Source organism: Caldicellulosiruptor hydrothermalis 108, assembly GCF_000166355.1.
Lineage (GTDB): Bacteria > Bacillota > Thermoanaerobacteria > Caldicellulosiruptorales > Caldicellulosiruptoraceae > Caldicellulosiruptor > Caldicellulosiruptor hydrothermalis.
The window spans coordinates 115344-230686 of record NC_014652.1; the positions used below are offsets into that span (position 1 = coordinate 115344).

The following is a 115343-nucleotide window of genomic DNA, read 5'->3' on the forward strand; positions in this document are numbered from 1 at the left end:
TTGGCTTGATTATTTTAAAAGACATTATTTCAATGACCCTTTCAGAGATATTAACAGCATTTTTGTTGCAGCAGACGGCAGCAGCATAGCAAGTACAGTAAGATTATTTTACAGAAAGATATACTTTCATGGTAAAGAAATAACTGTTGGTGGAATAGGAGAGGTCAGTACAAAACCTCAGTACAGAGGAATGGGGCTTGCATCAAAGTTACTTCGCATGGCAATAGATACAATGAGAGAGAAAAAGCTTTCTATTTCTATTCTTTTTGCGTCACTTCATAATTTTTATGGCAAACTTGGCTATAAAGTATTGACGAGGGAATTTTGTTTACTTGACAGAAATATCTTTCGTAAATATTATGAATCTAAAGTTGCTCAGGCAAGAGAAGTAAAAGAAATAAAATTATCAGACAATGATATTGAAATTATGGATGAGATCTACAAGGTTTATTCGGCTAATTTTAATGGTCCTGTTGTTAGAAACAGAGAATATTGGCTTAACTGGGTTAAATTTGAGCCTAAAACAAGCTTGGGATATTTTATTGATGGCAGATTGGCTGCATATTTGTTTTATAGAAAAAATGGCAAAGAAGTAATTATACTGGAATATGGCTGCTTTGACTCATCAAACAAAGAGATACCTTTGATAGAGTTTATAAAATTTATTATAAACAATGAAAATGCAGAAGCAATTAAATATCCAAAGGCAATTGGCCTTGAGCTTACTGGGTGTACTGAGTTTAAAGACAATAGTTTGATGTTAAATCTTATTACTCCTTTCAAGCTGGAAGGCTTACTTGTCGATTCAACTGAAAGACTGATAAGTATCCTGACAAGAGAGCCAGATAAATTTCTGTTTTGGGGCACTGATAATTTTTAACAAGGCATAAAAATTGCTTGCAGAAGGGAGATATCAAAAAATGTTTAAAATTGTTCCAAAGCCTAAAAAACTTGATTTCACAGGGAAATGGTTTGACTTTGATGGTTTTGAAAACTTTCCAGATTTCATTTCAAGGGAGTTTTCAATACCAAAAGGCTCATGGAAGATAGAGATTGTCGAAAGACCTGGAACAGGTATTTCAATAGAGGACAAAAAAGTAAAGGTCTGGGGAAATGTTAATGTTGCTTATGCCACCTTAGTTCAGCTCTTAATTCAAAGAAAAGATGCACTGCCGCAAGTCACAGTAGAAGAAGAATTTAGATTTTCTTTTAGAGGCTTTCATCTTGATATTGCAAGGGGCGGAGTGCCCAGTTTTTCAACTTTTAAAAACATATTGAGATGGCTATTTTTGCTCAAATATAACTACTTTGCAATATACTTTGAAGACCTTTTTCTATGGGAAAAACATCCTAAGATAGGTGCAGGTAGAGGAAGATTAACAAAAGAGGAGTTAAAAGAAATTATAGAGTACGGCAAAAATCTTGGAATAGAAGTATTTCCATCCTTAGAGTTAACAGGTCATATGGAGAATATTTTATCAATTCCAGAGTACTCCAAATACAGTGAATGGTATTTGCCAAGAGAAGGATGCCTTGACTTGTCGAATGAAGAAGCAAAAAAATTCGCTTATGAACTTTTAGAAGAAGTATTAGAGTTTTTCCCATCTAAGTACGTTCACATCGGCGGGGATGAGACATGGGCACTCGGCAGAGGAAAAAGCTTGGAAAAGAATTGGATATTTGAAGGGCCAAAGCTATACGAAGAACATCATAAGAACATGATAGATATTGTAGAAAAGTATGGTAAGATACCTATCATGTGGGGAGATATGCTAACAGGCATGTTTCTCAAGCCAAATGAAAAACAGGTATGGGGAAAACTTTTGCAAAGCGATATATGGCAAAGGGTAATTTTAGCCAACTGGGATTATGCAGCAATGCCTAAAGAACATTTTATAAACAGAATTGAAAGCTTTGGAGATAAATACCAATCAAATCAGATAGTGTGTCCGGGTTTTTCTAATTGGGACAGGTTTTATCCTGATTTTGAAGTAGCAATTGAGAACATAAAAAATTTTATTGATGCAGCAAAGACAAAAGGTTTTCAAGGCTTTTTGGTGACAGCCTGGGGCGATGATGGTGAGGAGTGTTTGTTTAGTTTTTTATATCCATTGCTCATTGCTACCATTGAGCTTGCTGAAGGTGATGGAAAGTGGGAAGAAAGTTTTATTATTCTTTCTGGTGAAAGTGAGAAACTACTTGATGTACGAAAAGTCTTTGGTACGTCGAAAATTGCAAATAATATAAAAGGTCTGTTGTATGGAAACAAAGAGGTTGTGCAAATGGGGACTTCTGAGGAACAAGGGTTAAAAAGATATTTTGAAGAAGCTTTGCAAAAGGTTATTGGGGTAAATCTTCCTGAAGATTTAGCATTTATCCGGCAGGCTATAAGAGTAGCGATAAAAAGGCTTGAGAATACTGTGACAGCAGCTGATTTAATTGAGCTTGGAAGTTATTACTGCAGGCTGTGGCGTAAAGAGAGGAAAAAGGAAGGGCTTGATAGGATTGTTGAAAGGTTTTGGGCAGCAGCTGGCAAAGTTAGCTTAGAATTGGAAGAAAGTTAAAAATATATTTTGAGGTGTTTTAAAAATGAGAAAAAAGTTTTTGGTCAAAAAGATTTTCAATGGGCATTCTTTTATCGAAGACAATGTTTTGGTTGTAGAAGATGGAATAATTCTGGGAACGCAAGAAGGAATTGATACTGGAAAAGATGAGATTATAGACAGAAGAGATTTTATTTTATCACCTGGATTTGTTGACAAACACACACATGGTATTGGTGGAGTTGATTTTTTTGATACTACAGAGAATGATTTAAAAACAATCCAAAACTACTATTTTAAACATGGTGTTACAACTATTGTACCTACAATTGTGTCAGCTCCGTTTGAAAACATATTTAAGCTTACAAAAGCTATTAAAGAAGCAAAGAAAGACCCAAATTTTAAGCTAAACATCCCTGGAATATTCTTAGAAGGGCCATTTATAAACCCTGCAAAGAAAGGTGCACATGATGAGAGATTTTTGCAAAGGCCGACAGCTGAAAAGTTAGAAGAGCTGAGTTCTAATTGTGAAGAAAAAATTATTGATATTGCGCTTGCTCCAGAACTACTTGAAAATCCCAATGAATTTATTTCAAAGGCAGCAGAAAGAGGTATTAACATTTCGCTTGGACACACAGAAAGCAGCTTTGAGCAGGCAGCACAAGCACATATGCTTGGTGCCAAAAGTATTGTTCACCTTTTTAACGCAATGCCACAGCTACATCACAGGCAGAATTCTATTACCACATATGCGCTTTTGAGCAGCATCAAAGTGGAGTTAATTTGCGATTTTATTCACCTGTCTCCTGAGATTATAAAGCTTACTTACAAGCTAAAAGGTCCTGAGAGTATTATAATAATTAGTGATTCTATTTCTGCAACAGACCTTTCTGATGGTGAGTATAGTTTAGGGGCCTTAGATGTAAAAGTTGAAAATGGAATTTGTAAATTAGCTGATGGTACCATCGCTGGCAGCACCTTGACAATTGATAAGGCAGTAAAGAACTTAATAAAAATTGGAATTAGATTAGAAGATGCACTGCAGGCAGCAACTTACAATCCATCAAGACTTCTTTCTCTTGAGTGCGGCAGGGTAAAAGAGGGCTTTAGGGCAGATTTTGTATTGATGGATGAGGATTTAAATATAAAAGAGGTATATATTGGGGGAGAGCTTGTGTATAAGGCACAATAAATTTTTCAAAGCAAGCTTTCCCTATATTGCGTTGGTGTAAGCCCAGTATACTTTTTGAAAACTTGAGAAAAATACTTCTCATCAGAAAAACCAACCATATTTGCAACCTGATATGTCTTTAAATTTTGATTTTTCAAAAGTTCTTGGGCTTTTTGAATTCTAATTTTGTGCAGGTAATCAATGAAATTAATCTTCAGTTCCCGTTTAAATAGAATGCTCAAATACGCAGGTGTTACATATACCTCTTTTGCAACACTTTCTAATGTGATGTTCTTGTTATAGTTTTTTTCAATGAAGTTAATGGCTGCTTTGACGATTAGATTTTTGTTTTCGCTCTGCTCAATTCTATCCACTACTGCATTTAAAAAACTGAGTAGCGATGCTTTGAGCAGCTCTTTTTTTTCAGTTTTCAAAATGTTTTCAAAAACCTTGCTATTTACTACGTCATTTAAATCAATGCATTTTTCATGGCAGACTTTAATTATACTGCCCAGTAGCGCCAAAACGGCCGACTTTATAAACCATTTGTTGAATGTATTAATGGCATACAATGAATTTATAAAGTTTTCAACTTTATCTTTAATAGTATCTTTCTGGCATAGCAAGAGGCTATTTATTATTGCTTTTTCCTCATCGATTGGGTAAAGCAGGGTATTTTTGTTAAGGCAAATATCATCATAGTATAATATGTCAATATCATCTGCAAAGAATTTGAGCTCTAAGGCATTTAATGCTTGTTCATAAGAGGAGTTAATTTTTTCAATTTTATCAATCCACCTGCTAACTCCAAAGTAAAGTTTCAGTCCAAGTTTTTCATCAACAATTTTTTTGACTTTTGTAAGAATATCATCCATCATTTCTCTATCAAATTCAAAATCAGAATTGATTAATATAACTATTTCATTTCTGCCTCTGAAAACTTCTGCTCTAAAGTCTTCTAATTCTTCTTGAATTAAATTCACGCACGCAAGAGTGTACGCTTCTTGTTTTACAGGAGAAGAAGGGTAAGTATCAGATGCATTTTCAATATCAAATTTGGCAAGAACTACGCAATATTTTCCAGATGAAAGCTTTATATTGTACCTTTCAAATAGTTTTTCTATTTCTTCTTTACTGCGGATGCCAAATATAACCTCATTTAAGATTCTCTCTTTTAAAATTGGCAAAGTTTCATTGTAATATTCTATGAATCTGTTTATCAGGGCTTCTTTTTCCCTTTCTTTTTCAAGAACGTTTTTGGCCTTCAGCACTGCATCTAAGACTTCTTTCGGTCTGCAGGGCTTTAGCAAATAATTCAGGCTCCTTAGCTCAAGTGCTTTTTGGGCAAAGTAAAAGTCATCATACCCGCTTAAGATTATACTTTCAAATATATACCCTTCTTTTTTGGCATTTTCAATTACTTGAAGTCCATCTAACTTAGGCATTTTGATATCTATCAAAACAATGTCAGGGCAAAGCATTCTAATTTTCTCAAGTGCCTCTTCACCGTTTGTTGCACATCCAACAATCTTAATTCCATTGTTTTCCCAATCAACAAGAGTTGAAATACCTTCAATTACCTCTGGCTCATCATCAGCAATAAGTAACTTTGTCACCCTTTTCATCTCCTTTTTTTACAAAATATTCTTACAATCAACTTTCTACTGAAATATAATCTATAGGAAGTATCAATTTTACTTCTGTACCTTGTCCTGGCTGGCTTTGTATATTCAATTTGAAGTGTGTTTCATAGTAAAGTTTTAATCTTTCGTTGACATTTTTGATAGCATATCCAAAAGTAGCTTCCTTTCCTGATTCTAAAAGGTCTTTGATTCTATCGAGCTGCATTTTCGACATTCCAATTCCATTGTCTTTGATGGTAAAGCATAAATTTTCGCCTTCTTTTTCACCTGTTATTTGAATAAAAGTTGGGGTTGTTGAATTTTCCATACCGTGAACGATGGCATTTTCAACAAACGGCTGTAGAATCAGTTTTGGTATATAATGGTCTAATATCTCAGGGTCAATTTCAATTGAATACTGAAGTTTATTTTTATATCTTTTGCTCTGCAAGAAAAGATAATGTTCAATTAGTTCTTTCTCACCCTTTACCTGAATGAACTCACTTCCCCTGTTTAAGGTAAGTCTAAAAAGCCTTGAAAGAGAATATATCATTTCGCTTATTTCGCTATCATGGGATTTTTCGGCCTTCCAGAATATAGTATCCAAAGTATTATAAAGAAAATGAGGATTTATCTGAGCTTCAAGTGCTTTCAGCTCTGCTTCTTTTTTGTGAATTTCCAATTTTAGCACTTTGTTTATCAGCTGATTTATTTTTTCCACCATGTTGTTGTATTCACAAACAAGTATTGCAATTTCATCACTTGCATGCGGGTCAATATTTACCTGCTCTCGAAAGTTGCCCTGTCGCACCTTTTTCATAGAACTTACCAGCTTTTGGAGAGGTGCTGTGAGCATGGAGGAGAAATACATGGAGATTATAAAAGCAAAGATCAAACAGAGTATAAGTACCCTAATATATAGAAGGACAAACGAATTTCTAATAGCATTTATGGCATTTTCTAACGAAACAATGCTCACAAGCCGCCAGTTTGAGGTCGGGATGTAACTTGATGTTATTAAAAGTTTTGATGAATTGGCAGTAATTATTTCATTTTCTCTACTTAGGATGTTTTCATTCAAAAGCTTCTGGGCAAATGTAGCTGTAAACTGTGGTGTTGTGCTCTCAAGAGAAATAATTCTGTTGTTGCTGTCAGCTATAAAAAAGCATGCTTCTTTTTCCTTTAAATCTTCCATATAGATTTTTTCAATGGTTGGTATGTTTATACATATTATAAGCACTCCTGCAGGCTCGTATGTATTGAAGTCTAAAAGAAGCCTTGCCATGGCAATCTTAGGGTAATTGTTTTTTGCAATTAGAGTGAAAGGCAAGCTGTTTAGACTCAGCCATATAGGTGCACCTTTGTTTTTTATAATCTGTTTAAAAAAATCTGTAGATTTTAGTTCATAAAAATCAGCAACTCCAGTGCTATTGTCATTTGAAAAGTAATATTTATCACCTTGAAAAGAGTAGAGCATAATAAAACTTATATAATCTTTGGAAGCAAGAAGGCTTGCCAGTGGTTCTAAGGAATATTTGGTAAAATCAGGGCGCGGGCTGATAAAGTTTTGCACTCTTTGATCTAAAAACAAAAATGATGAAAGTTCATTTACATCTCTTTGAAGAAAATCTATGCTGGCAGCAATTCTTTTTGTGTCTCTTAAAAGTAGATTTCCGACCTCTTCTTTTAGCTGGTTTGTTGAAATGGTATATGAAAATAAAGCCAGCACCAAGGAGGTTACCACTATTATACTGTAGAAGAGAATGAGTATCTTGTATTTTATGCTCAGACGTAAAAAATAATTTTTGAGCTTTAAAAGCATTTTACCAAAACACCTTCTTTTGAAGCTCACTTTTATTCTACAGGTCAAAGTATATTATACAACTTCATATATAAAATTCACAAGATATTCTTTTTTAGAAATACATCTTGCCATCAATCATCATAATTTTAATAACAATTAATAACTTGCATGCTCAAAATATCCATAAAAAATGCAAACCAAATTTAAAAATTGTCACCTTAAAATTGTGAAAGTATGCTGATATAATTTAACCAAGACAGAATCAATTCTACCTTTGATTTTGGGGCGCCCCAAGAAAGCTTTTGAAAAACTTAAAAAACAAAAAAGGGAGGAAAAAAAGGATGTCAAAGAAAGCTTTAAAAGTGGTTGTTTCAGTCATGCTTATCGCAGCACTGATTGTAAGCGTATTTGGACTTGTCCAAGGGAATCTGACAGCCTCAGCATCAACCCAGAAAACAGTAAAAATCAAGTTCCTATCAAATCTGCCAGATAGAACCTCTAACCAGGGCAAACTTGAACAGATGCTGATTGACAGCTACATGAAAGCAAATCCAAATGTCAAGATTGAAGTAGAAGCACTTCAGGATGAGCCTTACAAACAAAAATTCAAAGTATATGTTGCAACAAATCAAATGCCAGACATCTTCATGGTATGGGGTCAGCCATCGTTCTTCTTACCGGTCATGAAAGCAGGTTATGCAGCAGAGATAAAGCTTGACCAAATAAAAGGTTATGGGTTTAAGACATCCTCTCTTAAGGACTTTATGTACAATGGAAAACTCTATGGTCTTCCAAGAAACACAGACTTCATGGTACTTTACTACAACAAGGGCTTGTTTAACAAGTACAAAGTAAAAGTTCCAACAACATTTAATGAGCTTTTGAATGCAGCAAAAGTATTCAGGAAAAATGGCATTGCTCCAATTGCAATAAACGGGAAAGATAAGTGGATACTGGCAATTCTGTATCAGGAGCTTGTTGTGAAAGAAAGTGGAGATCAGAAGCTCATCTATGATGCAATCTCCAAAAAATCGGTTAGCAAGAACCAGATTCTTTTGAAAGCAGCAAAAGACCTTGTAAATCTTGTAAATGTAGGCGGATTCCAGGACGCATTTGTTGCGGCAGACTACGGTGCAGCAAACAATCTGTTTGCTCAGGAAAAAGCAGCAATGTATTATATGGGTTCATGGGAAGTAGGAATGGCAGCAAATCCAAACTTCTCTGAGTCGTTCAAGAAAAATGTGGACGCAACATACTTCCCAATAATTTCTGGTGGCAAGGGCAAAAAGACAGACATTTTAGCATGGCATGGCGGTGGCTATGCAGTTTCTGCAAGCTCAAAGGTTAAGAATGAAGCAATGAAACTTCTTCTTTACATGATGCATCCAACAAGATGGGCAAAGATTGGTTGGCAGCAGGGACTTGTTGTTCCAGGACAGAACTGGGAGAAGTTTATGACAGGAAAAGAAACAGTTCTTCAGAAAAAGCTAACACAAATATTTAGCAGTGCAACATCTGTCAGCGGTACAGTATGGCAGGATGCATTTACTCCAAACTTCAAGACAGAGGCAGAAACACTTTGCCAGATGCTTGTTGCAAAAGCCATTACACCCGAAAAGTTCTTAGCAAAGATAGAAGAGCTTGCAAAGTTAGAGGTTAAGTAGTTTAAAAATTAAATCACCTGCTCCCAGGATATCAAAAAGAATGTCTTGGGAGCAGGAATTTTATTCACAAGGAGTGACAGTATGCACAAAGTTTTGTCAGACAAAAGGACCATTTTGTTGCTGGTTTTGCCGGGACTATTGATATATACATTTGCAATTCTGTTTCCAATTATACTCAGTGTATATCTTGGAATGACAGACTGGTCAGGAATTGGTCGGCCAAATTTTATAGGACTTGAAAACTTCAAAAAGATAATTTTTACAGACACAACTTTTTGGAAGTCACTCAGAAATGCTATACTTCTTGCTCTGGCATATGTATTTGTTCAGCACCCGATAGCCCTTGCGTTTGCCATATTCATTGATAAAGTTGGAGGAAGAGCTGAAAAAGTTTTCAGAACAATATTTTTCATACCCTGTGTGATACCAGTTGTTGTAACATCACGTATGTGGGTAAGTTTGTATGACCCTCAATATGGGCTTATAAACAAGATACTTGACTTTTTACACTTGGGATTTTTGAAACAGCAGTGGTTGGGGGATACCAAAACAGCTTTAATATCAGTCATTATAATCTGTATGTGGCAGGGTTTTGGCTGGGCACTTTTGATTTACTACGCGGGTCTAAAAGGCATACCAGAAGAACTTTATGAGGCGGCAAGAATTGATGGTGCAACAGGTGTTAAGCTTTATACAAAGATTACTGTGCCACTGCTTCAGCCAGTTATCAAAGTTAATTTTACAATAGCCATTATATATGCTTTAAAACAAATGGAAACAGTTTATTTAACGACAAACGGTGGTCCCGGCGATGCAAGCCAGTTTTTGGCAAACTACCTGTATATCAGAGCATTTAACTCATACCAGTATGGATACGCAAATGCAATTTCAGTGCTATTTGTTATAGCATGTTTGGCTGTCAATGTTCTTTTCCAGAAGATATTTAAATCAGAAAATTATGAGTTTTAACAAGACATGGGAGGTTTTGACGTGGCAAGGGAAAGTAGTTTCAACAAAAAAAGCAGAGCTGTGCTTCTTGTTGTGCTGGGACTATTCTCAATTGGACAGCTGTTTCCACTTGTTTGGCTGATTGACTTTTCGCTTTGTAAAAGTGGAGATGTATATGGCGCAAATATACTCAAAATTCCCAATCCCCCACAGTTTATAAATTATTATCTTGCATGGAGAGATGGAAAAATTCCGCAATATTTTATCAATAGTGTAATTGTAAATGTGACGTCTGTTCTGCTTGTTGTTCTGTTTTCGCTGATGATGGGGTATGCATTTGTAAGGATGGAGTGGAAGTGGAGCAATAAAGTTTTAACATATGTTTTGCTGGGACTCATGATACCAATTCATGCAACACTTCTGCCAAACTTTGTTATTTTCAGACAGCTTAAGATGCTGGATTCATATTTTGCTCTGATAATTCCATACGTTGCATTTTCGCTGCCACAGGCAGTGTTCTTGATGACGGGGTTTATAGGAAGTATTCCACGAGCTTTAGAAGAGTCAGCAATTATAGATGGCTGCGGTATATTTAGAATACTGTTTCAGATTATTCTGCCTCTTTCAAAGCCTGCTATTGTAACCGTAACTGTCACTACATTTTTGAATACATGGAATGAATTTATTATGGCAGCAACATACCTGACATCCGACAAGTTCAGAACCCTACCATTTTCAGTCTACAACTTTGCAGGTCAGTATGCATCTAACTATGCAGTTCAGTTTGCTGTAATGACAATAGTAGCTCTTCCATCACTGATAGTATATATTGCCCTGAACGAACAGGTTACAAAAGGGGTTACCCTGGGTGCTGTGAAGGGGTAAAAGTTAAGCACTTGGGGCTATTTTTTTCAACAAAATTGAGACCTTTTCTAAAATTCAGTGTATTTACTCGAAAAAAGCTCTTGAAGTAGAATGAATATATATTCCAGCACTAACTCATTTAATTAGAAATCCAAAAGGAGGCAGATTAAAAATGTTCAAGAAAATTGCATGTTACATAACTGCCCAGGATCAGGGTAATCCCCTGCGGCAAGTAGACAATACAAAAGAGTGTGACAAAATAGAAAAGGAGTCTGTTATAACAATTGAGCCATCCAGTACATTTCAAGAGGTAATAGGTTTTGGTGGAGCACTTACAGAGGCTGCCGCGGTAAATATACTGTCACTTTTGCCACACCAGCAAGAAGAGATTTTAAGAAGGTACTTTGATCCAAAAGAGGGGCTTGGCTACAAACTTTGTAGAATTCACATGAACAGCTGTGATTTTTGTGTTGACAGTTATAGCTGTGATGATGTTGAAGGTGATAGCGAGTTAAAGTACTTTAACATCGAAAGAGACAAAAAGATGGTAATTCCTCTTTTAAAAAGGATAAAGGAATATTGTCCAGACCTCAAAATCCTCGTTTCGCCATGGAGTCCGCCTGCATGGATGAAAACAAATGGTGATATGTGCCATGGTGGAAAGCTAAAAGATGAGTATAAAAAAACATGGGCAAGGTTTTTCTGCAAATTCATAAAAGCATATAAAGAAGAAGGGATTGATATATGGGCTGTAACAGTTCAAAATGAGCCGATGGCAACTCAAGTGTGGGAGTCGTGCATATACACAGCTGAAGAAGAAAGAGATTTTGTGAAGGATTACTTAGGACCAACTCTTGAAGAAGAAGGGCTTTCCCATATAAAAATACTTATATGGGACCACAACAAAGACATCATATATGACAGGGTAAAAACAATTTTGAGTGACAAAGAAGCTGCTAAGTATGTGTGGGGAGTTGCATTCCACTGGTATGGAGGAGACCATTTTGACCAGCTCAAAAAAATAAAAGAAGAATTTCCTGATGTCAATTTGGTGTTTACCGAAGGTTGTCAGGAAGGTGGAGTAAAGCTTGGTTCCTGGGAGCTTGGAGAAAGGTATGCTCATGAGATAATTGGTGATTTTAACAGTTACACAATTGGATTTATGGATTGGAATATTGTTCTTGACACAATGGGTGGACCTAATCATGTAGGGAACTTTTGCGACGCTCCAATAATAGTTGATAAAGACCAGAAAAAGATTTACTATCAAAATGCATATTATTATATAGGGCATTTTTCTAAATTCATAAGGCCGGGAGCTAAAGTAGTCAAAAGTAGCTGCAGTGATGCAAGACTTGAAGTTTTGGCAGCGAAGGACCAGGACGATACTTTAGCAGTGGTTGTCTTTAATAAAAACCCAGAGGAAATAGAGTTTAGTATGGTTATTGGAGAGAAAATATTCTGTGGAAAGTCTCCAGCAAGGTCTATATTGACCATTGTTCTGGAAAAGTAAAATATAAATAAAAAGGGTGGGCGAAAAAGCCCACCTTTAATTTTGAGAGCTATAAAGAGTCCTGTACTTTGTTGGTGAAAGTCCCACCTTTTTCTTAAAGACATTTATAAAACTGTTAGGGTATATGTATCCTACTTTTAAAGCAATTTCATTTACAGAATAGTTGGTTTGCGTGAGCAATAGCTTAGCTTTTTCTATTCTCAGGTGAGTAATATAATCGCTCAGGTTTTGACCAGTTTTTTCTTTAAACAATGATGATAAATACTGAGGAGTTATATTAAACTTTTCAGCAATCAAAGATAAAGACAGGTTTGGGTCACTATACATCTCATCTATGTATGTCTTTACTTTTTCAACAAGAGTAAAACGGAAAGATAACTGATTATTCTTTACAAATTCTGCAAGTCTTATAAAATTGTCTTGAATCTTAAAAAACAAATCATCAAGCGTGAGTGTATTTGTTTTTGTTATGATTTCATTTTCAATGATTTTAAACAGCTCTGAAGAAGATTTATAGTTAATAAGCCTGCAAGCATTTTCATAGAGAATATAAAGATTGACACATAAAAGCTTTGCTTGAATTATTGGAATGTTGTCAGACACAAATATTTTAGAGTGGATATTTTTAAAGATTTCTTCCAAAGATGCTTTGTTACCGTTTAAGATACACTCAAGAATTCTATTTTCCATTTCAGGAGTGATAAATGATAAAGTTTCATCCTTCAGCTGAGATAAGGCATCACTAAATTTATAGATTTTGACGTTACCTGATATAAACTTTAAACTCAAGGCCTTTTCTGCTTCTTCAAAGCAGGTATTGATGGCAGAAATTCCTTTTTTAATTGTGCTCACACCAATGGTAAGAAGAATTGCGAAGTTGCTTTGGATAAAGTTTTTGCCATATTCCAATCTACCCACGATAGAATCTACCGTGTCGTTGTGGTCAACAATATTTAATATTATTCCCAACTTTTTTTCTCCTAAAATCACGTTGTAAACTTTGTTATTCTGGCTTGTTAGCACCTCGTTTAAGATATTGAAAATTATAAAACGGACAAAGCTATAATCTGTAATATCTTTTTGAAGCTCAAAGTTCTGACAATCATATATCTCAACAAGTATTACCATAAATAAGTCTGAATCAAATTTTATCTGATATTTTTCAAACACTTCTTTTTCGGATATAGCTGAGGGGATATTGCCTACCAACAAATGTTCTAAAAACCAGTTTTGCAAGGTAGGCAGAAATTCATTTATTTGTTTTCTCAAAAACTCTTCTTCTGCTACTAGTAAACTTGCAAGTTCTTTTAATTTTATCATTTCGCTTTTATCTTCAATGTTTTCTATACCCTCTGAATATGGATAGGAAAATTTTTGTTTTTTAAACTTGGAAACCAGAATATTTTTGATTTCATCTACAGGTCTGTAACTTTTTAAAGAAAGAAGCACAATTGTTGGTAGCCCTAAGATCAGTGAGAAGATAAAGTAAAGTAACAGATATATCTTCATATTATTTATAGGTTTAAAAAAAGACTGCGAAGATATTGCTATTATGTATTTCCACTGGTACATATCACTTTTGTAATACAAAATTATCTTATCTTTTTTAGTCTTCATCTCGGTTAGAGAATTTTCTGTGAAAGAGTTTTTAATAGTGTCTTTCAATAAAGAATCAATATTTTTGTCTGGAACATACTGGGTTAAAGTTGTATTGTCAGAGTTCAAAACATATATGTTACTGTTTTCATAAATAACATTGCTTTTGATAAAATCATTTAACTTTTCTTCATCTAACAGGATAAATAAAGTTGCCTTCTTGTCCTGAAAAGTCCAATAGGGCAGTGAATGCAAGAAAAGTATTGTGCTTCTTGGTTGACCTCTAATTAGAAAACTCATGGGCATAAAATACCTGTTATACGATTTGTTCAAAAGATTTAGCCAATCCAAATAATCTGTATCTATTGGTCGAACTATGTAATCGTAATATAACTTACTTGATTCGAAAAAATTGGGGGTTATAATGATATTTTCAAAAGGTATGTAAATTCCAATTTCTAAGATGAATGGAGAAGTATAATAAAGCATGAGCTGCTGGGTAAAGTTGCGGATATCAAGTATGATCTCATTTTTAGAGGCAAGGAGATTATGGTTTGAGATTAAAGTCAAATAAAATGGACTTGCATTTATGCTTTCCTCTATTAGCTCTAAAGGTCTTAAGGCTACATCATTTATTTTTGAGGGGAGATTTGTCATGATTGTTTTGCTATATGATTTTAAGTTGTTTAAAGAAATGGAATATCCATTGTAATAAGCATATAACCCTGCTACAAATGGAATGACAAACACCAAAAAATATGATAATAATAGCTTTACCAAAAAATCTCTATTTTTTAGAAATTTGAGCATATCTTTGTAAGCCTCCTGTCTTTATCGAGTGAAAAACTCACACAAATCCTATCAACTACTATTTTAACTTACTGTCAATTCAATTAGAAGGGGAGCTTAAAAAGTAATAAATCATATTAAATTCTCTTAACTGGTGAAAGAGCCTTTTTCTTAATAATGTTTAACCAAACTTAAAAATATGAAATTGACACGTTTTGAGGGACGGGTGTATGCTAAAAGCCGAAACACAAAATAAAAACAGGAGGGTTTGAAGCCATGTTTGCAAGAAGAATGAGTAAACTGATAATTTGGATGGTTGTAATAGCTTTTCTAAGTAGTATGTTTATCTTTTACAATGTAGCCTCAGCTCAGACAAGCAAACCGGTTCTTACTATTTTTACATGGATGGATCCTAAGGCAGCTCCAGTTTTAAAAAACTACAGAGAAATGGCTGTTTACCAAACAATTATGAAAAAATTCAAGGTAGATTTGCAGTTTATTCACCCGGCAATGGGAAGCGAAAATGAGCAATTCAATATTATGATAGCGTCACGGCAGCTACCTGACATTATTGATTGGCACTGGTTTGCATATCCAGGCGGTCCTCAAAAGGCTATCATGGACAATGTAATAATTAAACTCAATCCTTACATGCAATATGCTCCTAATCTCAAAAAGTATTTTGACACGCATCCAGATGTCAAAAAAATGGCAACCACTGATGATGGAACAATTTATATGTTTCCTTTCATAAGAGAAGACAAAATAAACTGCACATTTTATGGTCCAATAATTCGCAAGGATTGGTTAGACAAACTGAAATTAAGCGTTCCTCAAACAATTGACGAATGGTATCAAATGCTTGTCACATTCAAAAAGAATGCAGAAAAGTTAAACAACAAAATGCCTGTTTATCCATTTTCGGCAGATTACTGGTCGGCAAATCCGCGAGGAGTGTTTGACTACTGCAGCTTTTTGGTAGGTGCATGGGGGATAAAAACAGACTTTTACGTTGACAAAAATAGAGTAAAATTCGGTCCTCTGCAACCGGAATTCAAGCAGTTTATGGCTGTTTTGCAAAAGTGGTGGAAAGAAGGCTTGCTTGACCCTGACCTTCTGACAATGAACCGCCAGGCAATTCAAGCAAAGATAATGAACGATCAGATAGGAGCGTTTTTAGGACTTTTGGGTGGAAGCATGGGTAAATTCCTGCAAGCTAAAAAAGGAACAGACTTTGATTTAGTTGGTGCACCTTATCCAACACTCAAAAAAGGACAGGTTGCTGCACTTGGACAAAGAGATTTTCCTGTAAATGGTGATGGTATGGCTATCACCCCAAAATGTAAGAATATCCAGCTTGCAATAAAGATTTTGGACTGGGGTTACAGCAAAGAAGGTTATTTGGCATACAACTTTGGTGTTGAAGGCAGATCATATGTTATGAAGAATGGCCAACCTGTTTATACTGAAAGCATCCTTAACCATCCAAAACTTTCTGCTATGGAAGCAATTGCACAGTTTGGCAGAGTATCATGGAGCGGACCATTTGTACAGTCAAAATATTATGTAAATCAGATGGTAGCTATGCTTCCACAGCAAAAGGATGCCCTGAAAGAATGGACAAAACCTGACAATTCAAAGCTGCTACCGCCTATAACATTTACACCGGATGAGGCAGCAAAAATTAGCAACATCATGAACACTGTAAACACCTATTACAATGAGATGTTTGTAAAGCTCATGACAGGAAAATCAAACGATATGAACGGTTTTGTAAACACATTAAAGAGAATGAGGATTGATGAGGCACTCAAGATCTATCAGACAGCATATGAGAGGTTCATGAAAAAGAAATAAAAAGGGAAGTTGAAAAAACATTTATAACTGATGTTTCCCCTGGGGGTTTAAAGAAGAGCCTCCGGGGGACATAAATATGTCTTAATTTTTGCATTTTTGTTGATTTTTTGGACGAATTGAATAAGAGCAAAAGGAGGCAAACAATTTAATGGCCCGACAGACAAATTCAAAAAAACAGGGACAGTCAGAATTGTTACGTGACTTAAAGCGTAATAAAAATCTTTATCTAATGCTTTTGCCAATAGTTGCTTACTATTTTATATTCCACTACATACCCATGTATGGTGTACAGATAGCATTTAAAGATTTTACTCCGGCAAAGGGTATTTTAGGCAGTCCATGGGTTGGATTGGAAAAGTTCAGGGAGTTTTTTGTATACGATAGTTATTATGTTTGGCGAATCATAAGAAATACAATTCTATTAAATGTTTACGATATAATTTTTGGATTTCCTGCACCAATAATTTTTGCTTTGCTTTTAAACGAGGTAAAAAACAGTCTATACAAAAGAACACTGCAAACAATAAGTTATATGCCGCACTTTATTTCAACCGTTGTTATTGTTGGTATAATCCTTGACTTCTTCTCTCGCGATGGTCTTATAAATCAAATATTAAAATCATTAGGTATTTTAAGCGAACCCATTTCATTCATGACTGAACCTGGATGGTTCAGACCTATCTATGTTGGTTCTGGTATTTGGCAACAGCTTGGGTGGAATTCCATAATATATCTTGCGGCAATATCAAATATTGATCCTCAACTTTATGAAGCAGCCCTGATTGACGGTGCTGGACGCTTTAAGCAGGCAATATATGTAACATTGCCAGGGATATTGCCTACAATAGTGATACTCTTCATTTTAAGGATGGGAAGTATAATGAATGTTGGATTTGAAAAGGTATATTTAATGTACAACCCGCTAACATATGAAACGGCAGATGTAATTTCGACATATGTTTATCGAAAAGGACTTTTGGAGATGGACTATAGCTATGGTGCAGCTGTTGGACTTTTCAACTCACTGATAAATTTCATGTTTGTGGTAATGGCAAATCAGCTGAGCAAAAAATTTACTGAAACCTCTCTGTGGTAAAGGTAAGGTGAGATATGGTGAAGATGAAGAAAGGTGTTGGCGAGATAATATTTGACATCTTCAACTATATATTTTTGGGACTGCTTTGTTTCACATTTTTATATCCCATGCTCTATGTATTATTTGCCTCATTTAGCAATCCGATAAAACTCATGGCATATAGAGGTCCTCTTTTGCGACCGCTTGACTTTTCTGTAGAGGCATACAAGCTTTTACTTAGCTACCCCATGATTTGGATAGGCTACAGAAACACAATCATCTACGTTGTGTTTGGAACTGCCATAAATATTCTTCTTACCACAATGGGCGGGTATGTTCTCTCAAGAAGGAACTTAAAACTAAAAAATCCTATCATGTTTTTCATAGCATTCACCATGTACTTTAGCGGTGGTATGATTCCAACTTACCTTCTTGTTCAGTCTCTTGGGATGATAGACACAATCTGGGCGATGATAATCCCAGGTGCTATCTCAACAACAAACCTGATTATAATGAGAACCGGGTTTCATTCTGTGCCAGACAGTTTGGAAGAGTCTGCAAGGATAGATGGAGCTGGGGACTGGACAATACTTTTTAGAATCATGATACCACTTGCAATGCCAATGATTGCCGTTATGATACTCTTTTATGCGGTAGGTCACTGGAACGCGTTTTTCAATGCGATTATATACCTGCGCTCAAGGGATTTGTATCCACTTCAGCTTGTTTTAAGAGAAATACTTATTATGAACAGCACAGAGAACATGACAACAGGAATTTCTGATGCATCTGACCGGTTTGCTATAACAGAGCTTATAAAGTATGCGGCGATAATTGTTGCAACGGTACCAATACTTTGCATATATCCGTTTTTGCAAAAATACTTTGTCAAGGGTGTTATGATTGGAGCTATAAAAGAATAGTGATATAATAAACATAAAGCCAAACAATCAAAAATAAAGGGGGAAAAAATAAATGTTATATCCACGAGAAACAAGAACCAGAGAAGTGAAAGACTTAAATGGTATTTGGAAATTTAAATTGGATAAAGAAAATAAAGGATATGAAGAAAAATGGTATTTACAGCCATTGAAGGACACAATTCCAATGCCTGTTCCTGCAAGCTATAATGATATTACTCAAGACCCAGAGATTAGAGACCACATAGGTGATGTGTGGTATGAAACAAGTTTTTGGGTTCCATCTGGTTGGACTGATAAGAGGATAGTTCTGAGAGTTGGCAGTGCCGCTCACAGAGCAAAGGTATTTGTAAATGGGAAGGAAATGGTAGAACACAAAGGTGGCTTTTTGCCCTTTGAAGTTGAAATAACTGATGCTGTGAGCTTTGATGCGGAAAATAGACTCACCATTTTAGTAAACAATGTGTTAGACTGGACTTGTTTGCCGCCAGGATTTATAAGATATTACGATGATTCTTTTCATCCTCATGGTTATAAAACTCAAGAATATCTCTTTGACTTTTTAAACTATTCAGGAATACATAGACCAGTTGTTCTTTATGCAACTCCAAAGACATATATTTCAGATATTACTGTGATACCTGATATACAAGGTCAAAACGGTATTGTCGAATATAAAGTAGAGATAGAAGGTGTGAATTGTCAAAAAGCTGTGCCAAAGATTACTATAATCGACAGAGAAAATAAAGTGGTTGTAGAGGGTTCAGGTACAAGTGGAATTTTAGAAATCAAGAATGCTCAGTTTTGGGAACCGTCAAATCCATATCTTTACACGTTTAGGGTTGAGACTTTAGTAGATGGAAAGGTTGAAGACGTTTATGAACTGCCTATAGGAATTAGAACTGTAAAAGTTGAAGGAAATAGACTACTTCTTAATGGTAAACCTATTTATTTAAAAGGTTTCGGCAAACACGAGGATGCAGATATTAGGGGAAAAGGATACGATTCTGTCATAGCAGTAAAAGACTTTAATCTGCTAAAGTGGATTGGAGCAAATTCGTTCAGAACATCTCACTATCCTTATGCGGATGAGATTATGAACTTGGCAGATGAGCTTGGAATTTTGGTGATAGACGAAGCGCCTGCTGTAGGTATGAACTTCTTCAATAAAAATGAAAAAGTGTTCTGTAATGAAAGAGTTAATGAGGACACGTTGAATCATCATATACAAGTCATAAGAGAGCTAATCAAAAGAGACAAAAATCACCCGTGCGTGATTATGTGGAGTGTTGCAAATGAAGCAGCAACATATGAAGATGAAGCATATGAGTATTTCAAAAAGGTTATAGATGAAGTCAAAAAACTTGACAAGACTCGACCAGTTACAATTGTTGAATCCTCCTTCCCAGATGAAACTAAAGTGGGTACTCTTGTTGATGTGATATGCGTCAACAGATACTATTCATGGTATACTGATTGTGGAAAGTTAGAGCTCATTGAATATCAGCTTGAAAAAGAACTTTTGCGATGGTATGAGCTTTTCAAAAAACCCGTTATTGTATCAGAATATGGAGCAGACACAATAGCTGGATTTCACAGCGACCCGCCTGTTATGTTTTCTGAAGAGTATCAATGTAGAATGCTGGAAGAGTTTCACAAGGTTTTTGACAAGTTAGATTTTGTAATAGGCGAGCATGTCTGGAACTTTGCAGATTTTGCAACAAAGCAGGCTGTTCACAGAGTAATGGGCAACAGAAAAGGCGTGTTTACAAGACAAAGACAACCCAAGGCAGCAGCTTTCTTGCTAAAAAGAAGATGGGCGAATTTAAAGAGAAAATAAATTGGAGGTAGAAAGCTTTGCAAAACAAAAATGATGAGAGATAAATTAAAAAAGTGCGGTGTTTATAACGAGCCAAAAAATGAAGGGGTTGATGAGCACACAATTTGGGGGGATTATTTCTTCTTAGAAGCTTTAGTTAGAATGTCACAATATTGGAACGACGAATACTGGAAATTTTAAAAGGCTTCCTGCAAAGGAGGCCTTTTATAGTTTATAAAAGATTATTCACAATATCCATTAGAGTCTTAGCATTTTTTACTGCATAACCGTTAAAATCGTTGTTAAAATACACGTATATTTCCTCACATGCTTTGGAATATTCTTTTATATCATTTGCCAGGTTTTTAAGATCATCATCTGAGTAACATGATGCAAACATCTCTTTTGGTCCATGTAAGCGGATATATGTAAAGTTTGCAGTTATTATTTTTGCTTTTGGGTAGCGACTTGAGTCTGCAATTACCCATGCAATGTTTTTGTTTTTCAAGATATCATAAATCCCTTCACTGCACCAGCTTTTGTGCCTGAATTCAATTGCAAACTTAAAGTTTTCTTTTCCATCTAGAAATTTCAAAATTCTTCTGAGATTTTCATCTTCAGCTTTAAAACTTGGAGGAAGTTGCAGCAGTATAGGCCCAAGTTTTCCTTTTAATAATTTTATTCTATTTTTGAATTTGTTCCATTCCTCTTCAACTTCACAAAATCTTTTTATATGTGTTATAGTCCTTGGAGCCTTCAAAGAGAAAACAAAACTGTCTGGTGAAGAGCTGTACCAGTTTAAAATAATTTTTTCTTGGGGAAGTCTATAAAAGCTTGAGTTTATTTCAGTTGTTTGAAAGTACGTTGTATAAAACTCAAACCTTTTAGCGGATGGCAGATTTTCTGGGTAAAAAATACCTTTCCAGTGTGAATATGAAAAACCAGATGTGCCGATATAAATTTTTGCTCTGCACATGATACTCTTTTCACCCTCCATTTGCTGGTGATAAAATAAACTACTTTGTGATATAAACCTCATCCCATGTATGAAAATTATCTTTTATTACAGTATCATTAATGTTGCTTTTATCAACACCGATAGGGTCAATAAAAAAAGTTGGAACATTTTTGTAGCCATTGTTGAGCATAGAAGTAGGTTTTAAAGGTTTGTTTTTGATTAATTTGTCAACTATGTCAAGCGTGAGGTCGACAAGTTTGTCGATGGGCTTGTATACAGTCATGAGCTGAGTGCCTTTGACAATTCTTTGACAGGCAGAAATGTCTGCATCCTGTCCCGTAACAGGCACACTGCCTGCAAGCCTCTTTTCAGAAAGTGCCATGATTGCACCTTCAGCAAGAGAATCATTCGAAGCCAAAACCGCATCAATTCTTTTACCCTCTTCTAAAAGGTTATTAACATAGTTATAAGCATACTCTTTTCGCCAATTGTAACAGTATTTTTCTAAGATGTTGTTAATTTGCTTTTTCTGAATAAATGAATCTAACACTTTGTGATAGCCTTCCTTTATCATCTGAACATTGTAATCTCCGGGGTCGCCAAGCAAAAAAACGTAATTTCCGCGAGGAACGGTTTTTAAAAGCCATTTGGCCATCAGTTCCCCTACTTTGTAGTTGTTAAATGAAACATACACATCAATATCACTATTTTTTACAAGCCTGTCGTAGCTTATAACCTTGATTCCTCTTTTTTTGGCTAGATTAATAGCGCTGCTGCACTTTTCATAGTTGTTAGGAACAATAATCAAAATATTGATATTTTTGCTCAGAAGATATTTTACCTGATTAATCTGCTCAACATCATTTTCGTTTGCGTTCACCCATTCAACCTCATAACCTCTCTCATGTGCCTTGGCAATCAAGATGTCCCTGTCTTTGAACCATCTTTCCTCCTTTAATGTGCCCATTGCAAAACCAATTCTAACTTTTGATGGCTTTAATACTTGCTGTTCGTTTTTACTAATATTTGGCCAATAAACTATAAAGATTGTTACAGCTGTTGCAAATAAAATTAGGGTAAAGATGAAGAAAACTTTTTTCATTCTACTTTTTTTGACCACTTTTTTACTTCTATAAATGTGATTCATATAATCATCCCTCTTTTTAAATTAAATTGGATTTGCCTCACTTGGTAAGTTTCTATATGCCGAGGGCGTCACGCCTATGAACTTTTTAAAAGCCTTGATGAAATAGTTTGGGTCAGAAAAACCCACTGCAAAAGATATTTCCTTTATACTCTTTGACGAATTTTTTAAAAGCTGGCAAGCCTTTTGAATCCTGAGTTTTGTGAGGTATGTTTTAAAGCTTACACCTGTATATTTCTTGAAAAGTTTGCTAAAATAATATGGGTTAAAATTAAATGCTGCGCTTATTTGAGAAAGTGTAATTTCTTGATTGTAGTTTTGGTTTATAAACTCTATTGCCTTGTTAATAGAATCATTATTTATAATCTGCTCATGCTTTATCTTTGCTTTGCTAAAAAGTGTTAGCACAGCTTTTTTAAAAATCTCAACAATTTGTTCAGAAGAAGCATTTAGAATTTGTGCAATAAGTTTTTCTACATCTATAGACTCATCGCTGTTTGCAACACCAATCTCAAGCAAAAGCATTATGATAAGTTTTATCACCTTATATTTTAAGTTATTTTCTCCAAAAAGCTCAATATAAAGCCTGCAAAGTTGGTTTATATAGTTTTCTATCATAGGGATTTGTGTTGGGTTATTGATAGAATGAATTAGCTTTGCTTCTAAGTTTTCGGTCAAAAGAAGAAGATGTTCATTTTCTTCATTTTCTTCGGGTGAGTCCAAATCAAGTGTTGAATAATATGCTTCCCAGAACGCATTTTCATAACCTTCATCTAAGTAATAAAAATCGCTAAATCCTATTTTGATATCGTTCCAGTATGGTTTTTGCTTCAAGATTTCTTGGACTTTTTCTTTTAAAACCTCAGCCTCTTTCTGAGAAGAAGCAGGGAAGAAACATATTAAGTATTCTCCCATACCTATTGAGATTAAAGCCTTGTGCTCAAATGATATTCTTATGTCTTTTCGAATATTATCCAATTCTTTGAAACTTGAAACAAAGTCGCTTTTATCTTTGGGTGCTAAAACCATTAAAAATCCACTTTTTAGATTGATTCCAAAAATTTTTTCATATTGATTCACATCCACTATATCAAAAGCATTCTTGAAGATGAGCGTGGGTATAAAACTGTTTTCAAGTAAATTCCTCATAACAATTAGCTGGGCGTTTTTTTCTATATTTTCTTTTGTCTTTGCCAAGATGCTATTTACATGGGCTATTGCAGATTGCACTGTTGAGATTATATCTTCGATTGAATACGGTTTTAAAATGTATGCAAAAGCTTTTTCTTTTATTGCTTTTTTAGCAAATTCAAATTTGTCATAAGCAGAGACTATAATAAATAAAGGAAAGTCGGAATTTCTCATTTTTCTGAACTCTTCAATTAGTTCAAGTCCGTCTAAATCTGGCATTTTGATATCAATAAAAGCAATATGGTAAGAATAAAAAAGCAAATTCTCAAGTGCTTCTCTGCCAGATGTAAAAGTAGAAATTTCAATGTCTTCCTTTAAATTATTTTCGAGAATAAATTTTATGGAATCAACGACTATCTTTTCATCGTCAGCAATCAATATTTTATAAGTCATATACTGTTCACCTCTTGTTTTGGAAGCTTTGAAATATCTGTTATAAACGGTACTTTTATTGTTACTGTTGTTCCACCCTCAGCATTTGATTTTATATAAAGAGGGTTTTCTATGTTATAAAAATACGAAAGACGTTTTGCAATGTTGCTAAGCCCTATTCCTGTTGTTTTGTTGTCTTCAAATGAAAAGTTCTTCAAATCTTCGAGTACTTCTTTTTCAATACCTGTACCATTATCAGAAACCTCAATTATTGCTTGGTTTTCAACCTTCTTTGCTAAAATCTTTATAATTCCATTTTCTCTTTCTTTAAAACCATGAATAATAGCATTTTCTACAAGCGGCTGTAGTATCATGCAAGGCATCAAAAGTAGCTTTGTTTCACTTTCCACCTCTATTTCTAATTTTATTCTGTCACCAAATCTCATGCGATATATAAACATGTAATTGTTAACATTTTCTATCTCCTCTTCAAGCTTTACAACTCTGTTTATATTGTGAACAACATATCTTAAGTAATTTGAGGTTCTTAGCAAAATCGCATACGTCTGCTTTGCATTTTCAAACATGGCTATCTGAAGTATGGTATTGAGGGTATTAAAGAGAAAATGAGGGTTTATTTGAGCTTGCAGATTTTTAAGTTCTGCCTCCTGCAAAGCTTGCTTGTATTTTATAGCCTCAATCTTTTGCTGGGCATACATTCTTTCAAGGTCAGCTTTTTCTTCAAGTTTTTTCACCATGTCTTTGATGTTTGAAATCATGTTAGAAAAAGACTGGTACAAAACTGCAACCTCATCATTTGCAGAATATTGAGGAAGCTGGGCTTCTAAATTGCCATGTGCTATCTTGTTTGCAACTTTTGAAAGATTAATAATTGGCGTTGTAAAGGTATTGCTGAACACAATGCTCAGCACAGATGCAAATAAAGTCCATATAAGGATTACCAAGGTATTGATTCTTCGGATGGAATTTAACTGTCTTTGCGCCTTGTGATGTATCTCCATTGTGAATTTTATCTTTTGTTCACTAAATTTTTCAAGGTAGAGGTTGAGAAATTTAGAAAAGTCAATATACTCAGAATATGTCTTGGATAGTGGCAAATTACCTTTCTTGTAAATTACAAGCCGTTCAGTGAGCTTGCTCAAATACTCAAAGATTGTAATTAAGTTTGTATAGTATAAATACTCTTCTTTTGTAAGGATTTTACTTTCAAGGACTGTTAATTTTTCGTCTATTGAATTGAGCGAGCCATATACAGAGAGCATAGAGTCAGAATCGCCCGAAATTAGGTATCGCTGTAGGTTTGAATTTAAAGAAGATATATCTTGTTTTGTGACGTTGATGGTATTTATAGTCTCAAAAGTTTCATTGACTAAGCTTACAATGTAGCTGTTGTTATATTGGATTAAGATGTCTATCGCCAGCAAAGATAAAATAATAATAAAGAAAAATGCCAAGAGCTTGCTTTGAACAGAAAAAAACTTCATTTTTAATCACCTTTATTCAATAACTTTAAAGTTTGTAGAGATGTAAGAAGAAGCATGGCCAAACTTTTTCCAGCTAAGTATTGCTTCACACAACTTTTGAGCAATCAGCTCTCCATTGTCGTTTATAATTCCGTTTATTATCTTTTCCTTTACATATTTTTGAAGCTTCTGATTTGTTCCAGCACCAATTACAACAAACTGGTCAAGCTTGTTAAAGGTTATGATGTTTTGAGCAATGGTGAGTGTGTCTGTTTCACTTCCTATATAGATTACATTGAATTTTTGTTTATCCTCTAAAATAAGCTGTCTTGCAACTTCTTCAGATGGAAATGCAGGGTATTCAAAGTTAAAGTTCTTTATGCCTATCTCTTTTATTCCTTTAGATTTCAAAAAGTCTGTGAGTCCTTTTACCTCAAGAGCTCCACCAATTGTCGTGTAAAACGGATTTACGATGGCAATTTTTAGACTGCTGGGTATATTCTTTTTTTCATTAAAAACCTTATATATAATCTTTCCAGCTATTTTACCTTTATAGTAATAATCAATGCCCACAAAAACATCTTCATATCTGAAAAGCATATCGTTAAATAGAGATACAATGAAAACATTGCTGCTTTTTATAGTAGACAAAACCTGAGCAATATCCTTGGAATTATATATATTGCACATAACGATAGCATCAGGTTTTGTCACAGTTGCAAGTTTTAAAAGTTTGTACGCCTCTGATGAGGTATTATAAAAAACAATATCAGTAATAATTCCTTGTTTTTCTGATATATCTTTGTACTGATCCAAAAACCAGTCCCAGTAGGTTTGGTTTTGTGGCAATATCATCATGATACGAACCGAGTTTTTAAAATTTGCCTTTTTGTCAGAGGTATTTATAAATCTTATGTTGTAAATATCATACAGTGCAATTGCTATAAATATAATTACACTGAAAAATACCATGATTCTAAAACTCAAGTTTTGCAATCTTTTTTTCATCTTTGATTTTTGCCTCCCTCAAAAACCATTATAGCATTTTCATATAAAGCACCCTATAGTAATTTTTTGATTTCAAAAAAGTGCTATTCATTTTGCAAAGTAAATTTAATAATTCCACCAACACGTCAAAAAATAATAGTGTATTTGAAAATGTTTATTGTTAAAATGATATTGCAAATCAAACAAAAAAATTTAAGAGGGAGGTTGAATTGTAATGAAAAAGTCACTATTAAGAATTGTTGCCATTTTTGTTGCGATAGCTTTTGTGGTTGGTATTGGCTTTGCAGTTGTTCCAAAGTATGCAAACGCAAAATCCTCTAAAAAGCAGATTAAAATTGGTTTATCTCTTGCAACATTGCAGGAGGAAAGATGGCACAAAGACAGAGACGAGTTTGTAAAAGCAGCAACAAAGCTTGGTGCAAAAGTTTTGGTTCAAGCTGCTAACATGGACGACGTAAAACAAAAAGAACAATGTGAAAATCTTATAAGCCAAGGTGTAGATGTTCTTGTTATAGTTCCAAACAACGCAGAAGTTTTCACATCTATCATTGAAGAAGCTCACAAGGCAAAAATACCAGTAATTTCATACGACAGATTAATTAAAAACGCAAATGTTGACCTTTACATCTCGTTTGACAATGTAAAAGTTGGTGAACTTCAGGGTAAGTATTTGACATCAAAGGTTCCAAAGGGCAATTACTTTGTATTCAGAGGTGCTCCAACAGACAACAACGCAACACTCTTCTACCAAGGTGCTATGAAATATATCCAGCCTCTTGTAAAGAGCGGCAAAGTAAAAGTTCTCTTTGACCAGCCAGTAAAAGACTGGAAACCAGAAGAGGCTTTAAGACTTTGTGAAAATGCACTCACTGCAGCAAAGAACAACGTTCAAGGAATCTTGGCACCAAACGATGGAACAGCAGGTGGAATTATTCAGGCTCTCAAAGCTCAGGGACTTGCAGGAAAGGTTGTTGTAACTGGCCAGGATGCTGATCTTGCAGCTGTTAAGAGAATTGTTGAGGGAACACAGACAATGACAGTGTTCAAAGATGTAAGACTTCTTGCAAAGAAAGCTGCTGAGGTTGCAGTTGAGCTTGCAAAAGGCAAGAAGGTTTCTCAGCTCAAAGATGTAAATGGCAAGGTTTACAACGGAAAACTCAATGTTCCATCAATACTTTTGACACCTGTTGCTGTTGATAAGTCTAACATCGACAAGGTATTGATTCAGAGCGGTTGGTTTACAAAAGAACAGGTTTATGGAAAGAAGTAATCTGAAGTTTCAGCTATAAAGCTTGGCTGATTTTCTGGGAAGGGGTGGGCTTTTGCCCCTTCTCAGAATTTAATTTTGAAGGGGTGAAGGTGGTATTAAAAGATGAGCGAATATATTCTTGAGATGGTGCACATAACAAAAGAATTTCCAGGTGTCAGAGCGCTTGATGATGTAACTTTTAGGGTCAAAAAAGGTGAAATCCACGCTCTTGTTGGCGAAAATGGTGCAGGAAAATCCACTTTGATGAAGATTTTAAGCGGTGTGTATCCGTATGGAACATATTCAGGCGATATCTTTATCGAGGGCAAAAAACAGCATTTTAGAAATATTAAAGACAGCGAACATGCAGGTGTTGCAATTATCTACCAAGAACTTACTCTTGTAAAAGGCATGACTGTTGGCGAAAATATCTTTCTTGGCAGAGAGCCTGTTGTAAACGGGATCATAAACTGGAATAAGGTCTATGCTGATTCTAAAAAACTTTTTGAAAAGCTAAACATTGAGATAGATGTTTATGAAAAAGTTGAAAATTTAGGAATAGGTCAGCAGCAGATGGTTGAGATTGCAAAGGCTATTTCAAAAGATAGCAAGATTTTAATTCTTGATGAACCAACAGCAGCATTAACAGAGAGTGAAACAAGGCAGCTTTTCAGAATTTTAAAAGACCTCAAAAACCACGGGGTTACTTGCATATATATCTCTCACAGGCTTGAAGAAATCTTTGAGATAGCAGACACAGTAACAGTTTTAAGAGATGGTAAAACAATTTCAACAGACCCAATCTCACAGCTCACAGAAGATGAGATAATAAAAAGAATGGTTGGGCGAGAGCTTACACAGAGGTATCCAAAAGTACCGCACAAAGCAAAAAGAACAATTATGGAAGTTAGAAACTTTTCTGTCTATGACAAAGACAATCCAGAAAAGAAAATTATTGATAATGTAAGCTTTGAGATAAAAGAAGGAGAAGTTTTGGGTATTTCAGGTCTTATGGGGGCTGGCAGAACAGAGCTTTTTATGAGCATATTTGGTGCATATCCAGGAAGAAAAGAAGGAGAAATCTGGCTTGAAGGAAAGAAAATAAGTATAAATAGCCCCAGAGAGGCAATTGAACATGGGATATGCTATCTTTCAGAAGACAGAAAACGATATGGGCTTGTGCTCATGATGGATATAAAGGACAACATTTTGCTTCCGAACTACCAGAAGTTTGCAAACGGAGGGATAATAAATATTCCAAAGTCGCTCAGCACAGCTTTGGATTATGTTGGCAAGCTCAGAATTAAAATAGCTTCACCTTTCCAGCAGGTTATGAATTTAAGCGGTGGTAACCAGCAAAAGGTCATCATAGCTAAATGGCTTTTGGCAAATCCAAAGATTTTGATTTTGGATGAGCCGACAAGAGGTATTGACGTTGGTGCAAAGTATGAGATTTATAACCTTATGAACCAGTTTGTTGACCAGGGTGTTGGAATAGTTATGATTTCATCAGAACTTCCTGAGATTTTGGGTATGTCAGATAGAATCCTTGTTATGCAAAAGGGCAAAATTGCAGGGGAGCTCATGGCCGAGGAGGCAACTCAAGAAAAGATTATGACTTTGGCAACAGGAGGAAGATAGGGTATGAATTTGAAGAAAAACTTGCGAACTTACACCCTTATCATTGCCATACTTCTTATCTGGACCATATTTACAATACTTACTGATGGGAATTTTCTGACACCGAGAAATCTTTCAATGCTTGCAAGACAGATGGCAATTACAGCCCTTGTTGCAATAGGAATGGTATTTGTTATTGTTGCAGGGCACATTGACCTGTCAGTTGGTTCTGTTGTTGGATTTACAGGCGCAATTGCTGGTGTTTTGCAGGTGTGGAATGGGTGGTCAACTCCTGCTACAGTTATTGCAGTTTTGATAGTTGGTATTATAATTGGTATATGGCAAGGATATTGGGTTGCATACAGGGGTGTTCCAGCATTCATTGTTACTCTGGCAGGAATGCTTGTGTTCAGAGGAGGTGTGCTTTTAGCAAGCAAGGGTATCACAATATCGCCTTTTAAAGATAGTTTTAGATTTATCGGGCAAGGATATTTGAATAAAGCTTTGAGCATTGCATTTGGTGCTGTTTTAATTGTTGGATATTTGCTTTTAACAATTAGCCAAAGAAATAGAAGGAAAAAATACAACTTGGAAGTATTGCCAATGGGCTTGGAGATTGCAAAAGCTGCAGTTGTAATTGCTCTTATTGTTGCATTTACGGGCGTTATGATAAGCTATGAGGGAATTTCTATTCCTGTTCTGATACTTGTTGTGTTTACAATCCTGCTAACATTTGTTTCTCAGAACACAACATTTGGAAAGTATGTGTATGCAATAGGTGGTAACAAAGAAGCAGCAAGTCTTTCGGGTATCAATATTAAAAATGTTACAATGAAGATATTCATTTTGATGGGATTCTTGTCAGCACTGGCTGGAATTGTTTTAACATCAAGACTTGACGCTGCAACATCTGGTGCTGGAACAAATATGGAACTTGATGCAATTGCTGCTGCAATCCTTGGTGGAACAAGCACCCTTGGCGGTGAAGGGACAGTTCCGGGTGCTATCATAGGTGCGCTTATTATGGCAAGCATTGACAACGGTATGAGCCTTTTGAACTTGGAATATTCATACCAGCTGATTGTAAAAGGTCTTGTACTTGTATTTGCTGTATGGCTTGACATTATGTCAAGAAAGAAAGCTTAAAATATTAATTTTTCAGAGGGCCATAGCTTCAAACGGGTATTTTTATGTTACTTAAGAGAAATATTTTAAAGTGTTTGAAAGCTATGGCCTTTAAGCCTTTTAAAAGCGATTTAATAATCGATACTTAATATCTAAAGTATATTTAAGAAAGGTGGCTGTTTATGAAATCATGGGAAAGACTTAGGGCAAATTCTTTAAATAAGATATTCAAAAAAGGTAGCCTTGCTCAGAAACTAAGTGTTTTTGTATTAGTTTTATTGCTGATTCCAATAACAATTATTGATATTTTTTCTGTGTCGAAAGCAGTAAATTCGGTGATAAGCGAAAGCAAAAAGTCGTATTTGATTGCGACAAACTCAACAGCACAGTATTTTCAAATCTTATTTGAGACAGCCAAAAACGCTGCAATTCAGATTATGTCAAATGACAGCATACAATCTTTTTGCACAGGAGAAAGCCAAAATCTAAAGGACGAAAATGAAAAGGCAAAAATAGCCCAAGATGCAAAAAATATTATTGCAAATCTTGTAGTTACATCTGAAATGTTCTCTGGTGCGTACATATTAACAAATAGACAAACTTCATTGATGTTTCCACCTTTAGTTTTAGATTATTTTGATTTTCAGAAAATAGAAAATTCAAAATGGTACAAAACGATTACGGATTCGGCAGGATATGTTTTGATTGATTCTCATAGAGAAAACTTTGATGAGGTTGCTGAAAATAACAACAGTCAGATTCCTGCTTATGCATGTTCAATTGGATTTCAATTTAGAGATTTGAAAACTAACCAGATAAAAGGCGTAATGCTTTTGGATATAAAGGAAGAGTGGCTAAGAGAAAAGCTTCAATCTACAGAACTCTCAAAGCAAGGCGTGACAACAATTGGCATTTTAGCTGGCGGCAAGATAGTACTTCCATTAGATTGGGAAAACAAAATGAATCAAAAGCTAAAACCAAACGAAAGATTTGTACAAAAAGTTTTATCTCAGGTTGAGGCTGGCAAAAAAGAAGGGGCTTTTGAAACAGTTTATCAGCAAAAACCATATCTTATAACTTTTTCAAAAACTCAGTATTTTGACTGGACTGTAGTGGGTATGATACCGGTTAGTGCAATAGTAAAAAGTGCACGCAGTATGGAAAGCGTAATTATATTACTTACAGTTGTATTTACATTAATTGCTATTGTGTTTGGCATCATCTTTGCTCTAAAAATAGTAAAGGATATTGAAAAAATAACCGATGTTATGGCGATAGCAGAAAAAGGCGACTTAACAAATACCATTAATATAAGGCGCAGTGATGAGATAGGGAGTCTTTCACGAAGCTTTAACAATATGACCAAGAACATTAAAAAACTTATAGAAAAGGGTGTAAATTTGACACAGCAGGTAACATCCTCAATGGCATCTCTTACAACAATAGCAAGTGAAACGTCGGCTGCTTCAAACGAAATAGCACGAGCAATTCAAGAGATCGCTGAGGGTGCAGGCAATCAGGCAAAAGAAGCTACAAATGTTTCTGAAATAGTATCACAGTTTGGTCAGAAAATAGAATCTATTGTTTATTCAATAGAACAAATAAATAAACTTTCAAAAGATGTATTTGAGCTTTCAGAAGATGGCTCCGATGCTGTAAAAAGCTTAGATAAAGCAACCGTTGACACTGTAAATATTACAGATTCAATGATAAGAACAATAAATCAATTGACCGATTATTCAAAATCAATTGGGAAAATAATTAGTCTTTTGGGTAGCATATCTGAGCAGACAAAACTGCTTGCACTTAATGCATCAATAGAGGCAGCAAAGGCGGGTGAGGCAGGAAGAGGCTTTGCAGTTGTTGCGAGCGAAATTCGCAAACTTGCTGATATGTCAAAAGAATCAACGCGCGAAGTTGATGAGATAATAAAGAAAATAATAAATCAAACAAAAGAAGCACAGGAGATAGCAGACAAAGTGGAACTTGTTATAAATAATCAAAACACAGCTGTTGAGACTGTCACAGGTGCGTTTGGTAAAATAAAGTCTGCAATTGAAGAATTATTCGAAAAAGTAGAAAGTATAAATAAATTAATCTTATCAATAGACAAAGAGAAAACATCTATAATTGAAAGTATAGAAAATATTTCAGCTATTTCTCAAGAAACTGCAGCCTCAACCCAAGAAGTTTCAGCATCAACTGAAGAACAATTAGCTGCAATTGAAGAACTAAAAGCCATGATTGAAAGACTAAATATTTTAGCCCAAGACCTGTATCAGGCAATGCAGGTGTTTAAGGTTTGAAAAATGGAGCAGGCATGTACTCTTAAAAACAGTGCCTGCTCTTATTTATGAAAAGATTATATGATTTGTTTTTATTTTCCGAATATCTCTTCATATGAATGATAATTATCTTTGATAATAAGATTTATGTTATTTTTTGTAACAGCAACAGGCTCAACCAAATATGCCGGAACCATTTTATACCCGTTATTAACAAAATTCTTAGTATAAGGTAATTTATCTTTTTTAATAATCTTTTCAGCAATTTCTATTGTAAGATCAGATAGCTTTTTAATTGGTTTGTATACTGTCATGAGCTGATATCCGTTCACAATTCTTTTGCAAGCACTAAGTTCAGCATCCTGTCCTACAACCGGAATTTTTCCTGCAAGCTTTTTTTCGGCCAAAGCGGAAATGGCTCCTTCTGCTAACGAGTCGTTTTGTGCCAAAATTGCATCAATACGCTTTCCTGCCTGAAGAAGCTTTGCTACATATTCATAGGCATACTCTTTTTTCCATTTGTAACAATAGTCTTCAAGAAGAATATTGATTTTGCCTGAGTTTATATATGGACTCAAGATTTTTCTATATCCCTCTTTTATTTGATAGGCATTATAATCCTTGGGATTTCCTAGAATAAAAACATAGTTACCGGAAGGTGATTGTTGCAGTAAGTATTTTGCCATAATTTCGCCAATCTTTTGATTGTTAAATCCTAGATAGGCATCTATGTTTGCATCTAAGGCTATTCGGTCGTAACATATAACGGGGATGTTTTTCTGGTTTGCAAGTTCAATTGCATTTTTTGCAGAGTCATAACTGCTGGGAACTATAATAAGCAAGTTTATACCTTTTGAAATAAGATATTTAACTTGTTGATATTGGGTCATATCATTTTCGTTTGCGTTAGTCCACTCTACTTCAAAACCTTTCTCTTTTGCAGCATCAATGAGATATTTTCTGTCAAAAAACCATCTTTCTTCTTTTAGTGTACTCATTGCAAATCCAATTTTAAGCGGACGATTAATATTGTTCTTTTTTAAAAAGTGAATATAAGCAAACAAAAAGATGATAATAAATGTCAATGTAATAGCTAATCCAATTATGATTACTTTAAAATTTAATATCTTTTTCATTATTGTTTCCTCACCTTTATTTATTTCTATTATTTCTAACTGAAGCAGGTGTCAAACCCGTGTATTTTTTAAATGCTTTGATAAAATAATTGGGGTCATCAAATCCAATTTCGTATGCTATTTCTTTTATGGGCATATTTGTTTCTGTCAAAAGTTTTTGTGCGTGCTCTATTTTCAGTTTTATTAAGTATTCTTTAAAATTTATACCAACTGATTTTTTGAAGATTTTACTAAAGTAATAAGGACTAATATTTAATACTTGGCTCATTTCTTCTAAAGAGATATTTCTTTTAAAATTGTTTTTAATGTATTCAAGAGCTTGTGAAACTATATTGCTCGAGCTGTATGTTTTTTTTTGTATTGCTGCTTCGCTGATGATTATTTGGATTATTTCAAATGATTTTTGGATTATCTCCATTTCATTGTCAATTGAAATAATATCTTTTAAAAATTTTTCCATTGCATATATGACTTTTGCATTTTCTTTTATGTTAATTTCAATTAATAACTGGATAACAAACAAAATTATCTTGTATCGCGCTTGGTTAATTCCATATGCCAAAGTATATTTTTTTATAAGCTCTGAAATCTGCTGCTGTTTTTGAATAATATTGGTAGTTTTTAAAAGTGAATTTAATAGTCTTTTTTCCATTATTTCAAGCTCCACATATAAATCTGTTGTTTCTTCATTATCTTCAGAGATTATATTACTGTAACTTTCGTAAAATGCTTCTTCAAAGTCATCGTAAAGATTACATAAGTTGCTCAAACCTATTTGTATTTCAGTATCTGTTTTAGATTTGATTATCTTTTTTAGTTTATCTTTTAAAACTTCTTTGTAAGTCTCACTTTCGGCTGAAAATATACACAAAAGTGAGCTTGGAGATAAAAAAGATACGATGCATTTGTTTGAGAAAGCTGATTTAATTTCAGTTTTAAGTTCACTTAAAATGTCTATATTATTTAAAGAATTTTCCTGCTCTACCTTCAAAATTGCAACAATACCGTACTGAAGGTTTTGAATTTCAAGGAACTGTTCTAATTGTCTTAAGTTAAAATCTGAAAATAGTTTGTTGTTCAGGATAAAAAATAAAAACCCATTTTCTATTAAAGATTGCATGGCTTTAATTTTTCTTTTCCTCTCCAATTCTTCTTTTTGCTTAGACAAAATGTTGTCAATTTCTTCAAAAGCTTTTTTTGTAATGTTTACAATGTCTGATACCAAGTAGGGCTTTAGTATATAAGAAAAAGCGCCAAGCTCGACCGATTTTCTTGCATATTCAAATTTGTCATGTGCTGAGATAATAATGAAAAGAGGAAAAGGGTCTTTTTTTACTTTTCGGATTTCTTCCATTACTTCTATTCCGCTCATATCTGGCATTTGTATGTCTATAAAAACTACATGATAATTTTCAAACATCAACTTTTGCAGTGCTTCTTCTCCGTCATAAGCTTCGTCAATAGTCATCTGTTCTGAAAAATTCTTTTTTAATATATGCGAAATTGATTCAATTACGATAGACTCGTCATCACATATGAGAATCTTTTTCATTTTTTTCAGCTCCTCTTTATGATAATTAGTTTATATAAGGAATAGTAATTGTCACTGTTGTTCCTATGCCTTTCTTTGACTCAATAAAAATAGGCTCTTTTATTCCAAAGAAAAACTCAAGCCTTTTTGTGATGTTTTCAATTCCTATGCCTGTGGATGTTTTAGAAACGTAGGATTTTTTAGCAAGTTCTGATAGCACTTCGGGTTCTATACCACTACCATTGTCTATAATTTGAATTTTCACATAGCTGGTGTAATATTTTTTGGCAACTATTTTTATTGTTCCTTCTCTCTTTTTTGCAAACCCATGAACAATAGAATTTTCAACTATAGGCTGAAGTATCATACTTGGTATTTTTGCATCTTCAATCTCTTTTTCAATATCAATTTCAAGATTAATTTTGTTTCTAAATCTTATATTATGAATAAATATATAATTCTTCACATTTTCAACCTCTTCACTCAGTGTTACAAGCTTATTTATATTTTGAACACAGTATCTAAGATAATTAGAAGTTTTTATAAGCATATCATAAGTTTTATCCGCATTTTCCAACATTGCCATTTGAGCAAGTGTATTTAATGTATTGAACAAAAAATGTGGATTTATCTGAGCTTGGAGCGATTTTAGTTCTGCCTCTTGCAATGCTTGTTGATACTTTACCATTTCTATTTCTTTCTTTGCAAGTTCTTTTTCAAGCTCAGCCTTATCTTCAAGTTTTTTCAGCATATCTTTGATGTTTTCAAGCATGTCACTAAAAGAATTATTTAAAATCCCTAATTCATCTGTAGAATCAACTTTTGGAATTGAAAAATTTAATTCTCCTTTTGCTACTTTGTTTGAATATTTTGCAAGTTTTGATATTGGATCTGTTAGCTCTTTTGTGAAAAGAAGGCTAACTATTATTGAAAGTATAAACCATAATGCTATTACTACATAATTTGTATTTGTAATCTTTCGAATAGAGCTTTTTAAACTGTTATAATATTCAACACTATGATTAATTTTACTTTGAGTAAATTTCTGTAAAAAGTAATTTGCATAATCTAAACTTTCTATTGTGTCTGAAAGCTTCTTTGTGTAATCTTTTCCTTGTTTTTTATAAAGTATAACCATGTCAATGTTATCATTTATTGTTTTATATATGTTAGTAATACTTCTTTTATAAACAATTTCGTCTTCACTCTGGCAAGTAAGCTGGTTTAGTTCATATGATATAGAATTTAAACTGTCGTAAACGTTTAAGATTGAGTCTGAATCTCCAGAAATAACATAAGATTGAATACTTCTGCTAATTGTTCCAAAGTTATTTGTTATAGTATTGATACTTTCAATGTTATGATAAGTCTTATCAAAGTAGTTGTGAAGAAAATTAACATTAAGCTGAATTAGTAGGTTTATTGCGATTGTTGTAAGGATGAAGGTTAGAATAAAAAATATAAGTTTTGCCTTGTATGTCTTAAATGATAATATCATTTTCATCACCCAACCTATTTAACGATTATGGATATAGGAATAAATTGGCCCTTAGAAGCTAATTTTTCAAAGTCCTTCATAATCAAAATAGACCTGATAGCAAGTTCATCGTAATTTGGCATAACAAGCCTGTCAATAAGTCCTTCATCTCTGTATCTTAAAAGTCGTGAATCATCTCCTGCTCCGATAAAGATAAAATTTGAATCTTTTGGAGATTTGACAAAACTATCGATAAAAGCAAAAGTCTCAAGCTCTTCGGTTGTATAATAACAGTTGTATTGCTGAGCAGCTATTATGTTATTTAAAAGTTTTTCTGACTCAGCATTTCCATATTCAATTGAAAATAAATCTACAGAAAATTCTATTCCTTTTTCTTTTAAATAGCTTTTTATACCTTCAACTTCGCTATTGCCTGATAAACTCTTGTTGATTGTATTTGTTATGACTGCAATTTTGAGTCTATCTAAATTTTTTTGTTTTGCTACAATTTCAATGTTACTTGCAACAAGCCTACCTTTTTGAAAATAGTCAAAACCTAGCGTTGTGTCAAAAAAATCTTTAAGGTTACTGTTGAGAATAGATATCACTTTAATTTTTTGCAGTTTGAGCTGGTCGATTAAAGATTTAATTTCACTGCTGTGAAATAAATCGCAAAGTATGACAAAATCAAACTTTGAAAAAAGAGCCAGTTTTAAGCCAAAAACCTCCTCTTGTTCGGATTCATAGAAGATGGTTTCTGATAAAACCTTTTGTGCCTGAGCGAACTGTTCAAACTCACCTAAAAATTCTTTCCAATACATTTCATTTTTAGGCAATATAACAGCGCAGTTTATATAATTATTTTGTGAAAAGTTATTTAAATTGCCCATTTTACGAATGACTAAAAAGTCACTTGCTGATAGCCACACCAAGATAAGCAGAAGCAAGAGAGAAACTGTAATTATTAAGTACTTTAATATGAAATTTTTTGTTGAGGACATTTTTTTACACACTCCTTTAAAAACTATTTTAGCATCTGAAGTTATCAAGTTAAACTCCAATATACAGCAAAAAATTGACCACAAAAAATTGCAGTAAATTTTTTATTTCATTTGTTCAAAAGCTTAAAAAGTTGACAAAAAAGTTTAGTGATTTGCTATTAATTTTGATTTAAATTTGATAGTGTAATCAAAATTTATATAAAAACTAAATAACATGAGGAGGTTTTGGTAAATGTTCAACAAAAAGAAATTTTGGGTGGTTTTAGTATCAATGGTTTTAATTATTTCACTTGTTCTTGTCGGTTGTGGTAAAAAGAGCACAAATGACAGTTCAAATGGAACATCAGAAGAAAACAAGCCCTATATTGGTGTTGCAATCTACAAGTTTGACGACACGTTCATGACAGGTGTTAGAAATGCAATTGCAAAAGAAGGTGAAGGTAAAGCAAAGCTTGACTTTGTTGATTGCCAGAACTCTCAGTCAACTCAAAATGATAAGATTGACCTGTTCATCACAAAGAAAGTTGACGCTCTTGCAATCAACCCTGTTGACAGAACAGCAGCAGGTGTTTTGATCGACAAGGCAAAACAGGCAAACATTCCAGTTGTGTTCTTCAACAGAGAGCCGCTTCCAGAAGATATGAAGAAATGGGACAAGGTTTACTATGTTGGCGCTAAAGCTGAGCAGTCTGGAACTTTGCAAGGAGAAATCATGGCAGAGTACTGGAAATCACATCCAGAAGCTGACAAAAACCACAACGGTATTATGGAATATGTTATGATTACTGGTGAGCCTGGTCATCAGGATGCAATCTTGAGAACAGAGTATTCAATCAAAGCTGTTGAGGCAGCAGGTATCAAGACAAAAGCTTTAGCTCAAGACACAGCTATGTGGGACAGGGTAAAAGGCCAAGAAAAGATGCAGGCATTCTTGGCATCATTTGGCGATAGGATTGAAGCTGTATTCTGCAACAACGATGATATGGCACTTGGTGCGATTGAGGCATTAAAAGCTGCAGGGTATTTCAAGAATGGTAAATACATTCCTGTTGTCGGTGTTGACGCAACAACTCCAGGTCTTCAGGCTCTTGAAGAAGGAACACTTTTAGGTACTGTTTTGAACGACGCAAAGGCTCAAGGAAAAGCTACGTTCAATTTGGCATATGTTCTTGCAAAGGGAGAAAAACCAACAAAAGAGAATGTTGGGTTTGACATCACAGATGGAAAGTACATTTGGGTTCCATATCAAAAGGTTACAAAGGACAATTTAGAAGAGATGAAGAAATACGTAAATGAGCAATAAAGATTTCTAAAGAACATTTTTCGCCACCTTGTCAAAAAACTTCAAATATGTCCGATGACAAGGTGGCACTAATTTTGATTTTTCATAGCTGGAAAATTGATTCAAGAGGTGCAATTGCAATGGCAAAGACAGAGTATATTTTGGAGATGAATGGTATTACAAAGGAGTTTCCGGGAGTTAAAGCTCTTGATAATGTCACTGTAAAAATAAAAAGAGGAACAGTTCATGCTCTTTTGGGTGAAAACGGTGCGGGGAAGTCCACGTTAATGAAGTGTCTGTTCGGAATTTATAAGCTTGACAGTGGTGAGATAATTTTAGATGGTCAACATGTTCACATAAACAATCCAATTGACGCTATAAAGCTTGGGATTTCAATGATTCACCAAGAACTTCAGCCAGTCAATCAACGCAATGTGATGGAAAACATCTGGCTGGGGAGATTTCCACGTGTGAGCGTAGGTCCGTTTAAATTTGTCAACCATAAAAAAATGTATGAAGATACTAAAGCACTTTTACAAAAACTTGAGATTGATGTTGATCCAAAAGCGATTGTTGGACATCTTTCAGTATCAAAGGTTCAGCTTATTGAAATTGCAAAAGCTGTCTCTTACAACTCAAAAGTAATTGTAATGGATGAACCTACTTCTTCTTTGACAGAAAATGAGGTTGAACATCTGTTCAGAATAATAAGAGATCTGAAATCAAAGGGAGTTTCAATAATTTATATATCTCACAAACTTGAAGAAATTTTTGAAATAGCTGACGAAGTTACAATAATGAGAGATGGAAAGGTTGTTGGTTCATGGAGTATTTCAGAGCTTACACCTGATATGATGATTGCAAATATGGTTGGAAGACAGATGTCAGATAGATTCCCACAAAAAACAAATAAACCATCTGAGGTTATCTTGAAAGTTGAAAATTTGACCTCTGTTGATCCCAAATCATTCAAAAATGTTTCTTTTGAGCTAAGAAAAGGTGAGATTTTAGGAATTGGAGGTCTTGTGGGGGCTCAAAGAACAGAACTAATAGAGGCTATTTTTGGTTTAAGAAGCATTAAAGAAGGCAAGATTTTTATCAAAGGTAAAGAAGTGATTATCAAAAATCCTCAGGATGCTATAAGAAATAAAATTGCACTGCTCACAGAAGATAGAAAGCTAACTGGAATTATTCCAGAATTAAATATATTAGAAAATACCACCTTAGCAAGCCTAAGAAAATATTTGAACGGGTTTGGGCTTTTGAATGACAAAAAAAGACTTCTCGATACGCAAAACTTTATAGATATATTGAGGATAAAAACGCCATCATACAAAGCTCAAATAAAGAATCTATCAGGTGGTAACCAGCAGAAAGTATTAATTGCTCGCTGGCTTTTGACAGAGCCCGAAATCCTGCTTTTAGATGAGCCAACAAGGGGAATTGATGTTGGTGCAAAATTTGAGATTTATAACTTAATAAATCAGCTTGCAACAGAGGGCAAGAGTATTATTATGATTTCATCAGAAATGCCAGAACTTTTAGGAATGTCTGATAGAATTCTTGTCATGTGTGAGGGAAGAGTTTCAGGTATTTTAGAGAGAAATGAAGCTACAGAAGAAGAAATTATGAAACTTGCAACCAGATTTTCAGCGTAAATATTATTTTTGAGGAGGTCAACTTCAAAATGACATCAGCAAAGAGAATAAAGCAAATAGTTTCACAGAATGCAATTTATTTCATTTTACTTGCGCTTATAATTGTGATTGCATTTATCAGTCCAGATTTTCTGTCATGGAGATGTTTCAGAGACATACTTTTGCAGTCATCAACAAGAGCAATTATTGCACTTGGCATGAGCCTTGTTTTGATTACTGGCGGGGTTGATTTGTCAGCTGGAAGAGCTGTTGGACTTGCGGCAGTTGTTTCTGCTTCAATGCTTCAAACTGCTGACTATGCAAGAAGGTTTTTCCCTGAACTTCCTCAACTTCCGCTTATTGTTCCAATTTTGATAGCTATGGCTATAACATTATTATTCGGCATTGTTAACGGTGTTGCAATTTCTCGGTTAAATTTGCCGCCTTTTATAGCAACCTTAGGTTCAATGGTTATTATCTATGGTGCAAACTCACTGTATTTTAACCTTCCACCAAACAATTCACAGCCAATTGGTGGTTTGAGATCAGATTTTACTAACTTAGGAACGGGATATATTGGGATTTCGGGAGAGTATTCAATTCCATACATTTTGATAATTGCTCTAATTGTTGCTTTGGTAGTTTGGGTCTTGCTGAATAAAACAGCGCTTGGGAAGAGTATTTATGCAGTTGGTGGGAATGTCAATGCTGCGAGAGTTTCTGGTATAAATGTTTCTAAGGTTTTGATTTTTGTCTATGCTTTTGCAGGACTTTTATATGGGCTTGCGGGTGTTTTAGAGGCTGCAAGAACAGGTGGCGCTACAAATAATTACGGTAATATGTATGAGCTTGACGCTATTGCAGCTTGCGTTGTTGGTGGTGTTTCAACAACAGGCGGAATTGGAACTGTTCCAGGCGTGCTTGCCGGTGTTTTGATTTTTGGAGTTATAAATTATGGTCTTACATTCATTGGAGTTGACCCTTATTGGCAACTTATTATAAAAGGTCTTATTATCGGTGTTGCAGTTGCTCTTGATATAAGGAAGTATTTAGCAAAAAGATAGTAATATTGTTTACCTTTTTTGACCTTTTAATCTTACACTTGCCAAAATACTAAAAGAGGAGGTTTTGAGGGCTTGCACAAAAAGGATGTGTGCAAGCCCTTTATTGTACTAATTCCTAAACAGCACCTTCTCATTTTCAAACATTCTTGCAGCAAACTTTATTGAGATCACGATGTACACTAAAGAAGAAATCACAAAAAGCCCAAGGTGCTGAAGGTTAACAATGTCATAGATAAGCTCTTTCAAAATAGATATAGCATTTACAAGCGGCAGAACAAAGTAAGTATCTGTCAGTTCGTTTGGCATTTTGTACATTGTAAGGTAAGGTGGGATGACCACAATTATGCTCACAGGGGAAAGATAAGTCTGCCCTTCCTTGAACGACCTTGCATAGGCAGCTATGGCAACTTCAATTGCAGCAAAAATGATTGCTGTCAGAACAACAACCAAAAGCATAATCAAAACTGTCACAGGTGATACTGAATAACCTGCAAAAGGACTATTTTTGAAGTTCTCACCAAGCACAGAAGGAAGAGCTGCAAAGGATACAACAATTCCAATCAAAGATGAAAGCCCTGCTAAAAGCGCCATGACACTCACCGCTAAGTACTTTCCAGTTACAAGTGATGTCCTTGTTGCAGCTGTTGTCAAAAGAGGCTCGAGCGTCCCTCTTTCCTTTTCGCCTGCTGTTATGTCAATTGCAGCATTCATTCCACCAAGTGCCGCCCACAGCGTCAAAAACATTGGAATCAAAAATGCCAAGAATGTTGCTGACTGTTTCTTTGGTGGTGCAACATTTTCCTTCTTTATGACAATTGGTTCTATTATTGAAGGGTCCAAGTTCTTCTGCACAAGTCTTTGTTTTACAACCTCTCTGGAAAAATTATTTATCATTTCACTGAGCATGCTTCCCACATTTGAAGATTTCATGTCTGCATCATTTGTCAAAATCTGAATGCTTGTCTGTTTTTCCTGAAGAATTAACTTTTCAAAATCCTTTGGAATTATCAAAATAGCTTTTATTTTCCCATCCAGCAGCTCTTTTTTGGGGTCTGATGAAGCCACAATTTGAAATTCGGATTTTTCAATCATATTCACAACTGTTTTTGAATACTCTTTTCCAACCACACAGATTGGAGTCTTTTCTGGTTTTACCTCATATGCAGACTTTGCAGCAACCGATGCTATTATAAAAATCACAGGAATAAAGAGCATTGGCATGATTATACCAACGAAAAGCGATTTTCTGTCTCTGAACGCATCTTTGAGTTCTTTTTTGAGAACTATCCACACATGCTTTAAATTCACATTCATCTTTCCTCACCTACCAGTCTTAAGAATACATCTTCAAAGCTGTGGCCAGAAAACCTTTGCTTTATCTCATCAATTGTTCCAAGTGCCACAAGCTTTCCTTTGTGAATAATTGCAACCCTGTCACACAGCTTTTCAACTTCGCTCATTGAATGGCTTGAAAATATGATTGTTCTTCCTTCCTGCTTGCAAAGCCTTATAAAGTCATGTACTTCTTTTGCGCTTGACACATCCAAAGAGTTTGTCGGCTCATCAAAGAGCATCACTTCTGGATTGTGAATTATTGACCTTAAAAAGCACACCTTCTGCTTCATACCTTTTGAAAATGTTCCGGCAGGTCTGTCGATATAGTCCTGCATTCCAAAGCTTTCAGATAGCTCATCAATCCTCTTTTTAATCTCATCCTTTTTCATGTCGTGCAAGAGCCCAAAATATTCAATGTTCTCCCGGGCAGTTAACCTTGCATAAAGTCCGCTCTCACTTCCAAAAAGAATTCCAATTTTCCGTCTCACCTTTTCTGGTTCTTTTGTGATGTCAAGCCCTGAGATGATGGCTGTTCCAGAAGTCGGTTTTAGCATTGTGGCAAGCATTCTGAGGGTTGTTGTCTTGCCAGCACCGTTTTCACCCAGAATTCCAAAAATCTCACCTTTTTCAATTCTAAATGACAGCCTGTCAACAGCCAAAACCTTTCCAAAGTCTTTGGTAAGCTCAATCAGCTCTACCATTTTTACATCCTCCTGTGGTTTTGTTTTTTCTCAAAAAGATTTACACATCAAAATTCGCGCCTGTAAATTACCTTCAAGTTTACAAGAAGCGAAATCAAAAACATTAATATTGAAATAAACAAAAATGGAATTGATATCATAGAATCATTATACAGATTTGTAAGGAAGCTTGCAACTTTTTTATCCTCTGCGGTTAAAAATAAAGGGACATAAAAAGGTATAAACAACAAGACATTTGTGATGGTTGCCAATATCAAAGTGAATGTTCTGTTATGTATAAGAGAGATTACAGCCATCATTAGACAGTAGAAAGAAAATAGAAAAAGTGTTGTTGCAAGTGGAGAGATAAAAAGAGGGTAGATGTTATACTGTTGAGAGATACCAAAGAGCCATTTTAAAATCTCAAAAACAATGTTAAAGCCGGCGATATACATTATAATCACAGCTGCACCGTGCAGAAAATCCCAGATTACAATTGATGATTTTTTAGTAGGAAGTAGAACCAAAAAAGGAAAATATGAATTTGCACTTGCTCGGTTTGCTATGGCGCTGCCTTCATCGCTGTAATAGAAAATGAGTTTATTTAGACTCACAATGGTGGTTACAAGCGAAAAAGCATATCCAAGAGAAGCAAGTTTTATTTGCTGATATAAAAAGGTATAGAAGGCTGTAAACACCAAAACAAAGAAAATCCATGCTACTATTTTACCTTTTATACCTTTTATGTGTACAAAATATTCTTTCATTTTTTTCATCTCCTTGAGAAATTTTAAAGTTCCTTGTTAAAAATAAGCTTATATGAGATAAATATTGAAACACCGGCTAACAAAAGTGTGTAAAATAAAGCTAAAGATAAAACCAAAGTGTTTGGCATATTTATAGGCAAATACCATATACTTTTGGAAGATAACGAAAACAAAAGCATAAGTGGCAAATCAGCAATGAAGGGAACAGCTAAATAGAATGCTACTGCCGATATTCTTGCTGTATTGCTAATGTGTTTTTGATTGCTTGACCATGTGAAGACAGGTTGATAGCTAATTAGCATATTTATTTCCAAAAATAGATAGTATAAAATAATAATATCTAACTTTTTTATTATGAGCAGTGTTATTAGTATCAGAAAAATCTGAAAAAGCAAAAATATTAAGATGTCTCTTATCAACCGACTAAGAACTATATTTACTCTTTTTAGTGGCAATAGCATCATCAAGTCTATTTCAGAAGAAAAATTAATTTTGTTGTAAGGGAAATTAGTCATTGCAAAAGTTAAATAGATTCCAGTAAAAGCCATACTAAATAATCTGCTCATAAAAGATTCAATATTTATAGGCGAATTAAAAACCACCTCAGAAACGCATAGCACCAGCATATATACAAGAAAATACAAAAGTGTTAGAGTCACGTATCTTTTATACAACTTCCAGTACTTCATCCTCCTCATCCCTTCTCACAAGCATAACATAGAACTTTTCAATGGATGGCTTTTCAACCACAAATTCATCTTGGAAAAGTTTAACATCTTTTTTGCGGCACAGTGCCTCAAAAGAAAGAGAGCTTTTCTTCAAAGACAAAACTGCACTTTTCGGGATTTTGTCATACTCATTTGCAGCTCCCTTCACTATGCAGTAATCATCTTGAATACTTTCACGCGATGAGCTGAACACAATCTTGCCACCATCAATAATTGTTACAAAATCAGCAACATTTTCAATGTCAGACACTATGTGTGTTGAGTAAAAGACAGCTTTTTCTTCTGATTGAACAAACTCCTGCAAAATCTCAACAAACTGGTTTCTTGCAACAGGATCAAGTCCTGATGTTGGCTCATCCAAAATCAAAAGGTCTGGTCTTATAGCTAAAGCTAGAGCAATAGACAGTTTCATCACAGTTCCTTTTGAGAGCTGAAATATCTTTTTGTTCTGGTCAATTTCAAAAAGGTCACAAAGTTTTTTGTAAAGCTTATCATCCCATGTTTTGTAAAATGCCTTCATTATCTCTTTTACCTCTTTCGGTTTCAGATACCCTGGCACAATTGGATTTTCCAGAACCACCCCAAGCCTTTGTTTGATTTGTACCTCGTCACAGTTAAAAGGCTTTTCAAAGATTAAAACTTCCCCACTTTCTTTTTTGACAAGGTCAAGAATACACTTTATTAAAGTTGTCTTGCCAGCACCGTTTCTTCCCAAGAGTGCCATTATATAGCCACTTTCTAAAACAAGCTCTTGAACTTCAAGCTTAAAATTTTTATATGTCTTTGTAAGATTTTTAACATACAAGGCAATCATTTTTAGGTTTCATCTCCTTTATAAAGTCTTTCAATCATCTCAATCAGCTTATCCAGGTCAAACCCAAGAAGTTTTGCTTTTTTGATAACCTTTCGCAAATCTTCTTCAATCTCTTTTGTGCCTATGTTAGAAATTTTTTCTCTATCAATCTCAGCAACAAACGTCCCTCTTGCCGGCACTGTAACAATAAATCCTTCCTTTTCAAGCTCTTCATATGCTCTTTTGGTTGTAATAACACTGACATTTAGCTCTTTTGCTAAAACTCTGATTGATGGAAGACTATCTCCTGCCTTAAGACTTCCTTCTATTATCTGTTTCTTTATTTGATCTTTTATCTGTTCATATATAGGTTTGTTTGATGTTTGCGAAATCACAAGCTTTAGCACATTTTTCTTACCCCTTTTATATACTGTATATATACAGTATATACAGCTTTAATTAGATTGTCAATACTATTTCAAGCCATCATTAGATATTCCCCATTTGCTATCTTCTATTTTTATCCAAACCTAATTGTCCTTTCACAGTAGTTTGTTTTTATTGAGGGGAATTAATTGATGGGTTAAAATATAGAATGTGTCTAAGTTTTATCTAAAATATGATAGAGATGCAATGATTATTCAAAAGACAGTTTTTGATGACAAAAAAATTCAAAAAAATTTGTTAAAAATTGATAAAGAAAAAGGTGATAAGTTGATGTATATATATAATGTGATGAAAACTCTGATAGAGTATGCAAGTCGTTCAAATGACATCCCAGTTGCCGCAGCTGTTGTAAAGAATGGTAAAATTATCAGCATCAAAAGAAATGACAGTAAAAAGGCTATTTACCACGCAGAGATTCTTGCCATAATTGACGCCACATCAAAGCTTTCTACAAAGGACTTAAGAAGCTGCGAGATGTTTGTGACAAAAGAGCCGTGCCCGATGTGTATGAGTGCAATAGTTTTGAGTAAAGTAAAAAGGCTTTACTTTGGTGCAAGGGATTTTAAGATGGGTGCTGCTGAGTCTTGCTTTAATCTTTCACAAAATCCTTTTTTAAATCATAAGGTAGAAGTGATAGGAGGAATATGTGAAGATGAATGCAGGCTTCTTTTAAAAAGGTTCTTTGAAGAAAAGCGAAGATAAGCTTTCAAAATAGGTGAGTTTTAATGTTTGTGTGTGTAAAGTAGAGTATTTGAGGGTATATATCAAGTAGAAGAGATTTTTCAGGCACAAAAGAGGGATTGATTGTGGTATTTTTGTAGGATGGATATTATAAAAATTTGGAAAGAAGGTTGCGTGGAGGAGATGGAGAACAAATTTTTACAGCTTGTGTTTACAAGTAATCTCCAGCTTGTCAAAGTAGCAGAAAAAGAGATACTATCATTTTTAACAAGGGAAACTAATATATCAGCAGATGAGCTTTTAGAATTCAAACTCATAGTAAATGAACTTTTAATAAATGCTGTTGTCCATGGCAATAAGGAAGACAGTTCAAAGTCTGTAAAAGTAAAGGTTGGAATAGTAGATAGAAAGCTTAGTTACATTGTTGTTGAGGATGAAGGAGAAGGGTTTGACATTGACAGAGTATTTAGAGAGTACACCCCATACGATGAAAAAGATGAGATAGAAGATTTATATGAGTTTGGTCGAGGACTTATGATAGTTGCATCACTTTGTGAGAAGGTCAAGCAGAACCAAAAAGGGAACAAGATTGTAGCTGTAAGAAGGCTCAAAAAAGAAGAAGATTGTTATGTTTGAAAATAATATTAAGCTTGGATGCAAGACTGTCAAAAATGTGCGACAGTCTTTTTTATTTTGTTCACTTTATTAGAAATTTTAAAGAAGCTAAATAAAAGTCTCTTTTCCTTAATTTTTTGACCTTGAAAAACCTAAAAGAAAAATCATAGAATCTAAGCAAATAAAAAATACTGAGGTGAAAAAGGCAGTGTTTTCTTTAAAGAGCTACCTTCCCGATGCTACTTTGTCCAAATATGTGAAGGTTTCGGTCAAGGCAGATGAAAATATTTTTGTGAAGATGTCGCTCAACAAAGAACTGCTAATAGAAAGATTTCTCAGAGAAGATGAGATTTTAGACGCGGTTGTTAAGCTGAATGAAGGAAAAAACCACTTGCAGATTGAAGGTGAAAATCTTGAAGGCAACAAGTATGTTTTGAATAAAAGTATAAGATATCTGGAAAAACCGTTTGCAATAGTTGACCAAAACTATGCGGGGTGTGACAAAGATGTTGCAGGTGGCATAGTTTTTTGCAAAAGTTTAAAAAGCTTGACCGAAATCCTTAAAAAAGAAAACTCTTCATATAAAGCTGTGTTTATAAGAAATGGAATTTATAGAGAAAAAGTAAATATTGATTCGTCAAGGGTAATGCTGATTGGTGAGGACAGAAACAAAACCATTGTGACTTATTCTTTGGCAGCAGGACTTCCCGCAGAAAATGGAGGGATTTTATCTACCTCAAACACTGCTACATTTACAATATCTGGAGAGGATTTTGTTGTTGAAAATATTACATTTGAAAATGGTTTTGATAGAAATGTTCCGATTGAGCACAGACAGGCTGTTGCAGTAAAGGCGTTGGCTGACAGGTTAATGTTTTTCAACTGCGCCTTTAAAAGTACTCAGGACACTCTTTATGCTGATTTTGGGAGACAGTATTATTATAGATGCTACATAGAGGGAGATGTAGATTTCATTTTTGGAGCAGCAACAGCTGTCTTCGAAGAATGTGTGATATGTTCTCTTGACAGGGAAGACAGAAAAATAAAAGGGTATGTTACAGCAGCAAGTACAAAACCAGATAGCCAGTATGGGTTCTTATTCATAAGATGCAAGCTTATATCCAATATAAGAGAAAAAGAGTGTGTCTACCTTGGAAGACCATGGCATCCATCTTCTGATCCTAACAGGTGGGCAAATGTTGTGTTCAGAGAATGTTATTTGGACGAACATATTCACACTGATGGCTGGTGTGAGATGCATGGCTTTTGCCCAGAAAATGAAAGATTTTTTGAGTATAAAAATTTTGGTCCAGGTAGCGGCAAACAAAATCCCAAAAGACCTCAACTTGATGAAATGGAAGCTGAGATGTATACAAGGGAAAAGGTTTTAGGAGAGTGGAAAGTAGAGATATAGCGAACACAGTATTAAAAAGTAGGAAGCGGGCAGATGCCTGCTTTTTTATTTTCACCTTTAAAAATGTTTGACCAATCTTGTGTAATCATTTTGAATTTCATATTGCAATTCCTCAAAAAATTGAGTAGAATATTAATAAGCTGACACACAAATCCACATGTAAGAAATAGGTGATGAAGAGAGATGCTTTCGGCAACGCGCAGGCAAAAAATTAAAGAGATATTGATGGAGAAAAAGAGTGTGACTGTCACAGAGCTTTGCAACATTTTCAACGTATCTGACGAGACAATAAGAAGAGATTTGAAAAAACTTGAGCAGGAAGGGATAATCGAAAAAAATTATGGTGGAGCTATTTTAAAAGAAGGGGTATCAATAGTTCCACCTATTTCCCAGCGCTCAAAAGAGTTTATCCAAGAAAAAGAAAGGATTGCGCTTGAGGCAATAAATAGAATAAAAGAGGGCATGGTTGTAATTCTGGATACAGGAACAACCACACAGCAGATAGCAAGAAAGCTCAAAAGCTTTCAGCACATAACTGTGATAACCAATGGCATAAATATAGTTAATGAGCTCATAACAAATAACAGTATCAATTTATTTTTAGTTGGAGGCAAGGTGAAAAATTCTAACTTTTCGACAGTTGGACCAGAAGCCCAGAAAGCATTTTTGCAGTTTAGTGCTGATATAGCTTTTATAGGAACAAGTGGCATTTCTCTTGAAAAAGGTCTTACAACCTCTGATGTTTTTGAAGCAGAGGTAAAAAGGGCTATGATAGATAGCAGCAAAGAGGTCATAGTTGTTGCAGACAGCAGCAAGTTCAAGAAAAATGCCATGGTTTCGTTTGCAACCCTCAGCAAAGTGTCTGAAATTATCACAGCAGGCGAAATAAGTAGTGAGCTTGTGGAAAATTTCAGACAAAAGGGTGTGAAAATAACTGTAGTATAACCTTCTCAAAAAAAGCAAAGAGGAGATTTTTATGTTGAAAGGGGCAAACCTTAAATGGAAAAGATTCTTACCATAGACATTGGAACAACTGCCTGCAAGGTAATAGTGTTTGACCTGCAGGGGAACATCTTGGCAAAAGCAAACAGGGAGTATCCCACATATACACCTCAGATTGAGTGGGCAGAACAAGACCCTCTTGACTGGTGGAATGAAGTAGTAGAAGGTATCAAGGAAGTAGCACAGGCAGCAGGGGCAGATGGTATTGTAGCAATTGGACTTTCATCTCAAAGAGAGACAGTTGTTCCAATTGACAAGGAAGGAAATGTTCTATCAAGAGCTATTTCGTGGATGGACAGGCGTTCACGGCTTGAAGCCGAAGAAATTTCACATCAGTTTGGGAAAGATACGATACATAAAATCACAGGTTTGATTCCAGACTCTACATTTACTGCAACAAAGCTTTTGTGGCTAAAAAAACATCAGCCAGAGATTTTGCAAAAAGCTTATATTTTTCTGCAGCCCAAAGAGTTTATTGGGTACATGCTCACAGGCGAGGCTGCAACAGACCATTCATTGGCAAGCAGAACAATGATGTTTGACGTAAACAAAAGACAGTGGTGGGAAGATATATTTGAGTTTGTGGGGGTCAAAACCTCTCAGTTTCCAAGACTTTGTTATGCAGATGAAGTCATAGGGTATTTGAAAGAAGATGTTGCAAAAATTCTGGGTCTTAAAAGCGGAATACCAGTTGTAAGCGGTGGTGGAGACAGGCCTTTGGAGGCATTAGGAGCGGGGATTGTAGGAAGCCGTGTTATGGAGTCAACAGGGACTGCCACAAATGTTTCGATGTCATCTAATAAAGTGCCAGAAAGTCTTGACCCGAGAGTTGTGTGTTCCTGCCATGTGATAAGAGACCACTACTTGATTGAGCAGGGGATAAACACAAGCGGTACAATTTTAAGATGGATAAGAGACAACTTTTACAGGGGCGAGAAGGAAAAAGGCGAGAACGTTTATGAGCTGATTGATAGTGAAGCTGAAAGTTCAAGCCCTGGTGCAAATGGTGTTGTGCTTTTACCGTTTTTCATGGGCAGCCGAGCGACAAGATGGAACCCTGATGCAAAAGGAGTTCTGTTTGGGCTGACGCTGACACATTCAAGAGCTGACATTGCAAGAGCTGTGCTTGAAGGAATTTCGTATGAAATAAGAGCGTGCATTGAGATTTTAGAGTCTATGGGGCTTAAAGCTGAGAGTATAGTTTCTATGGGGGGTGGCGCAAAGAGCAGAGTATGGAGCAAAATTAAAGCTGATATTTTGGGGAAGAATGTTGTTGTTGAAAAGGTACAGGAGGCGGCATCAAAAGGAGCAATGCTTCTTGCTTCATACGCAATTGGTGCAAGGGAAAGCTTAATTGAGGAAAAAAGAGAAGTGCTTTTTGAGTACCAGCCAGACAGCAAAAACCATGAGATTTACAACAGAGTGTATGAAATATACAACCAGCTTTACAACTCAGTTTCTCCCCTTTATCCAAAGCTTTCTCAATATTGATGGTTAGGAGGTCTTTATTTTGCTTGTAAATTTGAATGAGGTATTAAGCTATACAAAAGTAAAAAAGTTTGGTGTGGGGATGTTCAACGGGCTTTCTGCCGACTTTTATGAGGGACTGATTGATGCTGCAGAGCAGCTCAGATGCCCAATTATCATCGGTGTTGCTGACAGGTTTGTTGACAGGCTTGATTTTGAGATGATTGCAGAGGTCATGATTTTCCTTGCGAAAAGGGCATCTGTTCCAGTGTGTGTTCATCTTGACCATGCAAAGAGTCTGAAAAATATCATGAGAGCAATAAAGGCTGGGTTTACATCTGTCATGTTCGATGGGTCAAGCTTGCCATTTGAAGAGAATATAAAGAGAACCAAGGAAATTGTTGAGATAGCGCATTCTGTTGGTGTGAGCGTTGAAGGTGAGCTTGGAGTTGTGGGAAGAGGAGATTTTGACTTTAAAAATCCAGAATTTTATACAAAGCCTGATGAAGCTGAGGAATTTGCACAAAAGACACAGGTTGATGCTTTAGCTGTTTCGATCGGTACAGTTCATGGTGTTTACAAAGGCGAACCAAAACTTGATTTTGAAAGGCTTTCTGAAATCAGAAAAAGGGTTGATTGTTATTTAGTTTTGCATGGTGGGTCTGGTCTTTCTGATGAGGATTTTAAAAAGTGTATAGAATATGGCATAAACAAGGTAAACATATTTACAGACCTGACACTTGCTATAAATGCTCAGCTTCCAGAGTTTATAAAGCAAACAGAAGATTTGACCCCAGCAATATTTGAAAAAATAAGAGAGATTGTAAAACAAGAGGCTATAAAAAAGCTTAAAATCTTTGGCAGTTACAACATTATATAGATAAAAATTTTTGGAGGTGTGAAAAAATGAACGAGCCAATTAAAAAATATTTTAAGATAGGAACAATTCATTTCATGTCATTTCCAGAGGTAATTGGCGGCGAAGGTCCAATTGAAGAAACCTTAAAAATAATCTTGGAAGACGACTACTTTGATGCAGTAGAAATTACATGGGTAAAAGATCCAGAGGTAAGAAAAAGAGTAGCAAAGATGTTAAAGGATGCACATATAGCGGTTGCGTATGGTGCACAGCCAACTCTTCTTAGAACAGGGCAGAACCCCAACGATTTGGACCCAGAGAAAAGGAAACAGGTTATAAACTTTTTAAAAGAGAGGATTGACGAGGCGATTGAGCTTGGTGCCCAGGGGCTTGGATTTTTGTCAAGGCAATATGATGAAGCAAAGAAAGAAGAAGCATTTGAAGCTTTGGTTGATACAACTTTGCAGCTTTGCGACTATGCAAAGTCAAAAGGCAATTTCATGATTGAACTTGAGGTGTTTGACTTTGACATAGACAAAAAGAGCTTGATTGGACCTGCAGAGCTTGCGGCAAAATTTGCAGAGAGAATCAAAAAAGAATATGATAATTTTGGTTTGATTGTTGACCTTAGCCATCTGCCACTTACAAGAGAAACAGCAGAGCAAGCGCTCCTGCCAGTAAAAGATTATCTTACACATGTTCATATTGGGAATGCGGTTGTGAAAGACCCAAGCCACCCTGCATATGGTGACAAGCATCCGATGTTTGGAATAGAAGGCGGCGAAAATGACGTTGAAGAGGTTATTGAGTTTTTGAGAGTATTAAAAGAAATAGGATTTATGGACCCGGTAAAAAGACCAATTTTGAGTTTTGAAGTAACACCTATGGCAGGGCAAGACCCAAAGATTGTTCTTGCAAGCTCAAAGCGAGTATTAAATGAGGCATGGGCAAGATTATAATTATCTTGTTTATGAGTTCTATAACATAAACTTTATCACTTTTGGGAGGGAATTTTGGAATGAAGATACTTGTGACAAGAAGAATAATGGAGCCTGCGATTGAGCTTTTGAAAAAGTACGGTGAGGTTGAAGTAAATCCACACGACAGACCAATGACAAGAGAAGAGCTTTTAAAAGCAATAGCTGACAAGGATGCAGTTTTAACCCAGCTTGTTGATAAAGTGGACAGTGAGTTTTTTGATCATGCACCAAATGTCAAGATTGTTGCAAACTATGCAGTGGGTTACGATAACATAGATATTGAAGAGGCAACAAGAAGAGGTGTTTATGTAACAAACACGCCAGACGTTTTGACAAACGCAACAGCTGAGCTTGCATGGGCGCTTTTGTTTGCTGCGGCAAGAAGAATAGTTGAAGCTGATAAGTTCATGAGAGGCGGACATTACAAAGGCTGGGGTCCGATGCTCTTTTTAGGCAAAGGCGTGACAGGCAAGACACTTGGTGTAATTGGTGCAGGTAGGATTGGTCAGGCTTTTGCAAGAATGTCAAAAGGATTTAACATGAAGATTTTGTACTATGACTTTGAAAGAAAAGAAAACTTTGAAAAAGAGCTTGGTGCACAGTATGTAACGCTTGATGAGCTTTTAAAAGAAGCAGACTTTATTTCAATCCATGTGCCGCTCACACCACAGACAAGGCATTTAATTGGCGAAAGAGAATTTTCTCTCATGAAACCATCGGCAATTTTAATTAACACAGCACGCGGACCAATTGTAGATGAAAAGGCGCTTGTAAAGGCACTGAAAGAAAAGAAGATTTATGCTGCAGGGCTTGACGTGTATGAGAGAGAACCCGAGTTTGAGCCTGAGCTTGCTGAGCTTGACAATGTTGTAATGCTTCCTCATATTGGTTCTGCAACAGAAGAGTCAAGGCTTGACATGGCAATGCTTGCAGCAAACAATATAGTAGATTTCATTGAAGGAAGAGTTCCAAGAACACTTGTCAATAAAGAGGTTTTAAACAAGAAGTAATAAAGTAGCTCATTTTAGAAAATGTTTCCCTGCGGGAAAAGACTTGTCCCGCAGGGAGCATTTAAATTAGAAAAATTGATTATTTTAAAAACCAGAAAAGAATGTTATAATATTTTTGTGAATAATACGCAACACCGTTTCACAATACGAAACAGGAGAGTATAAGATGGCGCAAAACAGTGTACAGTCTATTGAAAGAGCATTTGAGATAATCGAGGCATTGGCTGTTGAGCCAAGGGGACTTACTGTAAGTGAGCTTTCCGAAAAGCTTTCACTTCACAAGACGACAGTCCACAGGATACTGCAGACACTTCTTCAAAGAGGGTATGTACAAAAAGACAGGCATACTCTAAGATACAAGCTTGGCGTGAAGTTTGTTGAAATATCAAGCATGTATCTTAACAACATCGAGCTTAAGACAGAAGCACATCCGTATTTAAGAGAACTTGTAAAGATGTTCAATGTAACTGTTCATCTTGCCATACTTGATGAGTTCGATGTTGTGTATATCGACAAAGTAGAGCAGGTAAACTCAATAAGGCTTTATTCTTCGATTGGTAAAAGAGTCCCCGCATATTGTACAGCTCTTGGGAAGGTTTTGCTCAGCAAGTATCAGGACCATGAAATCAAAAAGATACTAAAATCAATTGAACTCAAGCCTTATACACAAAACACTATAACCGATCCAGAGATTCTTTTAAATGAGATAATACTTGCAAGACAACGTGGCTGGGCAGTTGATAATCAAGAGCTGCAACCTTCAATCAGATGCATTGCTGCGCCTGTATATGACTACAGAAATGAAATCATTGCTGCCATAAGCATTTCTGCCCCTGTGAACATTTTGCCGCCTGAAATGGATGAAGAAAATGCAAAAAAGGTTGTAGACACAGCAATGGCAATCTCAAGTAGACTTGGGTATGTAAAAGACAGGTTCTAAGAATACTATAAAAAGTTAAATGAAAGGGGTTTAGCTCTTCGATGGAAAAAGAACAGGTGCTTGAAAGAATTCACGAAAATGGGCTTGTGGTTGTTGTAAGGGCTGAGTCAAAAGAAAAAGCTCTAAAGATAACCGAGGCTTGTATAAGAGGCGGAGCGAGCGCAATTGAGATCACCTTTACAGTTCCAGGTGCGGATGAAATAATCAGACATCTTACAAAAACATACAGTGAGGACAAGATAATAATCGGTGCAGGGACAGTCCTTGACAGTGAGACAGCACGAATTGCAATCTTGGCGGGTGCAAAGTTTGTTGTGAGCCCATACCTCAATCCTGAAATGGTAAAACTTTGTAACAGGTACAGGATAGCTTCGATGCCCGGTGCTATGACAATAAAAGAGGTGGTAGAAGCCCTTGAGTGCGGTGCAGATGTTATAAAGATTTTCCCTGGAGAGCTTTTTGGACCAAAGATTATAAAAGCATACAAAGGACCAATCCCACAGGCAAGACTTATGCCAACAGGCGGCGTTGACCTTGACAACGTTGATGAATGGATAAAAGCGGGTGCTTTTGCTGTAGGTGTTGGCGGAAATATAACAAAATATGCAAATGACGAAGATTTTAGCAAAGTGGAAGAGGTGTGCAGACAGTTTGTTGAAAAGATAAAGATAGCAAAGGGGAAGGTATAGGTAAGATGTTTGAGGTGACAAGCTTTGGAGAGATAATGCTAAGACTCTCACCGCCTGGGTATCAGAGGATTGTGCAGGCGACAAGTTTTGACATCAATTTTGGCGGTGCTGAAGCAAATGTTGTTGTTGCTCTGTCAAACATCGGGGTGAAGACAAGCTATGTAACACTTCTTCCGCAAAATCCTCTTGGAGATGCTACTATAAACTTTCTGAGAAGATATGGGGTTGACACAAGCTATATAAAAAGAAAAGGCAGAAGGCTTGGAATTTATTTTCTTGAAAAGGGTGTTGGTCAGAGAGCATCTTCTGTTGTGTACGACAGAGCAGACTCTGCCATAAATGAGATACAGCCTGGGGATATCGACTGGGAGGACATTTTGAGAAAGACCAGGATATTTTTTTCAACAGGAATCACTGCAGCTTTATCACAAAATGTGCTAAATGAGCTAAAAATGGCTTTTAAGACAGCAAAAAATGCAGGTGCAAAGGTGGCGTTTGACATCAATTATAGGTCAAAACTGTGGAGCTATGACAGGGCAAACGAGGTAATCTCAGAGCTTATGCCGTATGTGGACATTTTAATTACAAACGAAGAGCATGTAAGAAGAGTTTTAAAGATTGATATGGAAGACAAATATTCTGAAGGCATTGACCTTACTCCAGATGGTCAAAAGGTTTTGTTTGAAAGGTTGCAAACAAAGTACCAAAACTTGGAGAGAATAGTTCTTGCCGCAAGAAGAAGTCTTTCTGCTTCTAAAAACATATTTTTTGCATATACAAGTGATGAAAATGGCAACATTGTGTTTTCAAAAAAGCGCGAAATAGAAGTTATTGACAGGGTGGGGGCAGGTGACGCTTTTACTGCAGGTGCACTATATAGCATTTTAAGAGGGCTTGAAAGCACTCAGATGCTTGAGGTTGCAACATACATGTGCGCTCTAAAACATACAGTTGAAGGTGATAGTTTGATTGTGACTGAGGATGAAATAAAACAGGCGCTTTTACAAGACAGCTCAGGTATGATGAAAAGATAAAACAAGGGAGGGTTATTTGAAAATGGAAGTTCGGTTTGCAATGCATCCAAGCCAGTTTAAAACTCTTACCACAGAACAGATAAGAAAAGAGTTTTTGATTGAAACCTTATTTGAATACGGGAAAATCAACATGGTCTACACTCATGTTGACAGGGTGATTGTCGGTGGTGCTGTGCCAACAGTGGAAGCTTTGGTCTTGGAAGATGGAAAAGAGATTGGTGCTCAATATTTTCTTGAAAGAAGAGAGATAGGGATAATCAACATAGGCAGCAAAGGTTATGTTGTGGCAGATGGACAAAAGTTCGAACTTGACAAGAAAGATGGGCTTTATGTTGGAATGTCGACCAAAAAGCTTGAATTTGGGAGCGATGACCCTTCAAATCCTGCCAAGTTCTACTTTGTTTCAACACCCGCTCATAAACAGTATCCAACAGAAAAGATTGATATCAAGCAAACTGAGGCAACTCATCTTGGTTCGCTTTCTGAGTCAAATGAAAGGACAATCTACAAATACATCCATCCAGACGGGGTTAAAAGCTGCCAGCTTGTAATGGGAATGACAATTTTAGAGCCGAACAATGTATGGAACACCATGCCCTGCCATTTGCATGACAGGAGGATGGAAGTTTACTTCTATTTTGACATGCCAGAAGATGCGTTTGTTTTGCACCTGATGGGAGAGCCGCAGGAGACAAGACATATTATTGTGAGAAATGAACAGGCGGTAATCAGCCCAAGCTGGTCGATACACTCTGGTGTTGGAACTAAAAATTATACTTTCATCTGGGCAATGGCAGGCGAAAATCAATCATATTCTGATGTTAATCCTGTGCCTATGAAAGATTTAAAATAAGGGGCGATTTTGGAGGTGACATTGAAATGATATTGGATAAATTCAAACTGGATGGTAAGGTTGCAATTGTGACAGGAGCATCAAAAGGTCTTGGGCAGGGTATGGCAATTGCTTTGGCTGAAGCTGGTGCAGACATAGTTGGGGTAGCATCTGGGCCTTGTACAGAAACAAAACAGAAGATAGAAGCTCTTGGCAGAAGATTTTTAGAAATCCAAGCAGACTTGAGGACCATTGAGCCCATAAACTCTATCATTGAAAAGACTGTCCAAGAGTTTGGAAAACTTGATATTCTTGTAAATAATGCAGGAATTATAAGGAGATGTGATGCGATAGATTTTACAGAAAAGGACTGGGATGATGTCTTGAATCTCAATTTAAAGACAGTATTTTTCTTCTGCCAGGCAGCAGCAAGACAGTTCATAAAACAAGGAACAGGCGGCAAAATAATAAACATCGCATCCATGCTTTCTTTCCAAGGTGGAATAAGAGTTCCATCATACACGGCAAGCAAGAGTGGAGTTGCAGGAATTACAAAAGCACTTGCAAATGAGTGGGCAAAGTACAATATCAATGTCAATGCAATAGCGCCAGGTTATATGGCAACAGATAATACAAAGCCACTTCGCGAAGACCCTGTCAGAAGTGCGGAGATTCTTTCCAGAATTCCAGCAGGCAGATGGGGTACCCCAGAAGATTTGCAAGGTGCTGTTGTGTTCTTGGCATCATCAGCTTCTGACTATGTAAATGGCTGTATCTTGAACGTTGATGGCGGCTGGCTTGCAAGATAACCCTTCCATACTTATCCCCGAGGGTTCAAGTATTGCCCTCGGGGGTTCTGTTACCTTATGCGCCAGTCTCTTCTGGCTGATGTTCTTGTAACAGGGTCAAATGCAATCAGCAAAAAGAAAGAAGTTGTCAGTGTTGACTGTTCTGCTTCATACGCCATAAGAGTAGGGAGTGATTACTTTTTTTAGTATAAAAGCTTGAAGGGAAGGAAGATGGTATATGAAAAGATTAAAGGAGCTTGCTAAAAAGAATTATTCTGTTAAAATGGCAGACAGTGTCATTGCAAAGTTTCCAGAACTTACTGACAAGTGGCAGTATGACTATGGTGTTGTGTTCAAAGGCATGGAGTACATTTATGAGAATACCTCTGATGAAAAATACTTTGAGTATATAAAGAAAAACATCGACTCTTTTGTTGATGAGAATGGTAATATCAAGAAATATTCAAAAGATGAGTACAACATAGACCATATAAACAATGGGAAGGCAATTCTATTTTTATATAGAAAAACAGGCGAAGAAAAGTACAAAAAGGCAGCACAGCTTCTTCGAGACCAGCTCAAGACCCATCCAAGAACAGTAGAGGGCGGTTTTTGGCACAAAAAAATCTATCCACATCAGATGTGGCTTGACGGCATCTACATGGGTTCACCATTTTACGCCGAGTATGCAACCTTGATAGGGAAGGATGAAGCTGAAGAGATATTTGACGATGTTGCAAAACAGGTTATCCTTTGTGCAAAGCACACCAAAGACCCAGTCACAGGTCTTCACTTTCATGGTTGGGATGAAAGCAGGCAGCAAAAATGGGCAAATAAAATCACAGGCTGCTCTCCAAATTTCTGGGGAAGGGCACTTGGCTGGTTTGCAATGGCAATAGTCGATGTGCTTGACTTTCTGCCACAAGACCATCAATCAAGAGAAACCATTTTGGCTATCTTCAGGCAGCTCATTGACGCTGTTTTGAAGTATCAAGACCCTGAGACAGGTGTTTGGTACCAGGTTGTTAACTTTATAGGCAGAAATGGAAACTATCCTGAGGCTTCAGCTTCATGCATGTTTGCATATGCACTTGCAAAGGGTATAGAAAAGGGGTATTTGGACTCAAGTTATATTAAAGCACTTGAAAGAGCGTATGAAGGAATAATCTACAGGTTTGTTGAAGAGGATGAAAATGGGCTTTTGAATCTCAACGGAGTTTGTATGGTGGCAGGACTCGGTGGAAATCCGTACAGAGATGGGTCGTATGAGTATTATATCAGTGAACCAATAAAGACAAATGACCTCAAGGGTGTTGGAGCATTCTTGAAAGCAAGTGCTTGGATAGAAAGGCTTTTCAAGTAATTAATAATAGGAGGTATAAAACGAAGATGTTTGTAAACGTTCGAGAGTTTGGAGCAAAGGGCAATGGTATTGACAAGGACACAGAAGCTTTTAAAAAGGCTATTGAGGAGTGTGAAAAGCAGGGTGGAGGCACAATTTTTGTTCCAGCAGGTATATATCATATAGGTGCAATCCATCTTAAAAGCAACATGACACTTTACATTGAAAGCGGGGCTGTGTTGAAATTTTCACAGGATGAAGAGGACTATCCACTTGTATATACCCGCTGGGAAGGCGAAGAGATGCAGGTTTATTCTCCTTTGATATATGCTGAAAATGCTGAAAACGTTGCAGTAGTGGGATTTGGCACAATTGATGGACAGGGCGAAAAGTGGTGGCGTCTTCACAGAAATAAAGAGTTAAAATATCCAAGACCTCGTTCTATCTGTTTTTACAGGTGCAACAACGTCACTATCGAAGGAATAAAGATTGTAAACTCTCCAAGCTGGACGGTAAATCCCATAGAGTGCCAGAATGTCACAGTTCACAACGTAAAGATTCAAAACCCTTATGACTCGCCAAACACAGATGGGATAAATCCGGAGTCGTGCAAGGGCGTCAGGATATCAAACTGCTACATAGACGTGGGTGATGATTGTGTGACATTAAAATCTGGTACTGAAGATTGTAAACAGAAAATTCCCTGTGAGAACATCACCATCACAAACTGTATAATGGCTCACGGACATGGCGGAGTTGTTATCGGAAGTGAGATGAGTGGCGGGGTTCGAAATGTTGTCATTTCAAACTGCATTTTTGAGGGCACAGACAGAGGAATAAGAATAAAGACAAGACGAGGTCGTGGAGGAGTTGTTGAGGATATAAGAGTTTCGAACATTGTGATGAAAAATGTGATGTGTCCGTTTGCGTTTTATATGTATTATCACTGCGGCAAGGGCGGAAAAGAAAAGAGAGTTTGGGACAAATCTCCTTATCCTGTTGATGAATCGACCCCAATTGTAAGGAGGATTTATATAAGCGATGTGGTTGTAAGAGAGGCAAGAGCAGCAGCAGGGTTTTTATACGGTCTTACAGAGATGCCAATTGAAGATGTTGTATTTTCAAATGTCACAGTTGAGATGGCGCAAAACCCTGAGCCTGAGCTTCCTGCTATGATGAGCTATTTAGACCCCATGGCAAAAAGAGGGTTTGTTATAAATACTGTTAAAAACATTAGATTCATGAATGTTTCTGTGATGAACCAGGAAGGTGCTGCTTTTGAACTTAACAATTGTGAGAATGTAGAGTTTTACAGATGCAGGGCAAAAGATACAGCAGATTATTCTAAGATTTTGAGTCTGAACAATACAATGAATCTGATTGCCGAGTAGAAGTACAGTACCTTAAAATTGTCCAGGTCACTTTAAAATTTTCCGCATGTAAATTACTGGAATGTCTAAAAAATCTGAGTTTTTCTGAGCTTTTATATGGGTTTAATATTTTCAGTATGGTTTTAATAAATTCAGCTACTCTCGAGTGAAAGGAGGTTGATATAATTAAAATGAAAACAAAAAAAATAAGGAGGAATCAAAATGATTTGTTCAAGAACGTTTATAAGATCAAAAGAATTTTTTAAAGTTGTGGTATTGCTGGTATGTATTGTTTTTATCATTTCAAGTATAGGCATGCTTTCGCCACAATCAAAAGCCTTAGCCACCACAAAAAAAGTTACTCTGACTTATTTTGTTCCTATGAGTAATGAAGCTTCTCTATTTTACAAAAGTTTTGCTGAAATACCATGTTATCAGTTGATGGAAAAAGCTACGGGAGTAAAATTTGTTTTTAAACATCCACCTCTTGCTGCATCTGCTGCACAAGACCAGTTCAATTTAATGATAGCTTCTCGACAGTTAACTGACATAATAGAATGGGGATGGGATGGCTATCCTGGAGGTCCTGAAAAAGCCATCATTGACAAGGTAATTGTGCCGTTGAATGATTACATACCCAAGTATGCACCAAATTTAAAAAGACTTCTTGATAAAAACCCTCAAATCAAAAGGATGGTAAGCTCAATTAGTGGAAAAATCTATGGTTTCCCTGCTTTAAAAGAAACGCCAATAGATGCATATTACGGTCCTCAGGTTAGAAGGGATTGGCTTGAAAAACTTAAAATTGCTCCGCCAGAGACAGTAGATGAATGGTATAAAATGTTGAAGGCGTTTAAAACCAGAGACCCGAACGGAAATGGAAAAGCAGACGAAAGACCTTTTTCAATGTTAAGAGGTGCTGCAAATCCGAGAGCTGTTTTTGACTATTGCAGCTTTTTAGTTGGGGCGTGGGGAATAAAAACAGACTTCTTCCAAGTAAATGGAAGAGTTAAATATGGAGCAATTGAACCTCAGTTTAAAGAGTTTATGAATACTTTGGCAAAATGGTGGAAAGATGGGTTGATTGATCCAGATATACTGACGATGAATCAACAAACAATTCAAGCAAATGTTTTGAGCGACAAAATTGGAGCATATCTGGGGATAATTTCGGGGCATATGGGTGCCTTTTTAGCAGCAAAGAAAGGGACAGACTTTGATTTAATAGGTGTGAAATATCCAGTACTGAAAAAAGGTGAAATAGCACGAATCGGTCAAAATGAGTATCCTTTTACGGGAAGAGCAGCAGCAATTACAACCAGCTGTAAGAACATAGAGGCAGCATGCCGTGCGCTCGACTGGGCTTATAGCAAGGATGGGTATATGGCTTTTAATTTTGGTGTAAAAGGAAAATCTTATATGATTAAAAACGGCCGACCAATTTATACCGATGAAATTCTTTACAACCCGCAAGGATTAGGGCCAAAACAGGCATTAGCTAAATATGCGCTGATTTATGGTCCGTTTGTCCAATCCAGGGAGTATACATTACAAATCAACTTGCAGTTGCCTCAACAAAAAGAAGCTTCAAAGAATTGGGGTATGGTTAAAAATGATATTGCATTAGGCCCAGTTTCGCTTTTCTTTACCCCAGAAGAGACTAAAGAAATTGCAAATATTATGAATACCATAAATACTTATTATGATGAGATGTTTTTGAAGATGATGACAGGCAAGTATAATAATTATGATGCTTTTGTAAAAACTCTAAAGAAAATGAAGATAGAAGAAGCTATAAAGATTTATCAGAATGCTTATAACAGATATATGCAAAGAAAATGATAGAAAACAAGTTACTTTACTACAACAAATAACTTAAAATCACAGAAAACTACGGTAAATACTGATTGAGTCATTTCTCGCCTTGATGTAAAATTTTGGTTTATTTTTGAGACTTTATTCTTTTAATCCACGGGTGAGAAATGGCTCAATTTATGTTTACACAACTGTGGGATCTTAACTTGTTCAAGGTGTTCAAAAAACACTACTCTTATTATGATTTATTCACAAAACAAAGAAGTAATTTTATGATACCTATTGTAAAGTAAAGTACCTTTTTAAATATATTTGACCATGTTATTATAAAATTGCACAATCAAATCTATTAAAACAAAACAAACAGTAGGCGTTTGCAAAATAGGTGGTGATTGAAGGTAAAAGGCACCAATACTAACATGAAATACAATCAAGATACAAAAAGAAAAGAGAAGTGAAAACCAAATATTATCAATACCAACAAAAATAATCAGCAACAAACATATGACAAAAATTAACAACTTCAAAAAAGACAATAATATCCTAAGCCTTCTTAACTCCTTGTTTTAGAAGGTTAAGTAAAAACAAAACCAGAAATTTTTTGTAAGAAATAGATTTAAAAAATAGTAGTATTAAGCGATAAGTTTTTTGAGCTTGTTAAGTTTTTTGATAGTCAATTTAGAGCAATAGAGTTTGATATTGTGAGCGAGAATAAACAAGAGCGAGAAAGTAATGGCAGATAGCAAGAAATCAGAGAAAATAGAAATATGGTCATAAGTAGAGATAGTATCAGAGCCCATGTAGGATTTCAGGTGGTAAATAGTCTGCTCTACAGCGACACGTTTTTTGTAGAGGTCAAAAAACTCTTGTGAATTTCTGTTGATACCTGGGAAAGAGCGAAAGTTATCTGGGTATGTATAGAACATTCTACCCGATTTAGAGGTAGTACAAGGCTGAGGGCAAGAGCAGATGCGTTTGCCATCTTTGTATTGTGACATAGGGCAAGTCCATTTAAGGCGCAAAGAGCGATTTTTACCCTGACATTTGCCTTCGGGTTTAAAAGGTTTGTTGAACTTTTTGCAGATAGGGATACCATCTTCAGAAATAACGATATTGGGGTCTGATGTAGGTGTAGTATTTTTAGAAGCTCTTGTATTTAGTGGAATAACGATTTTGGAGAAGTTAAAGGTATTTTTTAAAGTGGAGTATATGTTGTGGGAATCCAAAGCACTGTCGGCGATGAAAGTGGAGAAATTTTTGGGGATATAAGAGAATAAAGTTTCGAGCGAAGGAATTAAACCTTTAGAGTCGGAGATAGCTTTTGCTTCTTGTGGGTCAGAGGAAGGGGAATCATAGTTAAACAGAGGTACTAAAGCTAAAGGGATACCGAGAGCGTTGGTAATGACTGCAAATTTTAAAGCCCAGCAGAAATGGCCATTTACAAACATAAGACGGATGTTAGAATTAGCGTTAGCAGTTTTAGGCAAAGAAGAATAAACGAGAGAGTAGACTTTTTCAGAGGGAAGTTCAGGGTTAGCTTTTGAGGTATTTTTCAGCAGTAGATGAATGAATTTAGGATTGTTTTCACGAACCTTTGGGACAATACCTGTTGTGTCGAAGATTAAGATTGAAGAATCTTGAGGGCATTGTTGGATGGAAATATTATGTGCATGGATAGAGATATTTTGAAAAAGTTTATGGATTTCACTTGCAAATATTTTTCTAAAGCGAGAGAGAGTAGAGATAGAAGGGACATTGCCATGAAGATTACAAAATGAGCGAAGTTCGAATGAGTTGAGTAAGACAGCACGAAGCTGAGTTAAAGTATTGAGTTTGAGCAATTTTTGGACGAGGAAGCAACAAAGCATAGATTCTAAAGAGAAGTATCTATGCTTACCGAAATATTTGTAGTAGGCATTGTAGAAAGAAGAAGGTATATAATGTGACAAGTCAATGAATTTATTGAACAAGCCCAAGAGGCTTTCAGGCTTGTAGAGAGCCGAAGCCTTTAGGTGGGAGAATAGGTCTATGAAAGAAAGTTGTTTAGGTTTGGTGTTGAACATTTTGGAACCCTCCTCATAGTAGAAAATTTGTTTTATATAATCATATTTTACTACAATTATGAGGAGGGTGACCAGTCTTTTTTGATTCTATGTAAAGCTTGATAACGCTCATCTTGAGCGTTTTTGCAAAAGGCTATTAAAACAAAACAAACAGTGGAGGGAGGAAGTCAAATTGATAAAAAGCAAAAGGTTAATTGCTCTTCTTGTATTAGTAGTTTTTACTATGTCACTCTTCTTTGCCTTTTCAATCAAAGGGTCTGAGAAAGCTAAGGCAGCATCGAAAAAGGTTACACTCAGGTTCATGTGGTGGGGCGGCGAGGCAAGACACAAAGCAACTTTGGCAGCAATTCAGGCGTACATGAAGAAATATCCCAATGTAAGAATTAATGCAGAGTATGGTGGTATTGAAGGGTACATGCAAAAGCTCATCACCCAGCTTGTTGGTAGAACAGCCCCAGACATAATCCAGATTGACGTTACATGGATAGGTGAGTTATCAGCACAGGGGGATTTCTTTGCAGACCTTAAGACTTTTAAAGAAGTCAACTTAAAGCCATTTGAAGAGAAGTTTTTAAAAGACTGGTGTTATTCAAACGGAAAACTTATAGGGCTTCCAACAGGTGTGAATGCTTCAGCTATTCATTACAACAAGGACTTCTTCAAAAAATTTGGAATTCCGGAGAACAAGACGTGGACATGGGAAGATATTTTGACAATAGCCGAAAAAGTTCATAAAAAAGATAAAAATTATTATCTTTTGAACTTTGATGCAACGGTTTGTTATTATCTTTTAAAAACGTATGTGCTTCAGAAAAAAGGTGGAAAATGGATAAATGATGATTACACAATGGGATTTGATAGAAAGACACTAATTGAAGCATTCACTTATATTGATAAACTGTTTAAAGTAGGTGCTATTCAACCATTTTCAGAGAGTGCACCATTCCAAGGAAAACCTGAGCAAAATCCAAAATGGTTAAAAGGCGAGCTTGGGATGCTTTGGAATTGGACTTCAACCTTTGCAGCCAACAAAGCAAATATACCAAGCCTGTCTATGACAATGATACCTATAATGAAAAATGCCAAGAGCACAGCTGTAACTGTAAGACCGTCCCAGCTTTTAGCGGTGAATAAATTGTCCAAGAATCCAAAGGAAGCAGCCAAGTTTATCAACTGGTTTTTAAATGATAAACAGGCTGCACTAATATTGAAAGATGTCAGAGGTGTTCCAGCAAGCTCAACAGCCAGAGAGGCACTTGAAAAAGAAAAGGCATTAGACCCAGTCATAACACAAATAACATCGGAGGCTCTAAAAAGAGCTGCACCACCTGAAAATGCACTTTCACAAAATCAAGAGCTTGAGAAAATAGCAACAGATGTTATTCAGCAGCTTGCTTACAAGCAGCTGACACCAACTCAAGCAGCTGACAAGCTCATGGCACTTTATAAACAAAAATTAGCTGAGATAAAGAGATTGCAATCCCGATAAAGCAATTGGATGTGTATGGGGCTGTCAAAGAGGCAAAAGCCCTCCCGCTTTTGAGGTTGGCAGCCCCTTTTTGTTCAGGCTTTTAGCGTTATAGCATTTTTCTTTAAAAAAGGAGTGACAAATAAATGACAGCACGTTTGAGAAGAAAAGATTTGGTTGGCCTTTTATATGTTTTGCCATGGCTTGTGGGATTTCTTGTTTTCAAATTGTATCCTTTTATAATGTCATTTGTGTATTCCTTTTGTGACTATAGCATGCTAAAACCACCTAAGTTTGTAGGGCTGTACAATTTTATTTATATGCTCACAAAGGATGAACTGTTTCCAAAAGCACTTGTTAATACTCTGAAGTATGTTATAATAACCGTTCCACTCAAGATTTCGTTTGCACTTTTTGTAGCAATAATATTGAACATGAAATTGAAGGGAATTAATCTTTTCAGAACAGTATATTATCTTCCTTCTATCTTTGGTGGGTCTGTTGCAATCTCAATTTTGTGGAGATTTTTGTTTATGAAAGAAGGTATAGTGAACAAATTCTTAGGTCTTTTTGGGATAGAAGGTATAAACTGGCTTGGAGACCCAAGGATAGCGATGTTTTCGGTTAGCCTTCTTGCAGTGTGGCAGTTTGGGTCATCGATGGTGCTATTTTTAGCAAGGCTAAAGGAGATTCCATCAGAACTTTATGAAGCGGCATTGGTTGATGGAGCATCAAGATTAAAAATGTTTACAAAAATAACTCTTCCCATGATTTCTCCTATAATGTTTTTCAACCTTGTGATGCAGACCATAAATGCTTTCCAGGAATTTACAGGACCGTACATCATCACAGGCGGTGGACCTGTCAATTCCACCTACCTTTTGAGCATGCTCATATACGACAATGCCTTTAAATATTTCAGAATGGGCTATGCAGCAGCACTTTCCTGGGTCCAGTTTGTAATAATTTTGATATTTACAGCGTTTATCTTTAGGTCTTCTACCTATTGGACATACTACGAGTATGATGAGGGGAGGTTCTAAGAAAGATGTACTCCCAGAGCAAAAAAGCAAAAAATACAATTTCGCTTTTTATAACTTATGCATTTTTGATTCTATTTGGACTGTTTATGATTTATCCACTTTTGTGGGTTGTATCTGCGGCATTTAAATCAAATGATGAGATATTCAAATCGCTGTCTTTAATTCCACAGAAAATTGTTACAGACTCATTTATAAAAGGATGGCAGGGGACAGGGCAATATACCTTTGGCAGATTTTTTGCAAATAACTTCATACTTGTTGTCCCGGTTGTATTTTTTACAATAATATCCTCTACTCTTGTCGCATATGGTTTTGCAAGGTTTAATTTTCCACTGAAAAGATTATTTTTTGTGATACTAATTTCAACATTAATGCTGCCAGACTCTGTAAACCTGATTCCAAGATATATTCTTTTCAATGCATTTGGATGGGTAGATAGTTACAAACCCTTTATAATTCCATCCATGTTTGCATCAACTCCATTTTTTGTGTTTATGATGATACAGTTTATGAGAGGGCTCCCACGCGAGATAGAAGAAGCAGCTATAATTGATGGCTGCAACTCTTTTCAGATTCTTTTGCGCGTAACAGGACCTCTTTGTAAAACAGCAATGATTTCAATGGGAATTTTCCAATTTATCTGGACTTGGAACGACTTTTTAGGACCGCTCATCTATATCAACAGCGTTGAAAAATACACAATTGCTCTTGGACTTAGAATGTGTGTTGACAGTGCCGCTGCAATTGCTTGGAACCAAATCATGGCTATGACTGTAATAGCAATGCTGCCGTGTATTATCATCTTCTTTGCTGCTCAAAAATACTTTGTTGAAGGAATTGCAACAAGCGGAATAAAAGGTTAAAGTAAGATATTGGTTTTGTGAAGGATATTTGAATAGTGTTATAATTTTAATTGCAAGGTGTTTTAAAATAAAAGGGGGCAGACCCTATATGTCTTACAAAATGATTATTGTTGAAGATGAAAGCGAAATAAGGGAGGGACTTTTTACCTGCTTTCCATGGGATAAGCTTGACTTTGAAATTGTTGGCCTGTTTGAAAATGGAAAGCAGGCTTTAGATTATATTTTGCAAAATAAGGTTGATGTTGTTTTTTGTGATGTAAAAATGCCTGTGATGAGTGGAATTGACCTTGCAAGGGTTTTGTTTTTAAATAACATCCCTGTAAAAATAGTTTTTATCAGTGGTTATCAGGACTTTGAATTTGCTCAAAAAGCCATGAAATATGGTGTGAGGTACTACATAACAAAACCAGCAACATATGATGAGGTAATAGAGATATTTGGACTAATAAAAAAAGAGCTTGACCTGCAGTCGAAAAATCCGCAAACTCACAGTGAAGAGGTAAAAAAACAAGATTTAATTTCTATTGACAATCCTGAAAATGTGATTGAAACTGTGAAAGAGTATATAAAAAGAAACTATAAAGAGGCTACACTTGAAGATGCTGCAAAGCTTGTCTATATGAACCCTTACTATCTCAGTCGCCTTTTTAAATGCAAAACTGGTAAGAACTTTTCTGATTATCTGATAGAAGTCAGGATGAGAAAAGCTCTTCAGCTTATGAAAATTCCTATGTACAAGCTTCATGAGATAGGTGAAATGGTTGGTTACAAGAATCCAAAGAACTTTACCAGAGCTTTTAAGAAATATTTTGGCAAGTCTCCTTCAGAGTTTGTTCAGGAGAGATAAAGTGCGATGATAAGAAAAAATGGAGTTTATAAAAGCAAGATTTTTAAAAAGAATTTTGTACAGATAGTTATTGTTCCTATTGTGATAATAGCTATTCTTGGGCTTTTTTCGTGCATCATTATAGAACAATACGTCAAAAATGAGATAAACAAAAATTTGGAGACAGTGCTAATACAAAGTAAAAACAATGTCGAGCTTATGCTGGGGGAGATAGACTATCTTTATATGGTATTTGGAATAAACAAAGATGTCACCCTTCAGATAAAAAGAATTTTGAATTCATTGTATTTTTCTTTAGAAGATATCTGGCAACTTAACATGTTCAAAAATGTTTTAAATTCGATATCTTATACAAAGCCGTTTATACATTCAATCTATGTTTATTTCGAAAATCCTGAAGGGAATTTTATAGTTACCCCAGACGGAATAACCAATTTTCAGTATTTTTACGACAAGCGCTGGTTTGACCAGTATAAAAAATGCAAAGAGTTAATGTGGGTAGAAAGAAGAAAAATTCAGCCTTACAACTTTACTGAAGAGTCAATTGATGTTTTGACAATATACAAGAAGATAAAATCCGCATATTCTGATGTGGATGAGGGTGTCATTGTTCTTAATTTGTATTACGACCAGGTAAAAAAGTCATTGAGTCTTCAAAGTTCAATCCCTGAGCATGCAATGTACATATTGGACCAAAATGGAAATGTTCTGGTATCAAATGAATCGGAGAGCTCTAATGTCTCAAGTTTAGTCCTACTGAAAAAAGGAACAGACAACTATCTCACAAAAAGATTAGAGTCAAAAAAATACAACTTGACCTTTGTTTCAGTGGTTTCCAAAGATTATCTTTACAGCATTCCTATCAGGCTTTTCAAGGTGACACTGGAGCTACTTCTAATTTTTATAGTTATCGCTTTTGCTGCCTCATATTACATTGCTAAAATAAATTATAGAAACATTAAAAAGATTATAGATACAATAAATTCAGCAACAGAAGGAAAACCACCAAAAGAGACTAAAATTACTTCAAATGATGAGTATGGATATATCATGTATAATGTAATAAAGAACTTCATTGAAAAGCATTATTTAGTAGCACGACTTCAAGCTTTAGAGCTTTTAGCTCTGCAGGCCCAGATTAATCCTCATTTTTTGTTTAATACCCTTGAGCACATATATCTTAAAACTTTGGCTCTAACAGGCACTCCAAATGAAATTACAAGAATGATAGAAAACCTTTCGGCAATACTCAAGTATTCTCTGAGCAATCCAAAAAGCACTATATTTTTAAGAGATGAAATTAAAGCTACAAAAGCTTATATTGAGCTTGTCAAAGCAAGATATAAAGAAAAGTTTGATGTATTTTGGGACTATAGTGAAGATGTACTTGATGTAAAAGTGATGAAACTTTTATTCCAGCCATTAATTGAAAATTCAATCTATCACGGGATAAAACCTTGCGAAAAGAGATGTGGAATAAAGATTAGAATTAAGAAACTTAAAAATGATTTTGAACACATTGCCATTTGGGTGGTTGACAATGGAATTGGGATGAGCAAGGAAAAGTTAGAAGAGGTGCAAGGCAGGCTTTCACAGGATTTTGACTTTTCAGAGCATATTGGACTTTTAAACACCAATGAAAGGTTAAAACTCATCTATGGCAATAACTTTAAACTCAAGGTTTGGAGCAAGCTGGGTTTGGGGACAGTTGTTAAAATAATTCTTCCTATTGATTTTGAATACCGAAAGGAGAATGGGTAGATGCTAAAAAGACAGGATATTTATATCCGCGACCCTTTCATTATGCCTGTGAAAGAAAAAAGAGTATACTACATGTTTGGTACAACTGATAAAAACTGCTGGGGCGATGAAAAAGCAACAGGTTTTGATTATTATGTGACATCTGACCTTGAAAATTTTAAAGGACCGTATCCAGCATTTAGACCCCCTCAGAATTTTTGGGCAGACAGAAATTTCTGGGCACCAGAGGTGCATTTTTATAACGGCAAGTATTATATGTTTGCAACTTTTTGTTCACCAGAAGGAAAAAGGGGAACTGCGATTCTTGTTTCAGATACTGTAGAAGGACCATATGTTGAACATAGTATTGGACCTGTTACACCAAAGGATTGGATGTGCCTTGATGGAACACTTTACATAGATGAAGATTCAAATCCCTGGCTTGTATTTTGCCGTGAATGGGTTGAGGTTTATGATGGTCAGATTTTAGCAGCAAGACTTTCAGATGATTTGAGAAGGATAATTGATGAGCCCATTTTACTCTTTACAGCCTCCAGCGCACCATGGACAGCAAGTATAAGAGTTAAAGATGGCAGAGAATGTTTTGTGACAGATGGTCCGTTTTTATTCAGAACCCCAAACGGCGCTCTTTTGATGCTATGGTCAAGCTTTGACAGAGAAAGAAGGTACTGTGTTGGAGTTGCAAAATCACTGTCAGGCAATATTATAGGTCCATGGCAGCACAAACCCGAGCCAATTTTTTCTGATGACGGTGGTCATGGCATGCTTTTTAGAACCTTTGAAGGTGATCTTATGCTTTCAATCCACACTCCAAATTCAAGGGGCAATGAAAGGCCTTTGTTTATAAGGTTGAATGAAGATGATTGGGAGAATTTATAAGACATAGTAAAAAAAGGCTTATCCAAAGGGGGTTGGATAAGCCCTTTTGACTTTTAAAATAGCTTTTCAACATCCAAACTATTGCTATCAACAGGTATCATATAAAAGCAAAATTCAAATTTCTCATCTTTGATTAAGTACTTCTCAAGCGGGCCGGGGCCACAGCTCTGGCTTCCGATACCACCAATCTTAAAGTCAACATTCACAACAATTCCATCTGCTTTTGTCAGCTCATATGTGTGTTTTGCTTTTGTGAGCACATCATCAGTATATTCTCTTGCACTGAAGTTAAATGTTGGCACACCCTTAATACAAAGTCCTATTCCATAGATGTTGTATACAAACGCCCATCTAACGTTGCACCTGTTTCCATATTCCTGGGGCATTATATATGGAACATACATATCTTTTATAGCCATGTCATATACTCCCACAATAGCGCTTTGTTTTATATCAGGATAGTTTTCGTGAGGTCCCCTTCCGTAATATTTGACATATTCAAACTCTTTTGGCATCATAAACTGCAGTCCTATCTTTGGAAGTGGCGGAAGTTCTCTTAGAGCCCGCGCATATACATTTGTTTCTATAATTCCTGATTTAAAAACCTTGTAGCTTATAGTCACTTCAAATACAGGCTTTACTGAATATGCGCCATATACCGAAGTTGTCTCTGCCTTGAAGTATTCACTGTGCTCTTCAAAACTAACATTTACAATTCTTCTTTGAAGCTTGTCAAATCCAGCTTTTATCCATTCATTTTTGATGTGCACATCGTTGTCTGTTGGAGCCCTCCAGAGATTGAACCTTGGTGAGGATTTTATAAAATCAAGACCGTTGTACTTCAGGCTTATCAAATCACCTGTCCGTCTGCAAAACTCTAATAAAGTGCTGCCAGCAAAAACCTCAACTTTGTCAGGAGAATTTACCACTTCAAACCTGTTTTGCTTTGAGAAAATAATATTTACCTTTTCAATTTTTTGCACGGCATCTTGAGGAGTGCCTTCTTTAAGTGCAATCTGCGTTTTTGTGATAACAAACCCCCTCTTTGCCCAAGGCATCGAATTTTTAAGCTTTGCTGTGAAGGTAATAAAAAGCTCTTCCTTGCAACTTTCTAAAACTTCTTTGACTTCATCAATTTTGACCTCTTTTGAAGAGTGAGGCAGTACATCGCTCACATCAACAAAGCCCTCTTTTACAACCCTGCCACCTAACAGAAGTTCCCATTCAACTTCAATGTGATTCAAAGATATAAAATCATACCTGTTTGTGATCTTGAAAATTCCGCTTTCTTTATCTAAAAGCTCAATAACAACTGGTTCGTAAACTTTCTTGAGCTCAATCATCCCGGGAGATGGAGTTCTGTCAGGGAAAAGAAGTCCGTCTATACAGAAGTTACCGTCGTTTGGCTCATCTCCAAAATCCCCGCCGTAGGCATAGTACTCTTTCCCATCAAGTGTCTTTGTGAAAATTCCGTGGTCTGCCCACTCCCACACACATCCACCTAAAAGCCTTGGGTGTTTGTATATCACGTCCCAGTACTCTTTGAGGTTTCCAGGACCATTTCCCATTGCATGTGCATACTCACACATGAAAAATGGCCTTTTTTCTTGCTTCTTGCCCTCTTCTTCAAGTTTTTCTACTGGTGGATACATTACACTTACAATATCCACAACCTCAGCATCACGGGCACATTCATAATGAATAGGACGGCTATTATCATATGACCTTATCCACTGTGCCATTTTATCATGATTTGGACCATAGCCAGACTCGTTTCCAAGCGACCACATGATGATTGATGGATGATTTTTGTCCCTCTTTACCATCATCTTTGCCCTTTCAACAAACGCATCTTCCCAAGCAGGGTCTTTTGCCAGAAGTCCCCAGTCACCAGCTGCTCCAAACCCATGTGTTTCTAAATCAGCTTCATCAATCACATAAATTCCAAGTCTGTCGCATAGTTCTAAAAAATAAGGATGGTTGGGATAGTGTGAGGTTCTTACGCAGTTTATATTGTGCTGTTTCATCAAGGTTATGTCTTCTTGCATCATCTTCCTTGTCACTGCAAATCCAACTCTCGGGTGCATGTCATGCCTGTTGACACCTTTGAGTTTAATTGGAACATTATTTAGGTAAAACACGCCATCTTTTATCTCGATTTTCCTAAATCCAAAGTTTTGAGGAATAATTTCCAAAATACCGCCGGAGCTATCTTTTAATTCTACAATTAATGTGTAAAGGTTGGGTTGCTCTGCACTCCATAGTCTTGGACTTTCAATTTGAAATTCAAAAGCTACAGAAGCTTGGCCATTTGCAGAAAGTCTTGATACTTTGTTTGAGCTTTTGATTAAAGTTTTATCAAAGAAAACTTGTACCTCTATACTGAATTCTTTTTGGTCATTGCTTCTGTTTTCAATTTCAATCTCAGCAGTCAAGTATCCTTCTTTGAGGTCATCACTCAAAATTGGTTTTAAATACACATCTCTTACAAATACCTTTGGTCGCAGAAGAAGATACACATCTCTGAATATTCCGCTCATTCGCCACTTGTCCTGGTCTTCCAAGTAAGTTCCATCTGAATATTTTAAAACAACAACTGTGATAGTATTTCTTCCTTCTTGGACAAATCTTGTTATGTCAAACTCATGCATCATGTGAGAGACCTTTGAAAAACCAGCAAACTTACCGTTAATATATATAGCTTGTTGAATAAAAGGGATTAACAGAAAAGACAATAAATAGATATATAAAAAGCCATCCTCCTTGAGGTAAAATTACGATAAGAGAAGACTAAAAACACCTAACAAAGGAGGATGGCAATGTCTAATTTTATTAAAACACAAAAACAAAAATTTTTAAAGATACTTATGACAATTGAGAAAGTAATAAAAGCCCTGGGATTAAAGATAAAGAGCAGCAGGAGAGGAAGACCGAAGAAATTTAAGCTAAGCCATATAATAGCTTGTTTTGTTTACAAAGTCAAAAACAAGATAAACAGCTTCAGGGAATTAGAATACAAGATAAATGAAAATGAAGAATTTAAAAAGGCTATAGGGATAGAGAAGAGCCCTGATCATTCATATTTTTCGAAATGGGCAAAGGTAATTGAAGAAGGGTATATAGAAGGGATAGCAAGAATTTTAGTGAGAGAAATAGTTCCGCAGACAAAAGTTTGTGCTATAGATTCCACACCTTTGAGAAGCTCGAGGGGTGACAAAGAGGCAGAAGTAGGAGTATGTGTTAGTTTAGGTTTTTACAATGGGTATAAATTACATGTGTTGGCAACAGTTGAAGATGAGGTTATACCTATAGTATGGTGGTTGACACGTGCAAATATCCATGACAGTAAAGTAGTAGAACTTTTGTATGAAGCTAAGATATTTGGACCTGAAGTAATATTAGCGGATGCAGGTTATAATTGTGCGAAGTGGTTTGAGGTGGCAGATAGACTTGAGATAAAGTTTGTAGCGGCGGTAAATAAGAGAAATAGTAAGGATTTTAGTAATGTAAAAAATATTTTGAGGGTAAAAAATATGGAATTTTTAAGAAGTGAGGAAGGACAAAGGTTATATAAGCAAAGGACAAAAATTGAAAGATTATTTGGGAAGTTAAAAGGAGAATACAATTTAGAACAAATAAGGTTAAGAGGTTTTAGAACATATAAGAGGCATGTGGACTGGATAATGATTACTTATTTGATAGAGGTCTATATTCAAAAAATTGAAAACTGTAAATTTTCTTTTAAATACACGTGGAATAATTTATAGTTCTATATAATAACATTAATGGTATAATTATTTATTCAACAACTTGGTTAATATATACATAAAATGCTGAGTCTACCCCTTCAAATACAACAAATATTTCTTTGTCTAAGTCTTGTTGAGAAATATAAAACTCCCTTTTATAGACACCTGTTGGGTTTATATCTGGTACAAACGGTGGGTCGACAGGGATGGGATATCTGGTATTTGTATAAATTGGTATGTCATAGCCAAACATCTGAAAGTTACTTGGGACAATAATTTGGTCAAAATTACAATTATTTGTATCTGTCAAGATTATATCCTCTGTCACCATACATGGATTTTCAAAAAGTTTAAAATACCACTTTCCATTCAGTAGCCTGAAATGATTTGAAAGCTCCCATTCGTTTTCTAAAGCTTTTTGAGGATTGTCAAAAGGTATAAAAGAACTTCTTGGCTCTTCCATATTTATGTGCTGGATTTTGGGATTTTGATAGTAATTTTTGTCAAGCATTAATTTCACCTCACATTTTTAAAATAACTATCGTTTTTATATACATTATTCATTTTAATTTATCAACAGGTGCACATACAATATCAAAAAACTAAAAATGATATAAAGATATTAAGCTAAACCACATGACAAAAATATAAGGAGCTGCCGCAACATTTTGGCAGCCCCTGTTTTAACCTCTTAGTTCTCTGGAGGTTTATATTTGCCTGCAACCAAGTCTTCTAAGTCTTTCAACATCTTTTGAACCTGTTCTTTTGCAATCACAAAATCAGACTTTCCATTTCGAACAACCATGTAAAAATCGTCGTTGTAAGGGATGTACTCCATCACATCAACCTTTCTGTTGACAAGATAGAACTTCATGGTAACCTCGGGTGTGCCTGTTGGCTTTTTGTCGTTTTCACCGTCAATTAGAAGGCCAATGATTTCCTGATAGAATTTTTTGAATGTGTCTTCATCAATTTTTCTTCCGTCAGCCTGGAAGTTGTATTTGTACTCATCAGATTCTTCTTCGCTTGTAGCTTTTTTGATGAGCTTTTTGTCAAGTATAAGTGTATGTTTCTTCTCTTTAGTAAAGATTTCAATCTTGTCAACATAATCGATGTTTACAATATAAGCAAACTTTTCTATGAGGTCAAAAGGCTTTATGGTATTCATGAAATCTGTTTTGTAAGTTGACATTGTAAATACAACTTTCGAGTCAGCCATTCTGCAGTAAACAGTTGAGTCATCTGCATTGTTGCCCACAAAAAGATGCAAAGTGTTTTTGTTGTCCTTTACAATAAGCTCTATCCTTGGTGACTGCAATCCATACTTAGGATTGTATACATCTTCACCAACTATATCTTCAGGACTGAAATTTGGAACATTTTCAATAAACTCTGAGAACTTGTCGCTTGCAACTCCAACTGGTTGGCTGTATGGCTGAACCAAGTTCCAAAGCCTTACATAGTATTTCCATTCATTATCTTCTTTGTTCTTTTCGTCTACTTTCTTTATTTCAATTGTAGGCTGACCTTTTCTGACAAGTTTGACATAGGTAATATTTTGCGTATCTATTTCTGGTATTTTGACACTCAAAAGCTTCTGAGGTTTTATGGTAAAGTTTTCTGCGTGGTTTGTCCACACAACATAAACTTTTGGGTCGCCTTTTTTCATCAGGTAATAAGTGGAAGTTATTGGCGTTTCAGACCCAAGATAAAATGTAACTTTTTTTCCGTCGCTGAAAGTTGCCTCAACAATTGATTTTGGATTGTCAAGTCCGTATTTTTTGAGGTCTTTTGGGTTGTTATCAGCTATTTTTTCGGCTGTCATTTGAGCGCACGAAAATGCTATATCGTCGATCTTGTCCTGGTCAAAATAAAGAGGGTTGTTGATCCCATTTACAATCCACTTGTCTTTTACCTTTTCAAGGACAAGATGAATGTCGTCATGCTTGATATCTATCTTTGTAATCTTATTTCTATCAAAATTTGTTACAGTAACAGAGGCTGAAGAGGACTTTTTTTCTTCAGCCTCTTGTTTTTTCTTGTTCACATAGCTTACATAAAAGTACGCGCCAATTATAAGCACCAAAACTAAAAGTACCGATACAATTGTGAAAAGCCTATTTTTCTTCTTTCTCATAGATGTCTCCTCCTCAGCCAGATAGTAAGACCTAATATCAAGATAACAACAGGTATTCCAACAACAGTGATTGCTGCCCAGACCATAGCCTGTGTTGTACTAAGATTGAGCCTAAAGGTTGTGAGGTCTTTTGGCTGGATCTGCAGATTGTCTTTTTTGTCCTGCAGCCAGTTAAGGCTATTTATCACAAAGTTCAGGTTTCCAGGAACGCTTTTTGAAAACTGAGCATTTAAAAATGTTGCATTGCCAACTATTACAACCTTTGCGTCTCTTGGTCTTAATTTTGTATTGAGAGCATCTGCCTTGTCGGTGATTGCAACAGCTAAAGTAAACGGTCCGCTCTCATCGCCTTTTTCTTTGCTAAGTGATGTTGAGTTTAAGTCCTTTCTGAGCCATGAATTTGATGTTGTTGTAAGAAGTTTTTCAATAGTAATTGTTCTTTTCTTAAATTTTGTCTCAACAATTGGCTGAGCACTTGGTAAGAGCATATACATATTGTTTAAATCTATTGGGTTTACGATATCATGTGATTCAAGCTTTGGTAAAATCCATACAGGATTGCCTGCATTGTAGTTGTTATCTCCTTCCATAACAACACCATGTTCAAGCCTTACTCCTAAGCTTTCAAAAAGGCTGTTAAAGTTTTTGAGTTCATCTTTGAGAAGGTCCATCAAAAATAGAACTCTTCCACCACTGTTTATATAATCTTTTAGTTTCTTTAACTCTATGTCAGATATATCAGTCTTAGGTGAGATAACTACAACAGCCGATACATCCTGCGGAACACTTTTTTCAGTAAGAAGATTTAAATCCTTTATTTCAAAGTTTGCAGCTTCAATCTCGCTTGAAACGCCAAGCCCAACAAGCGTGTCCTCTCCGTGACCTTTTAGTTCGTACAAAACAGGGCTTTTGTCAGATGTAACATACAAAATGGCAGGTGTTAGTTTTTGTTCAATTGTAAGACCTGTTACGTTTGATTCGCCTGTCTGCTCATCATATGAATAATCAACCATGTCATATCTGTTTATTACTCTGAACTTGCTACCGCTTTCGACAATGAGTGACCCCTCATCAATTCCTGAACCGCTTGTGTCATATTTTTTAACAAACCCTGGGTTTTTATAAGGGTCTATGTATTTAATTTTTACATGAGAGGATTTTTCAGCATATTTCTGGATAAACTCAGATATTACAGGGTTTTCATTTCCGGTCGGGAAAAGAGCATAAATTGTAACGTCTTTTTTTAGATTTTTCAAAAGGTCAACCGTGGGTTTTGAAAGTGAGTATAGTCTGTTGTGTGTAAGGTCAAGCTTTGCTGGAATTTGACCAACCAAAAGGTTTAGAACTATCAGAATAGCGATTACAGAGGCTGTCAGCATAGTAGCGTATCCGCCATATTTGAACTTTCTTGTCTTAAATGAGCTTTTTATACTCTTTAAATCGAGCTTCACCATTTCTTCCCCCTTTTTTAGCTCCATCTTCTTTTCTCAAGTACTCTTATTGTGAGGAATATGAAAACAAATATAAAAGATAGATAGTAGACTATTGATGACAAATCCAGAAGTCCGTTTGTGAATTTTTGATATCTACTTAAAAGCGAAAACCATTTGAAAAATCTAACTATAGCATTGTCGTAAAACTCTGGTTTTAAGATGTATACTGCAACAAATGACCCTGCTCCTATAATTGCTGCTGATACACTAATGATTATATTTCTTATAGTGAGGTAAATCCACGCGCAAACCAGACCTACAAGGATTAGAACAAATACAAATCCTGCAACTCTATCTGTTGGAAGAGCACTTTCCAGCCAATCTATAACCCATGTCAAAAGCAAAGCAGAAAATGTCACAACAGCTGCAATGAACTGGTTGTCTGTCAGTGATGATATAAAAAGACCTATTGAGATAAATGAACAGCCAAGAAGGAAAAATCCTATATATGCACCCAAGGTTTCTGCAACAGGAATGTCACCGTAAAAAGAAAGTATTATGGGGTACAATATGGTAACAGCAATGGTGATAACAAAAACAGTAACAGCAGCCAAATACTTGCCAAGTACAATTTCAGTAAGTTTCAACGGTGATGTTAAAAGGAGCTGGTCTGTCTTTGTTCTTGCTTCTTCACTCAAAAGTCTCATTGTCAACACTGGCACAACAACTAAGAATATAAACGTTATGTTACCAAGCACTGATGTATAGTTCGGGCTTGCTGGAAACAGGTTTGACACTGCAAAGAAAAATCCTGAAATCAAAAGGAAAAATCCCATGAATATATAACCTGTTGGTGTTGAAAAATATATTTTTAGCTCTTTTTTCAAAACTGCGCTCATACAGCTTCAGCCTCCTTCTCCTCGGTTGTAAGCTGCAGGAATATCTCCTCAAGCGTCAGGTCAACCGCTCTCATCATCAGAATAGGTAGTTTTGCCTCACTCAGCGCATAAAATATATCTGCCCTTATATCTATATCGTTTTCTGCTTCAACAATAATCTCAACAGTGTTTGGTTCTTTTGGTCCAATGAATTCTATGTATTTTACACCCGGTACCTTTTCAAGTATTCCATAAACCTTTTGTCTTTGACCCAATACTCTTAGCTGAAGTTTGCTTCCGTGGGTAAGTCTTTTAGATAGATTTTCAGGCGTGTCACTTGCAACTATCTTGCCTTTGTTGATTATCAGAACTCTTTCACAAACAGCACTGACCTCTGGCAGAATGTGAGAGCTTAAGATTATTGTGTGCTCACTTCTTAGAGACTTTATCACAGACCTAATCTCAATTATCTGCTTTGGGTCAAGTCCGATTGTTGGCTCGTCCAAAATCAAAACAGGAGGGTTGCCAATTAAAGCCTGGGCAAGTCCAACTCTTTGCTTATAACCTTTTGAAAGATTTTTTATGAGCCTGTTTCTCACGTGGGCAATGCCAACAGTTTCCATTATCTTATCCATGCTTCTTTTTTTCTCTTTTTTATCCACCTTTTTGATATCGCTCACAAAGTCAAGATATTCTTGCACAGTCATGTCCATATAAAGCGGTGGGTTTTCAGGAAGATATCCTATTCTTTTTTTCACTTCTTCGGGCTCTTCTAAGATGTCGAATCCGTCAACGTAGGCTGTTCCTTCTGTGGGTGATAAATACCCTGTTATGATATTCATGGTGGTAGACTTTCCAGCACCGTTTGGACCTAGAAAACCAACAATTTCCCCCTTTTGCACTTCAAATGAAATGTCGTGAATTGCATAGTGCTGGCCATACTTTTTGGTTAAGTGTTCAACCTTTATCAAAAATTATCCCTCCTCTAAAATCAATAAAGTATATGGGCGCTCAACTTTAATTATAGTATAAACTATATCACAATGTGTTAACAATTTGTTAAATAAAAAAATAGACAGAGCTGAAAATATTACAAAGATGCAAATAGAAAAAGCTGCCACGTAGATTGGCAGCTTTTTGTATGTAAATGCTCTTTAGTTCTTTAGACCCTTCAAAAAAGCTATATCTTGCATATTCTTTCCACAAACAGATTCAATTACAACCATGTCTTTTTCAAGCCTTGTTATCTTCTCAGAGTTTTCTTCGGTCTTAACAAAAAGCAGCTGATGTTCTTCTTTGTTTTTTGATATCTCAGAAGAAAGCAGACCTTCAATTCGTGCAAGCTGATGAGTAAAATTGTCATGTTCTGCCTTGTTTACCTGTGCTAAGTGCTCTAAGGCTTTTAGAATCTGAGTGTTTTCTGCAACCTGCAATTCTAACCTTTCAACTCTTGCCTCAAGTGCATCCATTCTTTTTTCAAGGCTTTCAACCCTTCTTTCGAGACTTTCAACTCTCCTTTCGAGACTCTCAACTCTCTTTTCGAGGCTTTCAACTCTCTTTTCGAGACTTTCAACTCTCTTTTCGAGGCTTTCGAGCCTCTTTTCAAGCCTGTCAACCTTTTGGTCAAGCACAGTGACCTTTTCCAGTATTAATTCCAGTATTTCCCTATCACTCATTGCTTTTCTCCTTAAAGTTTTGCTTGTTTTTCTTAATTATAACACAAACATAGAATAAAAATCTATACAATTATATCCAGAAAACATAAGCTATAAATATAAGATACAGCACTCCACCAAACAAAAGCGCAAATGGATTGACATTCTTTCTAATTTTAACCCACAAAAGATTTAAAACAGCAGACGAAAAAGCCAAAATCGCAGATACCATTGTAATTCCTTTCAAGTTCCAGGGTGTAAAGATTATACCAAAAACAACAGGGACAGATGACTGGAACACCATAGCACCTGTTATGTTTCCAATTGCAAGGGTGTCTTTTTTCTTGCCAATCCATATTACAGAATTCAGCTTTTCAGGAAGCTCTGTTGCAATTGGTGTTATGATGATTGAAAGAACAAGTGTTGAGATTCCAATCAAAGTGGCAACTTTCTGGACATATTCAACAAAAAGGTGTGCACCAAAGATTATTATAGCAAGTGACAAAATAAGCTGGACGCTTATCCAAAGAAGGTTGTTTGGAAGTTTTAAAAACCTTGTGAAATACAGCTCTTCAAGCTCTTGAGTTTCTTCATTTTCAGACTCATCCGCAAGCGTCTTTTTTACATAGATAAGATAAGCAACAAAAAGAATAAAGGCAATTATTGTTCTTATAACCTTATGGTTGTGTATAAAAGTTGTGGCAACAGCAATGCCATAGACAATCATAAAGTAGGTAAGGTCTCTTTCAAACACACTCAGGTCAACATTCATTTTTAGGGTTCTTTTTTTGAGCAATGTGTAAACTATAACTGCCAGCCCTGTGATAAAGAATGCAAGTGTTCCCAGCATAAAAGGTGCACCTGCAATCGCACCAATTCCAACTTGGTGAGAACTTTCACCCTTTGAAAAAAGAATGGCAATAATGGGTATAATGGTTTCTGGCAAAGCTGTGCCAACTGCCGCTAAAATACTTCCAACAGCTCCATCTGCAAGATTGAGTTTTTTCCCAAACCATTCTACTGCATTTGTAAAAAAGGTACACCCCAAAAGTATAACAAATAGAGAAATAATCAGTTTCAAGACATATCCTGCTACCATTTTGACATCCCTTTCTTTTGTTATGTTTCTTAATAAGAATACTACTATCAAATAAAAAATGTCAAGCAAAGACCAGCATTTTGGTCTTTGCCTGACAATGTTTTTGAAATTATTCTTTATGGAAGTGCCGTGTGAAATACTTTACAACTTCCACAATAGGGATAATAGAAAGTGACGCAACAATTACCATTGCCCACTGTGAAAAATTGAGGTAAGAGAGCCTAAATAGCTCTCTCAGCGGAGGAACTAATAGCACTACAACCTGAAGCAAAAATGAGGCTATAAAAGCAAGATTTAAATATTTGTTTGAAAACACACCCATTTTGAATAGCGAATTGATGTTTGAACGCACATTGTATGCATGTGTAAGTTGTATGAGGCTAAGTGTCATGAAAGTCATGGTGATTGCAGTTTTGTGACCATATAGTTTGTTTCCAATAAAGAATACCAGTAATGTTATCAAACCTTTTAGCAAGCCCTGATAGAGAATTGAAAAGCCAAGTCCACCTGCAAATATATTTTCTGAAGTTTTCTTTGGTTTTCTCTTCATTACATCACTTTCTGCTTTTTCCATACCAAGTGCTAAAGCAGGGAACGTATCAGTCACAAGATTTACCCACAGGATATGAATTGGATACAATACTACCCAGTTTAAAAGTGTTGCAAAGAACAATGTTACAACCTCTCCAATATTTGAAGAAAGCAAAAACTGTATGGTTTTTCGTATATTGTCATAAATCTTTCTTCCTTCTTCAACAGCTGCAACAATAGTGGCAAAGTTATCATCTGCTAAAATAACATCAGACACGTTTTTGGTAACATCAGTTCCGGTTATTCCCATACCAATTCCAATGTCAGCTGCCTTCAAAGCAGGTGCGTCGTTTACCCCATCACCTGTCATAGCAACTATTTTGCCATGACTTTTCCAACTGCTTACAATTCTTAATTTGTGCTCAGGAGAGACTCTTGCATATACTCTCACTTCTTTTACTCTTTCTTTTAGCTGCTGGTCATCTAATTTCTCAATTTCAGTACCTGTCAAAACTTGCGAAAGTTCATCTTTGCTTGTATCAATTATTTTTAATTCTTTTGCAATGGCTAAAGCTGTATCTTTGTGGTCTCCTGTTATCATCACAGGTGTTATTCCTGCTTGGTAGCAGACCTCAACTGCTCCATAAGCTTCTTTCCTTGGCGGGTCAATCATTCCAACAAGTCCTATAAAGATGAGGGTATCTTCAATAGCATTTTTATCTTCTAACTCATTTTTATCAATTTCTTTGTAAGCAAAAGCTAATACTCTGAGCGCATTGGAGGACATTTCTTTGTTTGCCTGCAAGATTTTTTGGTGTGTATTTTCGTCAAGGGGGAGTATTTCATCATTTACCATTATAAACTTACACTTATTAATTATCACATCGACAGCACCTTTGGAAAATACCAAAAGTTTTTCATCATTTTTGACCTGGTGTACAGTTGTCATCATCTTTCTTACAGAGTCAAAAGGTATTTCGTACACTCTTTTAAAAACCTTTTCGATGGCGTTCTTGTTCAATCCCTTTTCATAAGCAAATTTTACCAAGGCAATTTCGGTAGGGTCACCTATAAACTGAGGTTGTTTGTCAACCAGATCCAGTTTGACGTCATTACAAAGTGCCATTATTCTAAGAAGGGTTTTAGTTGCATTATCTTCATGTTCAAGATTTTCGCTCAAGTTATCATTACAATAGACTTTCACAACATTCATCTTGTTTTGAGTAAGTGTCCCAGTTTTGTCAGAACAAATAACTTCTACTCTTCCTAATGTTTCAATTGAAGACAGTCTTCTTATTATAGCATTTCGCTTTGCCATTCTTTGAACACCAATTGCCAAAACAATTGTGACAACAGCGGGAAGTCCTTCAGGGATTGCAGCAACAGCCAATGACACAGCTGTCAAAAACATTTCAAATACATCTCGCCTGTAAAGCAATCCTGTCACAAACACAATAAATGCTATAGCCAAAATTCCAACTGTGAGATATTTCCCGATTTCTTCTAACTTCTCATGAAGAGGAGTTTTAGTATCAATTGCAGATTGGAGGTTGACAAAGTTTGCAATTTTGCCTATCTCTGTTTTCATGCCTGTTGAAACAACCACGCCTTTTGCTCGACCATATGTTACAATTGTTCCCATAAAAGCCATATTGGTTCTTTCTGCAAGAGGTGTTGACTGGTCAAGAACGTCATTTGCATCTTTTTCAACAGGGACAGATTCTCCAGTTAAAGCTGACTCATCAATTTTAAGATTGAAGCTTTCAATGAGCCTCAAGTCTGCTGGAACAATATCCCCCGCTTCAATCTCAATTATATCACCAACTACTATTTCATCGGTTTTAATCTGCATCAGGTGTCCATCTCTGTAAACCTTTGCATATGGCATATTAAGTTTTTTGAGGGCATCAATCGCTTTTTCAGCTTTTAACTCTTGGGCAACTCCAAAGACTGCGTTGATGACCAGTACTGCCAAGATGATTGCGGCATCTGCTGCTTCGCCAAGAAGAATTGAGATTATAGCTGCAGCAAACAATACAAGTACCATTACATTCTTGAATTGTTCCAGGAAAAGAGCAAATATGGATTTCTTTTTTCCTTCTTCAATTACGTTTTTTCCATATACTTTAAGTCTTTCTTCTGCCTCTTGATAGGAAAGTCCGTTTAAACTGGTTTTAAGATTCTCCAAAATGGTCTTAATAGTTTTAGAGTGAAAATCAGAAAAATTTTGATTCAAACTCAAATCCCTCCTTCTTCAAAAGTGTTTTTGCAATGTTTTTAAAATTGCTAACAAAACTATTATGGGTTTTGCAAAATCTTTTTAAAGACAAATAAAAAAGACTTTTAACATGTGACGGTGAATCACATGTTAAAAGTCTCGCACACCCTATTTTGGGCCCTCATCCCCAGAGAAAGGTCTTTTAAAATACCTTTCTCGCGAATGTTGAGGACAAGGCTTTTGGTGCTACTCCCTTTTAACAAAGAGCAGAACCTATTTTTTGTTTTTCGCTAAGGAAGCTATTTATTATTTTACAGTAAAACCAAACTCTTTTCAATACCTTATTTATAGCTCATACTGATGTCCTTTTCGCTTTTTGCCCATCAAAGGGCCTTCTAACCAAAACATTGTTGTGTCCTCTAAAACTTCTACAATTTCATGAAAATCGCCCATCCTTGTCCAGAGCATATCACCTTTTTCAAGTATGTATTCCTTGTCTTCTGAAATCACTTTTAATTTACCTTCAAGTACAAAATAGTACTCATCACAGTCGTGAGCATGTTTTTCTACAATGTTTTTCTGCCCTTTTTTGTAATAGGCTATACCCCATGAAGAAAATCCCGGGTCACCAAACATGACAGGTTCTTCTCTAATATTTCGCTTTGGCATTTTTACACCTCACGAAATTCATTTTTTCCTTCTGGTATGTTATACTTATATTCTAACCCATGTTCATTGCAATTTGAAGATACATTCAAATTTTTTATCTTTTATTTTCCTGCAAGAGTTTACAAGCTTCACATCAAAATTGCAAGTTTTTTGTTTGCAACTTGCAGCTTACAAAAAATTATCCTCAATTTATTATTGATTGTTTAACAATTTGCTGCTATAATTAAACTTAACCCATTGTATACATGTATAAATGTTGTTTTTTGTATGCAAAAGATGTAATTTTTTTAGAACTAAAAAACTCAATAGTAAATAATTTTCAATTTATATACACAGGAGGTATAGAAATTGTTAAGGGAAGGGCAAGTTAGAATTCCGTCTGGTTGTGCTATTTCGGGGTTTATTAACAAAAAAGGTGTGAGAATTTCTGGCACAGACATCATCAATTCCATTGCCATCATGAAAGAAAGAGGAAATGGACTTGGTGGTGGATTTGCAGCGTATGGAATCTATCCAGACAGAAAAGATTGGTATGCTTTTCACCTATTTTTTGATGATATAAAAGCAAAAGAGGATACAGAGCACTTTTTAAACCAGAACTTTGAGATATTGGAAAGCGAAGTAATTCCAACAAGAAAGGTTTCAAGCATTCAAAACAGCCCAATTGTCTGGAGATATTTTGTAAAGCCGCTTGAGAAAAGATTGAGAGATACAGAAAAAACAGAAGAGGACTTTGTTGTTGACAGTGTAATGTTCATAAACAGCAAGATTGACGGTGCATATGTATTTTCAAGTGGCAAGAACATGGGTGCATTCAAAGGCGTTGGATATCCAGAGGACATAGGCGAGTTTTTCAGGATTGATGAATATAAAGCATATATCTGGACAGCGCATTCAAGATTCCCAACAAACACGCCAGGCTGGTGGGGCGGAGCTCACCCCTTTACCCTGCTTGACTGGTCAATTGTCCACAATGGCGAGATTTCATCATATGGAACAAATTATAGATACTTAGAGATGTTCGGTTACAAGTGTACACTCAGAACTGACACTGAGGTCATGGCATACCTTTTTGACCTTCTTTTGAGAAGGCACAAGCTTTCTGTTGAGATTGCAGCCAAAGCCCTGGCAGCTCCGTTTTGGAGTGTGATTGACAGGCAGGATGAAAAAGAAAGAGAAAAGCTCAGAGCAATAAGAGCAGTGTATGCATCTTGTTTAGTAAATGGTCCGTTTTCGATAATCTTGGGATTTTCAAATGGGATACTAGCGCTTAACGATAGAATAAAGCTGCGACCGCTTGTTGCTGCACAAAAAGGTGATTTTGTATATGTTGCATCAGAAGAGGCAGCAATAAGAGAAATCTGCAAAGACCCTGAAAAGGTTTGGATGCCCAAAGGCGGAGAGCCTGTATATGTTACTTTGGACGAAGGGGTGATAGTATGATTTCACTATATGAAAATGAGTTTGAGGTTGTAAGGGACGAAACAAAGTGCATTCGCTGTAAAGTGTGTGTAAGACAGTGTGCAAACGAAGTTCATGAATATGATGAAGAGGAAGACAGAGTAGTTGCAGACTCATCAAAGTGTGTTGCATGCCACAGATGTGTTGTTATGTGCCCAACAAAGGCGCTTACCATCAAAAAGACAGAAAATGCATTCAAAGAAAATGCTAACTGGACTCCAGCTTATATAAATGAAATATACAAACAGGCAGAGACAGGCGGAATACTTTTAACTGGCATGGGAAATGATAAACCAATACCAATTTACTGGGATAGGTTACTCATAAACGCAAGCCAAGTTACAAATCCGTCAATTGACCCGCTGAGAGAGCCAATGGAGCTGAAAACCTTTATTGGCAGAAAACCTGACAAGCTTGAGTTTGACGAGAACGGAAATCTAAAAACAAAGCTTCCGCCACAGCTTGAATTAGAGGTACCTATTATGTTCTCTGCAATGTCGTTTGGTTCTATTTCACTAAACGCTTGCGAATCTTTGGCAGCAGCAGCTGTTGAAGTAGGAACATATTGGAACACAGGCGAAGGAGGACTTCATCAGAAACTCTATAAATACAAAGAAAGAGCAATTGTTCAGTGTGCATCAGGAAGATTTGGTGTTGACGTTGACTATTTGAACGCAGGTGCGGCAATTGAGATAAAGATTGGTCAGGGTGCAAAGCCGGGAATTGGCGGGCACCTTCCTGGTGAAAAGGTTGGTGAAGAGGTATCAAGAACAAGAATGATTCCAATTGGCTCTGATGCTATTTCACCGGCTCCGCACCATGATATTTATTCAATTGAGGATTTGCGCCAGCTAATCTTTGCTTTAAAAGAAGCAACAAACTATACAAAACCTGTTGGTGTTAAAATTGCAGCTGTTCACAACGTTGCAGCAATTGCCTCTGGTATTGCAAGGGCTGGTGCTGACTTTATCACAATCGATGGTGTCAGAGGCGGGACAGGTGCTGCTCCACTTAGAATAAGGGACAATGTTGGTATACCTATTGAGTTAGCGCTTGCAGCAGTTGACTCAAGACTTAGAGAGGAAGGAATTAGAAACCAGGTATCAATCATTGTTGCAGGTTCAATTAGAAACAGCGCAGATGTTGTGAAGGCTATAGCACTTGGTGCTGATGCGGTCTACATTGGAACAGCAGCGCTAATTTCACTGGGATGCCATGTTTGCCAGAAGTGTCATACAGGAAAGTGTAACTGGGGTATTGCAACACAGGACCCTGTTTTGGTAAAAAGACTCAATCCTGAGATTGGAGCAAGAAGAGCAGCAAACCTTTTGAAGGCTTGGAGCCATGAGATAAAAGAGATGCTTGGTCTTATGGGAATAAATGCGTTGGAGAGCCTAAGAGGTAACAGACTTATGCTCAGAGCAGTTGGACTTACAGAGAAAGAAATGGAAATTCTGGGTGTCAAGCATGCAGGAGAGGGGGTATAGGCTTTGGCAAGGAAGATTTTCCCGAAAGAAGATGTATGTGTTGGGTGCCACCTGTGCGAGGTTTACTGTGTGTATGCTCACTCTAAATACAAAAAACCAAATGCGAAGGCTCATGAGCTTGTAAAGCTTTATATAAAACATAAAGATTCAAAACCAACACCGAGAATTTTGGTTGAAGAAAAAAGCGGAACATGGACCACATTTGCCCTGCAGTGCAGGCACTGCGATGATGCTCCATGTACAAAGGCGTGTATTACAGGTGCAATGAAGAGGCTTGAAGATGGAAGAATAGTGTGTGATGAGGAAAAGTGTGTTGGGTGCTGGTCGTGTATAATGGCATGCCCGCATGGAGCAGTAAGGCGTGGGGAGAACAAAAAAGCAGCGTCTAAATGTGATTTGTGTTTAGAGCTGGGCGAGCCTGCGTGCGTTAAAAACTGTCCAAACGAGGCCCTTGAAATCAAAGAGGTCTAAAAAAGGGGGAAGAGCTTATCAATGAAGTATGTTATAATAGGCAATTCTGTTGCTGCATGTGGATGCATTGAGGCGATAAGAAAAGTTGACACGCAAAACCCTATTGTTGTTATATCAGATGAAAAGTACAGGGTATATTCAAGACCACTCATTTCTTACTACCTTGGCGGGAAAGTTGACGAGAGCAAGATGTATATCAGAGATGAGGACTACTATGAGAAAAACAAGGTAGAAACAAAGCTTGGCAAAAAAGCGGTAGCAGTTGATTTCAAGAACAAAGAAGTTATACTTGACGATGGTGAAAAGGTAAAATACGATAAACTCTTGATTGCAACAGGCGGGAAGCCTTTCATCCCGCCAACAAAAGGGTCTGAAGCTAAAAATGTGTTTACATTCATAAAGTTTGATGATGTAAAGGCGATAGATGAGGCTATCAAAAATGGTGCAAAAAAGGCAGTAGTCATTGGTGCGGGACTCAGCGGGCTCAAAGCGGCAGAAGCCCTCATCAAAAGGAATTTAGATGTAACTGTTGTTGAGCTTGCAAACAGGATTTTGGGTTCTATACTGGATTTGGAAGCGTCAAGGATAGTCCAGGACGAGCTTGAAAAGCATGGTATAGTTTTTAAGCTTGAAACATCTGTTGATGAGATAATAGGCGATGGCAAGGTTGAAAGAGTAAAACTCAAAAATGGTGAGGTTTTAGATGCCGACATAGTTGTGTTTGCGATAGGTGTTGTACCAAACATCGATTTTTTGAAAGGGACAGATCTTAAAATCAACCGCGGAATTGTTGTTGATAACAGAATGCAGACAAACATAGAGGATGTGTTTGCAGCAGGGGATTGTGCAGAAGGATACGACTTTGTGTTTGAGCAGCAAAGGGTAATTCCAATCTGGCCAAATGCTTATAATCAAGGTGAGACAGCAGGGTATAACATGGCAGGGGCCCAAAAGACATTTGACAGAGGATTTCCAATGAACTCAATAGGATTTTTTGATGTTCACATGATAACAGCAGGGATTGTTGTGCCAAACTCTGATGATATAGAAGTTTTGGCAAAACATGATAAGGAAAAAAATACTTACAGAAAGATATATCTTAAAAATGGCAGAGTTGTTGGTTTTATGTTTATAAACTCAATTGACAGAGCTGGTATGATAACTAATATGATAAAAGAAGGCTTTAACGTTGAGAGTATAAAACACAGGCTTCTTGACGAGGACTTTGGATATTTAGATTTGCCAAAGGAAATAAGGCAAGAGAAGATTTTAGGGGGTGCAAAAGCTTAAAATGAATCTTCATAAGCTTACCATAGATGCAAAAGGCATACATTACAAAGAATTGAATGAGATGATAGAAAACGCTCTGAATGAAGGATATAAAGAGATAGATTTGATAAACGTAAACGGCCAGCGCTACATTGGCGATGGTTTAACATTTCCGGACAGGAAACTTAACATCTATGGCACCCCTGGAAACGATATGGCTGCGTTCATGAACGGACTTACAATTGAGGTATTTGCAAATGGTCAGGATGGTATTGGAAACACCATGAATGCGGGCAAAATAATAGTTCATGGTTCTGCAGGGGATATTATAGGCTATGGAATGCGCGGCGGCGAGATTTTCATAAAAGGCGACGTTGGTTACAGAGTAGGAATTCACATGAAAGAATATCAAGACAAGATTCCTGTATTGGTGGTTGGCGGGAAAGCAGGAGATTTTCTTGGCGAGTACATGGCAGGTGGAAGGATAATTGTGCTGGGTCTTACATTAAAAGATGGTGAGCCTATAACAGGGCTTTACTGTGGCACAGGTATGCATGGTGGTGTTATGTATCTTCGCGGTCAGCTGCAGCCATACCAGCTTGGGAAAGAGGTTAAAGTTGTTGATATGGAAGAAGAGGATTACAAGTTCATTGACAAATATGTTACAGAGTTTGTAAAGCTTTTTGGATATAGCAAAGAGTATATAATGTCAAAGCCATTTTACAAGCTAATTCCTTACAACAAACGCCCATACGGAAAGCTGTACGCTTATTAATAGTCCGGAATATGACATTTGGCCAGTGGCAGAAAATTTTGCCATTGGCCGTTTTGTAATTTGGCAGAAGTTTTACAAACAGGGGGGTTTTAAGTTGGACTCTATTGATTTAATTGCCTTGGAGATGATAAAATATTTCAAAAATGATGTGAGAAGAATAAACCATGCACTCAAAGTATTTTCATTTGCAAGACTGATTGGAAAGGCGGAAGGTTTGGACGGCAAAAAACAGTATATTTTAGAAGCTGCAGCGCTTTTGCATGATATTGGGATTAAGGTGTGTGAACAGAAATATAACCAGGCAGCAGGTCATCTGCAGGAGATTGAAGGACCAGAGGTTGCAAAAGAAATTTTGCTACCTATGAATATTGAAAAAGATATACTTGAGAGGATACTTTTTCTTATCGGCAACCATCATTCATATTCAAAGATAGATGACATTGATTTTCAAATCCTTGTTGAAGCAGATTTTCTTGTAAATATATATGAAGACTCTATGAAACTCGAAACAATAAAGAGTATAAAGCACAAATACTTCAAAACAAAGATGGGACTTTTCATGCTTGAAAAGATGTTTGAAGTATGAGGTAGAACTGGTAGGATGGCCAGCTGCAAATAAGATTTGCGCTGGTCTTCAAAAAAATAAAATCTGTAGGATGGTAGAAGGGGGATTGATGGTAGTATGGATTTATTTTTAAGTGTCTTGCCAATTTTACTTGTCTTATTTCTTCTCATCTTTGCAAAAAAGACTGCAGACATTGCAGGGCTTGTCGGATGGGTTGTAACAGCTTTGATTGCCATTGTGTATTTTAAAACCTCATTTGATGTTGTGTTAAAATCATCCATAATGGGATTTTTAGCTGCCCTTCCTGTATCTTTAGTTGTTGTCACATCAATCCTGCAGCTCAATGTCATGGAGTCAGCAGGTGCAATGAAAAGAATTATTGTATTTGTAAAAGGTTTGTCAAAGGATGACAAGGTGTTCCAGACACTGATTTTGAACGTAGGGTTTGGAACGTTTTTGGCAGCAACCGGAGCGGTCCCTGTGACTGTGCTTCCACCAATTTTGATTGGGCTTGGTTATTCGACCTTTGCTGCAATTGCCCTGTCTGCAGTCGGGTTTGATGCGCTGTGTACATATGCTCTTCTTGGCACACCTTTGGTTGTATTTTCACAGATTGCAAATGTGGATTTGATAACAGCTGCAAGGTACTTTTTGCCGTTTGTTGGAGTTGTTTCATTTACAATATCTCTTGCAATGCTTTTTATAATTGGCAATAGCAAGTTTGTCAAAAGAGGGTTTGTGCCTGCCATAATTGTTGGGCTTACATCTTATGCAGCAGCAGAACTTGCAATTTTGGTAAAAGCACCAGTTATCACTGGCATCTTCGCAGGAATCCTAATAATGCTTGTTATGATGGTAATTCTCAAACTTCTTGGCAAAAGAGTATATGACTCAAGCCATTTTACAGAGGAAGATAGAAAAGTTGAAAAGACAATGGGGATAATAAAAGCAACATCTCCGTGGATACTGCTGGTTGTCTTTATTCTCATTACAAATCTCATTACTCCTATAAGAGAGTTTTTGTATGACAAACTTTCAATGCCGGTTGAAGTAATGAAAGGTCCAAAAATAAAGCCCATTTTCACAAGGGTGATCTGGCAGTCATACACATGGATCTTGATCTCAACAGTTATTTCAATCTTCATCTTCAAGATGGATGGCAAGCAACTGAAAAGTGTATGGGAAAAGACAAAATCAAGAATTCCAAAACCTTTCTGGTCTTCAACTGTGTTTTTCCTGATGGCCTATGTCATGATGTACTCAGGCTATCAAAAGACTTCAAATGGGTATGAGCTTTTGCAAAAGGCGCACAACATTGTGTATGTGCTTGCAGAATATTCAGCAAAAGGATTTAAAAACGCATATGCTTTTATTGCTCCATATCTGGGCATCTTGGGCGGTTTCATTACAGGTACTGAAACATCCACCGTTGCCATGTTTGCAAAGTATACCATTGAAACCTCAAACTTGCTTGGGCTGTCTCCACTTTTGATGGTTGCAGCTGTTGCGTTTGGTGGTGGGCTTGCTTCTGGGATATCACCGTCAAAGCTTCAAAATGCAGCTGCTGCAATTGATGCAATTGGCCAAGAGTCAAAGGTATTAAAAACAACGCTTGTGATTTCGCTTGTAATGGCGTTTATAACGGGGATAATCAGCTTTGTGTTAAGGAATTTTACAGTATAGTATATAAAGATTTTTATGGCTGCTATTTATAAAAATAGCAGCTTTTTGTTTAAATTTTTATTATTAGTTTATTTGCTTTATACTTTGTGCTTTATATTGAATGTATATAGGTGATATAATATTTTAAGAAGTATGTGCTTTAAAATTTCGGAGGAAACATATTTATGAGGAAAGTCAAAAAGGTTAAAAGTATATTTATGGTAATATTATTATCATTTATAGTGGTATTTCTGATCCCTATTATTACCAATCTATTTTTCTATACTAATACATATAATGCTTTAAAAGACTACTTATACAAATACAACTCAGCCATTTTAAATCAAGTAGAAAATAAAATCAACGAGGAAATAATTCAGCCTTTAGAGACTATAAAGTCTTTGACTAATGCAAATCCATTTTATGTAGATTTTGTTTTTCCAAGCGATAATATTTCGAAAACAGATATATATTTGGATTACAAGACTTTTTCTAGAGAGCTTATGACCTACTATTCCAATCCTTTTATATTAGAAGTTTGTGTATATGTTCCAACAAAAAACAAGATAGTTAGTGCTAACTTTTTTGAATCGCCAAAGTTGTATTATGAATATATTAACAAGCCTATAGATATGTCTTATTCTACTTGGATTAAGTTTTTAAATGGCTACTATAACAATAGATTTATTTCTTCCTTCAAAACAATATACAATAAAAGGAAAGAAGTACACTTTTATTTATTCACAGCCTTGAGAACTGGAAATTTGGTTCAGGGAATGCAAATTTGTTGGTTTATCTTGATGAAGAGAAATTAAAAGAATATTTAAGAGAACTTCTTCTTGACCAAAGTGGAAGTATTGTTATTATGGATAAAAATAGTAAACCCATAGTTGAATACTCTGAAATTTATAAGGAGGATAACATATTTCTCAAAGAAGCTACAAAAATAAGAAGGGATAATGGGTTTTCAAATATAAGAATTAACAATAAGAATTACATAGTATATACAACAATATCAGCAGTAAATGGTTGGAAGTATTATTACTTTATTTTATCTGACAAGTTTTTAGTTAATTTGAAAAGAATAAGGATTACATTAATTCTCATGATTACTTTTACTATTGTAATAGGTGGAGTTATTATATACTTGCTTAGTTTAAAAAATTATAAACCAATAAGAGAAGTGAAAAATTTGCTTTTATCGTATTCAGAGAAAGAACAATCAAAATATAAAGCGTTTTCAGATGAGTATAGTCTTATAAAAGAATTGATTTTTAAATTAATAAAAGAGGATGCAAATCTAAAACGGCAGTTAACAAAGGTTGAAGATATCTTAAAAAATATTTATATAATTCAGTTTTTAAAAGGTGAGGGTGAAATATCACATCATTTGGTATCTTATTTTGAAAACAAACTTAGCTCAAAAGGAAAATATGCTACTGTTGTTATTGAAGTTGAAGAGTATTTCAAGCATACTCAAGAAAAAATAGATGAGGACTTAACCTAACTTATTTTGTTTAATATTCTTTGCGAGATGTTTGAAAATGAAGGTTATATTACCTACCCCATTGTTTTGTCAAAAAAAGAGATTGCTATTATTTTAGGTTCTGCTGAGAATAATATAAATCTTGATTCAGTTAAAGAGGTATTAGAGAGAGGGAAAAAATTTATAGAAAGAAATTTTTCAGTATATTTTACGTTAGGTGTCAGTGAAATAAAAGATAATATTAATTGTTTACCTAAGTGTTACAAAGAAGCTAAAGAGGCTCTAAAATTAAAATATGCTTTTGGCGGGAACAAGATATATTCTTATAAGGAAGTTGGAAGTTCAACTGAGCATAGTAAATACATATATTTGCCAATAGAAATAGAAAATATTATCATTAACAATATAACTACAGGAGATGTTGAAGGAACAAAGCAAGTAATGGAGAAGCTGTTTTATGACTATTTTACATTTCTTTCATATCAACCAAATTTACAGAGATTATTTTTAATGCAGCTTTTTACACTTTATCTTAAAGTTATTTATATGATAGGGAAAAAAGATGATGTTACTTTATCAACAACATTATTAGATTATATTAATGAGATTGAGCAAGATGATGTAGACAAGGCAAAAGCAAATTTGGATGCAATCAAGGAAAAGTTTATAGCCTTAGCGCGCAACATAAATGAAGTTACAAATAAATCAGGTTCACATCTTATATCGAGAGTAATAAAATTTATTGATGATAACTATTGTGATCCAAATCTTTCTTTGACGTATATTTCAGATAAATTTAATATTTCACCACAATATTTGTCTACTATTTTCAAAGAAAAAGTGGGAATGAACCTGAGCGACTATATTTTTCAGTTAAGAATTTCAAAAGCAAAAGAATTACTTATAAATACAGATAAATCAGTTAATGAAATTTGCCAACTGATAGGATACACACATGTAAGCAGTTTTATTAAAGCTTTTAAAAAGACAGAGGGCATTTCACCGGCAAAGTATAGAAGTGTGTATCAAAAACAGTGAGGACTGGGGTTGATATTTTCCCAGTCCTTTTCAAGATATGTTAGTAATTACTTATGTTCTCAATCATCCTCGATGACAGGAATTCTTTTTATCCGTGGGTCAGAAAAGATATCAGTTTCGTCAGTACTTTTTGTAGAAAACTCGGAAACAACTGCTCCTTCCTCTCCTGCTTGAAACCAATGTAATGTATTTGGCATTATTGTATATTGGTCTCCAGGATTCAATTCTATTTCATGAAATACAGTATAGTATTTCTCGTCCCCTTCTGGCGGTTTACATTTTCTATTTGCGGTTGGTTCTCCCTCGACGTATAAATAGACTTTACCAAATCTACATCTGAATGTCTCTTCTTTTTCAATATGTTTATGTTCAGGACATGTCTGGAAAGGGAACAAAACTAATTCTTTAGCACAAACTCTTTCAGTATTTACATAAACTACAAGCTGAAGACCAACTTTTTCTATTTTACCTAACCCAAAATCAGCTACTTCGATGTTTTCTTTCTCTTTTTCTGTTAAAACTATGTGTGCTTTTTCAAAATATTCGCAAGTTTTTCTTTGCCACTTTTTATATTCACTTTTTTTCATTACAAATCTCTCCTTTTATATTTAAGATGGTAATAATAACCAAAGGATGGTTCATTAAACACCATCCCTTGGACTCAGAGTTTATATCTTTCTCTTAATATACCTATTGTATGCATCTTGATAAACTTTTAGCACTTCGTCTATACCCATTCTCTTGAGTGTTTTCTGGAAACTATCAATGTTAGTGAATTTTCCTGTAATCATTCTGACAAACATTTCATCATAATAAGTATTTATAGCATTCAATATATTTGCAACTTTTTTACTTTCTTCGACTGTTAATGTTACAGGTGGCAATATTTTTGAATTAGATGGTTGACTTAATATTTTCAAAGCCTCTCGTTGTTGTGGGAACGGAAGAATTTGAACAACGTAATCTTCTGATTGTGGGAAAGGCCCAACCCATCCTGCTCTTGCATACTTTGATAGAGCTTCCAATATCGAAAGCTTAGGGTTATTTAGAATTTCATCAGTATACATAGGCTTGCCATTCTTAATAACATATGATTTTCCTTTAATGCCAAAATTATATACCATATAACCTTCTTTACTGTATCCCCAATCAAGTATCTTCATAGCCAAAGGTATGTTTTTGCACTGTGTTGTTATGGCAGCAGAACCATATCCTGGGTAAGCAAAGTGTTTATGACCAATTTCAGGTTTTTGTCCTTTTTTCAAAACTGGCCATGGAGCTACAGTAATATCAAATTCTGTACCCTTTTTTGCTTGCAAAAATCTTCCTGTGTCCCCTGAAACTCTACCCAAATATGCACCAATTTGATCATTTAGAATTTTTGCCTGTATAGCTTGCGTATTCATGTTTAAAATATCAGGATCAATTAAATTTTCTTTCCACCATGTTTGAAGTACTTTTATAAACTCTTTATACTGTGACGTTAATGGCCCATATTTAACTTTACCATTTTCAACATAGAAATCCAACGTAATTCCCCATGCGCCTGCAAGGAATGAACCACGCCAACTTGTTCTTAGAGTAGAGCCAAAGCGGAATGCAATACTGAATGGATAAATTGGAGCTTTCCTACCATTAAGAATTTTTGCATTGTCACGGAATTTTCTCAACATATTTGTCCACTCATTTACTGTTTCTGGTACAGGCAGTTTTAATTTATCGAGCCAATCTTTTCTGATGTATGGACCATCACCAACACGAGTAAGATTGCCTTCTCTTATAAAAGGAAAGCAATAAATTGTTCCATCATCTGTGATAACATCTCTCTTTATATCGGGATGAGTGTCCAAATATTTCTTTAAGTTTGGTGCATACTTTTGAAGATAATTATTCAATTTTATTATGACTCCATCGGCAATTGCCTTTAAAGGTCCTCCTGGATAGCTTAGCCAATCAGTTTCAATTATATCAGGTAATTTTTTAGAGGCCAACATAAGATTGAATTGTTCTGTTTCGCTTCCACTCGGTGGATGAATAAATTCAATTTTAACATTAAATTTTTTCATTAAGTACTGATAACAAGCAACCTGGGCAAGGTTATTATAGCTTACAGCAACTTTTGCGTCCAATGCAGTCCACCATGTTATTACAGGCTTGCTACTTTTACTACTTGCTGCAAAACTTGGGGATACTGCCGAAACAGGCAGTGTAATAAATATAAAGAATACTATCAAAAGAGTAAAGGACAGCACAACTTTAAATTTTTTTGATTTAACACTCGTCATTTTACTAAACAACCTCCTTCATTGTAAAATTATTTTTAGCCTTTTGCAAAAACGCTCAAGATGAGCGTTATCAAGCTTTACATAGAATCAAAAAAGACTGGTCACCCTCCTCATAATTGTAGTAAAATATGATTATATAAAACAAATTTTCTACTATGAGGAGGGTTCCAAAATGTTCAACACCAAACCTAAACAACTTTCTTTCATAGACCTATTCTCCCACCTAAAGGCTTCGGCTCTCTACAAGCCTGAAAGCCTCTTGGGCTTGTTCAATAAATTCATTGACTTGTCACATTATATACCTTCTTCTTTCTACAATGCCTACTACAAATATTTCGGTAAGCATAGATACTTCTCTTTAGAATCTATGCTTTGTTGCTTCCTCGTCCAAAAATTGCTCAAACTCAATACTTTAACTCAGCTTCGTGCTGTCTTACTCAACTCATTCGAACTTCGCTCATTTTGTAATCTTCATGGCAATGTCCCTTCTATCTCTACTCTCTCTCGCTTTAGAAAAATATTTGCAAGTGAAATCCATAAACTTTTTCAAAATATCTCTATCCATGCACATAATATTTCCATCCAACAATGCCCTCAAGATTCTTCAATCTTAATCTTCGACACAACAGGTATTGTCCCAAAAGTTCGTGAAAACAATCCTAAATTCATTCATCTACTGCTGAAAAATACCTCAAAAGCTAACCCTGAACTTCCCTCTGAAAAAGTCTACTCTCTCGTTTATTCTTCTTTGCCTAAAACTGCTAACGCTAATTCTAACATCCGTCTTATGTTTGTAAATGGCCATTTCTGCTGGGCTTTAAAATTTGCAGTCATTACCAACGCTCTCGGTATCCCTTTAGCTTTAGTACCTCTGTTTAACTATGATTCCCCTTCCTCTGACCCACAAGAAGCAAAAGCTATCTCCGACTCTAAAGGTTTAATTCCTTCGCTCGAAACTTTATTCTCTTATATCCCCAAAAATTTCTCCACTTTCATCGCCGACAGTGCTTTGGATTCCCACAACATATACTCCACTTTAAAAAATACCTTTAACTTCTCCAAAATCGTTATTCCACTAAATACAAGAGCTTCTAAAAATACTACACCTACATCAGACCCCAATATCGTTATTTCTGAAGATGGTATCCCTATCTGCAAAAAGTTCAACAAACCTTTTAAACCCGAAGGCAAATGTCAGGGTAAAAATCGCTCTTTGCGCCTTAAATGGACTTGCCCTATGTCACAATACAAAGATGGCAAACGCATCTGCTCTTGCCCTCAGCCTTGTACTACCTCTAAATCGGGTAGAATGTTCTATACATACCCAGATAACTTTCGCTCTTTCCCAGGTATCAACAGAAATTCACAAGAGTTTTTTGACCTCTACAAAAAACGTGTCGCTGTAGAGCAGACTATTTACCACCTGAAATCCTACATGGGCTCTGATACTATCTCTACTTATGACCATATTTCTATTTTCTCTGATTTCTTGCTATCTGCCATTACTTTCTCGCTCTTGTTTATTCTCGCTCACAATATCAAACTCTATTGCTCTAAATTGACTATCAAAAAACTTAACAAGCTCAAAAAACTTATCGCTTAATACTACTATTTTTTAAATCTATTTCTTACAAAAAATTTCTGGTTTTGTTTTTACTTAACCTTCTAAAACAAGGAGTTAAGAAGGCTTAGGATATTATTGTCTTTTTTGAAGTTGTTAATTTTTGTCATATGTTTGTTGCTGATTATTTTTGCTGGTATTGATAATATTTGGTTTTCACTTCTCTTTTCTTTTTGTATCTTGATTGTATTTCATGTTAGTATTGGTGCCTTTTACCTTCAATCACCACCTATTTTGCAAACGCCTATGTAAAATTATTTTTACAATCCTCATTTTAAATAGTGCAACATGTGCAATGCAATGAGAATTACTTCATAAATATTAGCCATATTTCACTTTTTTATTAAAAAATCTTTGCACTATTTTAATCCAGTTTGCATTTTTTAAGATTGTTGATAATAAAACATTAAATATTAACAAAGTCTAATTGAACATGTGAAAATATAGAGGTAAAGTAATATTAACAAAATTAAAGGAGGCAAACAAAATGAACAAATGGCAAGAGCTGAGAAAAGATTTAATTAGAAATCGTAACCTTTATTTAATGCTATTGCCCATAGTCGCTTACTATTTTATATTCCACTACATACCTATATATGGTCTTCAAATAGCTTTTAAAGATTTCAACCCTGCAAAAGGTATTTGGGGAAGTCAGTGGGTAGGTTTAGAAAAGTTTAAAGAGTTTTTTGTCTATGACAGTTTTTATGTTTGGAGAATTATCCGAAACACAATTCTTATAAATGTGTATGATATTATATTTGGATTTCCAGCACCTATAATATTTGCTCTTCTTTTAAACGAAGTAAAAAACAGCATGTACAAAAGGACACTTCAGACAATAAGTTATATGCCACACTTTATATCAACTGTTGTGTTAGTTGGAATTATATTAGATTTCTTTTCTCGAGATGGACTTATAAATCAAATATTAAAATCCTTAGGTTTGCTTTCTGAGCCAATTTCTTTCATGACAGAACCAGGTTGGTTCAGACCAATATATGTTGGATCTGGTATTTGGCAGCAGCTCGGATGGAATTCAATTATTTACCTTGCAGCAATATCTAACATTGACCCTCAGCTTTATGAAGCAGCAAAAATAGATGGTGCAGGGAGATTTAGGCAAGCATTGTATGTTACTCTTCCAGGAATAATGCCAACTATTATCATAATGTTCATTTTAAGAGTTGGGAGTATTATGAATGTCGGATTTGAAAAGGTATTTTTGATGTATAATCCTCTAACATATGAAACAGCAGATGTTATTTCCACATACGTATATAGAAAAGGACTTTTAGAGATGGACTATAGCTACGGGGCAGCAGTTGGACTTTTTAATTCACTCATAAACTTTGCACTTGTTGTATTGACAAATCAACTGAGCAAAAGGTTTACAGAAACATCTCTGTGGTAAGGGAGTGAAATTATAATATGAAGATAAGAAAGAGTGCAGGTGAAATAATATTTGATTCTTTTAACTACATATTCTTAGGTTTGTTATGCTTTACAATGTTATATCCAATACTTTATGTTATATTTGCTTCATTCAGTAACCCTATTAAGCTTATGGCATACAGAGGACCACTTTTGCGACCCCTCGACTTTTCGGTGGAAGCTTATAAACTGCTTCTCAGTTACCCTATGATTTGGATTGGTTATAGAAACACAATTATTTACGTTGTCTTAGGAACAGCAATAAATATTCTTCTTACGACAATGGGTGGATATGTGCTATCTCGAAAAAATTTAAAGCTAAAAAACCCGATTATGTTCTTCATTGCATTTACCATGTACTTTAGCGGCGGTATGATTCCAACATACTTGCTTGTCCAATCTCTTGGCATGATAGACACAATCTGGGCAATGATAATCCCAGGGGCAATTTCTACAACAAACCTCATCATCATGAGAACCGGTTTTCATGCTGTGCCAGACAGTTTGGAAGAGTCTGCAAGGATAGATGGAGCTGGGGACTGGACAATACTTTTTAGAATCATGATACCACTTGCAATGCCAATGATAGCCGTTATGATACTCTTTTATGCGGTAGGGCACTGGAATGCATTTTTCAATGCGATTATATACCTGCGCTCAAGAGAACTTTACCCTCTTCAGCTTGTTTTAAGAGAAATACTTATTATGAGTAGCACTGAGAACATGACAACAGGAATTTCAGATGCATCAGACAGATTTGCAGTGACAGAGCTTATAAAATACGCGGCAATTGTGGTATCAACAGTACCAATCCTGTGTATATACCCATTTTTGCAAAAGTATTTTGTAAAAGGGGTCATGATTGGGGCAATTAAAGAATAAAGAATATCAGTAATCGTTTGGATTTGGGGGTGAAAAAATGTGATGGATAAAATTAAGTAAGGTTTATATTCATGAAGTGATATATCCTATACTTAAGCAGTAATTTTAAAAAAGTTTGCAAAGGAGAGATGAAGATGAAAATATCAATTGTAGGTGCAGGAAGTGTAAGATATTCTCTGCAACTAATAGGAGATATTGCAAAGATTCCAGAACTATCAGGTGTTAATGTGACTCTAATGGATATCAATAATCAACGATTAGATGCAATTTACATCCTTGCCAAAAAATACATTGAAGAACTTGGTGCAAATATTTCTATAGAGAAAACATTATCTTTAGAAGAAGCAGTAAAAGGCGCAGATTTCATTATAAACACGGCTTTGCCTTATCCTCCAGAGCATGAAGATGGATTTGAAAAATATGAGATTATTACTCAAGTTGCAGAAAAATATGGATATTACAGAGGTATTGATAGCCAAGAGTTTAATATGGTTTCAACTTATTCTTATATGATTTGCAGTTATTTTGATTTAAAACTTGCATTGCAAATTTCAGAATTAATGGAAAAGTACTCTCCGAATGCTTGGCTCTTGCAAACTGCAAATCCGATATTTGAAATAACACAGTATTTAACTCGATACACAAATACAAAAATAATCGGATTTTGTCATGGGTATGGAGGTATATATGAGGTATTTGAAACCCTTGGTATGGACAAAAACGAGGTGGATTGGCAGGTTTCTGGTGTAAATCATGGCATTTGGCTCAATAGGTTCAAGTATAAAGGTGAAGATGGCTACAAATTATTAGATAAGTGGATTGAAGAAGGACTTCCAAATTGGGAATCCAAAAATCCATGGGATCTGCAACTAAGTCCTGCAGCGATAGACATGTACAAATTCTATGGTATGCTTCCAATAGGCGATACAGTCCGCAATGGTTCTTGGAAATACCATTACAATTTGGAAACTAAAAAGAAATGGCATGGCAAGTTTGGAGGAATTGATAATGAAGTAGAAAGGCCAAAATTCCACAGACAGCTCAGAGCAAGCAAACAAAGGCTTATAGAACTTGCAAAGAAAGTAGAAGCTGACTCAAACTGTTCTTTAACAGTTGAGCTTCCAGAGCTGTTTACAACAGACAGAATGAGTGGTGAACAACAGATTCTCTTTATAAATGCATTGATAAATGATAAAAGAACAAGACTTGTTTTAAATATTCCTAACAGAGGCGTAATTTCAGGAATTCCTGATGATGTTGTAGTTGAAGTAACCTGTCAGGTAGATGCTCAAGGAATTCACCCAGAAAAAGTGGAACCTGACCTAACTGATAGAATAAAGAAATTTTATTTAGTTCCAAGAATAATGAGAATGGAAATGGCTTTAGAAGCTTTTAGGACAAGAGATATAAAAGTGCTTGAAGAGTTTTTAATAAGAGATCCAAGAACACGTTCATATGAACAGGTAAAAAATGTTTTGAGAGAGTTACTCGAACTTCCTTTTAACAGAGAGATTAAAGAATATTTTGGTGTATAACACACAAATTTCAATTTAAAGAATAGGGGCTGTTTGCAAAAAAAGCGAGCAGCCTCTATTTTATAGAATTTTAATTTTTGTAACTTTTGCTGAGAAGATTTTAATAAACTATATAATCTAAAATTTCATAAAATCACAATTGATGTGAAAAACCAAATGGTGTTATAATCATAATAAAAGATGATATTCACACTATTAGTTGTTTTATCTATCTTGAAACCGTTTTCTACCCCCAGCACAAAGTTTTTTTGAAAATCATATTTGGAGGTGCAAGTAAAAGTGTCAATTGAAAAAAAAGTAAACGAGCTTTTGAAGCAAATGACAGTTGAAGAAAAGGTGTATCAGCTCACAAGTGTGCTTGTAAAAGATATTTTGGAAAACAACCAATTTTCTGAGGAAAAAGCAAAGAAAGTCATTCCTCATGGTATTGGCCAGATTACAAGGGTTGCAGGTGCGAGCAATTTCACACCTCAACAGGCTTTAGAGGCAGCAAACCAAATCCAAAAGTTTTTGATTGAAAACACAAGGCTCAAAATTCCTGCGATAATCCATGAAGAATCTTGTTCTGGTTTTATGGCAAGCAAAGCAACAGTATTTCCACAGAGCATTGGTGTTGCCTGCACTTTTGACAATGAACTTGTAAAAGAGATGGCAAAAGTTATAAGGCTGCAGATGAAAGCTGTAGGTGCGCATCAGGCTTTGGCGCCGCTGATTGATGTTGCAAGGGATGCACGATGGGGAAGAGTTGAAGAGACGTTTGGTGAAGATCCATACCTTGTTGCAAATATGGCAGTAAGTTATGTTGAAGGAATTCAGGGCAAGAACTTTGAAGAAAAGATTATTGCAACAGGCAAACATTTTGTTGGTTATGCAATGTCAGAAGGTGGGATGAACTGGGCACCTGTTCATATTCCTGAAAGAGAGCTAAGAGAAGTGTATCTTTATCCATTTGAGGTTGCTGTAAAGGTGGCAGGCTTGAAATCAATTATGCCAGCTTACCATGAAATTGACGGAATTCCTTGTCATGCAAATAGGAAGCTTTTAACCGAAATTGCAAGGGACGAATGGGGATTTGATGGAATATTTGTGTCCGACTACAGTGGTGTTAAAAATATCTTAGACTATCATAAGTCGGTTAAAACTTATGAAGAAGCAGCGTATATTTCTCTTTGGGCAGGACTTGATATTGAGCTTCCAAGAATAGAGTGTTTTACAGAGAAGTTTATTGAGGCATTAAAAGAAGGCAAGTTTGATATGGCAGTTGTTGATGCTGCTGTGAAGAGAGTTTTAGAGATGAAGTTCAGGCTCGGACTTTTTGACAATCCATTTGTAAAAACAGAAAATATTATAGAACTTTTTGACAATAAAGAACAAAGAAGCCTTGCAAGAAAAGTTGCCCAAGAGTCTATGGTTCTTTTGAAAAACGACGGTATATTGCCACTTAAAGAAAAAGACCTCAAGAAAGTTGCTGTGATAGGACCAAATGCTAACTCAGTTAGAAACCTTCTTGGTGATTATTCTTATCCAGCACACATATCAACAACAGAAATGTTCTTTATGAAAGAAGAGGTTGACCTCGGCGATGAAGATGCATTTGTCAAAAAGGTTGTAAATATTAAATCTGTATATGAAGTTATAAAAGAAAGAATAGGTAAGCATACAGAGGTAGTCTATGCAAAAGGTTGTGATGTAAACTCTCAAGATAAGTCCAGCTTTGAAGAAGCTAAAAAAGCTGCCCAGGGCGCAGATGTTGTTATAGTTGTAGTTGGTGACAAGGCAGGGTTAAAACTTGACTGCACATCTGGTGAGTCAAGAGATAGAGCAAGCTTAAAACTTCCAGGTGTTCAGGAAGAGCTGATAGAAGAAATTTCAAAAGTAAATCAAAACATTGTTGTTATTCTTGTAAACGGTCGACCTGTTGCGCTCGAAAATTTCTGGCAAAAGTCCAAAGCTATTCTTGAAGCTTGGTTCCCGGGCGAAGAAGGTGCAGAGGCGATTGCAGATGTTATCTTTGGAAAGTACAATCCGGGTGGAAAACTTGCAATTTCATTCCCAAGAGATGTTGGGCAAGTACCGGTATACTATGGACACAAACCATCCGGTGGAAAATCATGCTGGCATGGGGACTATGTTGAAATGTCTTCAAAGCCATTTTTACCATTTGGTTATGGTCTTTCGTATACAACTTTTGAATACAAAAATCTTACTATTGAAAAAGAAAAAATTACAATGGATGAGAGCATAAAAATCTCAGTTGAGATAGAAAATACAGGAAACTATGAAGGCGATGAGGTAGTTCAGCTGTATACAAGAAAAGAAGAGTTTTTAGTAACAAGACCTGTAAAAGAGCTAAAGGCATACAAGAGAGTTCACTTAAAACCTGGTGAAAAGAAGAAAGTTGTATTTGAAATCTTCCCAGACCAGTTTGCATACTATGATTATGATATGAACAGGGTAATCTCACCCGGCACTGTTGAGGTCATGGTAGGGGCATCTTCAGAGGACATAAAGTTTACAGGGACATTTGAGATTGTGGGCGAAAAGAAAGATGCAAAAGAAATCAAAAATTATCTTAGCCGTGCATGGTGTGAATAAACTTAAAAATGATAAGGGACTGATGCCAATGAGTGGTACCAGTCCCTTGTTTTTTAAGTGCTATAATTTAAGTGTTATAAAAAGAGTACTCCCCTCTATAGTTTGAACCATTTATAGTGGAGTATTTATTTGGAACAAGCACGTCTGATTTAATGCCATTGTCTTGCTGGGTATAAATATACATTTTCTTTTCATCCCACAGCAATATCTCATCTCTGCCGTCACCTGTCAAATCAATGCTATCTGCACAAAGGATTGGATGACCATCATCAGGGAAAGTTACAACCCTTCTTCCAAAACCATCAATCATTCCACCATGCTGAACATGACCGCTTAGAAGTATTAAATCTTTTCCGTCCCCCGTCCAGTTGACAGGTGTTATTATATTTCCAGGTACTGGTGATTCGAACTGATGCAGAAGATTCCCTTTACAATCAAAGATGTATATTATTCCTTGATATCCCCAGTATGTAGTTACGCATATCTCATAGCCTTTAAGATCAGGTCGGTAGTTTCCAACACTTATTCTTTGAGCATGACCTATTAAATGTCGCTTTATAATATTGCCTTTAAGGTCAGAGAGTACAAGGCCTTCATCACCACATGCCATCGCAATGATATCTTCATTTCTCTCAGGGTCAATTGGACCAATTATAATCTCATCAGTGTGGTCAGATTCAATGGGTAAAGTCCAGATAAGCTTTCCATCATGGTCTAAAAGATGATAACCTACAACAACCTCTTCTTTGCCATCATTATCAATGTCTTTGGTGAACATAAAATGCCCTGTGTTTTTGCCATTGAACTTCCACAGAAGCTCAAGATTGTTGTCATATGCCCAAAGTCTGCTGTACCTATCTTTTACAATTATATCTGTTGGCTTAGATTTGCCAGTTAGGTTTGCAATTCTGATTGAGTCAATATTGACCCTATCAAAGGCATATTGGCCAAATGGCACAGAGTATAGCTTGTCAGTTTCATCAGAAAAAGGCGCAGGAATTTGTTTTTTTATTTTTCCTGTGAGCCCGTCTAAAATCATGATTTTAAAGTTTCTTGCCACAATTACCTCATCAACCCCGTCAAGGTCAACATCGCACACCTGAAAAGGAAGGTCAGCTGTAAGATATGCATGGTCTTTTTGTGAAGATGCTTCACCTATCTGCCAAAGAATTCTGCCATCTAAATCAATTGCGGTAAGGCAGCTGATATTGGCGTATGCATCTCTGTGCACCCGCTTTTGATGCTGGGCTATTACCATAAACTTCTGATTGTTTTCTGGTAAATTTCCAAATCTTATTTGCCTGCCTGCGCCAAAATTTTTAAAATCAATTATCTTCCATAAGACCGGCTGAGGATACTCGCATTGAAGATTTTTTTCAACTTGAACCCAATTGTTTTTTGCCATCAAATAATTTTTATAAGCTTGATGGTTCATCAACACCCTGACATCTGTAAATTGTGCAGGCATTGTTGCTGTAATCCCGATTTTTCCTCTTGTATATGAGCTATCAATTGCTTCTACCATCTTTTTGTTGTCTACATATCCAATTAATTTGCTGCCACAACATTCCACTTTCAGATTATAAAATGTATCGCAATCATAATTGAAGTTGCACCAAGCCAGAACCTCAAGATTTTCCTGGTCTTTTTTGATAAGTTTGAGCTTTTTGTCATGAAGCAAAAGAGCATAAAAACTGCGCGCATGTACGTATCTAAACATTATGCCTGCATGGGCTGAAGGCAAGGTTGAAAGCATCCTAACTTGAGCTTCTACCATATAGTCTTGCCAAAACTCATCTCCTGTTACAAGCATTGGCCACAGATTCTTCAATGCGGCGAGCACCCTTGTCTGTTCCATAAACTTTTTGCCATCTTCCTCTGTCACAATCCATGTAGGGCCACTTCCGTTCCAGCCATGATATACAACAGGGTCGTACCATCTACCACGGTAACCTTCGGGAATATAACAATGGTATTCACCTATGGCAGAATGATTAGGGTCAAAGGGGAAATTACCAATGGGAAAGTCTTTAAATGTTTCTTGCTGGAGAATAATTAGCTTTTCTTGCATCTTTTTTTTATTTTATCCCTCGCCCAAAAGTGCTTTTTATTTAATTATATCAAAGTGCAAAGCATTTTGCAGACAAACCTGATTTTATTTTCTATGCTTTTTAACATTGAGAGGCAACTGAATAATAAATTCTGTACCTTTTCCAAGCTGGCTGTTGACAAAAATTTTTCCATTATGTAATTCTACTATCTTTTTGACTATTGACAGTCCAAGTCCACTACCACTAACAGCACGATTACGAGATTTGTCTGCTTTAAAAAATCGTTCAAAAATACGAGGGAGGTCTTGTTCAGAAATTCCTATGCCTGTGTCTGAAATTGTTACAATTGCATAAGTTTCTTTTTTATAAAGCTGGATTTTTATAGCACCACCTTTCAGAGTAAATTTTATTGCATTATCAATAAGATTCTGCCAAACTTGTTTCAGCAAATCTTGATCAGCTGTGATAATAATTTCGTCCAAGGAAAGAGTAATATCCAGCTCTTTTTCAGACCACTGTGGTTCAAATTCAAGAATAGTTAGTTGAATTTGTTTGTCCAGACGATACGTAGTTAAGTGAAGAGGATACTGCTCTGAATCTAACATTGTCAAGCGTAACAAATTTTCGCTTAATTTAGATAATCTAATGCATTCATTTTCAATAATATCGAGATAATGCTTTCTTTGTTCGAAGCTTAAATTCTCATTCTTTAGTGCACTGGCAAATCCCCTGATTGAAGTAAGAGGAGAGCCAATTTCGTGTGAAATGTTAGAAATAAACTCTTGACGCATTTCTTCCATTGCTTTAAGATTTGCAGCCATATTGTTAATTCCATCTATTAACTCAATAAATGGATGATTTTGTTTATTCAACTTTTCAAGATTTACATTAAAATCTCCTTTAGAAATTTTATTTATTGCATTTATTACTTCTTTCCAGAGAGGATGTTCACGTCTGCCCTTAAATAAAAATGAGCTAACCAATCTTATAGTAATACCTGACAAAATAATTCCAAGAATAGAATTAATAATTTGAGCTACTAGTTCTTGTGGTTGCCATGAAAGTTTAGTATAAATCGCTTTAGTAATGAAATAGGTAATTACCAAAAATGCAGAGACTAAACAGATTAAGAAAAGATATATAAACACAAATTTGATAATTTCAAGGTGTCGTTTCATTTAATGACCTCCAATCTATAACCAAGTCCGCGAATTGTTCTAATTACAAAGATACAGTATTTTGAAAATTTTTCTCTTAATCTTTTAATATGGACATCCACAGTTCTTTCATCTCCCTCATAGTCATAGCCCCAGATTTCTTCAATCAATTGGTCGCGTGTAAATGTTTTTCCTGGATAGCTTGCTAACTTGAACAGTAGTTCGAATTCTTTTGGTGGCAGAAGAATTTCTTCTTCTCCAACGCGACATTCATATGTTTTTTTATTTAGAAACAACTCACCAATCTTAATTGTCTGTGATGTTGATATTTGATAACGTCTAAGTAGAGCTTTGACTCGGGCAACAAGTTCTATCGGATCAAATGGTTTAACAAGATAGTCGTCAGCTCCCACTTCAAATCCTTTCACTTTATCATTTGTTTCACCTTTGACTGTCAACATCAAAATAGGTATGTCGCCATAATATTTCCGAATATTATGACAAAGCTGCCAACCATCTATTTCTGGCATCATAATATCTAATATGACTAAATCAACTTTAACTGTATCAAGTATGTTAAGTGCATCTTTTCCATTTGCTGCCTCATATATGTCAAAGCCTTCAAGGGTCAAAAAATGTGCAACAAGTTCTCTAATATGTGGGTCATCGTCCACAATTAGTATCCGTGGCATTTGTCTCACCTTCTTTTTGTTTCCAGTTTCAATCATTATTGTACCTTAACTGTTATAGTTTTGTTAACAACAAACATTAATTGTATATTAATTTTTTTGTAAAAGATTATACAAAAAACATGGTGTACCGTCTAAGGTACACCATACAACTATGTTCTTCGCGAATATATTCTTACCGTTAAAGGTGCAAATATTCCAACAATGATTATCATTCCAATAAGAGAAATGACAAAATCAGAACCAATTTTTCCGACGTTAGTTAATTCACGGACAGCAGTAATGATATGCGAAATAGGATTATTTTTAGCAAACCATTGGACTGCATGAGGCATAGTTTCAACTGGTACAAAAGCATTAGAAAGAAACATAAGCGGGAACATTACAAGCATTGAAATCGCTTGAACACTTGAAGCTGTGCGTGCAACAACCCCCACAAAAGCAAAGACCCAGCTAATACTCCAGCTAAATCCAATTACAAAGAGTGCTGCAATTATCAAATGTCCAACTCCTCCTGCTGGGCGATAACCGATAATATATCCTGTGATAAATGTTGAGAGCATTGCTACCACGTAACGTAATATATCTGCCAATAATGGACCAGCCAATGGAGCAATTTGTGCAATTGGTAATGACTTAAATCTATCAAATACTCCTGTGTCCATGTCCTCACGCAGCTGTGTTCCTGAAATAATTGAAGCACTAAATAGTGTTTGTACAAGAATAGCAGGGACAATAGTTGGTAAGTATTTGTGTACATTTCCAGCAATTGCTCCGCCAAAGATATAAGCAAACATGAGAATAAAAAAGACGGGTTGAAGAGTTACATCGGTTAGTTGTTCAGGTGTGTGCCAAACCTTTAGCAAACTTCTGAAAGCCAATATTAATGAGTTCTGTATAGCCTGGATAAAACCTGGTTGTCTTCTTAATTGGTAATTAACTGCAAAGTTATCCATATTTTATACCTCCCTCCATAATTTTTAACTTACGCACTTTTATTTCAATTTTGGCCAATAATAGCCAAGAAAACTTCGTCGAGCGTTGGCTGTTGAACATTCAATTCAGCAATATGAATTTTTGATTCGCGCAAAGCGATAACCAAATCTGCAATTAGCTCAGTATCAGTCATTGGAGCAGTAATACTTCCAGTTTCCAATGAGACATTAGAGCGAGTTTTAAGTAAACTTTCAACTATTTTTCGTGCAGTTTCAAGGTCTGTGGGATTTTTTACCTTTAATTGCAATGTTGAATTACCAATAGATTTTTTAAGTTCTTCTACAGTTCCCTCGGCAACAACTTTACCGTGATTAATCACTGCAATTTGATCAGCAAGTTCTTCAGCCTCTTGTAAATATTGGGTTGTTAATAGTACAGTTGAACCAGTTTTTACTAACCTACGGATTGTATTCCACATTTGATTACGCGTACGTGGGTCAAGACCTGTTGTGGGTTCATCAAGAAAAATAAGGGGTTTTTGAACAATAAGGCTTGCTGCTATGTCTACCCGTCGTTTCATACCACCTGAAAGCTTTTTCAAAGGCAATTTAGCAGCTTCTATCAATTCAAATTCTTCTAAAAGCTCGTTTGCTCTTCGTCTTGCTTCTTTTCTATTCAATCCCAATAATTGACCAATTAAAATCAAGTTTTCTAAACCACTTAAAGATTCATCTAATGATGCGTACTGCCCAGTTACACTAATCAATTGACGGACAATGTAAGCATCTTTGACAACATCAAAGCCAAAGATACGTGCCCAACCACCATCTGGTCGCAAAATTGTTGCCAGCATTTTTATTGTTGTTGTTTTACCCGCTCCATTGGGGCCAAGTACACAATAAATGCTGCCTGAACGCACTTTCAAATTTACGCCGTCAACTGCGCGATTTTCTCCAAATTTTTTGATAAGATTATATGTTTCAATAGCAAACTCAGTTGATATACTTCTTGCTTTTGTCATGTCTTATACCTCCTTTGACAATTAGTTTTCGCAGTGAATAATAACATGGTTTTATGAATTGAATATGAACGAAAATTTTTAAGAACTGTCTCTTGACAATCTCATCGTATTAGTATATTATCATAATAGAACACAATAACAGGAGGAAGAGGATTGATTGAGTTTGATCCAAATGTTCCTATTTATTTGCAGGTAATAGAGTATTTAAAAAAAGAAATAGTTAGTGGAAAAATAAAGCCTGGCGAAAAACTCCCATCTGTCAGGGAGATGTCGAGAATGTTTAACATTAATCCTAACACAGCACAAAGAGTTTTTCAGGAACTTGAAAGAGAAGGACTTACAAAGACAGAAAGAGGAATAGGGAATTTTGTCACAACTGATAGTAAACTTATTCAGGAACTGAAAGAGAAAATGGCTGAAAAAATAGTAGAAAATTTCATTGTCACAATGAAGGAGATAGGTTATGACGAAGACAAAATTTTAGGTCTTATTTCTAAAAAATTAAATGGAAAGGGGTAGATGTTTTTGTTACTTGAGGTTAAGAACTTATTCAAAAGATATGGTAAAAAAGAAGTTTTAAAAGATATTAATTTTTCTGTTGATAAAGGTAAAATTGTAGGGCTCATCGGCGAAAACGGCTCAGGGAAGACAACACTTTTAAAAATAATTGCAGGGTTTTCAAGACCAACCTCAGGAAAGGTTTTTATAAATTAGGCGTTTGCAAAATAGGTGGTGATTGAAGGTAAAAGGCACCAATACTAACATGAAATACAATCAAGATACAAAAAGAAAAGAGAAGTGAAAACCAAATATTATCAATACCAACAAAAATAATCAGCAACAAACATATGACAAAAATTAACAACTTCAAAAAAGACAATAATATCCTAAGCCTTCTTAACTCCTTGTTTTAGAAGGTTAAGTAAAAACAAAACCAGAAATTTTTTGTAAGAAATAGATTTAAAAAATAGTAGTATTAAGCGATAAGTTTTTTGAGCTTGTTAAGTTTTTTGATAGTCAATTTAGAGCAATAGAGTTTGATATTGTGAGCGAGAATAAACAAGAGCGAGAAAGTAATGGCAGATAGCAAGAAATCAGAGAAAATAGAAATATGGTCATAAGTAGAGATAGTATCAGAGCCCATGTAGGATTTCAGGTGGTAAATAGTCTGCTCTACAGCGACACGTTTTTTGTAGAGGTCAAAAAACTCTTGTGAATTTCTGTTGATACCTGGGAAAGAGCGAAAGTTATCTGGGTATGTATAGAACATTCTACCCGATTTAGAGGTAGTACAAGGCTGAGGGCAAGAGCAGATGCGTTTGCCATCTTTGTATTGTGACATAGGGCAAGTCCATTTAAGGCGCAAAGAGCGATTTTTACCCTGACATTTGCCTTCGGGTTTAAAAGGTTTGTTGAACTTTTTGCAGATAGGGATACCATCTTCAGAAATAACGATATTGGGGTCTGATGTAGGTGTAGTATTTTTAGAAGCTCTTGTATTTAGTGGAATAACGATTTTGGAGAAGTTAAAGGTATTTTTTAAAGTGGAGTATATGTTGTGGGAATCCAAAGCACTGTCGGCGATGAAAGTGGAGAAATTTTTGGGGATATAAGAGAATAAAGTTTCGAGCGAAGGAATTAAACCTTTAGAGTCGGAGATAGCTTTTGCTTCTTGTGGGTCAGAGGAAGGGGAATCATAGTTAAACAGAGGTACTAAAGCTAAAGGGATACCGAGAGCGTTGGTAATGACTGCAAATTTTAAAGCCCAGCAGAAATGGCCATTTACAAACATAAGACGGATGTTAGAATTAGCGTTAGCAGTTTTAGGCAAAGAAGAATAAACGAGAGAGTAGACTTTTTCAGAGGGAAGTTCAGGGTTAGCTTTTGAGGTATTTTTCAGCAGTAGATGAATGAATTTAGGATTGTTTTCACGAACCTTTGGGACAATACCTGTTGTGTCGAAGATTAAGATTGAAGAATCTTGAGGGCATTGTTGGATGGAAATATTATGTGCATGGATAGAGATATTTTGAAAAAGTTTATGGATTTCACTTGCAAATATTTTTCTAAAGCGAGAGAGAGTAGAGATAGAAGGGACATTGCCATGAAGATTACAAAATGAGCGAAGTTCGAATGAGTTGAGTAAGACAGCACGAAGCTGAGTTAAAGTATTGAGTTTGAGCAATTTTTGGACGAGGAAGCAACAAAGCATAGATTCTAAAGAGAAGTATCTATGCTTACCGAAATATTTGTAGTAGGCATTGTAGAAAGAAGAAGGTATATAATGTGACAAGTC

At 35.8% G+C, this 115343-nt stretch carries 94 protein-coding genes and 2 pseudogenes (2 of these 96 cut by a window edge); 59 read left to right on the top strand and 37 right to left on the bottom strand.

Annotation, left to right across the window (positions count from 1 at the left end):
* The 3 genes in view from CALHY_RS00430 to nagA are tightly spaced (at most 40 nt apart) and all read left to right on the top strand, a layout consistent with a single transcriptional unit that may run on beyond the window.
* Window positions 1-880, top strand: partial view of a GNAT family N-acetyltransferase gene (locus CALHY_RS00430; protein ID WP_013402061.1) — the 3' portion only. The gene continues 89 nt to the left of window position 1, outside the view; the window shows 880 of its 969 coding nt (coding positions 90-969); its start codon lies beyond the left edge, outside the window; the stop codon is at window positions 878-880.
* A 40-nt stretch (window positions 881-920) separates the two neighbouring features.
* Window positions 921-2564 carry a beta-N-acetylhexosaminidase gene (locus CALHY_RS00435; RefSeq protein ID WP_013402062.1) on the top strand — a complete coding sequence of 548 codons (1644 nt, stop codon included), beginning with the start codon at window positions 921-923 and terminating at the stop codon, window positions 2562-2564.
* Window positions 2565-2589: 25 nt separating this feature from the next.
* Entirely contained in the window at window positions 2590-3735 is a 1146-nt protein-coding gene (gene nagA / locus CALHY_RS00440) for an N-acetylglucosamine-6-phosphate deacetylase (RefSeq protein WP_013402063.1), read from the top strand.
* A gap of 5 nt (window positions 3736-3740) precedes the next feature.
* On the opposite strand, the gene CALHY_RS00445 is transcribed toward nagA, so the two are convergent.
* Entirely contained in the window at window positions 3741-5330 is a 1590-nt protein-coding gene (locus CALHY_RS00445; protein WP_013402064.1) for a response regulator, read from the bottom strand.
* Between the two features lie 37 nt (window positions 5331-5367).
* The gene (locus tag CALHY_RS00450; protein ID WP_013402065.1) at window positions 5368-7158 is read right to left on the bottom strand and encodes a sensor histidine kinase; all 1791 of its coding nucleotides are present in this window, start codon (window positions 7156-7158) and stop codon (window positions 5368-5370) included.
* 323 nt (window positions 7159-7481) lie between these two features.
* Here CALHY_RS00450 and CALHY_RS00455 point away from each other — a divergent pair, with 323 nt between their 5' ends.
* From CALHY_RS00455 to CALHY_RS00470, 4 genes are all read left to right on the top strand, one after another.
* On the top strand, window positions 7482-8804 hold the full coding sequence (locus CALHY_RS00455) for an ABC transporter substrate-binding protein (protein ID WP_013402066.1): 1323 nt from the start codon (window positions 7482-7484) through the stop codon (window positions 8802-8804).
* 81 nt (window positions 8805-8885) lie between these two features.
* Window positions 8886-9773 (top strand): carbohydrate ABC transporter permease, encoded by an 888-nt coding sequence (locus CALHY_RS00460; protein WP_013402067.1) that lies wholly within the window; start codon window positions 8886-8888, stop codon window positions 9771-9773.
* A gap of 21 nt (window positions 9774-9794) precedes the next feature.
* The gene (locus CALHY_RS00465; RefSeq protein ID WP_013402068.1) at window positions 9795-10637 is read left to right on the top strand and encodes a carbohydrate ABC transporter permease; all 843 of its coding nucleotides are present in this window, start codon (window positions 9795-9797) and stop codon (window positions 10635-10637) included.
* Between the two features lie 151 nt (window positions 10638-10788).
* Window positions 10789-12129, top strand: coding sequence for a glycoside hydrolase family 30 protein (locus CALHY_RS00470; RefSeq protein WP_013402069.1), 1341 nt, complete (start codon window positions 10789-10791; stop codon window positions 12127-12129).
* Between the two features lie 36 nt (window positions 12130-12165).
* Here the strand turns inward: CALHY_RS00470 and CALHY_RS00475 are convergent, their stop codons facing one another.
* The gene (locus CALHY_RS00475) at window positions 12166-14535 is read right to left on the bottom strand and encodes a helix-turn-helix domain-containing protein (protein ID WP_013402070.1); all 2370 of its coding nucleotides are present in this window, start codon (window positions 14533-14535) and stop codon (window positions 12166-12168) included.
* 255 nt (window positions 14536-14790) lie between these two features.
* On the opposite strand from CALHY_RS00475, the gene CALHY_RS00480 reads away from it, so the two are divergent.
* The 4 genes from CALHY_RS00480 (at window position 14791) to uidA (ending at window position 20206) form a co-directional block, all read left to right on the top strand.
* Window positions 14791-16371: an extracellular solute-binding protein gene (locus CALHY_RS00480; protein WP_013402071.1), complete on the top strand. Its 1581-nt coding sequence runs from the start codon at window positions 14791-14793 to the stop codon at window positions 16369-16371.
* A 148-nt stretch (window positions 16372-16519) separates the two neighbouring features.
* Window positions 16520-17467 carry an ABC transporter permease gene (locus tag CALHY_RS00485; protein ID WP_013402072.1) on the top strand — a complete coding sequence of 316 codons (948 nt, stop codon included), beginning with the start codon at window positions 16520-16522 and terminating at the stop codon, window positions 17465-17467.
* A 14-nt stretch (window positions 17468-17481) separates the two neighbouring features.
* The gene (locus tag CALHY_RS00490; RefSeq protein WP_013402073.1) at window positions 17482-18369 is read left to right on the top strand and encodes a carbohydrate ABC transporter permease; all 888 of its coding nucleotides are present in this window, start codon (window positions 17482-17484) and stop codon (window positions 18367-18369) included.
* Window positions 18370-18421: 52 nt separating this feature from the next.
* Window positions 18422-20206: a beta-glucuronidase gene (uidA, locus tag CALHY_RS00495; protein WP_013402074.1), complete on the top strand. Its 1785-nt coding sequence runs from the start codon at window positions 18422-18424 to the stop codon at window positions 20204-20206.
* A 211-nt stretch (window positions 20207-20417) separates the two neighbouring features.
* Here uidA and CALHY_RS00500 read toward each other — a convergent pair whose 3' ends face one another.
* From CALHY_RS00500 to CALHY_RS00520, 5 genes are read right to left on the bottom strand one after another with little or no spacing between them, the layout of a single operon-like run.
* Complete coding sequence (locus tag CALHY_RS00500; RefSeq protein WP_013402075.1) at window positions 20418-21161, bottom strand: DUF72 domain-containing protein; 744 nt, start codon at window positions 21159-21161, stop codon at window positions 20418-20420.
* A gap of 40 nt (window positions 21162-21201) precedes the next feature.
* The gene (locus CALHY_RS00505) at window positions 21202-22290 is read right to left on the bottom strand and encodes a sugar ABC transporter substrate-binding protein (protein WP_013402076.1); all 1089 of its coding nucleotides are present in this window, start codon (window positions 22288-22290) and stop codon (window positions 21202-21204) included.
* Between the two features lie 21 nt (window positions 22291-22311).
* Window positions 22312-23871: a helix-turn-helix domain-containing protein gene (locus CALHY_RS00510; protein WP_013402077.1), complete on the bottom strand. Its 1560-nt coding sequence runs from the start codon at window positions 23869-23871 to the stop codon at window positions 22312-22314.
* Entirely contained in the window at window positions 23868-25355 is a 1488-nt protein-coding gene (locus CALHY_RS00515) for a sensor histidine kinase (RefSeq protein ID WP_013402078.1), read from the bottom strand. Before CALHY_RS00515 ends, CALHY_RS00510 begins: the two co-directional genes overlap by 4 nt.
* A gap of 12 nt (window positions 25356-25367) precedes the next feature.
* Entirely contained in the window at window positions 25368-26342 is a 975-nt protein-coding gene (locus CALHY_RS00520) for a sugar ABC transporter substrate-binding protein (protein WP_013402079.1), read from the bottom strand.
* 214 nt (window positions 26343-26556) lie between these two features.
* On the opposite strand from CALHY_RS00520, the gene xylF reads away from it, so the two are divergent.
* From xylF to CALHY_RS00540, 4 genes are all read left to right on the top strand, one after another.
* On the top strand, window positions 26557-27612 hold the full coding sequence (xylF, locus tag CALHY_RS00525; RefSeq protein WP_013402080.1) for a D-xylose ABC transporter substrate-binding protein: 1056 nt from the start codon (window positions 26557-26559) through the stop codon (window positions 27610-27612).
* A 102-nt stretch (window positions 27613-27714) separates the two neighbouring features.
* Complete coding sequence (locus CALHY_RS00530; RefSeq protein ID WP_013402081.1) at window positions 27715-29232, top strand: xylose ABC transporter ATP-binding protein; 1518 nt, start codon at window positions 27715-27717, stop codon at window positions 29230-29232.
* Window positions 29233-29235: 3 nt separating this feature from the next.
* On the top strand, window positions 29236-30357 hold the full coding sequence (locus tag CALHY_RS00535; protein WP_013402082.1) for a sugar ABC transporter permease: 1122 nt from the start codon (window positions 29236-29238) through the stop codon (window positions 30355-30357).
* Between the two features lie 161 nt (window positions 30358-30518).
* Window positions 30519-32642: a methyl-accepting chemotaxis protein gene (locus CALHY_RS00540; RefSeq protein WP_013402083.1), complete on the top strand. Its 2124-nt coding sequence runs from the start codon at window positions 30519-30521 to the stop codon at window positions 32640-32642.
* Between the two features lie 71 nt (window positions 32643-32713).
* Here the strand turns inward: CALHY_RS00540 and CALHY_RS00545 are convergent, their stop codons facing one another.
* The 4 genes from CALHY_RS00545 to CALHY_RS00560 are packed head-to-tail and all read right to left on the bottom strand — an operon-like array spanning window position 32714 to window position 37766.
* Complete coding sequence (locus CALHY_RS00545) at window positions 32714-33757, bottom strand: sugar ABC transporter substrate-binding protein (RefSeq protein ID WP_013402084.1); 1044 nt, start codon at window positions 33755-33757, stop codon at window positions 32714-32716.
* Between the two features lie 16 nt (window positions 33758-33773).
* Complete coding sequence (locus CALHY_RS00550; RefSeq protein ID WP_013402085.1) at window positions 33774-35309, bottom strand: response regulator transcription factor; 1536 nt, start codon at window positions 35307-35309, stop codon at window positions 33774-33776.
* Window positions 35310-35334: 25 nt separating this feature from the next.
* On the bottom strand, window positions 35335-36786 hold the full coding sequence (locus CALHY_RS00555) for a sensor histidine kinase (RefSeq protein ID WP_041723067.1): 1452 nt from the start codon (window positions 36784-36786) through the stop codon (window positions 35335-35337).
* Window positions 36787-36800: 14 nt separating this feature from the next.
* Window positions 36801-37766, bottom strand: coding sequence for a substrate-binding domain-containing protein (locus tag CALHY_RS00560; RefSeq protein ID WP_013402087.1), 966 nt, complete (start codon window positions 37764-37766; stop codon window positions 36801-36803).
* Between the two features lie 232 nt (window positions 37767-37998).
* Between CALHY_RS00560 and CALHY_RS00565 the strand changes: the two genes are divergently transcribed.
* The 3 genes from CALHY_RS00565 (at window position 37999) to mglC (ending at window position 41749) form a co-directional block, all read left to right on the top strand.
* Window positions 37999-39069 carry a galactose ABC transporter substrate-binding protein gene (locus CALHY_RS00565; protein ID WP_013402088.1) on the top strand — a complete coding sequence of 357 codons (1071 nt, stop codon included), beginning with the start codon at window positions 37999-38001 and terminating at the stop codon, window positions 39067-39069.
* A gap of 119 nt (window positions 39070-39188) precedes the next feature.
* Window positions 39189-40706 carry a sugar ABC transporter ATP-binding protein gene (locus CALHY_RS00570; RefSeq protein ID WP_041723256.1) on the top strand — a complete coding sequence of 506 codons (1518 nt, stop codon included), beginning with the start codon at window positions 39189-39191 and terminating at the stop codon, window positions 40704-40706.
* Between the two features lie 29 nt (window positions 40707-40735).
* Window positions 40736-41749, top strand: a complete 1014-nt coding sequence (mglC, locus tag CALHY_RS00575) for a galactose/methyl galactoside ABC transporter permease MglC (RefSeq protein WP_013402090.1) — start codon at window positions 40736-40738, stop codon at window positions 41747-41749.
* Between the two features lie 108 nt (window positions 41750-41857).
* On the opposite strand, the gene CALHY_RS00580 is transcribed toward mglC, so the two are convergent.
* From CALHY_RS00580 to CALHY_RS00605, 6 genes are read right to left on the bottom strand one after another with little or no spacing between them, the layout of a single operon-like run.
* Window positions 41858-43063 carry an ABC transporter permease gene (locus CALHY_RS00580; protein ID WP_013402091.1) on the bottom strand — a complete coding sequence of 402 codons (1206 nt, stop codon included), beginning with the start codon at window positions 43061-43063 and terminating at the stop codon, window positions 41858-41860.
* Complete coding sequence (locus CALHY_RS00585; RefSeq protein WP_013402092.1) at window positions 43060-43785, bottom strand: ABC transporter ATP-binding protein; 726 nt, start codon at window positions 43783-43785, stop codon at window positions 43060-43062. Before CALHY_RS00585 ends, CALHY_RS00580 begins: the two co-directional genes overlap by 4 nt.
* Before the next feature lie 47 nt (window positions 43786-43832).
* Complete coding sequence (locus CALHY_RS00590; RefSeq protein ID WP_013402093.1) at window positions 43833-44531, bottom strand: hypothetical protein; 699 nt, start codon at window positions 44529-44531, stop codon at window positions 43833-43835.
* A 23-nt stretch (window positions 44532-44554) separates the two neighbouring features.
* Entirely contained in the window at window positions 44555-45220 is a 666-nt protein-coding gene (locus CALHY_RS00595) for a hypothetical protein (RefSeq protein ID WP_013402094.1), read from the bottom strand.
* Window positions 45198-46073, bottom strand: coding sequence for an ABC transporter ATP-binding protein (locus CALHY_RS00600; RefSeq protein ID WP_013402095.1), 876 nt, complete (start codon window positions 46071-46073; stop codon window positions 45198-45200). Before CALHY_RS00600 ends, CALHY_RS00595 begins: the two co-directional genes overlap by 23 nt.
* 2 nt (window positions 46074-46075) lie before the next feature.
* Entirely contained in the window at window positions 46076-46459 is a 384-nt protein-coding gene (locus CALHY_RS00605) for a GntR family transcriptional regulator (RefSeq protein WP_013402096.1), read from the bottom strand.
* Window positions 46460-46769: 310 nt separating this feature from the next.
* Between CALHY_RS00605 and CALHY_RS00610 the strand changes: the two genes are divergently transcribed.
* The 17 genes from CALHY_RS00610 (at window position 46770) to CALHY_RS00685 (ending at window position 63364) form a co-directional block, all read left to right on the top strand.
* Window positions 46770-47201, top strand: a complete 432-nt coding sequence (locus tag CALHY_RS00610) for a nucleoside deaminase (RefSeq protein ID WP_041723257.1) — start codon at window positions 46770-46772, stop codon at window positions 47199-47201.
* Window positions 47202-47363: 162 nt separating this feature from the next.
* Window positions 47364-47816, top strand: coding sequence for an ATP-binding protein (locus CALHY_RS00615; protein ID WP_013402098.1), 453 nt, complete (start codon window positions 47364-47366; stop codon window positions 47814-47816).
* 187 nt (window positions 47817-48003) lie between these two features.
* Window positions 48004-49209, top strand: coding sequence for a pectinesterase family protein (locus CALHY_RS00620; RefSeq protein ID WP_013402099.1), 1206 nt, complete (start codon window positions 48004-48006; stop codon window positions 49207-49209).
* Between the two features lie 183 nt (window positions 49210-49392).
* Window positions 49393-50154, top strand: a complete 762-nt coding sequence (locus CALHY_RS00625) for a DeoR/GlpR family DNA-binding transcription regulator (RefSeq protein ID WP_013402100.1) — start codon at window positions 49393-49395, stop codon at window positions 50152-50154.
* A gap of 54 nt (window positions 50155-50208) precedes the next feature.
* Window positions 50209-51702 carry a xylulokinase gene (xylB, locus tag CALHY_RS00630; RefSeq protein ID WP_013402101.1) on the top strand — a complete coding sequence of 498 codons (1494 nt, stop codon included), beginning with the start codon at window positions 50209-50211 and terminating at the stop codon, window positions 51700-51702.
* Window positions 51703-51721: 19 nt separating this feature from the next.
* The gene (locus CALHY_RS00635; protein ID WP_013402102.1) at window positions 51722-52558 is read left to right on the top strand and encodes a class II fructose-bisphosphate aldolase; all 837 of its coding nucleotides are present in this window, start codon (window positions 51722-51724) and stop codon (window positions 52556-52558) included.
* Window positions 52559-52584: 26 nt separating this feature from the next.
* Window positions 52585-53496, top strand: coding sequence for a sugar phosphate isomerase/epimerase family protein (locus CALHY_RS00640; RefSeq protein ID WP_013402103.1), 912 nt, complete (start codon window positions 52585-52587; stop codon window positions 53494-53496).
* 59 nt (window positions 53497-53555) lie between these two features.
* Window positions 53556-54527, top strand: a complete 972-nt coding sequence (gyaR, locus tag CALHY_RS00645; protein WP_013402104.1) for a glyoxylate reductase — start codon at window positions 53556-53558, stop codon at window positions 54525-54527.
* Window positions 54528-54693: 166 nt separating this feature from the next.
* A complete protein-coding gene (locus CALHY_RS00650) occupies window positions 54694-55467 on the top strand; it encodes an IclR family transcriptional regulator (protein WP_013402105.1) in 774 nt (257 codons plus the stop codon).
* Between the two features lie 41 nt (window positions 55468-55508).
* A complete protein-coding gene (locus CALHY_RS00655; RefSeq protein WP_013402106.1) occupies window positions 55509-56156 on the top strand; it encodes a bifunctional 2-keto-4-hydroxyglutarate aldolase/2-keto-3-deoxy-6-phosphogluconate aldolase in 648 nt (215 codons plus the stop codon).
* Between the two features lie 5 nt (window positions 56157-56161).
* Window positions 56162-57190, top strand: coding sequence for a sugar kinase (locus tag CALHY_RS00660; protein ID WP_013402107.1), 1029 nt, complete (start codon window positions 56162-56164; stop codon window positions 57188-57190).
* 22 nt (window positions 57191-57212) lie between these two features.
* Window positions 57213-58043: a 5-dehydro-4-deoxy-D-glucuronate isomerase gene (gene kduI / locus CALHY_RS00665; protein ID WP_013402108.1), complete on the top strand. Its 831-nt coding sequence runs from the start codon at window positions 57213-57215 to the stop codon at window positions 58041-58043.
* Window positions 58044-58069: 26 nt separating this feature from the next.
* Complete coding sequence (gene kduD / locus CALHY_RS00670; RefSeq protein ID WP_013402109.1) at window positions 58070-58831, top strand: 2-dehydro-3-deoxy-D-gluconate 5-dehydrogenase KduD; 762 nt, start codon at window positions 58070-58072, stop codon at window positions 58829-58831.
* 57 nt (window positions 58832-58888) lie between these two features.
* The gene (locus tag CALHY_RS14000) at window positions 58889-59017 is read left to right on the top strand and encodes a hypothetical protein (protein WP_274376857.1); all 129 of its coding nucleotides are present in this window, start codon (window positions 58889-58891) and stop codon (window positions 59015-59017) included.
* 31 nt (window positions 59018-59048) lie between these two features.
* Window positions 59049-60173, top strand: a complete 1125-nt coding sequence (locus CALHY_RS00675) for a glycoside hydrolase family 88/105 protein (protein WP_013402110.1) — start codon at window positions 59049-59051, stop codon at window positions 60171-60173.
* Window positions 60174-60199: 26 nt separating this feature from the next.
* On the top strand, window positions 60200-61543 hold the full coding sequence (locus CALHY_RS00680) for a glycoside hydrolase family 28 protein (protein ID WP_013402111.1): 1344 nt from the start codon (window positions 60200-60202) through the stop codon (window positions 61541-61543).
* Between the two features lie 201 nt (window positions 61544-61744).
* Window positions 61745-63364 carry an extracellular solute-binding protein gene (locus CALHY_RS00685; protein ID WP_013402112.1) on the top strand — a complete coding sequence of 540 codons (1620 nt, stop codon included), beginning with the start codon at window positions 61745-61747 and terminating at the stop codon, window positions 63362-63364.
* Window positions 63365-63969: 605 nt separating this feature from the next.
* On the opposite strand, the gene CALHY_RS00695 is transcribed toward CALHY_RS00685, so the two are convergent.
* Window positions 63970-65400, bottom strand: coding sequence for an ISNCY-like element ISCahy1 family transposase (locus CALHY_RS00695; RefSeq protein ID WP_013402019.1), 1431 nt, complete (start codon window positions 65398-65400; stop codon window positions 63970-63972).
* Window positions 65401-65572: 172 nt separating this feature from the next.
* Here CALHY_RS00695 and CALHY_RS00700 point away from each other — a divergent pair, with 172 nt between their 5' ends.
* From CALHY_RS00700 to CALHY_RS00725, 6 genes are all read left to right on the top strand, one after another.
* Window positions 65573-66889, top strand: coding sequence for an ABC transporter substrate-binding protein (locus CALHY_RS00700; protein ID WP_013402113.1), 1317 nt, complete (start codon window positions 65573-65575; stop codon window positions 66887-66889).
* A gap of 125 nt (window positions 66890-67014) precedes the next feature.
* On the top strand, window positions 67015-67911 hold the full coding sequence (locus CALHY_RS00705; RefSeq protein ID WP_013402114.1) for a carbohydrate ABC transporter permease: 897 nt from the start codon (window positions 67015-67017) through the stop codon (window positions 67909-67911).
* A gap of 5 nt (window positions 67912-67916) precedes the next feature.
* The gene (locus CALHY_RS00710) at window positions 67917-68774 is read left to right on the top strand and encodes a carbohydrate ABC transporter permease (protein WP_013402115.1); all 858 of its coding nucleotides are present in this window, start codon (window positions 67917-67919) and stop codon (window positions 68772-68774) included.
* A gap of 88 nt (window positions 68775-68862) precedes the next feature.
* Window positions 68863-69621 (top strand): response regulator transcription factor, encoded by a 759-nt coding sequence (locus CALHY_RS00715; RefSeq protein WP_013402116.1) that lies wholly within the window; start codon window positions 68863-68865, stop codon window positions 69619-69621.
* A gap of 6 nt (window positions 69622-69627) precedes the next feature.
* Window positions 69628-71382 carry a cache domain-containing sensor histidine kinase gene (locus CALHY_RS00720; protein WP_013402117.1) on the top strand — a complete coding sequence of 585 codons (1755 nt, stop codon included), beginning with the start codon at window positions 69628-69630 and terminating at the stop codon, window positions 71380-71382.
* Complete coding sequence (locus CALHY_RS00725; protein WP_013402118.1) at window positions 71383-72261, top strand: glycoside hydrolase family 43 protein; 879 nt, start codon at window positions 71383-71385, stop codon at window positions 72259-72261.
* 53 nt (window positions 72262-72314) lie between these two features.
* On the opposite strand, the pseudogene CALHY_RS00730 reads toward CALHY_RS00725, so the two are convergent.
* Window positions 72315-74960, bottom strand: a pseudogene (locus CALHY_RS00730) (glycoside hydrolase family 2 TIM barrel-domain containing protein); the annotation flags it as partial.
* 120 nt (window positions 74961-75080) lie between these two features.
* Between CALHY_RS00730 and CALHY_RS00735 the strand changes: the two are divergent.
* Entirely contained in the window at window positions 75081-76028 is a 948-nt protein-coding gene (locus CALHY_RS00735) for an ISNCY family transposase (protein WP_013402119.1), read from the top strand.
* A 31-nt stretch (window positions 76029-76059) separates the two neighbouring features.
* On the opposite strand, the gene CALHY_RS00740 is transcribed toward CALHY_RS00735, so the two are convergent.
* The 9 genes from CALHY_RS00740 to CALHY_RS00780 all read right to left on the bottom strand — a co-directional run bounded on the left by CALHY_RS00740 (window position 76060) and on the right by CALHY_RS00780 (window position 86630).
* Complete coding sequence (locus tag CALHY_RS00740) at window positions 76060-76521, bottom strand: sugar-binding domain-containing protein (RefSeq protein WP_041723069.1); 462 nt, start codon at window positions 76519-76521, stop codon at window positions 76060-76062.
* A gap of 180 nt (window positions 76522-76701) precedes the next feature.
* A complete protein-coding gene (locus CALHY_RS00745) occupies window positions 76702-78147 on the bottom strand; it encodes a DUF4340 domain-containing protein (RefSeq protein WP_013402120.1) in 1446 nt (481 codons plus the stop codon).
* Window positions 78144-79601, bottom strand: coding sequence for a GldG family protein (locus CALHY_RS00750; protein WP_013402121.1), 1458 nt, complete (start codon window positions 79599-79601; stop codon window positions 78144-78146). The genes CALHY_RS00745 and CALHY_RS00750 overlap by 4 nt, the downstream gene beginning before the upstream one ends.
* A 14-nt stretch (window positions 79602-79615) precedes the next feature.
* On the bottom strand, window positions 79616-80479 hold the full coding sequence (locus tag CALHY_RS00755; protein ID WP_013402122.1) for an ABC transporter permease: 864 nt from the start codon (window positions 80477-80479) through the stop codon (window positions 79616-79618).
* Complete coding sequence (locus CALHY_RS00760; protein ID WP_013402123.1) at window positions 80476-81429, bottom strand: ABC transporter ATP-binding protein; 954 nt, start codon at window positions 81427-81429, stop codon at window positions 80476-80478. Before CALHY_RS00760 ends, CALHY_RS00755 begins: the two co-directional genes overlap by 4 nt.
* Before the next feature lie 183 nt (window positions 81430-81612).
* A complete protein-coding gene (locus CALHY_RS00765; protein ID WP_013402124.1) occupies window positions 81613-82134 on the bottom strand; it encodes a DUF7310 family coiled-coil domain-containing protein in 522 nt (173 codons plus the stop codon).
* Between the two features lie 70 nt (window positions 82135-82204).
* Window positions 82205-83212, bottom strand: a complete 1008-nt coding sequence (locus CALHY_RS00770; protein WP_013402125.1) for a sodium:calcium antiporter — start codon at window positions 83210-83212, stop codon at window positions 82205-82207.
* Window positions 83213-83321: 109 nt separating this feature from the next.
* Window positions 83322-85979, bottom strand: coding sequence for a calcium-translocating P-type ATPase, SERCA-type (locus tag CALHY_RS00775; protein ID WP_013402126.1), 2658 nt, complete (start codon window positions 85977-85979; stop codon window positions 83322-83324).
* A 327-nt stretch (window positions 85980-86306) separates the two neighbouring features.
* Entirely contained in the window at window positions 86307-86630 is a 324-nt protein-coding gene (locus CALHY_RS00780) for a cupin domain-containing protein (RefSeq protein WP_013402127.1), read from the bottom strand.
* Window positions 86631-86978: 348 nt separating this feature from the next.
* On the opposite strand from CALHY_RS00780, the gene CALHY_RS00785 reads away from it, so the two are divergent.
* The 10 genes from CALHY_RS00785 to CALHY_RS00830 all read left to right on the top strand — a co-directional run bounded on the left by CALHY_RS00785 (window position 86979) and on the right by CALHY_RS00830 (window position 96844).
* Window positions 86979-88073 carry a class II glutamine amidotransferase gene (locus tag CALHY_RS00785; protein WP_013402128.1) on the top strand — a complete coding sequence of 365 codons (1095 nt, stop codon included), beginning with the start codon at window positions 86979-86981 and terminating at the stop codon, window positions 88071-88073.
* Window positions 88070-89578, top strand: coding sequence for a glutamate synthase-related protein (locus tag CALHY_RS00790; protein WP_013402129.1), 1509 nt, complete (start codon window positions 88070-88072; stop codon window positions 89576-89578). The genes CALHY_RS00785 and CALHY_RS00790 overlap by 4 nt, the downstream gene beginning before the upstream one ends.
* A gap of 3 nt (window positions 89579-89581) precedes the next feature.
* Window positions 89582-90049 (top strand): 4Fe-4S dicluster domain-containing protein, encoded by a 468-nt coding sequence (locus CALHY_RS00795; RefSeq protein ID WP_013402130.1) that lies wholly within the window; start codon window positions 89582-89584, stop codon window positions 90047-90049.
* Between the two features lie 21 nt (window positions 90050-90070).
* Window positions 90071-91339: an NAD(P)/FAD-dependent oxidoreductase gene (locus CALHY_RS00800; protein WP_013402131.1), complete on the top strand. Its 1269-nt coding sequence runs from the start codon at window positions 90071-90073 to the stop codon at window positions 91337-91339.
* 1 nt (window position 91340) lies between these two features.
* Complete coding sequence (locus CALHY_RS00805) at window positions 91341-92093, top strand: GltB/FmdC/FwdC-like GXGXG domain-containing protein (RefSeq protein WP_013402132.1); 753 nt, start codon at window positions 91341-91343, stop codon at window positions 92091-92093.
* A gap of 94 nt (window positions 92094-92187) precedes the next feature.
* The gene (locus tag CALHY_RS00810) at window positions 92188-92679 is read left to right on the top strand and encodes an HD domain-containing protein (RefSeq protein WP_013402133.1); all 492 of its coding nucleotides are present in this window, start codon (window positions 92188-92190) and stop codon (window positions 92677-92679) included.
* A gap of 96 nt (window positions 92680-92775) precedes the next feature.
* Window positions 92776-94341, top strand: a complete 1566-nt coding sequence (locus CALHY_RS00815; protein WP_013402134.1) for an L-lactate permease — start codon at window positions 92776-92778, stop codon at window positions 94339-94341.
* A gap of 164 nt (window positions 94342-94505) precedes the next feature.
* Window positions 94506-95135: a hypothetical protein gene (locus CALHY_RS00820; RefSeq protein ID WP_041723070.1), complete on the top strand. Its 630-nt coding sequence runs from the start codon at window positions 94506-94508 to the stop codon at window positions 95133-95135.
* Window positions 95108-95827 carry a hypothetical protein gene (locus tag CALHY_RS00825; protein ID WP_041723071.1) on the top strand — a complete coding sequence of 240 codons (720 nt, stop codon included), beginning with the start codon at window positions 95108-95110 and terminating at the stop codon, window positions 95825-95827. Before CALHY_RS00820 ends, CALHY_RS00825 begins: the two co-directional genes overlap by 28 nt.
* A 27-nt stretch (window positions 95828-95854) precedes the next feature.
* Window positions 95855-96844: a helix-turn-helix domain-containing protein gene (locus CALHY_RS00830; protein ID WP_148222323.1), complete on the top strand. Its 990-nt coding sequence runs from the start codon at window positions 95855-95857 to the stop codon at window positions 96842-96844.
* Window positions 96845-96903: 59 nt separating this feature from the next.
* Here the strand turns inward: CALHY_RS00830 and CALHY_RS00835 are convergent, their stop codons facing one another.
* Together CALHY_RS00835 and CALHY_RS00840 are read right to left on the bottom strand one after the other, a co-directional pair.
* The gene (locus CALHY_RS00835; RefSeq protein WP_013402135.1) at window positions 96904-97431 is read right to left on the bottom strand and encodes a D-lyxose/D-mannose family sugar isomerase; all 528 of its coding nucleotides are present in this window, start codon (window positions 97429-97431) and stop codon (window positions 96904-96906) included.
* Between the two features lie 81 nt (window positions 97432-97512).
* Complete coding sequence (locus tag CALHY_RS00840; protein ID WP_013402136.1) at window positions 97513-99129, bottom strand: extracellular solute-binding protein; 1617 nt, start codon at window positions 99127-99129, stop codon at window positions 97513-97515.
* Between the two features lie 172 nt (window positions 99130-99301).
* Between CALHY_RS00840 and CALHY_RS00845 the strand changes: the two genes are divergently transcribed.
* From CALHY_RS00845 to CALHY_RS00865, 5 genes are all read left to right on the top strand, one after another.
* Window positions 99302-100732, top strand: a complete 1431-nt coding sequence (locus tag CALHY_RS00845; protein ID WP_013402019.1) for an ISNCY-like element ISCahy1 family transposase — start codon at window positions 99302-99304, stop codon at window positions 100730-100732.
* Between the two features lie 505 nt (window positions 100733-101237).
* A complete protein-coding gene (locus CALHY_RS00850) occupies window positions 101238-102161 on the top strand; it encodes an ABC transporter permease (RefSeq protein ID WP_013402137.1) in 924 nt (307 codons plus the stop codon).
* Between the two features lie 17 nt (window positions 102162-102178).
* Window positions 102179-103063 carry a carbohydrate ABC transporter permease gene (locus tag CALHY_RS00855; RefSeq protein ID WP_013402138.1) on the top strand — a complete coding sequence of 295 codons (885 nt, stop codon included), beginning with the start codon at window positions 102179-102181 and terminating at the stop codon, window positions 103061-103063.
* A gap of 134 nt (window positions 103064-103197) precedes the next feature.
* Window positions 103198-104598: an alpha-glucosidase AglA gene (gene aglA / locus CALHY_RS00860; RefSeq protein WP_013402139.1), complete on the top strand. Its 1401-nt coding sequence runs from the start codon at window positions 103198-103200 to the stop codon at window positions 104596-104598.
* 279 nt (window positions 104599-104877) lie between these two features.
* On the top strand, window positions 104878-107193 hold the full coding sequence (locus tag CALHY_RS00865; protein ID WP_013402140.1) for a glycoside hydrolase family 3 N-terminal domain-containing protein: 2316 nt from the start codon (window positions 104878-104880) through the stop codon (window positions 107191-107193).
* Window positions 107194-107260: 67 nt separating this feature from the next.
* On the opposite strand, the gene CALHY_RS00870 is transcribed toward CALHY_RS00865, so the two are convergent.
* The 5 genes from CALHY_RS00870 to CALHY_RS00890 form a co-directional block, all read right to left on the bottom strand.
* Window positions 107261-109264, bottom strand: coding sequence for a rhamnogalacturonan lyase family protein (locus CALHY_RS00870; RefSeq protein WP_013402141.1), 2004 nt, complete (start codon window positions 109262-109264; stop codon window positions 107261-107263).
* 84 nt (window positions 109265-109348) lie between these two features.
* A complete protein-coding gene (locus tag CALHY_RS00875) occupies window positions 109349-110422 on the bottom strand; it encodes a sensor histidine kinase (protein ID WP_013402142.1) in 1074 nt (357 codons plus the stop codon).
* Window positions 110419-111093, bottom strand: a complete 675-nt coding sequence (locus CALHY_RS00880) for a response regulator transcription factor (RefSeq protein ID WP_013402143.1) — start codon at window positions 111091-111093, stop codon at window positions 110419-110421. Before CALHY_RS00880 ends, CALHY_RS00875 begins: the two co-directional genes overlap by 4 nt.
* A gap of 149 nt (window positions 111094-111242) precedes the next feature.
* The gene (locus CALHY_RS00885; protein WP_013402144.1) at window positions 111243-112046 is read right to left on the bottom strand and encodes an ABC transporter permease; all 804 of its coding nucleotides are present in this window, start codon (window positions 112044-112046) and stop codon (window positions 111243-111245) included.
* A gap of 44 nt (window positions 112047-112090) precedes the next feature.
* Window positions 112091-113047, bottom strand: a complete 957-nt coding sequence (locus tag CALHY_RS00890; protein WP_013402145.1) for a daunorubicin resistance protein DrrA family ABC transporter ATP-binding protein — start codon at window positions 113045-113047, stop codon at window positions 112091-112093.
* Between the two features lie 153 nt (window positions 113048-113200).
* Here CALHY_RS00890 and CALHY_RS00895 point away from each other — a divergent pair, with 153 nt between their 5' ends.
* Window positions 113201-113566, top strand: a complete 366-nt coding sequence (locus CALHY_RS00895; protein WP_013402146.1) for a GntR family transcriptional regulator — start codon at window positions 113201-113203, stop codon at window positions 113564-113566.
* A gap of 6 nt (window positions 113567-113572) precedes the next feature.
* Window positions 113573-113758, top strand: a pseudogene (locus tag CALHY_RS00900) (ATP-binding cassette domain-containing protein); the annotation flags it as partial.
* Window positions 113759-114023: 265 nt separating this feature from the next.
* On the opposite strand, the gene CALHY_RS00905 reads toward CALHY_RS00900, so the two are convergent.
* On the bottom strand, window positions 114024-115343 hold the 3' portion of the coding sequence (locus CALHY_RS00905; RefSeq protein WP_013402019.1) for an ISNCY-like element ISCahy1 family transposase. 111 nt of this gene lie beyond the right edge of the window; only the last 1320 of its 1431 coding nucleotides appear in the window; its start codon lies off the right edge, out of view; it ends in the stop codon at window positions 114024-114026.

What these genes read in the sequence shown, in the direction of transcription:
- CALHY_RS00720 (WP_013402117.1), top strand. Translation starts at nt 69,628, where the DNA reads ATGATAAGAAAAAATGGAGTTTATAAAAGCAAGATTTTTAAAAAGAAT.
- CALHY_RS00585 (WP_013402092.1), bottom strand. Translation starts at nt 43,785, where the DNA reads ATGGTAGAGCTGATTGAGCTTACCAAAGACTTTGGAAAGGTTTTGGCT.
- CALHY_RS00750 (WP_013402121.1), bottom strand. Translation starts at nt 79,601, where the DNA reads ATGGTGAAGCTCGATTTAAAGAGTATAAAAAGCTCATTTAAGACAAGA.
- CALHY_RS00510 (WP_013402077.1), bottom strand. Translation starts at nt 23,871, where the DNA reads ATGACTTATAAAATATTGATTGCTGACGATGAAAAGATAGTCGTTGAT.
- CALHY_RS00835 (WP_013402135.1), bottom strand. Translation starts at nt 97,431, where the DNA reads ATGAAAAAAAGTGAATATAAAAAGTGGCAAAGAAAAACTTGCGAATAT.
- CALHY_RS00660 (WP_013402107.1), top strand. Translation starts at nt 56,162, where the DNA reads ATGTTTGAGGTGACAAGCTTTGGAGAGATAATGCTAAGACTCTCACCG.
- CALHY_RS00710 (WP_013402115.1), top strand. Translation starts at nt 67,917, where the DNA reads ATGTACTCCCAGAGCAAAAAAGCAAAAAATACAATTTCGCTTTTTATA.
- CALHY_RS00790 (WP_013402129.1), top strand. Translation starts at nt 88,070, where the DNA reads ATGATTTCACTATATGAAAATGAGTTTGAGGTTGTAAGGGACGAAACA.
- CALHY_RS00625 (WP_013402100.1), top strand. Translation starts at nt 49,393, where the DNA reads ATGCTTTCGGCAACGCGCAGGCAAAAAATTAAAGAGATATTGATGGAG.
- CALHY_RS00650 (WP_013402105.1), top strand. Translation starts at nt 54,694, where the DNA reads ATGGCGCAAAACAGTGTACAGTCTATTGAAAGAGCATTTGAGATAATC.
- CALHY_RS00740 (WP_041723069.1), bottom strand. Translation starts at nt 76,521, where the DNA reads ATGCTTGACAAAAATTACTATCAAAATCCCAAAATCCAGCACATAAAT.
- CALHY_RS00520 (WP_013402079.1), bottom strand. Translation starts at nt 26,342, where the DNA reads ATGAAAAAAAGATTGCAAAACTTGAGTTTTAGAATCATGGTATTTTTC.
- CALHY_RS00435 (WP_013402062.1), top strand. Translation starts at nt 921, where the DNA reads ATGTTTAAAATTGTTCCAAAGCCTAAAAAACTTGATTTCACAGGGAAA.
- CALHY_RS00715 (WP_013402116.1), top strand. Translation starts at nt 68,863, where the DNA reads ATGTCTTACAAAATGATTATTGTTGAAGATGAAAGCGAAATAAGGGAG.
- CALHY_RS00780 (WP_013402127.1), bottom strand. Translation starts at nt 86,630, where the DNA reads ATGCCAAAGCGAAATATTAGAGAAGAACCTGTCATGTTTGGTGACCCG.
- CALHY_RS00580 (WP_013402091.1), bottom strand. Translation starts at nt 43,063, where the DNA reads ATGAATGTGAATTTAAAGCATGTGTGGATAGTTCTCAAAAAAGAACTC.
- CALHY_RS00745 (WP_013402120.1), bottom strand. Translation starts at nt 78,147, where the DNA reads ATGAGAAAGAAGAAAAATAGGCTTTTCACAATTGTATCGGTACTTTTA.
- xylB (WP_013402101.1), top strand. Translation starts at nt 50,209, where the DNA reads ATGGAAAAGATTCTTACCATAGACATTGGAACAACTGCCTGCAAGGTA.
- CALHY_RS00590 (WP_013402093.1), bottom strand. Translation starts at nt 44,531, where the DNA reads ATGAAAGAATATTTTGTACACATAAAAGGTATAAAAGGTAAAATAGTA.
- CALHY_RS00890 (WP_013402145.1), bottom strand. Translation starts at nt 113,047, where the DNA reads ATGACAAAAGCAAGAAGTATATCAACTGAGTTTGCTATTGAAACATAT.
- kduD (WP_013402109.1), top strand. Translation starts at nt 58,070, where the DNA reads ATGATATTGGATAAATTCAAACTGGATGGTAAGGTTGCAATTGTGACA.
- CALHY_RS00830 (WP_148222323.1), top strand. Translation starts at nt 95,855, where the DNA reads ATGTTTGAAAATGAAGGTTATATTACCTACCCCATTGTTTTGTCAAAA.
- CALHY_RS00875 (WP_013402142.1), bottom strand. Translation starts at nt 110,422, where the DNA reads ATGAAACGACACCTTGAAATTATCAAATTTGTGTTTATATATCTTTTC.
- CALHY_RS00485 (WP_013402072.1), top strand. Translation starts at nt 16,520, where the DNA reads ATGGCCCGACAGACAAATTCAAAAAAACAGGGACAGTCAGAATTGTTA.
- CALHY_RS00505 (WP_013402076.1), bottom strand. Translation starts at nt 22,290, where the DNA reads ATGAATCACATTTATAGAAGTAAAAAAGTGGTCAAAAAAAGTAGAATG.
- CALHY_RS00800 (WP_013402131.1), top strand. Translation starts at nt 90,071, where the DNA reads ATGAAGTATGTTATAATAGGCAATTCTGTTGCTGCATGTGGATGCATT.
- CALHY_RS00450 (WP_013402065.1), bottom strand. Translation starts at nt 7,158, where the DNA reads ATGCTTTTAAAGCTCAAAAATTATTTTTTACGTCTGAGCATAAAATAC.
- CALHY_RS00570 (WP_041723256.1), top strand. Translation starts at nt 39,189, where the DNA reads ATGGCAAAGACAGAGTATATTTTGGAGATGAATGGTATTACAAAGGAG.
- CALHY_RS00855 (WP_013402138.1), top strand. Translation starts at nt 102,179, where the DNA reads ATGAAGATAAGAAAGAGTGCAGGTGAAATAATATTTGATTCTTTTAAC.
- CALHY_RS00560 (WP_013402087.1), bottom strand. Translation starts at nt 37,766, where the DNA reads ATGTCCTCAACAAAAAATTTCATATTAAAGTACTTAATAATTACAGTT.
- nagA (WP_013402063.1), top strand. Translation starts at nt 2,590, where the DNA reads ATGAGAAAAAAGTTTTTGGTCAAAAAGATTTTCAATGGGCATTCTTTT.
- CALHY_RS00640 (WP_013402103.1), top strand. Translation starts at nt 52,585, where the DNA reads ATGAACGAGCCAATTAAAAAATATTTTAAGATAGGAACAATTCATTTC.
- CALHY_RS00550 (WP_013402085.1), bottom strand. Translation starts at nt 35,309, where the DNA reads ATGAAAAAGATTCTCATATGTGATGACGAGTCTATCGTAATTGAATCA.
- CALHY_RS00765 (WP_013402124.1), bottom strand. Translation starts at nt 82,134, where the DNA reads ATGAGTGATAGGGAAATACTGGAATTAATACTGGAAAAGGTCACTGTG.
- CALHY_RS00460 (WP_013402067.1), top strand. Translation starts at nt 8,886, where the DNA reads ATGCACAAAGTTTTGTCAGACAAAAGGACCATTTTGTTGCTGGTTTTG.
- CALHY_RS00695 (WP_013402019.1), bottom strand. Translation starts at nt 65,400, where the DNA reads ATGTTCAACACCAAACCTAAACAACTTTCTTTCATAGACCTATTCTCC.
- CALHY_RS00475 (WP_013402070.1), bottom strand. Translation starts at nt 14,535, where the DNA reads ATGCTCAAATTTCTAAAAAATAGAGATTTTTTGGTAAAGCTATTATTA.
- kduI (WP_013402108.1), top strand. Translation starts at nt 57,213, where the DNA reads ATGGAAGTTCGGTTTGCAATGCATCCAAGCCAGTTTAAAACTCTTACC.
- CALHY_RS00735 (WP_013402119.1), top strand. Translation starts at nt 75,081, where the DNA reads ATGTCTAATTTTATTAAAACACAAAAACAAAAATTTTTAAAGATACTT.
- CALHY_RS00870 (WP_013402141.1), bottom strand. Translation starts at nt 109,264, where the DNA reads ATGCAAGAAAAGCTAATTATTCTCCAGCAAGAAACATTTAAAGACTTT.
- CALHY_RS00840 (WP_013402136.1), bottom strand. Translation starts at nt 99,129, where the DNA reads ATGACGAGTGTTAAATCAAAAAAATTTAAAGTTGTGCTGTCCTTTACT.
- CALHY_RS00500 (WP_013402075.1), bottom strand. Translation starts at nt 21,161, where the DNA reads ATGTGCAGAGCAAAAATTTATATCGGCACATCTGGTTTTTCATATTCA.
- CALHY_RS00885 (WP_013402144.1), bottom strand. Translation starts at nt 112,046, where the DNA reads ATGGATAACTTTGCAGTTAATTACCAATTAAGAAGACAACCAGGTTTT.
- aglA (WP_013402139.1), top strand. Translation starts at nt 103,198, where the DNA reads ATGAAAATATCAATTGTAGGTGCAGGAAGTGTAAGATATTCTCTGCAA.
- CALHY_RS00680 (WP_013402111.1), top strand. Translation starts at nt 60,200, where the DNA reads ATGTTTGTAAACGTTCGAGAGTTTGGAGCAAAGGGCAATGGTATTGAC.
- CALHY_RS00610 (WP_041723257.1), top strand. Translation starts at nt 46,770, where the DNA reads ATGTATATATATAATGTGATGAAAACTCTGATAGAGTATGCAAGTCGT.
- CALHY_RS00595 (WP_013402094.1), bottom strand. Translation starts at nt 45,220, where the DNA reads ATGAAGTACTGGAAGTTGTATAAAAGATACGTGACTCTAACACTTTTG.
- mglC (WP_013402090.1), top strand. Translation starts at nt 40,736, where the DNA reads ATGACATCAGCAAAGAGAATAAAGCAAATAGTTTCACAGAATGCAATT.
- CALHY_RS00535 (WP_013402082.1), top strand. Translation starts at nt 29,236, where the DNA reads ATGAATTTGAAGAAAAACTTGCGAACTTACACCCTTATCATTGCCATA.
- uidA (WP_013402074.1), top strand. Translation starts at nt 18,422, where the DNA reads ATGTTATATCCACGAGAAACAAGAACCAGAGAAGTGAAAGACTTAAAT.
- xylF (WP_013402080.1), top strand. Translation starts at nt 26,557, where the DNA reads ATGAAAAAGTCACTATTAAGAATTGTTGCCATTTTTGTTGCGATAGCT.
- CALHY_RS00470 (WP_013402069.1), top strand. Translation starts at nt 10,789, where the DNA reads ATGTTCAAGAAAATTGCATGTTACATAACTGCCCAGGATCAGGGTAAT.
- CALHY_RS00770 (WP_013402125.1), bottom strand. Translation starts at nt 83,212, where the DNA reads ATGGTAGCAGGATATGTCTTGAAACTGATTATTTCTCTATTTGTTATA.
- CALHY_RS00850 (WP_013402137.1), top strand. Translation starts at nt 101,238, where the DNA reads ATGAACAAATGGCAAGAGCTGAGAAAAGATTTAATTAGAAATCGTAAC.
- CALHY_RS00880 (WP_013402143.1), bottom strand. Translation starts at nt 111,093, where the DNA reads ATGCCACGGATACTAATTGTGGACGATGACCCACATATTAGAGAACTT.
- CALHY_RS00615 (WP_013402098.1), top strand. Translation starts at nt 47,364, where the DNA reads ATGGAGAACAAATTTTTACAGCTTGTGTTTACAAGTAATCTCCAGCTT.
- CALHY_RS00675 (WP_013402110.1), top strand. Translation starts at nt 59,049, where the DNA reads ATGAAAAGATTAAAGGAGCTTGCTAAAAAGAATTATTCTGTTAAAATG.
- CALHY_RS00805 (WP_013402132.1), top strand. Translation starts at nt 91,341, where the DNA reads ATGAATCTTCATAAGCTTACCATAGATGCAAAAGGCATACATTACAAA.
- CALHY_RS00480 (WP_013402071.1), top strand. Translation starts at nt 14,791, where the DNA reads ATGTTTGCAAGAAGAATGAGTAAACTGATAATTTGGATGGTTGTAATA.
- CALHY_RS00655 (WP_013402106.1), top strand. Translation starts at nt 55,509, where the DNA reads ATGGAAAAAGAACAGGTGCTTGAAAGAATTCACGAAAATGGGCTTGTG.
- CALHY_RS00685 (WP_013402112.1), top strand. Translation starts at nt 61,745, where the DNA reads ATGATTTGTTCAAGAACGTTTATAAGATCAAAAGAATTTTTTAAAGTT.
- CALHY_RS14000 (WP_274376857.1), top strand. Translation starts at nt 58,889, where the DNA reads ATGCGCCAGTCTCTTCTGGCTGATGTTCTTGTAACAGGGTCAAATGCA.
- CALHY_RS00540 (WP_013402083.1), top strand. Translation starts at nt 30,519, where the DNA reads ATGAAATCATGGGAAAGACTTAGGGCAAATTCTTTAAATAAGATATTC.
- CALHY_RS00815 (WP_013402134.1), top strand. Translation starts at nt 92,776, where the DNA reads ATGGATTTATTTTTAAGTGTCTTGCCAATTTTACTTGTCTTATTTCTT.
- CALHY_RS00545 (WP_013402084.1), bottom strand. Translation starts at nt 33,757, where the DNA reads ATGAAAAAGATATTAAATTTTAAAGTAATCATAATTGGATTAGCTATT.
- CALHY_RS00600 (WP_013402095.1), bottom strand. Translation starts at nt 46,073, where the DNA reads ATGATTGCCTTGTATGTTAAAAATCTTACAAAGACATATAAAAATTTT.
- CALHY_RS00565 (WP_013402088.1), top strand. Translation starts at nt 37,999, where the DNA reads ATGTTCAACAAAAAGAAATTTTGGGTGGTTTTAGTATCAATGGTTTTA.
- CALHY_RS00725 (WP_013402118.1), top strand. Translation starts at nt 71,383, where the DNA reads ATGCTAAAAAGACAGGATATTTATATCCGCGACCCTTTCATTATGCCT.
- CALHY_RS00455 (WP_013402066.1), top strand. Translation starts at nt 7,482, where the DNA reads ATGTCAAAGAAAGCTTTAAAAGTGGTTGTTTCAGTCATGCTTATCGCA.
- CALHY_RS00490 (WP_013402073.1), top strand. Translation starts at nt 17,482, where the DNA reads ATGGTGAAGATGAAGAAAGGTGTTGGCGAGATAATATTTGACATCTTC.
- CALHY_RS00555 (WP_041723067.1), bottom strand. Translation starts at nt 36,786, where the DNA reads ATGATATTATCATTTAAGACATACAAGGCAAAACTTATATTTTTTATT.
- CALHY_RS00755 (WP_013402122.1), bottom strand. Translation starts at nt 80,479, where the DNA reads ATGAGCGCAGTTTTGAAAAAAGAGCTAAAAATATATTTTTCAACACCA.
- CALHY_RS00515 (WP_013402078.1), bottom strand. Translation starts at nt 25,355, where the DNA reads ATGAAGTTTTTTTCTGTTCAAAGCAAGCTCTTGGCATTTTTCTTTATT.
- CALHY_RS00845 (WP_013402019.1), top strand. Translation starts at nt 99,302, where the DNA reads ATGTTCAACACCAAACCTAAACAACTTTCTTTCATAGACCTATTCTCC.
- CALHY_RS00820 (WP_041723070.1), top strand. Translation starts at nt 94,506, where the DNA reads ATGAGGAAAGTCAAAAAGGTTAAAAGTATATTTATGGTAATATTATTA.
- CALHY_RS00705 (WP_013402114.1), top strand. Translation starts at nt 67,015, where the DNA reads ATGACAGCACGTTTGAGAAGAAAAGATTTGGTTGGCCTTTTATATGTT.
- gyaR (WP_013402104.1), top strand. Translation starts at nt 53,556, where the DNA reads ATGAAGATACTTGTGACAAGAAGAATAATGGAGCCTGCGATTGAGCTT.
- CALHY_RS00530 (WP_013402081.1), top strand. Translation starts at nt 27,715, where the DNA reads ATGAGCGAATATATTCTTGAGATGGTGCACATAACAAAAGAATTTCCA.